The organism is Halomonas sp. WWR20, assembly GCF_054602495.1.
Genome location: NZ_JBTRHR010000004.1, coordinates 1 through 115343, shown reverse-complemented (window position 1 = coordinate 115343; position 115343 = coordinate 1). Strand labels below are relative to the sequence as shown.

Annotated in this window: 95 protein-coding genes, 1 pseudogene and 2 riboswitches (1 of these 98 running past the window's edge); of the genes and pseudogenes, 62 read left to right on the top strand and 34 right to left on the bottom strand. The window is 61.1% G+C overall.

The genetic code is table 11. The annotated features are described in order from the left end of the window. The 8 genes from bioF to ACW4DH_RS09010 all read right to left on the bottom strand — a co-directional run. Positions 1-340: the 5' end (the start) of an 8-amino-7-oxononanoate synthase gene (gene bioF, locus ACW4DH_RS09045; protein WP_459636062.1), read on the bottom strand. 854 nt of this gene lie to the left of the window's left edge; only the first 340 of its 1194 coding nucleotides appear in the window; its start codon is at positions 338-340; its stop codon lies off the left edge, out of view. Between the two features lie 4 nt (positions 341-344). Then, the gene (gene bioB, locus ACW4DH_RS09040; protein WP_459636061.1) at positions 345-1436 is read right to left on the bottom strand and encodes a biotin synthase BioB; all 1092 of its coding nucleotides are present in this window, start codon (positions 1434-1436) and stop codon (positions 345-347) included. A gap of 343 nt (positions 1437-1779) precedes the next feature. Next, positions 1780-2076 carry a con-10 family general stress protein gene (locus tag ACW4DH_RS09035; protein ID WP_459636060.1) on the bottom strand — a complete coding sequence of 99 codons (297 nt, stop codon included), beginning with the start codon at positions 2074-2076 and terminating at the stop codon, positions 1780-1782. Positions 2077-2761: 685 nt separating this feature from the next. Continuing rightward, positions 2762-2968, bottom strand: coding sequence for a hypothetical protein (locus ACW4DH_RS09030; protein WP_459636059.1), 207 nt, complete (start codon positions 2966-2968; stop codon positions 2762-2764). A 209-nt stretch (positions 2969-3177) separates the two neighbouring features. Continuing rightward, on the bottom strand, positions 3178-4794 hold the full coding sequence (locus ACW4DH_RS09025; protein WP_459636058.1) for a PhnE/PtxC family ABC transporter permease: 1617 nt from the start codon (positions 4792-4794) through the stop codon (positions 3178-3180). Further along, complete coding sequence (locus ACW4DH_RS09020; RefSeq protein ID WP_459636057.1) at positions 4784-5485, bottom strand: ATP-binding cassette domain-containing protein; 702 nt, start codon at positions 5483-5485, stop codon at positions 4784-4786. The genes ACW4DH_RS09025 and ACW4DH_RS09020 overlap by 11 nt, the downstream gene beginning before the upstream one ends. Before the next feature lie 3 nt (positions 5486-5488). Next, positions 5489-6346 carry a putative selenate ABC transporter substrate-binding protein gene (locus tag ACW4DH_RS09015; protein WP_459636056.1) on the bottom strand — a complete coding sequence of 286 codons (858 nt, stop codon included), beginning with the start codon at positions 6344-6346 and terminating at the stop codon, positions 5489-5491. Positions 6347-6473: 127 nt separating this feature from the next. After that, on the bottom strand, positions 6474-7337 hold the full coding sequence (locus ACW4DH_RS09010; RefSeq protein WP_459636055.1) for a MurR/RpiR family transcriptional regulator: 864 nt from the start codon (positions 7335-7337) through the stop codon (positions 6474-6476). 204 nt (positions 7338-7541) lie between these two features. Here ACW4DH_RS09010 and zwf point away from each other — a divergent pair, with 204 nt between their 5' ends. From zwf to ACW4DH_RS08995, 3 genes are read left to right on the top strand one after another with little or no spacing between them, the layout of a single operon-like run. Continuing rightward, positions 7542-9017: a glucose-6-phosphate dehydrogenase gene (zwf, locus tag ACW4DH_RS09005; RefSeq protein ID WP_459636054.1), complete on the top strand. Its 1476-nt coding sequence runs from the start codon at positions 7542-7544 to the stop codon at positions 9015-9017. After that, positions 9004-9678: a 6-phosphogluconolactonase gene (gene pgl, locus ACW4DH_RS09000; protein ID WP_459636053.1), complete on the top strand. Its 675-nt coding sequence runs from the start codon at positions 9004-9006 to the stop codon at positions 9676-9678. The genes zwf and pgl overlap by 14 nt, the downstream gene beginning before the upstream one ends. A gap of 35 nt (positions 9679-9713) precedes the next feature. Then, the gene (locus tag ACW4DH_RS08995) at positions 9714-10376 is read left to right on the top strand and encodes a bifunctional 4-hydroxy-2-oxoglutarate aldolase/2-dehydro-3-deoxy-phosphogluconate aldolase (RefSeq protein WP_459636052.1); all 663 of its coding nucleotides are present in this window, start codon (positions 9714-9716) and stop codon (positions 10374-10376) included. Positions 10377-10500: 124 nt separating this feature from the next. Here ACW4DH_RS08995 and ACW4DH_RS08990 read toward each other — a convergent pair whose 3' ends face one another. The 5 genes and pseudogenes from ACW4DH_RS08990 to edd form a co-directional block, all read right to left on the bottom strand. Continuing rightward, positions 10501-11703 carry an alginate lyase family protein gene (locus ACW4DH_RS08990; RefSeq protein WP_459636051.1) on the bottom strand — a complete coding sequence of 401 codons (1203 nt, stop codon included), beginning with the start codon at positions 11701-11703 and terminating at the stop codon, positions 10501-10503. A gap of 141 nt (positions 11704-11844) precedes the next feature. After that, positions 11845-12720, bottom strand: coding sequence for an aldo/keto reductase (locus ACW4DH_RS08985; protein WP_459636050.1), 876 nt, complete (start codon positions 12718-12720; stop codon positions 11845-11847). Then, positions 12717-13421 (bottom strand): annotated as a pseudogene (locus ACW4DH_RS08980) (D-hexose-6-phosphate mutarotase); the annotation flags it as partial. The pseudogene ACW4DH_RS08980 and the gene ACW4DH_RS08985, both read right to left, overlap by 4 nt. 440 nt (positions 13422-13861) lie before the next feature. After that, a complete protein-coding gene (gene glk / locus ACW4DH_RS08975; protein WP_459636049.1) occupies positions 13862-14821 on the bottom strand; it encodes a glucokinase in 960 nt (319 codons plus the stop codon). After that, positions 14818-16665 carry a phosphogluconate dehydratase gene (gene edd / locus ACW4DH_RS08970; protein ID WP_459636048.1) on the bottom strand — a complete coding sequence of 616 codons (1848 nt, stop codon included), beginning with the start codon at positions 16663-16665 and terminating at the stop codon, positions 14818-14820. The genes glk and edd overlap by 4 nt, the downstream gene beginning before the upstream one ends. Before the next feature lie 169 nt (positions 16666-16834). Between edd and gap the strand changes: the two genes are divergently transcribed. From gap to ACW4DH_RS08950, 4 genes are all read left to right on the top strand, one after another. Then, a complete protein-coding gene (gene gap / locus ACW4DH_RS08965; protein ID WP_459636047.1) occupies positions 16835-17836 on the top strand; it encodes a type I glyceraldehyde-3-phosphate dehydrogenase in 1002 nt (333 codons plus the stop codon). A 146-nt stretch (positions 17837-17982) separates the two neighbouring features. Next, complete coding sequence (locus ACW4DH_RS08960) at positions 17983-18393, top strand: hypothetical protein (RefSeq protein WP_459636046.1); 411 nt, start codon at positions 17983-17985, stop codon at positions 18391-18393. A 65-nt stretch (positions 18394-18458) separates the two neighbouring features. Then, complete coding sequence (locus ACW4DH_RS08955) at positions 18459-20162, top strand: sensor domain-containing diguanylate cyclase (protein ID WP_459636045.1); 1704 nt, start codon at positions 18459-18461, stop codon at positions 20160-20162. Next, positions 20149-20994, top strand: coding sequence for a dienelactone hydrolase family protein (locus ACW4DH_RS08950; protein ID WP_459636044.1), 846 nt, complete (start codon positions 20149-20151; stop codon positions 20992-20994). Before ACW4DH_RS08955 ends, ACW4DH_RS08950 begins: the two co-directional genes overlap by 14 nt. A 64-nt stretch (positions 20995-21058) precedes the next feature. On the opposite strand, the gene pncB is transcribed toward ACW4DH_RS08950, so the two are convergent. Both pncB and ACW4DH_RS08940 read right to left on the bottom strand, forming a co-directional pair. Further along, on the bottom strand, positions 21059-22261 hold the full coding sequence (gene pncB, locus ACW4DH_RS08945) for a nicotinate phosphoribosyltransferase (protein WP_459636043.1): 1203 nt from the start codon (positions 22259-22261) through the stop codon (positions 21059-21061). 83 nt (positions 22262-22344) lie between these two features. Then, positions 22345-22647, bottom strand: coding sequence for a DUF4190 domain-containing protein (locus ACW4DH_RS08940; protein ID WP_459636042.1), 303 nt, complete (start codon positions 22645-22647; stop codon positions 22345-22347). A 77-nt stretch (positions 22648-22724) separates the two neighbouring features. Here ACW4DH_RS08940 and ACW4DH_RS08935 point away from each other — a divergent pair, with 77 nt between their 5' ends. The 3 genes from ACW4DH_RS08935 (at position 22725) to ACW4DH_RS08925 (ending at position 26768) form a co-directional block, all read left to right on the top strand. After that, on the top strand, positions 22725-23858 hold the full coding sequence (locus ACW4DH_RS08935; RefSeq protein ID WP_459636041.1) for a GNAT family N-acetyltransferase: 1134 nt from the start codon (positions 22725-22727) through the stop codon (positions 23856-23858). Between the two features lie 127 nt (positions 23859-23985). Further along, positions 23986-25887, top strand: a complete 1902-nt coding sequence (locus tag ACW4DH_RS08930) for a monovalent cation:proton antiporter-2 (CPA2) family protein (RefSeq protein WP_459636040.1) — start codon at positions 23986-23988, stop codon at positions 25885-25887. A 20-nt stretch (positions 25888-25907) separates the two neighbouring features. Continuing rightward, a complete protein-coding gene (locus ACW4DH_RS08925; protein ID WP_459636039.1) occupies positions 25908-26768 on the top strand; it encodes a fructosamine kinase family protein in 861 nt (286 codons plus the stop codon). A gap of 57 nt (positions 26769-26825) precedes the next feature. Here ACW4DH_RS08925 and ACW4DH_RS08920 read toward each other — a convergent pair whose 3' ends face one another. Beyond that, complete coding sequence (locus ACW4DH_RS08920; RefSeq protein ID WP_459636038.1) at positions 26826-27446, bottom strand: TetR family transcriptional regulator; 621 nt, start codon at positions 27444-27446, stop codon at positions 26826-26828. A 147-nt stretch (positions 27447-27593) separates the two neighbouring features. On the opposite strand from ACW4DH_RS08920, the gene ACW4DH_RS08915 reads away from it, so the two are divergent. From ACW4DH_RS08915 to glgB, 13 genes are all read left to right on the top strand, one after another. Beyond that, on the top strand, positions 27594-28901 hold the full coding sequence (locus tag ACW4DH_RS08915; protein ID WP_459636037.1) for an efflux RND transporter periplasmic adaptor subunit: 1308 nt from the start codon (positions 27594-27596) through the stop codon (positions 28899-28901). A gap of 15 nt (positions 28902-28916) precedes the next feature. Beyond that, positions 28917-32120, top strand: a complete 3204-nt coding sequence (locus ACW4DH_RS08910; protein ID WP_459636036.1) for an efflux RND transporter permease subunit — start codon at positions 28917-28919, stop codon at positions 32118-32120. A gap of 190 nt (positions 32121-32310) precedes the next feature. Further along, positions 32311-34584, top strand: a complete 2274-nt coding sequence (locus ACW4DH_RS08905) for a mechanosensitive ion channel domain-containing protein (RefSeq protein WP_459636035.1) — start codon at positions 32311-32313, stop codon at positions 34582-34584. A gap of 679 nt (positions 34585-35263) precedes the next feature. Continuing rightward, positions 35264-36862 carry a glycogen synthase GlgA gene (glgA, locus tag ACW4DH_RS08900; protein ID WP_459636034.1) on the top strand — a complete coding sequence of 533 codons (1599 nt, stop codon included), beginning with the start codon at positions 35264-35266 and terminating at the stop codon, positions 36860-36862. A gap of 244 nt (positions 36863-37106) precedes the next feature. Continuing rightward, positions 37107-38399: an alpha amylase C-terminal domain-containing protein gene (locus ACW4DH_RS08895; protein WP_459636033.1), complete on the top strand. Its 1293-nt coding sequence runs from the start codon at positions 37107-37109 to the stop codon at positions 38397-38399. Further along, positions 38396-40222, top strand: a complete 1827-nt coding sequence (gene treZ, locus ACW4DH_RS08890) for a malto-oligosyltrehalose trehalohydrolase (protein ID WP_459636032.1) — start codon at positions 38396-38398, stop codon at positions 40220-40222. Before ACW4DH_RS08895 ends, treZ begins: the two co-directional genes overlap by 4 nt. After that, the gene (gene malQ, locus ACW4DH_RS08885) at positions 40219-42348 is read left to right on the top strand and encodes a 4-alpha-glucanotransferase (protein WP_459636031.1); all 2130 of its coding nucleotides are present in this window, start codon (positions 40219-40221) and stop codon (positions 42346-42348) included. The genes treZ and malQ overlap by 4 nt, the downstream gene beginning before the upstream one ends. Beyond that, on the top strand, positions 42345-45128 hold the full coding sequence (treY, locus tag ACW4DH_RS08880; RefSeq protein ID WP_459636030.1) for a malto-oligosyltrehalose synthase: 2784 nt from the start codon (positions 42345-42347) through the stop codon (positions 45126-45128). The genes malQ and treY overlap by 4 nt, the downstream gene beginning before the upstream one ends. A 43-nt stretch (positions 45129-45171) precedes the next feature. Next, positions 45172-45801: a DUF2934 domain-containing protein gene (locus ACW4DH_RS08875; RefSeq protein ID WP_459636029.1), complete on the top strand. Its 630-nt coding sequence runs from the start codon at positions 45172-45174 to the stop codon at positions 45799-45801. Positions 45802-46002: 201 nt separating this feature from the next. After that, positions 46003-48195 carry a glycogen debranching protein GlgX gene (gene glgX, locus ACW4DH_RS08870; protein ID WP_459636332.1) on the top strand — a complete coding sequence of 731 codons (2193 nt, stop codon included), beginning with the start codon at positions 46003-46005 and terminating at the stop codon, positions 48193-48195. 46 nt (positions 48196-48241) lie between these two features. Then, positions 48242-50269, top strand: a complete 2028-nt coding sequence (locus ACW4DH_RS08865) for an alpha-1,4-glucan--maltose-1-phosphate maltosyltransferase (protein ID WP_459636331.1) — start codon at positions 48242-48244, stop codon at positions 50267-50269. Between the two features lie 35 nt (positions 50270-50304). Then, complete coding sequence (gene treS, locus ACW4DH_RS08860; protein WP_459636028.1) at positions 50305-53637, top strand: maltose alpha-D-glucosyltransferase; 3333 nt, start codon at positions 50305-50307, stop codon at positions 53635-53637. After that, the gene (gene glgB, locus ACW4DH_RS08855) at positions 53630-55846 is read left to right on the top strand and encodes a 1,4-alpha-glucan branching protein GlgB (protein WP_459636027.1); all 2217 of its coding nucleotides are present in this window, start codon (positions 53630-53632) and stop codon (positions 55844-55846) included. Before treS ends, glgB begins: the two co-directional genes overlap by 8 nt. 71 nt (positions 55847-55917) lie before the next feature. Here glgB and ACW4DH_RS08850 read toward each other — a convergent pair whose 3' ends face one another. Beyond that, positions 55918-56265 carry a putative quinol monooxygenase gene (locus ACW4DH_RS08850; RefSeq protein WP_459636026.1) on the bottom strand — a complete coding sequence of 116 codons (348 nt, stop codon included), beginning with the start codon at positions 56263-56265 and terminating at the stop codon, positions 55918-55920. A 148-nt stretch (positions 56266-56413) separates the two neighbouring features. Continuing rightward, a complete protein-coding gene (locus ACW4DH_RS08845) occupies positions 56414-56947 on the bottom strand; it encodes a 2,4'-dihydroxyacetophenone dioxygenase family protein (RefSeq protein ID WP_459636025.1) in 534 nt (177 codons plus the stop codon). A 317-nt stretch (positions 56948-57264) separates the two neighbouring features. On the opposite strand from ACW4DH_RS08845, the gene ACW4DH_RS08840 reads away from it, so the two are divergent. Then, entirely contained in the window at positions 57265-59706 is a 2442-nt protein-coding gene (locus ACW4DH_RS08840; RefSeq protein ID WP_459636024.1) for a glycogen/starch/alpha-glucan phosphorylase, read from the top strand. 16 nt (positions 59707-59722) lie between these two features. Here the strand turns inward: ACW4DH_RS08840 and ACW4DH_RS08835 are convergent, their stop codons facing one another. Together ACW4DH_RS08835 and ACW4DH_RS08830 are read right to left on the bottom strand one after the other, a co-directional pair. Then, positions 59723-60139: a hypothetical protein gene (locus ACW4DH_RS08835; RefSeq protein ID WP_459636023.1), complete on the bottom strand. Its 417-nt coding sequence runs from the start codon at positions 60137-60139 to the stop codon at positions 59723-59725. Beyond that, positions 60123-60977, bottom strand: coding sequence for a DnaJ domain-containing protein (locus tag ACW4DH_RS08830; RefSeq protein ID WP_459636022.1), 855 nt, complete (start codon positions 60975-60977; stop codon positions 60123-60125). The genes ACW4DH_RS08835 and ACW4DH_RS08830 overlap by 17 nt, the downstream gene beginning before the upstream one ends. Positions 60978-61284: 307 nt before the next feature. Here ACW4DH_RS08830 and ACW4DH_RS08825 point away from each other — a divergent pair, with 307 nt between their 5' ends. The 7 genes from ACW4DH_RS08825 to ACW4DH_RS08795 all read left to right on the top strand — a co-directional run bounded on the left by ACW4DH_RS08825 (position 61285) and on the right by ACW4DH_RS08795 (position 67717). Next, entirely contained in the window at positions 61285-62628 is a 1344-nt protein-coding gene (locus ACW4DH_RS08825; RefSeq protein WP_459636021.1) for a hypothetical protein, read from the top strand. Between the two features lie 159 nt (positions 62629-62787). Beyond that, a complete protein-coding gene (locus ACW4DH_RS08820; RefSeq protein WP_459636020.1) occupies positions 62788-62988 on the top strand; it encodes a CsbD family protein in 201 nt (66 codons plus the stop codon). 121 nt (positions 62989-63109) lie between these two features. Continuing rightward, the gene (locus tag ACW4DH_RS08815; RefSeq protein WP_459636019.1) at positions 63110-63433 is read left to right on the top strand and encodes a glutaredoxin family protein; all 324 of its coding nucleotides are present in this window, start codon (positions 63110-63112) and stop codon (positions 63431-63433) included. 245 nt (positions 63434-63678) lie between these two features. Then, positions 63679-64644 (top strand): magnesium/cobalt transporter CorA, encoded by a 966-nt coding sequence (gene corA / locus ACW4DH_RS08810; RefSeq protein ID WP_459636018.1) that lies wholly within the window; start codon positions 63679-63681, stop codon positions 64642-64644. 173 nt (positions 64645-64817) lie between these two features. Next, a complete protein-coding gene (locus ACW4DH_RS08805; protein ID WP_459636017.1) occupies positions 64818-65492 on the top strand; it encodes a spermidine synthase in 675 nt (224 codons plus the stop codon). A gap of 59 nt (positions 65493-65551) precedes the next feature. After that, positions 65552-66277 (top strand): rRNA pseudouridine synthase, encoded by a 726-nt coding sequence (locus ACW4DH_RS08800; protein ID WP_459636016.1) that lies wholly within the window; start codon positions 65552-65554, stop codon positions 66275-66277. A gap of 288 nt (positions 66278-66565) precedes the next feature. After that, entirely contained in the window at positions 66566-67717 is a 1152-nt protein-coding gene (locus ACW4DH_RS08795) for a hypothetical protein (protein WP_459636015.1), read from the top strand. A 144-nt stretch (positions 67718-67861) separates the two neighbouring features. On the opposite strand, the gene ACW4DH_RS08790 is transcribed toward ACW4DH_RS08795, so the two are convergent. After that, positions 67862-69184 (bottom strand): erythromycin esterase family protein, encoded by a 1323-nt coding sequence (locus ACW4DH_RS08790; protein ID WP_459636014.1) that lies wholly within the window; start codon positions 69182-69184, stop codon positions 67862-67864. A gap of 559 nt (positions 69185-69743) precedes the next feature. Between ACW4DH_RS08790 and cyoA the strand changes: the two genes are divergently transcribed. The 5 genes from cyoA to cyoE are packed head-to-tail and all read left to right on the top strand — an operon-like array spanning position 69744 to position 74594. Then, positions 69744-70610 (top strand): ubiquinol oxidase subunit II, encoded by an 867-nt coding sequence (cyoA, locus tag ACW4DH_RS08785; protein WP_459636013.1) that lies wholly within the window; start codon positions 69744-69746, stop codon positions 70608-70610. 3 nt (positions 70611-70613) lie between these two features. Then, entirely contained in the window at positions 70614-72659 is a 2046-nt protein-coding gene (gene cyoB / locus ACW4DH_RS08780) for a cytochrome o ubiquinol oxidase subunit I (RefSeq protein ID WP_459636012.1), read from the top strand. Further along, complete coding sequence (locus tag ACW4DH_RS08775; RefSeq protein ID WP_459636011.1) at positions 72659-73318, top strand: cytochrome o ubiquinol oxidase subunit III; 660 nt, start codon at positions 72659-72661, stop codon at positions 73316-73318. Before cyoB ends, ACW4DH_RS08775 begins: the two co-directional genes overlap by 1 nt. A 1-nt stretch (position 73319) precedes the next feature. Then, on the top strand, positions 73320-73652 hold the full coding sequence (locus ACW4DH_RS08770) for a cytochrome o ubiquinol oxidase subunit IV (protein WP_459636010.1): 333 nt from the start codon (positions 73320-73322) through the stop codon (positions 73650-73652). 12 nt (positions 73653-73664) lie between these two features. Beyond that, positions 73665-74594: a heme o synthase gene (cyoE, locus tag ACW4DH_RS08765; RefSeq protein WP_459636009.1), complete on the top strand. Its 930-nt coding sequence runs from the start codon at positions 73665-73667 to the stop codon at positions 74592-74594. Between the two features lie 109 nt (positions 74595-74703). On the opposite strand, the gene ACW4DH_RS08760 is transcribed toward cyoE, so the two are convergent. Both ACW4DH_RS08760 and ACW4DH_RS08755 read right to left on the bottom strand, forming a co-directional pair. Further along, positions 74704-75825: an aminotransferase class V-fold PLP-dependent enzyme gene (locus ACW4DH_RS08760; protein WP_459636008.1), complete on the bottom strand. Its 1122-nt coding sequence runs from the start codon at positions 75823-75825 to the stop codon at positions 74704-74706. A 158-nt stretch (positions 75826-75983) separates the two neighbouring features. Beyond that, a complete protein-coding gene (locus ACW4DH_RS08755) occupies positions 75984-77963 on the bottom strand; it encodes a methyl-accepting chemotaxis protein (protein ID WP_459636007.1) in 1980 nt (659 codons plus the stop codon). Between the two features lie 316 nt (positions 77964-78279). Between ACW4DH_RS08755 and ACW4DH_RS08750 the strand changes: the two genes are divergently transcribed. Further along, positions 78280-79212 (top strand): EamA family transporter, encoded by a 933-nt coding sequence (locus ACW4DH_RS08750; RefSeq protein WP_459636006.1) that lies wholly within the window; start codon positions 78280-78282, stop codon positions 79210-79212. 106 nt (positions 79213-79318) lie between these two features. On the opposite strand, the gene thiC is transcribed toward ACW4DH_RS08750, so the two are convergent. The 3 genes from thiC to ACW4DH_RS08735 form a co-directional block, all read right to left on the bottom strand. Further along, positions 79319-81238 carry a phosphomethylpyrimidine synthase ThiC gene (gene thiC / locus ACW4DH_RS08745; protein ID WP_459636005.1) on the bottom strand — a complete coding sequence of 640 codons (1920 nt, stop codon included), beginning with the start codon at positions 81236-81238 and terminating at the stop codon, positions 79319-79321. Positions 81239-81318: 80 nt separating this feature from the next. Continuing rightward, positions 81319-81447, bottom strand: a riboswitch (TPP riboswitch). Positions 81448-81511: 64 nt separating this feature from the next. Next, entirely contained in the window at positions 81512-82177 is a 666-nt protein-coding gene (tenA, locus tag ACW4DH_RS08740; protein WP_459636004.1) for a thiaminase II, read from the bottom strand. Positions 82178-82263: 86 nt separating this feature from the next. Then, positions 82264-82427: riboswitch (TPP riboswitch) on the bottom strand. A gap of 224 nt (positions 82428-82651) precedes the next feature. After that, positions 82652-83587, bottom strand: coding sequence for a lysophospholipid acyltransferase family protein (locus tag ACW4DH_RS08735; protein ID WP_459636003.1), 936 nt, complete (start codon positions 83585-83587; stop codon positions 82652-82654). A gap of 121 nt (positions 83588-83708) precedes the next feature. Here ACW4DH_RS08735 and ACW4DH_RS08730 point away from each other — a divergent pair, with 121 nt between their 5' ends. Continuing rightward, a complete protein-coding gene (locus ACW4DH_RS08730) occupies positions 83709-84371 on the top strand; it encodes a class I SAM-dependent methyltransferase (RefSeq protein WP_459636002.1) in 663 nt (220 codons plus the stop codon). 241 nt (positions 84372-84612) lie between these two features. Beyond that, positions 84613-85926 (top strand): MFS transporter, encoded by a 1314-nt coding sequence (locus ACW4DH_RS08725; protein WP_459636001.1) that lies wholly within the window; start codon positions 84613-84615, stop codon positions 85924-85926. Positions 85927-86057: 131 nt separating this feature from the next. Here the strand turns inward: ACW4DH_RS08725 and ACW4DH_RS08720 are convergent, their stop codons facing one another. After that, positions 86058-86717: a 2OG-Fe(II) oxygenase gene (locus tag ACW4DH_RS08720; protein WP_459636000.1), complete on the bottom strand. Its 660-nt coding sequence runs from the start codon at positions 86715-86717 to the stop codon at positions 86058-86060. A 42-nt stretch (positions 86718-86759) separates the two neighbouring features. Next, a complete protein-coding gene (locus tag ACW4DH_RS08715) occupies positions 86760-87383 on the bottom strand; it encodes a CoA pyrophosphatase (RefSeq protein ID WP_459635999.1) in 624 nt (207 codons plus the stop codon). A gap of 103 nt (positions 87384-87486) precedes the next feature. Here ACW4DH_RS08715 and ACW4DH_RS08710 point away from each other — a divergent pair, with 103 nt between their 5' ends. Continuing rightward, positions 87487-88059, top strand: coding sequence for an NUDIX hydrolase (locus ACW4DH_RS08710; protein ID WP_459635998.1), 573 nt, complete (start codon positions 87487-87489; stop codon positions 88057-88059). 19 nt (positions 88060-88078) lie between these two features. On the opposite strand, the gene ACW4DH_RS08705 is transcribed toward ACW4DH_RS08710, so the two are convergent. Continuing rightward, complete coding sequence (locus tag ACW4DH_RS08705) at positions 88079-88390, bottom strand: NGG1p interacting factor NIF3 (protein ID WP_459635997.1); 312 nt, start codon at positions 88388-88390, stop codon at positions 88079-88081. 96 nt (positions 88391-88486) lie between these two features. On the opposite strand from ACW4DH_RS08705, the gene ACW4DH_RS08700 reads away from it, so the two are divergent. The 13 genes from ACW4DH_RS08700 (at position 88487) to ACW4DH_RS08640 (ending at position 99947) form a co-directional block, all read left to right on the top strand. Continuing rightward, positions 88487-88789: an FtsB family cell division protein gene (locus ACW4DH_RS08700; protein ID WP_459635996.1), complete on the top strand. Its 303-nt coding sequence runs from the start codon at positions 88487-88489 to the stop codon at positions 88787-88789. Further along, positions 88786-89523, top strand: a complete 738-nt coding sequence (gene ispD, locus ACW4DH_RS08695; protein ID WP_459635995.1) for a 2-C-methyl-D-erythritol 4-phosphate cytidylyltransferase — start codon at positions 88786-88788, stop codon at positions 89521-89523. Before ACW4DH_RS08700 ends, ispD begins: the two co-directional genes overlap by 4 nt. After that, positions 89514-90005 (top strand): 2-C-methyl-D-erythritol 2,4-cyclodiphosphate synthase, encoded by a 492-nt coding sequence (gene ispF / locus ACW4DH_RS08690; RefSeq protein ID WP_459635994.1) that lies wholly within the window; start codon positions 89514-89516, stop codon positions 90003-90005. The genes ispD and ispF overlap by 10 nt, the downstream gene beginning before the upstream one ends. Positions 90006-90007: 2 nt before the next feature. After that, positions 90008-91051: a tRNA pseudouridine(13) synthase TruD gene (truD, locus tag ACW4DH_RS08685; RefSeq protein ID WP_459636330.1), complete on the top strand. Its 1044-nt coding sequence runs from the start codon at positions 90008-90010 to the stop codon at positions 91049-91051. 27 nt (positions 91052-91078) lie between these two features. Continuing rightward, positions 91079-91825, top strand: coding sequence for a 5'/3'-nucleotidase SurE (gene surE / locus ACW4DH_RS08680; protein ID WP_459635993.1), 747 nt, complete (start codon positions 91079-91081; stop codon positions 91823-91825). Then, positions 91812-92504, top strand: coding sequence for a protein-L-isoaspartate(D-aspartate) O-methyltransferase (locus tag ACW4DH_RS08675; RefSeq protein WP_459635992.1), 693 nt, complete (start codon positions 91812-91814; stop codon positions 92502-92504). The genes surE and ACW4DH_RS08675 overlap by 14 nt, the downstream gene beginning before the upstream one ends. Continuing rightward, positions 92501-93442, top strand: coding sequence for a DUF368 domain-containing protein (locus ACW4DH_RS08670; protein WP_459635991.1), 942 nt, complete (start codon positions 92501-92503; stop codon positions 93440-93442). Before ACW4DH_RS08675 ends, ACW4DH_RS08670 begins: the two co-directional genes overlap by 4 nt. Then, positions 93435-94613 (top strand): peptidoglycan DD-metalloendopeptidase family protein, encoded by a 1179-nt coding sequence (locus ACW4DH_RS08665; RefSeq protein ID WP_459635990.1) that lies wholly within the window; start codon positions 93435-93437, stop codon positions 94611-94613. The genes ACW4DH_RS08670 and ACW4DH_RS08665 overlap by 8 nt, the downstream gene beginning before the upstream one ends. Positions 94614-94727: 114 nt before the next feature. Continuing rightward, complete coding sequence (gene rpoS / locus ACW4DH_RS08660) at positions 94728-95705, top strand: RNA polymerase sigma factor RpoS (protein WP_459635989.1); 978 nt, start codon at positions 94728-94730, stop codon at positions 95703-95705. Between the two features lie 306 nt (positions 95706-96011). Next, entirely contained in the window at positions 96012-97463 is a 1452-nt protein-coding gene (locus tag ACW4DH_RS08655; protein ID WP_459635988.1) for a TolC family outer membrane protein, read from the top strand. A 116-nt stretch (positions 97464-97579) separates the two neighbouring features. Then, positions 97580-98668: an alanine racemase gene (gene alr / locus ACW4DH_RS08650; protein ID WP_459635987.1), complete on the top strand. Its 1089-nt coding sequence runs from the start codon at positions 97580-97582 to the stop codon at positions 98666-98668. 56 nt (positions 98669-98724) lie between these two features. Further along, entirely contained in the window at positions 98725-99639 is a 915-nt protein-coding gene (gene lpxL / locus ACW4DH_RS08645; protein ID WP_459635986.1) for an LpxL/LpxP family Kdo(2)-lipid IV(A) lauroyl/palmitoleoyl acyltransferase, read from the top strand. A 152-nt stretch (positions 99640-99791) separates the two neighbouring features. Then, positions 99792-99947: a DUF1328 family protein gene (locus ACW4DH_RS08640; RefSeq protein ID WP_459635985.1), complete on the top strand. Its 156-nt coding sequence runs from the start codon at positions 99792-99794 to the stop codon at positions 99945-99947. 105 nt (positions 99948-100052) lie between these two features. Here ACW4DH_RS08640 and ettA read toward each other — a convergent pair whose 3' ends face one another. The 3 genes from ettA to ACW4DH_RS08625 all read right to left on the bottom strand — a co-directional run bounded on the left by ettA (position 100053) and on the right by ACW4DH_RS08625 (position 103559). After that, a complete protein-coding gene (gene ettA / locus ACW4DH_RS08635; protein WP_459635984.1) occupies positions 100053-101714 on the bottom strand; it encodes an energy-dependent translational throttle protein EttA in 1662 nt (553 codons plus the stop codon). 205 nt (positions 101715-101919) lie between these two features. Further along, positions 101920-102117, bottom strand: a complete 198-nt coding sequence (locus ACW4DH_RS08630) for a PA3496 family putative envelope integrity protein (RefSeq protein WP_459635983.1) — start codon at positions 102115-102117, stop codon at positions 101920-101922. A 125-nt stretch (positions 102118-102242) separates the two neighbouring features. After that, on the bottom strand, positions 102243-103559 hold the full coding sequence (locus ACW4DH_RS08625) for an MFS transporter (RefSeq protein WP_459635982.1): 1317 nt from the start codon (positions 103557-103559) through the stop codon (positions 102243-102245). 177 nt (positions 103560-103736) lie between these two features. On the opposite strand from ACW4DH_RS08625, the gene ACW4DH_RS08620 reads away from it, so the two are divergent. After that, positions 103737-104006: an Rdx family protein gene (locus ACW4DH_RS08620; RefSeq protein WP_459635981.1), complete on the top strand. Its 270-nt coding sequence runs from the start codon at positions 103737-103739 to the stop codon at positions 104004-104006. Between the two features lie 8 nt (positions 104007-104014). Here the strand turns inward: ACW4DH_RS08620 and ACW4DH_RS08615 are convergent, their stop codons facing one another. Then, positions 104015-105004: a zinc transporter ZntB gene (locus ACW4DH_RS08615; RefSeq protein ID WP_459635980.1), complete on the bottom strand. Its 990-nt coding sequence runs from the start codon at positions 105002-105004 to the stop codon at positions 104015-104017. Positions 105005-105164: 160 nt separating this feature from the next. Between ACW4DH_RS08615 and ACW4DH_RS08610 the strand changes: the two genes are divergently transcribed. Next, complete coding sequence (locus ACW4DH_RS08610; RefSeq protein ID WP_459635979.1) at positions 105165-106052, top strand: DMT family transporter; 888 nt, start codon at positions 105165-105167, stop codon at positions 106050-106052. Between the two features lie 31 nt (positions 106053-106083). On the opposite strand, the gene ACW4DH_RS08605 is transcribed toward ACW4DH_RS08610, so the two are convergent. Further along, positions 106084-106680, bottom strand: a complete 597-nt coding sequence (locus ACW4DH_RS08605) for an arylesterase (RefSeq protein ID WP_459635978.1) — start codon at positions 106678-106680, stop codon at positions 106084-106086. A gap of 49 nt (positions 106681-106729) precedes the next feature. Here ACW4DH_RS08605 and ACW4DH_RS08600 point away from each other — a divergent pair, with 49 nt between their 5' ends. From ACW4DH_RS08600 to ACW4DH_RS08570, 7 genes are all read left to right on the top strand, one after another. Beyond that, positions 106730-107446 (top strand): ABC transporter ATP-binding protein, encoded by a 717-nt coding sequence (locus ACW4DH_RS08600; protein WP_459635977.1) that lies wholly within the window; start codon positions 106730-106732, stop codon positions 107444-107446. Continuing rightward, on the top strand, positions 107443-109980 hold the full coding sequence (locus tag ACW4DH_RS08595) for an ABC transporter permease (protein WP_459635976.1): 2538 nt from the start codon (positions 107443-107445) through the stop codon (positions 109978-109980). Before ACW4DH_RS08600 ends, ACW4DH_RS08595 begins: the two co-directional genes overlap by 4 nt. 177 nt (positions 109981-110157) lie before the next feature. Continuing rightward, positions 110158-111420 (top strand): serine hydroxymethyltransferase, encoded by a 1263-nt coding sequence (gene glyA / locus ACW4DH_RS08590; RefSeq protein ID WP_459635975.1) that lies wholly within the window; start codon positions 110158-110160, stop codon positions 111418-111420. 298 nt (positions 111421-111718) lie between these two features. After that, a complete protein-coding gene (locus tag ACW4DH_RS08585) occupies positions 111719-112501 on the top strand; it encodes a FadR/GntR family transcriptional regulator (RefSeq protein ID WP_459635974.1) in 783 nt (260 codons plus the stop codon). A gap of 91 nt (positions 112502-112592) precedes the next feature. Next, positions 112593-113621 carry a TRAP transporter substrate-binding protein gene (locus ACW4DH_RS08580; protein ID WP_459635973.1) on the top strand — a complete coding sequence of 343 codons (1029 nt, stop codon included), beginning with the start codon at positions 112593-112595 and terminating at the stop codon, positions 113619-113621. A gap of 103 nt (positions 113622-113724) precedes the next feature. Further along, a complete protein-coding gene (locus ACW4DH_RS08575; RefSeq protein ID WP_459635972.1) occupies positions 113725-114378 on the top strand; it encodes a TRAP transporter small permease subunit in 654 nt (217 codons plus the stop codon). Then, positions 114378-115343 (top strand): TRAP transporter large permease (locus ACW4DH_RS08570; RefSeq protein ID WP_459635971.1); only part of this gene is annotated, 966 nt, incomplete at its 3' end. The genes ACW4DH_RS08575 and ACW4DH_RS08570, both read left to right, overlap by 1 nt.

Genomic DNA, 115343 nt, shown 5'->3' with positions numbered 1-115343 from the left:
TGCCCAGGTTGGCCATGTAGCCGGTGGAGAACAGCAGCGCCCGGGGGCGTCCGGTCAGGGCTGCCAAGCGCTCTTCCAACGCGTGGTGTGGAGCCAGATGACCGTTGACCAAGTGCGAGGCGCCGCCGCCCACACCGAATTGCCGGGCGCCCTTGGCCAGAGCATCCGCCACTCGGGAATCGCTAGCCAGGCCCAGGTAGTCGTTGCTCGAGAAATTATGCAGCATCCGGCCGTTGCGCTCGACCCGTACTCCTTGCGGTGAGGTAAGGGTATAGCGCTGGCGCCATAGCGAGGCCGCGCGGCGCTCAGCCAAGGCCTCGGCAAGATGAGCGAAAGCCATGGCGTCAGACCCGCAGTCCGCAGGGCTTTGCCTCGCGGGCGCTGCGTTGGGTGGCGTCGTAGTAATCGATTCCCTGCTGGGCAATGGCCTCATTGAGGGCCGCCTCGCGTGCACTTTCGGAAGCGACTGTGTCGCGCATTTCGGGATGCAGACCGAGTTTGGCGAATAGCGCTCGGTCTCGTTCTGCTTGAGGATTATTGGTGGTCAATAATTTGTCGCCATAGAAGATCGAATTGGCGCCGGCCATGAAGGCGAGGGCCTGGGTCGACTCGTTCATCTGTTCGCGTCCGGCGGAGAGACGCACGTGACTGGCCGGCATCATGATGCGGGCCACGGCGATAACGCGGATGAATTCGATGGGGTCAAGATCCTCGGCCGATTCCAGCGGCGTACCGGCCACCTTGACCAACATGTTGATGGGCACCGACTCGGGGTGCGGGTCGAGGTGTGCCAGTTGCTGCAGCAATCCGGCGCGATCGCGCGGGGTCTCACCCATGCCGAGAATACCGCCACTGCAGATCTTCATCCCCGCCTCGCGAACGCTGGCCAAGGTGTCCAGGCGTTCGTCGTAGGTGCGGGTGGTGACGATCGCGCCATAGAATTCCGGCGAGGTGTCCAGGTTGTGGTTGTAGTAATCGAGCCCGGCGCTGGCCAGGCGCTTGGCCTGGGCGGTATCGACCATGCCCAGTGTCATGCAGGTCTCGAGACCCAGCGCCTTGACGCGGCGTACCATCTCTTCGACGACGTCGAGGTCGCGCTCGCGGGGGCTGCGCCAGGCGGCACCCATGCAGAAACGGCTGGCACCGGCGGCCTTGGCGGCTTGGGCCTGCTCGACTACCTTCTCGATCTCCAGCAGCTTCTCCTTGCCCAGCCCGGTGTTGTAGTGCCCGGACTGGGGACAGTACTTGCAATCCTCAGGGCAGGCGCCGGTCTTGATCGACAGCAGCGTCGAGACCTGTACCGCATTGGCGTCGAAGTGCTGGCGGTGCACCTGCTGGGCATGGAACAGCAGATCATTGAAAGGCATTGCCAACAGCGCTGCGATCTCGTCGAGAGACCAATCGTGGCGAATCGGGGCAGAATGGAAAGCTGGCATGATCAACGCGTCCGTACGGGGGGGGCAGGAATTCTCGGAACGGCACACGTCTTCCCATCAGATCAAGGTTAACCTATACCGTATATTATGTTGACTACAGGATAAGCTTGGCCATGAGTCTGTCAACCCTGCAGTATAAATAGGTTTACCATCTGGGCGCCTAAGGCGTTCCATGGCGAGAGCTTGGTGAGGACGCGCATGGAGGAAGCGCGCGTATAGTTATCGGCCTGGAGAGCCAAACGCAAAAAGGGAAATGGCGAATCGCCATTTCCCTATGCATACCATTGGTGTCGCATGATGTTACAAAACTGGCTGCTAAAAAAAGTCTCTAGAAGCGCTCGGATTACCGCGTGCCGGCGCTCTTGCCCCCCTTGCGGCCCGCTTCCTGAGCTTTCTGGGGGTTGTTCTTGAAGTTGCCGGAGCTCTTGCGGCCGCCCTTGCGTCCCGCCTCTGCAGCAAGTTCCGGGTTGTTCTTGAAATTGGTGGGACTGACTCGCCCGCCTTTGCGGCCCGCTTCGGCAGCGCGTTCAGGGTTATTGGCAAAATTCCCCGAGCTTCTCTTGCCACCCTTCTTGCCGGCTTCGGACGCGAGTTTGCGATCGTCCTTGAAGGTGCCGGACCCTTTCTGAAGTGTTGTCATCTTCAATCTCCGTCGTGTCATGGGAGCCTGGTGGTGATGAGAAGATCACCATCAGACAGGGCATCACCCGAACAGCACATGCAGGGCCTCGAACGCAAAGAGTTCCTTTTGACTTGGCTGAAGTACCGACGCTCGCCGACTCTTCAGATAAAGTCTAATCCCCCGGAAACGTATTACGGCGTTGATCCAATATTTTCCGTTGGACAACATAATGCATGCTGGTGTATCCCCGAGAAGCAATGTCCGGCTGTCATTCCTATTGACCTGGTGCATTGCCTAATGATGAATCTAGCAAATCGGAGCCGAGGAACAAGCAAGCAAAGCGAAGCAAAACGTAAGCTTTTTTATGTTCTGCCGTTTTTGTTTTAATTTACGTATCACTTTGGAAGGATGTTGGAAAAATTTATTACATAAAGGCTTGAGGTTAATCTAGGTTAGACCTTAAATAGATATAATAGAGGGCTGGCGAGGGTTGTTAAATATGCTTTTTATAATCAATGAAGCGTTATCTTGTCGATTGCGCGGGAAGTCTTATCCATGCTGGCTTGTCGACAGGCTTGCAAGCCGGAGAATTCCAGAAGGATCGAGTATCAGCGATGACATGAAAACAGCCCCGGCAATAAGCCGGGGCTGCCGGTGGTGCAAAAAAGCGGATGAACTATGCCGTTCATCCAACAGATAATTCTCAGAGCCGGTCCTTCAACAGTTTCTTGCCTTTGGTGCCCAACTCCATATAGGCGCGATGCGCTTCCTCGAAGAAATCCGCCGCTTCGTCGTCTCCCTCCTGACGGGCATCTTCTGCATACTTTCGGCTGTTTTCCGAGCCTTGCGCGGCATGATAAAGCACGCTGACCATATCGTAGTTTTTATCTTTCATCGGATCGTTTGCCATAATACCACCTCCCGATAGGCTTACATGTGGTTGGCCGATGTCATTTCCGTGCGGCAATTACTTGCTGCCTCTTTCAAAGTAGAAAAAAGGCCAGGCACTTTGTAGAGAAAAAAGCCGTGGGGAGGTAATGATTCGTCATGCGGCGGTCAGCAGGAGGCGCGGGCGGAGACGGCGCTTCTTGCGCTGTTCCTGGCGCTATGAGGCGGGTTTCAGCGGCTGCAGGGATCCTCCATCGTCTGCGTTTGCGGCGTGACACGGCGGGAGATAGCGTCAACGACAAGATTGAGCACGGCAGTGATCAACAGCAGGGCAAATGCCTGGTCGAACATCAGGTAGGCGAAGCTGGAGTCGATGTGAAAGCCCAGGGTGGCGATACCCAGCATACCCAGCAGGGCCGTTTCGCGGATAATGACCTCGGCGCGATAGAACAGCAGAGCGAGCAGGCCGGGATAAATCCGCGGCAGCAATTCATAGGCGTAGCGTCCGTTGGCGGGTAATGCCGGCATGCCCGGTTCGATGGCATCGGCATGTCGGACGACGAGAAAGGCGATCAGGGCGCCGTTATGCAAGGCCAGCGCCAGCCAGGCTGGCAACATCGACGGGCCGAGTAGCAGCAGAAAAATGAATGCCATCATCAATTCTGGCGTCGAACGCAGGCCGATGAGTACGCCCTTGCCGGCCCAGCGGGTCAGGGGATGGCCGAAATGCCGGCTGGCCAAGGGCCATGCCAGCAGTGCGATCACCAACGCGCCAGCGGTGCCCATCAATCCCAGCAGCAGGGTGTTGCCGATGGCGGGTAGCAAGTCGGGCAGTTCGGCGAACCAGGCCATCAGACCTGCCCAGTCGCCTTCACGCAGGGGGGCCGGCCATAGATCGACGCTCACGAAACGCCATAACAGCTCGCCATCCACCGCTGGCCAGGGACCCAGCAGGAAAGCGCTGGCGATCAACCACACCGGCAGTAGGCGGCGATGTCCCCACCAATGCAGGGTGGCGATGAGTAGATAGAAGCACCACAGCAGGGCACCGGCCTCGTGATAGCGGCCCTCGCGAAACGCGCTTTCGAGATGAAAGCCCAGCGTCGGAAGCCCCACGAACCCGAGCAGTACGCTGGCGCGCATGGCACACTCGAAACGGTAGCGGGTATAGGCGGCCAGCCGTGCCCAGGCCAGCGGCAATTCGGTATAGACAAAGCGTGAAACCCTATCGATACCCGGTGGCAGTGCATCGACGGGGGCGCGTGAGGTTTGGCCGAGAATTTCGGCATAGACCTTGGCGAAGATGCCGGCATAGGGAATCGCCAGGGCGGCCACGGCGGTGACAGCCGACAGACCGAAGACCTGCAGGAACAGCATGGCCCAGAAAATCTCGTGAATGGCGCGCACGAAGGCACATCCCGAGCGCACCAGCCGCGAGCGATGGAACACCAGCGCCAGCGGAAATCCCAGCACCAGCCCCAGCAGCGTTCCCCACAACGCCACGCCGATGGTCAGGGCGATGGCGGTAAACGGCGAACTCAGGCCCAGCCAATCCGGGCTGAACAGGCCGCGTGTCATACGCGCGAGTTCCGCCCATGGGTCATGCGTGATGACTTGCAGGTCGGCCAGCGGCAACAGTACCAAGCACAAGGCGATGAGAATCAGCGAGCGCCGCGCCAGTTGCAGGCTGGAGGTTCGACCGCTAAGCCAGCCGGGCGCCAACACGTTGCGCCCCTCAAGGCCATCCGACGTCAGATAGGCTCGAGCCTCGTCATGCTGGGCGAGCTCACGGGGTTGCCCAGCGGACGATGACCGACGACGTTTTGCCCAGAGGGCCTTAAGGCGCATCGAGCCCTCCACCGGCACCCTCGAGCTTGGCGTCGGGATACAGTGCGTCCAGATCGTCAAGGGACAGGTCGCGAGATGCCGCGTCGATGATCAGTGCGCCGTCGCGCAGTCCCCAGACGCGATCGAAATGCGACAGCGCCAGCTCGCGCTGGTGTAACGCCATGACGGTGGTGGAATGGCGAGCATGAATCAGGTCGAGCAGCCGCAGCGCCTGGTGAGGGTCGACGCTGGCCACGGGCTCGTCGCCCAGGAAGATGCGACGCTCCTGATAAAGGGCGCGGGCGATGGCGACGCGACTGCGCTGGCCGCCCGAGAGGCTCTCTACCGGTCGTTTGAGCAGGCCTTCCAAGCCCAGGGTCTGGCACAGTCCGTTGATCTCGTGCCAGGCGCGGCGGTTGGGCCGCATGAGGTTCCATAGATTGGCCAGCGCCGAATGGCGCTCGAGGCGACCCATATAGATGTTGTGATACACCGCAAGCGGCGCCACCAGGCCGTGGCTTTGCGGACACCAGGCGACCTGAGCGGCCAGACGCTCACGTAGGGCGGTAAGCAGTGTGGACTTGCCGGCCCCGCTCTGTCCAAGCAGGGCGACTCGCTCGCCTTCATGCAGGGTCAGCGAGAGAGCCGGTAGCACGATCCGCTCGCCGTGACCGAGGTCGGCCGCGGCGAAGGACACGAGAGAGGCAGGCACGGTTTAGCGCAACAGCTTCAGCGACTCGCCCACTTCCTCGATGGGCGCGTAATCCTCATTGGCGGCGGGAATGAACCCTTCGCGCGGGAAGCTCTCGAGCAGTTCCGGATCGCTCATGTCGAGCAGCGCCTGACGGACCTTATCGGTAAATCCCTGGCCGTACTTCTCGTCGGCATCGCCTCGCAGTGTCCACTGATAGTCGGGATAGGGCGGTGTGGCCCAGATGACATGGACCTTGTCGGTATCCACGCGACCATCGGCGACGGCAGCATCCCAGACGGTGAAATTGACGGCACCCACATCATAGGTTCCGGACTCTACCAACGAGATGGTGCGGGTATGGTCGCCCGAGAAACCGACCCGCGAGAAAATCGACTCCGGCGGCGCGTTAAACTGCTGGCGCAGATAGTGTTCCGGCATCAGGCGACCGGAAGTCGACGTCTTGGCGCCGAAGGTAAACGTCTTGCCTTCGATCGCCTCGGGCAGACTCTCTTCGGCGCGTTCGATACCGGTCGACTCATTGGCGATGAAGTAAGTGACGAAGGCACTGTCCTCGACACCCTGAGCCAAGGCCTGGGAACCGGGCACCAGGCGGCGTGCCTGAACCCCCGACAGCCCGCCGAACCAGGCCAGTTGAACCTGATCGTTACGGAAGGCGCTCACGGCGGCGCTGTAGGACTTGACCGGAACGTACTCGGCCTCCACGCCCAACTGCTCTTCGAGGTAGTCGGCGACCTTTTGAAAACGCTCCACCAGGCGCGACTGGTCTTCGTCGGGAATCGCCGTGAAGCGGAATGTGTCGGCCGCCTGGGCCAGGGGCGTCATGCTGATCAGCAGCAGGGCGGTAGTGAGCCAGCGCATGGATATCTCTCCTCGGCGAGTAGTGGATGCCCATTGTTATGACTTGGCCGGGGCGGGGCAAGCCATTCATCGCAAATCGGGCATATAAACCGTGCAAGGCGAGGCTCTAGCCGACGATAGGGTGGGCCTAGTCGTCGTTTCGGGCCGGATATCGCGTGGCCTGCAGGCTATCCTTGATCTTCTTGAGGTGACCGAGAAAGGCTTCGCCGCGCCGCAGGGTAACGCCGGTGGCCAGCACATCGATCAATGCCAGATGAATCATGCGCGACGTCATGGGCATGTAGACGTCGGTATCCTCGGGGGCGAGCACTTCCAGCGTTTCGGTACACTCCGCGGCCAGCGGCGAGTCCGGCGCGGTAATGCCCAGCACCACGGCGCCGTTGTCGCGGGCGAGGCGGGCGATCTCCACCAGTTCCCGGGTACGCCCGGTATAGGAGATGATCACGATGACATCGCCGGTGTGGGATGCCGCAGCCACCATGCGCTGCATAAGGACATCCTCGTAGGCCGCTACCGGCAGGTTGAAACGGAAGAATTTATGCTGGGCGTCCTGCGCCACCGGGCCGGAGGCGCCCAGACCGAAGAAGCTGATCTGCTTGGCCTGAATGAGATAGTTGACGGCATGTTCGATACGCGGGGCATCCAACGCGCGGCGAGCATCGTCCAGCGCGGCAATGGTGGCCCCGAAGATCTTGTCGCTGTAGCGGGCCGTGTCGTCGTCGCGCTCTACGCTTCTGCTGACATACGGCGTGCCCCCGGCTAGGCTCTGGGCTAGCTTGATCTTGAAATCGGGATAGCCTTTGGTATTGAAGTTGCGACAGAACCGGTTGACGGTCGGCTCACTGACCGAGGCCGCCTGGGCCAGGGTGGCGATACTCAAACCGGTGGCCGTGGCAGGGTCCTGCAGGATCACATCGGCGACCTTGCGTTCGGAGCGGTTGAGTTCTTCCAGCCGGGAGCGGATGCGCTCGATGAGGTCGTGTACTGCCATGCGGATCGTGTCGTTCTCTGTGACGTCGTGAATGAACTGCAGCTGACGGAGCATCCTAGCGTGAGGGCGGCGGACCGCCAATAGCACCATAGTTCCGCCAGGCCCTGGGTCGATTTTGTAGTAAGTTTACTCGGAAAAATTGCTTGGTGAGCATGTTATGACATATTTTATAGGTAAATTAACCAATCTCGAGGGGGCAGCTGCATGAGTCGAGATATTACGCCCGATGTCGATGTGGCCCTGTTCGGAGCGCTTGGCGATCTGGCTCTGCGCAAGCTGTATCCGGCGCTTTACCATCTGGATCGTGATGGCCTGCTGGGCGACAACACACGCATCCTGGGGCTGGCACGCCAGGAGTACGATAATGATGACTTCCGAGCACGCGTGCGCGAGATGCTCGGCAAGCGTGTCAAGGCCAACGAACTCGACGAAGGCTCCCTGCAGCGCTTCCTCTCCCGCCTGGAATATGCCGGGCTGGATTTCACCACGGTTGAAGGCTACGACGCGATACGTCACTGGCGCGAGGGCGCCACGCGCCCGATGACGGTGTATCTTGCCGTGGGGGCCAGTATCTACGGTGACATCTGCCATAACCTGGAAGCCAGTCGCAGTCTGGACGACAGCACCCGCGTCGTCGTGGAAAAGCCGATCGGCTATGACCTGGCCTCCTCGCACACCATCAACGATGCCATCGGCAAGGTTTTTCCCGAGTCGCGGATTTACCGTATCGACCACTATCTGGGCAAGGAAACGGTACAGAACCTCATCGCTCTGCGCTTTGCCAATCCCCTGTTCGGTAACCAGTGGAACCAGAGTCAGATTTCGCACGTAGAAATTACCGTGGCCGAGACGGTGGGCATCGAAGGGCGCTGGGGGTATTTCGACAAGGCGGGGCAGTTGCGCGACATGGTGCAGAACCACCTGCTGCAATTGCTGTGCATGATCGCCATGGACCCGCCATCGAACCTGGATGCCGACGCTATCCGCGATGAAAAGGTCAAGGTACTCAAGGCGCTCAAGCCCCTGGAAGGCGAGGCGCTGACGCGCAACGTGGTACGCGGGCAGTATGTCGGCGGTTCGATCAAGGGCGAGAGCGTGCCCGGCTATCTTGATGAGGAGGGCTCCAATTCCTCGAGCCGCACCGAGACCTTCGTGGCCATGAAACTGGAAGTCTCCAACTGGCGCTGGGCGGGTGTGCCGTTTTATCTGCGCACCGGCAAGCGTATGCCCGAGAAACTCTCGCAGATCGTCATCCACTTTCGCCAGCAGGCGCACTACATCTTCGATCCCGATCAGCGGGGACTGGCCGCCAACAAGCTGGTCATCCGCCTGCAGCCCGAGGAGGGGATCGCGCTGCAGGTGCTGACCAAGGACAGCGGGCTCGACAGAGGCATGCGTCTGCGCCCCGGTCCATTGCACCTGGATTTCCACCACGCCTTTCCCAAGGCGCGAATCCCCGACGCCTACGAGCGGCTATTACTGGAGGTCATGAAGGGCAACCAGTATCTCTTTGTGCGTCGTGACGAGGTGGAGTTCGCCTGGCGCTGGGTCGATCATCTCGAAGCTAGCTGGGCAGAGCGCGATACCCCGCCGCGGCGCTATCCGGCGGGTTCCTGGGGGCCGGTGGCCTCGATTGCCATGATTACCCAAGACGGACGCTCCTGGTATGAAGACTACTGATTCCCCGCGCGATCGGCTGGCCCGCCAGCTGGCGGAGAGTGTCGCACAAGCGCTGCAGGAAGATCTCGCCGAGCAGGAGCGGGCGTTGCTGGTCGTCTCGGGCGGCTCGACGCCGGTGGCGTTTTTTACCACGCTGGCCACCATGACCTTGCCCTGGTCGCGTGTCGACATCACCCTGGCCGACGAGCGCTGGGTGTCGGCCGAGCATGCTGACAGTAATGCTCGCCTGCTGCGCGAACATTTGCTGGTGGATGCCGCCGCCGAGGCGACCTTTCATCCGTTGACTACCGGGGACGCCACGCCCGAGCAGGGTGCCGATGCCGTCGGCCGGCGTATCGCAGCGCTGCCCTGGCCGGCGAGCATGGTCATTCTGGGCATGGGGGGCGATGGCCATACCGCATCGCTGTTTCCCGATAGCCCCGAGCTGGCGTTGGCGCTTGCAACCGACGAGACGGCGGTGGCGGTGCGTGCCCCCAGCGTAGCTCAGCCGCGAATCACCCTGAGCGCCACCCGGTTGCATCAGGCGCGGCGCCACGCCCTGCACCTGACCGGTGACGATAAACGTGCGGTGCTGGCCCATGCCTTGAGTGGCGACGATGTGCGTGAACGGCCCATCCGGGCATTCCTGGCCAGCCCGATAGCCATCTACTGGGCGCCCTAGTCATGCCGGGGTGCCAGAGAACCGCAGGAATTACCATGACGATTGAACAGCAATTGCCTTCCACCCGTATCGCCGAGCTCGACGCGCTGTGCCAGCGGGTCAATATCATTCCGGTCATCGTGGTCGAGCGTCTCGAGGACGCCGTTCCCTTGGCGCAAGCGCTGGTCGAGGGCGGCTTGACGGTGCTTGAAGTGACGCTACGTACCGATTGCGCGCTGGACGCCATCAAGCGTATGCGTGAAGCCTTGCCCGAGGTCAGCCTGGGAGCGGGCACGGTGCTCACCCCTGAGCAGTATCGTCAGGCCGAAGCCGCTGGGGTCGACTTCATCGTCACGCCAGGGGCGACCGAGGCACTCTTTGCGCATGGCGTGCAAAGCAAGATCCCCATGCTGCCGGGAGTGGCCACGGTGTCCGAGCTCATGCTCGGCTGGCAGTACGGCTATCGACGCTTCAAGTTCTTCCCGGCCGAGGCCAACGGCGGCGCCCCGGCGCTCAAGGCGTTCGGCGGGCCGATTCCCGAGGCGCGTTTCTGTCCCACCGGCGGCGTGACGCTGGAAAACGCCCAGGATTACTTATCGTTGCCTAACGTGATCTGTGTCGGCGGTTCCTGGATGGCGCCCAAGGCGCTTATCGACAATGGCGATTGGGATGGCATTCGCACGCTGGCCCGCCAGGCCGTCGAGCGTTTTCCCGTGTAAATCGTCGCTTTCTCTCTCGACAGCCTACGCTGTTGTTCGACCCGCCGATGGCGGGTCTTTTTTTATCCGAGAAGCCGTGTTGGCCTGAAAGGGGCCACGCCGGTTCACGACACGACATTCCAGGTCAATGCACGGGCTGGAGCGGATACAGCAGCAGGCTGAGCGAATCGGGATCCTTGGCGGCCAGCCGGCGGGCAACGCGGAAGAACTCGGGGTCCTCGTAGGCATGGGCCGCCGCTAGCATGTTGTCGAGTGCCGCAGGCGCCTTGAAGCCCTTGAGCTCCTCGTAAGGCCACTTTTCACCGCTAGCGGCGTGATCGGCGACGAACTGGAACCCATCCTTCAGGCTGTGCTCGTCGGTATGGTAATGCCAGATATCCTTGCCCAGCATGTCGCCATAGCGGCCCAGTTTCGTATAGGCCTCCAGATTGAAGTTGACATAGTGCCAGGGGCGGGTGCGCTCGAGTTCCTCGGGCTGTTTGCCGGCCTGATCGAGCTGGTGGGCAATGCGTTGACGGGTGACGTCCAGTTGGGTTTCGGCAATCTCGGGCTGGTCGGTGAACAGGGCGAACGCCACCACCTGAGCGTCGTACCAGGTGCCATGGTTGTTGTCCGCGCGGCCCTCCTCGATTCCGTTATCGCTGGTCAGCAACCAATCGAGAAACTGGGCGTACCACTGCTTCACGGCACGATCATCTGCATCGCTCAACGCGTTGGCAGGGCGGATCAGTTCGACGGCGTCCATGACTTCGATCAGTAGCCGACTGTCGATGATGCCGATACCGCGGCCATCGACGCGGCCGGGAATGGCCTGGGCATGGCGCATGTTGGGGTTCATGCGCGTCTCGTCATCGACGAACCAGTTGACGACCTGGCGTGCCGCCTTGTCCGCATATTTTTTATCGCCGCTAAAATAGTACGCCAGGCCCAAGGCATGTACATCCTTAGCGAAGTCGATCATGCGCTGCTTGTCCGTGGCGTTGCTTTTGGTGTCCATGTTGTACTCGCCGTCGCGCTGGACATAGGGAAGGCCGTCTTCGGTGTCGGGATTGGGCCACCAGTAGGGAGCGAAACTGAAGTAGTCGTGGGGATCGCCGCTGGCGGGCATCCGGGTCTTGTCGGTGACCGAGTAAAGCGGCGCCGAGAGGGCCTCGTCGGCCTCGTCGATCAACGCCTGGTAGGCCGGCGCCAGCGCTGTCTGAGGCTGCTCGATGACATCCTTGCCAGCGGCCAGGAAGTCTTGGGAATAGGTAATGAAACGGGGTTCCGCGGCCCATGCCGTGGCGGTGAAAAGCAGACCGAGGGATAGAGCGATTAACTTGGGCATAATGTTCATCCTTGAAATTGACTAACCCTTCATGGAGCCGTCCCGGGGCTCACAGTTCCTTGTCAGCACCGGAACGGCCTGTGCCGGCTCCGTCTGGGGCGAGACAGCACCGGCGAGAATGCTGGAGACGTCGATGGGCAATCATGCGACTCGGTGACTGCGGGCCTCCTCGAGAAGCGCAAACCAGGTGGGGCGGTCTAGGTCCAGGTGGCCGCCAAGCAGCAATTCCTGAATGCGGGCTTCCTTGAGCGTACCGATCACCGGCGCCGGCTTGCCCGGCAGACTGCGTAGCCAGGCCAATGCCAGGCCGGCAGTGCTGGCGCCGAGCCCTTCCGCGATGCGTGACAGGGCCGAGCCGAGGACGTCCTCGAAAATCAGCCCGCCGCCCAGCGGCGACCAGGCCATGGGAATCTGCCCGTCGGCGAGTATGGCGTCATGCAGACCATCGAACAGGGGATCGGGACGTGCCAGGGAGAGTTCGTACTGATGCACGCCGAGCCGGTGATGCATGGCGGCCTGCAGGCGTCGCCACTGCTCGGGAAGAAAGTTGGAGACGCCGACTGCGCCGACCTTGCCGGAATCGATGATCGCATCCAGCGCCGCGCCGGTGGCCTGGGCATCCAATAGCGGGTCGGGGCGGTGCAGCAGAAAATGGTCCAGACGCTCCACGCCCAGGCGTGAGAGGGAGTTGTCGATTGCCGTGGTGAGGTACTCGGGCGAGGTATCGTAGTGTTTGACGCCAAAGTGCGAGGTGTCGCATTTGGGAAGGACGATATTGGCCTTGGTGACGACCCGCACGCGCTGCTTGAGAGCCGGGCGTGCCTTGAGTGCGGCTCCGAACAGTTGTTCGCCCTTGCGGTTACCGTAGATGTCGGCATGATCGAACCAGTACAACCCCTCGTCCAGGCGGGCCTCGAGCCAGTCGGCGAAGCGCTCGGGGTTGGCCAGTTCGGGGCGTTCATGCAGGCGCATCATACCCAGCACAAAGGGAACGTCGAAGTGCAGGTCGTCGGTCATGCCGCGTCATCCTCGCGAGTGATGGTCATGGAGAGCAGGTGCTGAGCCTCGGGCACCAGCCACACCGGGTCGATCCGGGTACAGGCTGCCTCGACACATAGAAAATACTGTGCGACCTCGGCGGGCGTATCCCCAGGTAGCGTCGTGTCGGGGTGCCATACTACCGTGGAATCGCTACCCTGTTTGGCGATGCGCAGGCGGCGCTGGCCATCGTCGAGCACCACCGGGCGGTTGGACTGATAGATGCGATCCACTTCGCCGCGCACACCGAGTTCGCCCTGCTGTTCCGATTCGGCGAATCCCTGGAGTTTATCGAGGTAACGCGCGCCGGCCAGCCCTTCCACACGACAGGCGTGGGCATGGCTGACGGCAAAGTAGGTGTGCAAGGCGCCGGTCAGTTTTACCGGAGTCGTCCCGCGATGCTCGGTGATCAGCTCCACATGCAGGCGCTGGGCATTGGCCTGGATGACCGTGCGCGGCGCCAGTTGTTCATGCAGGCGGGTTTCGGGCGACAGATGCAACTCGACACCGCCGGCATGCTCGTCCACGGCATCGAGGCGCCACTCGGCCTTGCGCGCCGGGCCGTGCATGGGACCCTGTCCGTCCGGCGACTCGTTGGCGAACCATGGCCAGCACAGTGGAATGCCGCCACGTATGGCGCCGGGTACCGCTTGCGGTGTCGGGGTGACCCAAAGCCAGCCTGCATTGGCGGGAATGCTGGCATCGGTGGGTAGCGCTACGGCCGCGGGATCGGGCGTAGTGAACGCCACTTCGGGATGGGGCGAGGAAGTTGCCTCGGTGCCTTGCGGTGCGCCTTCGGGAGACTCGAAGGTGCGCACGGAGGGTGCCGCAGGCTCATCGAGGGCCGTCAGTGATGGCGACGCTCCGCCGGGTGCCGCCTGGCCGAGCGCCGCGGGGGACTCCACGGCATCCATCGTCTCGCTTTCCGCGATGGACGTTGCTGCGGCCGCCGGCAGTGGGACCGCCTCGGCGGCGGGAAGAAAGTGCAGCACCTGAGCGCCCTGCAGGGACACGGCGAGTTCGCCCCAATCCTCGCGTATCAGCAATACACTACGCCCTTCCCAGTGAGCTTGGCGTCGTCCATGAGTCTCGTTGAGTAGCTGACGCAGTGCGTCGGGTATCATGCGACCTCCTCATTGTGTAGCGCTTCGGCGGCGCCCAGCAGGCCTGTCCAGGCTGCGGTCACCACCCAGGTCGGAATGCCAGCGTTGAAGGCTCCCATGCGGCCCTTGTCGGCAAAGGCCTCACGGAAGCGACTGCGTGGCAACCACTCCAGCATCCGCGGCAGAATGCCCCCACAAAGATAGACGCCACCGCGGGCGCCCATCATCAAGGCGGCATCGCCGGTCACGTCGCCGAGAATCTTGAGAAAGCGCATCACGGCTTCCCGGGCCAGTGGGTCGCTGGCCCGCGCCGCGCCGGTCACTTCCGCTGGCGTGTTGTAGCGCGGATGTTCGCCGCGCAGCGAGACGTGGGCCATGTACAAATCGAGCAGCCCCTGACCGCAGAGCATGCGTTCGACCGAGACGCGACCGTAGCGCTGGCGAAAGTAGCGTACCAGATCCAGCTCACGTTCGTCGGTGGGCGCGAAGGTGATATGGCCCCCCTCGGTGGACAGAGGAATCCAGGCGTGCTGACCGGGAAAAAGCCCGGCCACGCCCAGCCCGGTACCGGGTCCCATGACCAATCGCGTGCGCCCGGGTTCCGCTTCACCTGCGCCAATGGCGACCAGATCGCTGGCGGCCACGTGCGGCACGCCTAGCGCCTGGGCGGTGAAGTCGTTGATGACCTTGAACAGATCGAGGCCCAGGGACGCCTTGACTTCGCGCTTGGAGAAGCACCAATCATTATTGGTCATCTTGACGATATCGTCATGCACCGGACAGGCGAACGCCAGGCAGGCCTCGCGGGGAGCTTCTGCGCCCACCTGATCGAGATAGGCGCGTACGGCATCCTCCAGCCCCGCATAGGCAGCGCAGGGCAGAGTCTGAATGTCGTGCGGTTGCAACTCGCCCGGCGTCACCAGGGCGAATCGGGCATTGGTGCCACCGATGTCGCCGATTAGCGCCGGACGGCTCATCGCGTCTCCTCCAGATAATTCGCGTCAAAACCGCCAAATGTGGAAGCGCCTTCCTCGGCACCGCCGACCATGGCGCGCATGCCGGCGAACAGCTCGCGTCCCATGCCCTGGTGCGAGTTGGCGAGATCGGTGGTGATCGCTTCGCGTGCGTTCCACTCGGCCTCGTCGACCAGCACGCGCAGATCGTTGTTATCGGCATCCAGGCGGATCACATCGCCGTCTCGCAGTTTGGCCAGCGGACCGCCATCCACGGCTTCCGGGGTCATGTGAATCGCGGCGGGTACCTTACCCGAGGCGCCGGACATACGACCGTCGGTGACCAGGGCCACCTTGTAACCACGGTCCTGCAGCACGCCGAGGAAAGGGGTGAGCTTGTGCAGCTCGGGCATACCATTGGCGCGGGGCCCCTGGAAGCGCACCACTACCACCACGTCGCGGTTGAGCTCGCCGGATTCGAAAGCGTGCTTGAGCTGGTTCTGATCCTCGAACAGGCGTACCGGCGCCTCGACGAGGTGATGCTCCTGCTTGACCGCCGACGTCTTGATCACCCCGCGTCCCAGGTTACCGTCGAGAACCGTCAGCCCGCCGGTTGGCGCGAAGGGGCGGGCGACCGGGCGCAAAATCTCTTCGTCGAGGCTGGTCTCGGGACCCTCGCGCCATACCAGCTTGCCTTCCTCGAGGAACGGTTCCTGGGTATAGGCGGTGAGGTCGGTGCCGAATACCGTGGGAATGTCGCCATGAATCAGGCCGGCGTTCAGCAGCTCGCGGAATAGCAGGCTCATGCCGCCGGCGGCCTGGAAGTGGTTCACGTCCGCCTTGCCGTTGGGGTAGATGCGCGTCAGGCTCGGCACCACGCGGGAAAGCTCGGCGAAATCGTCCCAGGTTAAGGTCAGCCCGGCGGCGCCCGCCATGGCGATCAAGTGCATGGTGTGATTGGTGGAGCCTCCGGAGACCAGCAGGCCGACGACGGCATTGACGATGGCCTTGGCGTCGACCTGCTTCCAGAAGGGCCGGTAGTCGCCGCCGGGCTCTGAGTTGCGCACCGCCTGCTCGGTGGCATAGCGGGTCAGGGCATCGCGCAACGGGGTCCCGGGGTTGACGAAGGAGGCGCCCGGCAGATGCAGGCCCATCATTTCCATCATCAACTGGTTGGAATTGGCCGTGCCATAGAAGGTGCAGGTGCCGGGGCTGTGATAGGACTGCGATTCGGCCTCGAGCAACTCCTCGCGCCCCACCTTGCCCTCCGCATAGAGCTGGCGAATGCGCGATTTTTCCTCGTTGGGCAGGCCGCTCTTCATCGGGCCGCCGGGGACGAAGATAGCCGGCAGATGTCCGAAGCGTGCGGCACCGATGAACAGGCCCGGCACAATCTTGTCACAAATGCCCAGGTAGAGTGAGGCGTCGAACATGTTGTGCGAAAGCGCCACGGCAGTCGCCATGGCGATCACGTCGCGGGAAAACAGCGACAGCTCCATGCCGGGTTGGCCTTGGGTGACGCCATCGCACATGGCGGGGACACCACCGGCGAACTGAGCGGTGGATCCCATTGCCCGCGCCGCTTCCTTGATGATGGCGGGGAAGGTCTCGAACGGCTGGTGGGCCGAGAGCATGTCGTTGTATGACGACACGATCGCCAGGTTGGCACTGTTCATCAGCTTGAGCTGATTCTTGTCTTCCGTGCCGCAGGCGGCAAAGCCATGTGCCAAATTGCCGCAGGAGAGAGTGCCGCGATGGACGCCACGCCCGTGCTGATCCTGCATAAGCTGTTCGTAGCGCTCGCGGCGCTCGCGGGAGCGCTCCTCGATTCGCTGAGTGACGCGATTGACGGTGTCATTGACGGGCATGGGGTCTTCCTCATCGATGTCATTGAAATATGGCTAAACTTAACAAAATCTAGCCTTTTTGGCTGTCATTCTTTGGGGCGTATGGAGAAAATGTTGTAAAATTATTTCATTCTGGAGCCTTATCCTAGTCCCTAGTGACGGGGTTCACGCCAACGAAGAGGTAACCTTTATGACTCTGCGTGTCGCCATCAACGGTTTTGGGCGTATCGGTCGCAACGTGCTGCGGGCTCTCTACGAAAACGATTACCGTGATCGTATTGAGGTGGTCGCCATCAATGATCTCGGCGATCCCGCGTTGAACGCCCATCTGCTCAAGCATGACAGCGTACATGGTCCTTTCCGTTTTTCGGTCGACCATGACAATGAGGCGCTCATTGTCGATGGGGACCGCATCCGTACGCTGTCCGAGCGCGATCCGGCGAAGCTGCCATGGGAATCGCTGGATGTGGCACTGGTCATGGAATGTACCGGCCTGTTCTCCAAGCGCGACGCCGCCGCTAAGCATCTCGACGCGGGCGCCGGGCGCGTGTTGATTTCGACGGCGGCCTCGGATGCGGACGCCATGGTGGTGTATGGGGTCAATGAACATATCCTCAAGCCGGAACACCGTGTGGTGTCCAACGCCTCCTGTACGACCAATTGTCTGGCACCGGTGGCCAAGGCACTGCATGATGCCCTGGGTATCGAACATGGTCTGATGACCACCGTGCATGCCTATACCAACGACCAGAACCTTTCCGATGTTTATCACACGGACCCGTACCGTGCGCGCAGTGCCACACAATCCATGATTCCGACCAAGACGGGGGCCGCAGCGGCAGTCGGCCAAGTGTTGCCGGAGCTTAATGGCCGTTTCGACGGGCTGGCGATACGCGTGCCGGTGATCAACGTGTCGCTGGTGGACCTGTCGTTTGTCGCTAGTCGTGATACCACTCGGGATGAAGTCAATGCCATCATGGAAAAGGCGGCAGCGACATCGAAAGTATTGGCTGTTAACGCCCAGCCGTTGGTTTCTATCGACTTCAACCATGATCCCCACTCCTCCACTTTTGACGCCAACCACACGCGCGTCAACGGTCGTCTGGTCAAGGTCATGGCTTGGTATGACAACGAGTGGGGCTTCTCCAATCGCATGCTGGATACCGCGCTGGCCATGCAGGCGGCAAAATAAGCCAGTAGCCTTTGGCTGCATAAAACAGCCATGTCTCCTGTTAAGGCGCTCTCGGGCGCCTTATTGCGTTTTGACGGGTCCGTTAAACAATAGGATCAGGCGCAAAGTATTCTTTGATTTGTCTGGTGTATACAGTGCTAAGCTGCATGCAGCGCTATGACGGCACCAGAGGCGTTCTGGAGCCGCAGTGCTGTGTTAAACTCTGCGGATATGTCACGTTATGGTCAGGCTTTTTTAATATGCGCGATTACGTTCCCCAAGCCCATCTGTTGATAGGCTCTACGCTTCGTGATGCGCGCCATGACCGTCAGGGACGGATCGTCGGCGTAGACCAGTCACGTCATGCGCCGGCGATTTTTGTCGTCTGGTCAGGGCAGCCACAAGCTGAGCGTGTAGCACTGGAAATGGACCAGTTGCGCGCTTTGGTTCGGGCCTTTCTCGAGGTGCCCGAGCGCAAGAAGGACTCTTCGGCGTCGCGGGGTGCGACACCACGACACCAAATGCATACGGCATCAGAGTTGCATTACGAACCTAAAAAACGGGTTGGCGTACGTTGATTGTCGCCTTTGGGGCCTTGCTCTAGCGCCAATACAAGACGCCCAGGAAGGGGCAAGCAAATAAGATGAATATGCCGGCCGCGAACGACTTTTCGGTACTCCCGCGTTTACTCGATGCGCTACTCGGATCTTCTCCGGCTGTCGTGTATGCGACGGATGCCGGTTGGTGGCAGGGTGAGCTGTGCTATGCCAGCAGTAACATTGAATCGCTGGTCGGCATGGATCGCAAGCTTCTTGAGCAGGCGCCGCCACATTGGCTGGCGCATGTGGTGGAGCCGGTATCCTTGTTGCTTGAGCGCTTGCATGCCGCCATCGATGCCGGCCACGAGCAAGTGAACCTGCATTATTGGCTGCGCCACGAGAATGGTAGCGAGCGCTATATCCAGGACGAGATTGCGATCCATCGTGATGAGCAAGGGGCCGTTGTGGAATTGGTTGGCTCGCTGGCCGACATTACCGAACGCCACGCGCTCCTCCGTCAGTTCGAAAGGCTTAGCGATCAACTGCCCGGAGTACTCTATCAATGCCGGATGGCACCGGACGGCACCCTGACGTTTCCATTGGTCAGCTCGGGCATAGAGCCGTTGTTCGGTTTGTCCTTTGAGAGCGTTACTGCTGATCCCCGCTCTGCCTTTGAGCGTGTGCATCCTGATGATATCGATGGGCTGTGGAAAAGCATACGCCGCTGCGCACGACGCCTGGAAGTGTGGCGCTGGGAATTCCGTTATCGGCATCCCAATGGCCAGGAGCTATGGGTATATGGACACGCTACGCCGCAGCTCGAAGCCGACGGTTCGATTCTATGGCACGGTTTCTGCGAGAACGTAACCGAGCGAAAGGTCGCCCAGATGGGGCTTGTCGAAAGCGAGCGGCGCTATCGATTCATTGTCGAGAACGTCAGCGACTTGATTCTGCTGATGGACATCGAGGGCCGTTGCCGTTTTGTTTCGCCCTCGGTACAGAACGTGCTCGGCTATGTGCCCGAGCGCCTTGAGGCACGCGCTCTGCTCGAATTCCTGCCGCCCGACGATGCGCCGCGCGTACAGCGCCTGGTACATGAAGCCTCATGCCGGGGCGATACGTTGCGCATGGAGCTACGCATCCGTCACCAACAAGGCCATTATGTATGGCTGGAAACGAGTTGCTCCCCCTATATCAATCCAGTCAATGGCCGTTATGAGTGGGTGTTGGCGGTATCACGCGACATTACCGATCGCAAGCATCGCGAACTCCGGCTGCATGAGCTTTCGACGACCGACAGCATGACGGGGGCGCTCAACCGGGGGGCATTCCTGGGCTGCCTGCGCAGTGCGCTGGAGGCTGCCGACCATACGGTTTCACGTCTGTCGCTGATCATTTTCGATATCGATCATTTCAAAACGATCAACGATACTTGGGGACATGCGGCGGGTGATCTGGTGTTGGCTTGTGTCGGTGAGATATGCCGCACCACCTTGCGCGGGCAGGATGTCTTTGGACGTATCGGTGGGGAGGAGTTCGCCTTGGTGCTGTCGGGGCAGTCGCTGAACGAGGCGGTGATCCTGGCCGAACGCCTGCGTAAGAAGTTCGAAGGCGTCAGAGTCGAGTTCCATGGCCACTGGCTGCATTTTACCGTCAGCTTTGGCGCTGCCGAGCGTCATGTCGACGAAGGTACGGAATCGCTGTTGCACCGTACCGACATGGGGCTGTATGCGGCCAAACGCAATGGTCGTAACCGGGTGCACCAAGCGCCCGCCTACCAGGGGGATGTCCGCGATGACTATTCATGACGATAAACGGGAGGTTCCCTTGGGAAGAGTATTGTTGGCCTGCATACTGCTCGTTATCAGCTTCAGTAGCGGGGCGGAGGAAATTGCCGCCAAACAAGGGCCCCGCGTTGTCGGTGAAACTTTTTCCTACGGCACCGGAGGCCAGTCCTTCCAGGGGTATCTGGCGCACAACGCCAACGATAGCGAGCCTCGACCGGCAGTGTTGATCGTCCACGAGTGGTGGGGCCTCAATGACTACGCTAAAAGGCGTGCCGATCAACTTGCGGCACTCGGGTTCGTGGCGCTGGCGGTGGATATGTATGGCGAGGGCAAAACGGCGCAGCATCCCGGCGAGGCCAAGGAGTTCTCCCGCCAGGTCATGCAGGACTGGCCGGCGGCACGTGCCCGGCTAGAGGCAGCGATGGCGGCCCTGCGCCAGTACCCGGCGGTGCGCGACGACCGTATGGCAGCGATCGGGTACTGTTTTGGCGGTGGTGTCGTCATGAACATGGCGTTGGCCGGGATGCCGCTACAAGCCGCGATCAGTTTTCACGGCAGCCCGGTGCAGGCGGTATCGACCCCGCAACCCTTCAGTGGCGTCGTGCAGATTCACAACGGCGCCGCAGATCCGCTGGTCGATGCCGAAGCGCTCACATCCATGGTCGAGATGCTCGAGGCCCAGGGAACCGAGGTCAAGGTGATACAGTATCCTGAAGCCACGCATGCCTTCACCAATCCCAACGCTGATGCACTGGCGGCGGAATACGACCTGCCGTTGGGATATAACGCGGCGGCGGATGCTGCGTCCTGGCAGGCGGCGCTGCTGACATTGGACCGCACCCTCAATCAGTAATGATGTGACCGTCAGGCTTCCCTCATTGCCCCGGACAAGCCGGGGCGACGCACTTGAGAGGGGGTCAAGTGAGGCCCGAGGGACGCGTGGCTGGCTGGGTGCGCCGTGAAATGGCCAATACCTGTTTGGCCAGTGCGATCGTCTCGGGATCACCGGTGTGCTTGTCAGGTACGTCGGAGAGCTTGACCACGGGCATCCAGGGTTGCCCCTCGGGTTGAGCTTCGGTCATCTTGATGACCATGTTCATCGGCGTGACGCCGACATCATTGGTGAAGTTGGTGCCGATGCCGAAGGCCATGCCGATGCGTCCCCGGCAGTAGGCTTCGATACGTTCGACCCGCTCCGGCGTCAGTCCGTCGGAGAAGATGATGGTTTTGGCGCGCGGATCGACTCCCAGGCGCTGATAATGGGCAATCGTCGCGGAGGCGAATTCCAGTGGATCGCCGCTATCGTGACGCACTCCATCAAAGAGTTTGGCGAACTTCTTGTCGAAGCTGTCGAAAAAGGCTGCCGAGGTGAAGGTGTCGGTCAGCGCAATGCCCAGATCGCCACGATAGACGTCCACCCAATGCTCCAACGCTAGGCTGTTGGCCATGCGAAAGCCGAAGCGAGCGCCATGAAACATGAACCATTCGTGAGCGTGCGTGCCGATCGGCTTGACGCCGTGGCGCATGGCCAGGTGAATATTGCTTGTACCGGTGAACGTCTCGCCGCTGTGATGCTTGAGGCCGGCCACCACACAATTGTGTACGTCGTAGCTGTAGCGTCGGCGAGTGCCGAATTCGGCCACCTTGAGCCCCAGACGCTGGTAATGTTCGATTTTTTCATGGGTGCGTTGCAGGACGATTTCATCGTCATCGCGGGTCTCGTGGCGCAGGCGGTACCAGAGTTCGCTGATCATGGCCATCAGCGGCACCTCCCAAAGGATGGTGCGATACCACAATCCCTCGATGGTGACCGATAGGTCTTCGCCGTGCTGCTCGATGTGCACTTCGCCGGGGTTGTAGCGATAGCCGGCGAGAAAATCCAGGTACGTCGGGTCGAGATAAGGACAGGTTTCTTCCAAAAAGCGTTTTTCCGCATCGCTGAGCGTGATGGCTTGCATCGCGTCCACCGCCTCGCGGAGATGCTCACCGAATCCCGGTGGGAACGCATGCCCGCCGCGATTGATGAAGGCATAACGCGCCCGTGCGTAGGGAAAACGCTTAATCACTGCATTCTGCATAGTGATTTTGTAAAAATCGTTATCCAGCAGCGAATTCAGCATCTTGTCCCCGAACGGTGATGTAAAAGTCATGTTTAGCTTAGCGTAAGAGGGCTTGTGCACTCCAATGGCCTGCAGCTATGCCGCTACATGAACGCCACGATACCGAACATGGCGATCATGAAACCGCCGAACAACAATAGTCCGGCAACCGACAACAATATTAACAAATATCCCAGTATCAGGGCTGCAAGGGCCCAAGTGTCGCCTTTTTCTCCGCTGCTGCGAATCTGGTGGCGGGCCAGATGACCGCAGACGACTCCGCCCAGGGCGGCAGGCGGTAGAAAGAAGCCCAAGACGCTCAGGGCGAACCCCATGAGTGCCATGATATTGGTGCCTGGCTCCGGTGGGGAGCCCCGCAGCGAGGAGCGTAAAGTATCCTGGGGCATGACTTGCTCCGTGGCAGGAAATAGCGCCACCCTAGCATGGGATGGAAGCATCGGGAATCGACCGCAGAGGGAACACGATGGGTTTCGAAGTTCAAGAATCAGCGAGCACCGAAGCGGTGTCGAGGGAGGCATGGAACGCCTTGGTAGATGCCGATTACCCTTTCTTGCGTCATGAGTTCCTGTCGGCGCTCGAATCGACAGGTGCTGTCGGCCCACGTACGGGCTGGACGCCATGTCACTTGCTGTTGCGTCAGAAGGGCGAGTTGGTGGGAATCTTGCCGCGTTATCTCAAGACGCATTCCTATGGGGAGTATGTTTTCGATTGGGCATGGGCCGATGCCTGGGAGCGTGCCGGCGGGCATTACTATCCCAAGCAACTGTCGGCGATTCCCTTCACGCCCGCGGTCGGGCCACGTCTGGCGCTGGCGGCGCATGTCGATCCCAGCGCGGCGCGGTCGGCTCTCTATGCCACCATCCACAAGACACCCACCCCGAGTTGGCATCTATTGTTTGCCGAAGAGGAGGAGGTCACGCAGTGGCAGACCGCCTGTCACGCGCTGCTGGAGCGTCAGGCCGTGCAGTTTCAATGGGCGGATGCCGGTTATGGGGATTTCGAGGGCTTTCTCGCGGCGATGACGTCCCGGCGACGCAAGGAGGTCCGCCGGGAGCGTCGAAAGGTCACCGAGCAGGGCCTGACGCTGCACCGGCTAGAGGGAGACGCCATTGACGATGCCGCGTTGGAGCATTTCTTTCGCTGTTACCAGCTCACTTATCTGGAGCGTGGCCAGAGCGGTTACCTGGGAGTTGAGTTTTTCCGGCGCTTGCGTGACAGCATGCCGCAAGCGCTGCTGCTGATACAGGCGCGCCTGGAGGATGAGCCGGTTGCCGCAGCACTCTGTCTGAAAGGCACCAAGACACTTTACGGACGCTACTGGGGCAGTGAGGTCGAAGCGGACTGCCTGCATTTCGAGGTATGTTACTACCAGGGTATCGAATACTGTCTGGCTCAGGGGCTGACCCGCTTCGACCCGGGGACCCAGGGGGAGCATAAGCTCACTCGCGGTTTTGCGCCGCTGCGCACGCGCTCGCTACATTATCTCGCACATCCTGAGTTTCGTGAGGCGGTGGCACGTTTCTGTACCGAGGAGCGTGACTATGTCGCAGCCTACTATCGGCAATGTCTGTCGCGTCTGCCGTTTCGCCATGACTAATACGGTCGGGCTGATGCAGGGGCGTGATGACGAATAGCGGGCGAAACGTCAGATCGCCACGAATCGCGTAGTCTCGGCGCGCCGCTGGCGTTAGCATGGAGTAACTTCTGGGAAGGAACCTACTCATATGGATTTTCTTTTCGAGGCTGCCATCATCTTGGGGGCTGCCATCGTTGCAGTACCGCTGTTCCAATGGTTGGGGTTGGGGGCGATTCTAGGGTACCTGACCATCGGCGTAGTGCTTGGACCCTCGATTTCAGGGTTTGTCAGCGAGCCGGAATCGGTGCTGCATTTTTCCGAGTTCGGGGTGGTCATGCTGTTGTTTATCATCGGCCTTGAGCTTGAGCCCAAGCGGCTTTGGAGCATGCGCAAGCGTTTGCTGGGGCTGGGCAGCGCCCAGATGCTCGGCTGTGGCGCGCTACTTTCCGCTATCGGCCTGATGCTGGATCTACCGCTGGAAGTCTCGATTCTACTGGGGATGATTCTGGCGCTATCGTCTACGGCCTTTGCCCTGCAGGTACTTAATGAAAGGCATAATCTGGCCACCCCTCACGGGCAGGCCGCCTTCTCCATCCTGCTGTTTCAGGACCTGGCGGTAATTCCATTGCTCGCCGTATTGCCACTGTTTTCCGGAGGAATCGAGACGCAGCAGCCCGGTGACATATGGCTGGGCGTCGCTCGCAGTGTCGGCCTGGTGATCGCCGCCATCGTTTTCGGCCGTCTGGTATTCCCGCGCGTGCTCGCCTTCGTGGCGCGTAGCGAAGTCCATGAACTGTTTACCGCGGCGGCACTGTTCATGGTGCTGGGCATGGCCCTGGTGATGGAGTGGGCGGGGCTTTCCATGGCTCTGGGCGCCTTTCTGGGCGGTGTGATGCTGGCGGACACGGTCTACCGTCACGAGCTGGAAGCCAATATCGAACCCTTCAAGGGGCTGATGCTCGGGCTGTTCTTCATTGCCGTGGGCATGTCGGTGAATCTGACTCTGGTGTTCAACAACCTGCTATGGGTCGCAGGGATCACGCTGATATTGCTGGTTGCGAAAATGCTCGTCATTGCTCTCGTGGGCTGGGCGTCGCGCTTGCCGCGTACCGAGATTCCGCGGCTGGCGACGGTCATCGCCCAGGGGGGTGAATTCGATTTCGTGCTGCTGACCGCTGCGGTCAGCGCCGGAGTCTTCGATCAGCGCGTTGCCAGCCTGTGCATTGCCGCGGTGACCATTACCATGGCCTTGACGCCACTGCTGTATCGCACCGGTGAGCGGCTGAGCAACCGACTTAAGGAGACGCGACCTTTCGACTCGGATTTTGGCGACGATACCCCGCCGGTATTGATTGCCGGCCTGGGTCGCTTTGGCCAGATTGTGGCGCGTGTACTGAAGATTCAGGACATCGCCTTCACTGCGCTTGACCCCAACATCGCTCAGGTGGAGTTCATTCGCCGCTTTGGCTCGCGTATCTACTATGCCGACGCGACACGCCACGACTTGTTGCGTGCTGCCGGGGCCGAGCAGGCCAAGGTGCTGGTCATCGCGGTAGATGACGAGCATGCCGCATTGGAGATAGCCCGTCTGGCCCGGGCGCATTTCCCTCACCTGAAGGTCTACGCTCGCGCCCGCAATCGCCATCATGCCTGGCAGTTGATGGAGATCGGTGTCGAGGCGGTGATTCGCGAAACCTTCTCCTCAAGCTTGGAAATGAGCCATGAAGTGCTCAAGGGGCTGGGCTATCCGAGCTCCAATGCCTCGGACGCGGTACGTACGTTTCGCGATTTCGATAACACCTTGTTTGCCACTTCCTATGAACATCGCAATGACCGCGAGACGCTAGTCGCCAACGAGCGTGCCGCCATGGCCGAGTTGCAATTGCTCTTTCAGAAGGATCTCAGCGACCGGCGTGATCGCGAAGATAAGCTGCGTGCAGAAACGGAGCTGGCGGAGCAGGAGCGGATGGAGCGCGAACGGGTCGCCAAGGCGGCGCATGCCGAAGGCCGTCCCGAGTCGTCGGCGCAAGGGAGTACGGCGAAGCTATGAAAAGCCAAGGAATCCATGACATGCCAAGGGATAGGTGCGGGCAAACGTCTGCGGTGCGTGAAGGCCTCGAACGTCTGGGGTTAAGCGTCAATGGGTCGATTAGCCGATTGTCAGGCGGTGATATCAGCGCAGTGTGGCGGGCCGATACTGCGCAAGGGCCTGTCGTGGTCAAGCGTGACGATTCCGCTCGGCTTCGCGGCGAAGCTGATGGCTTACGGGCGCTGCGCGATGCAGGCACAACACTGCGGATTCCCGAGGTGCTAGGCCAAGCGGAAGAGCTGCTGGTCATGCAATATCTCGAGCCCCGTAACGGGCCCGGCAATGCGGCGGCATTGGGTGAGGGGCTGCGCGCGCTGCATGGCGTCAAGTATGCCTATCATGGCTGGCCGAGTGACAACGCCTGCGGCCTGACGCCCCAGCCCAACACCCCAAGTGCCGATGGCCGCACGTTTCAGCGTGAGCGGCGCCTGCTGCCGCTGGGGCGGACGTGTCTCGACAAGGGACTGCTGGAGAGTCAAACGTTTGCCATGTTGGAACACGTGGCCGGCCAACTGGAAAGCTGGTTACCGGATGCACCGGCCAGCCTGGTGCATGGCGATCTGTGGTCGGGCAATGTGCTGTATACCGCTCAGGGGCCGGCAATCATCGACCCCGCGGTCTACGCGCATTATCCGGAAGTCGACCTGGCCATGCTGACGTTGTTCGGCTCGCCCGGCGAAACCTTCTTCGAAGCCTACTGGAACGGCAACCGTCCCGATGACTGGCCGAGACGGCAGACACTGTTTCAGCTCTATCCGCTCCTCAATCACTTGCTATTGTTCGGCGGCATCTACCGCTCGGGTGTCGAGCACGCTATCGCCGCGCTCAACGATACGCACTAGATAAAAACATTATCCTCACAATGCAGGAGGAAACTCCTGCTATGCTGCGCATGATTGTCATGATTGTCGGTACAGCATCATGCGCAGCAGTTGATCGATGGCCTCACCGCCGGTCTCGCGGATGGAGTAGCGTTCGGGGTCGCGCAGCCAGTCGTGAAACAGTCCGCCTATCATGGAGTGCCACATCATGGCGGCGGTTTGGGGCTTCAGGCCTTGGATCAGCTGATCCTGTTTTGCCGCTTGCTCGAAACAGTCCTGGACGACATCTTCGCATTCACGTGCCAGGCGGGTCTGCAGCTCGACGGGGTTGATGTCGCTGACGAACTCGCAGCGATGCAGCAAGATGGTGTGCACCCGCCTTGAGCGGGGGCGTTCGAGTATCGCAAAAGCGTGATGCGTGGCTAGCCTTAGCGTCTCCAGTGGCGTCTCGGGGCAGTGCTCGGCATGGATGTCATCCATCAGTTGTTGCAATGGCATCTTGACCCGATCGAGCATGGCATTGAACAGGTCGGCCTTGTTCTTGAAATGCCAATATACTGCTCCCCGGGTCATGCCGGCCTGTCGGGCAATCTGTTCCAGTGAGGTCTGCGAGACCCCTTTTTCGAGAAAGATGATCTCGGCGGCATCAAGCAGAGTCTCACGGGTGGCCTCGGCCTCGGCCTTCGTTCGTCTGGGCATAGCGTGGCCCTCACAGTGTCGACTTCTTTAGGAGTCGTTTCGTGTATTCAGGAAACATCCTACCGTAACCATCCGAAGTTTACATTCATGTATGTATGCTTGTAAGCTCGCGGAATTCGAATCAGCATACCCAGGGTGAGAGCAGACATGCGTCTGATGACAATGAACAAGAGTATCGCGACCATGAGCGCGATGCTGCTGGCATTACTGCTGTCAGGTTGTGGCGGCAGTGAAGAGGGTTCGCAGCAGTCCCAGCAAGGGGGCGGGCAGCAGGACAAGCCTCCCCGGCCGGCACAGGTCATGACGGTTCAGTCTCGCGACGTGCAGCTGGAAAAGAGCTACCCGGCCCTGCTGAGAAGTGAGCAGGAAGTTACCGTGGTGGCCCGTGTCGCCGGTGTGCTCGAGGAGCGTCACTATACCGAGGGCGCTCGGGTCGAGAAGGGGGACCTGCTGTTCACCATCGAGCCCGCGCGTTACGAGGCGGCCGTACGTCAGCGCGAAGCCGACCTGCAGAGCGCCAAAGCCGAGCAGTCCCGGGCCCAGCGCAACTGGGAACGTTATCAGAGCCTTTATGAGCAGAACTCGGTCAGCCAGCAGCAGTTGGACGAGGCGCGGGCCACGTTGCAGACTGCCCAGGCTGCCGTGGGGCAGGCCCAGGCAGCGCTTGACGACGCCCAGCTCGATCTCGATTACACCACGGTGGAAGCACCGGTTTCCGGCCAGATCAGTCTGAGCGAGGTGGATGTCGGCAACCTGGTTCAGCCGCCTCAGGAGCTGGCCACGATCACCCCGATGCAGACCCTCGAAGCGCGCTTCTCGCTGCCTGAAGCGGATGCTGTGGCTCTGCGTCAGCAACGCCGCATGCCCGATGCCCCGGAAGTCAGTGCACGGCTGCGCGCGCCCACTTTGTCAGCAGACCTGCAAGGCGAAGGTTTGCAAGGACGGATTGACTACCTCGGCTCGCGCGTCGACGAAGCCACCAGCACGGTTCAGGCTGAGGCGGTTTTCGACAATGAAGAGCAGCTTTTCCTTCCCGGCCAGTTCGTACGCGTGGCGCTAGAAGGACTGCAGCGTTTCCAGGTGCTGGTCGTCCCCGGGGTGGCCGTGACCGAGGGCCTCAAGGGGCCCCAGGTGTTCGTGCTCGATGAGAACAACAAGGCCACGAGTCGTTTCGTCGATCTGGGCGAGCAGGCAGGCGATTGGCAGATTGTGACCCGCAACCTGCAGCCCGGCGAGAGAGTTGTGGTCAGTGCGATCGGCAGCATCAGTGCCGGTGACGAGATCGATCCACAGCCCTTCGACGGCGATCCCGAGGTGGTCCAGGAGGAAGACGCCCAGACCACGGGTGGCGACAATGCCCAGACGGAAAGCGCCGATCCTCAGGGCGGTCAGAAGGCGGGCACACCGAGTGACACCTCATCGGACACGGCCCCGGCACAAAATGAGCAGGGCTAACGGCGGAGTAGACGGATGAATTTTTCCAGCGTTTTCATCAGGCGCCCGATATTCGCCACGGTCCTGTCGGTCATCATCACGCTGATCGGTCTGATGGCGGCACGCACGCTGCCGATCGAACAGTATCCCCAGGTGGTGCCTCCCAGTGTCAACGTGTCGGCGACCTATCCGGGCGCCGATGCCCAGACAATATCCGACACCGTGGCGGCCACGCTCTCCGAGGAGGTCAACGGCGTCGAGGACATGATCTACATGACCTCGACCAGTTCCGATGCCGGCACCATGTCGATGCAGGTGTATTTCAACATCGGCACGGACCCTCAGACCGCCACGATCAACGTCAACAACCGGGTGCAGCGGGCGCTGTCGCGTCTGCCCAGCGAGGTGCAGGCCCAGGGCATCACCGTCGAGCAGCGCTCGAACAGCGTATTGATGTTCATTGCGCTGATGGCGGAAGGGGGCGAGTACGACTCGCTGTTTCTCAACAACTACGCCAACCTCAATATCACCGACGAGCTCAATCAGCTGCCCGGCGTGGGCGATGCCCAGGTGCTGGGCAACCAGGAGTTCGCCATGCGGGTATGGCTCAACCCGGATAAGCTGGCGCTGTATGACTTGACGCCGGCGGAAGTGCGGGCAGCCATCCAGTCCCAGAATACCGTGATCGCTGCAGGCAAGCTGGGGGCCGAGCCGCTGAACGACCCCACGCCCTATACCTATACGCTGACGACCCAAGGCCGCTTCGAGGGCGTCGATCAGTTCCGCAATATCCTGCTGCGCACCGAGGAGAGTGGCGCCTCGCTGCGCCTGAGCGACGTCGCACGGGTCGAACTGGGCCAGAACACCTATGGCGTGCAGGGTTACGTCAACAACTCGCCGATCGCGCCGATCGCCATCTACCTGCAGCCGGGCGCCAACGCGCTCGAGGTGGCCGCCGAGGTCAAGCAGTCCATGCGCGAACTCAAGTCGCGCTTCCCGGCGGGCCTGGATTACGTGATTCCCTACGATACGACGTTGTTCATCGATGCCTCGATCGAGTCGGTGCAGCATACCTTTATCGAAGCGTTGCTTCTGGTAGCGGTAATCGTCTTCCTGTTCCTGCAGAGCTGGCGCTCGACCCTGGTCGCGATGTCGGTGGTGCCGATCTCGGTCATCGGGACGTTTGCCGGGATGTATCTGCTGGACTTCTCGATCAACCTGCTGTCGCTGTTCGGGATGATCCTGGCCATCGGGATCGTGGTCGACGATGCCATCGTGGTCATCGAGAACGTCGAGCGTATCCTCGATGAGGATGAGGATGCCACGCCGCTGAGCGCGACGTTCGAAGCCATGAGAGAAGTGTCGGGGGCGGTCATTGCCACGTCGTTGATCATGTCGGCAGTGTTCATCCCGGTCGGTTTCATGGGGGGGCTGACTGGGCAGATGTACCAGCAGTTCGCCATCACCATCGCGATCTCGGTGGCGATTTCTGCCGTGGTTGCCCTGTCCTTCACGCCGGCGATTAGTGCGATTTTCCTCAAGAACCATTCCAAGATGCATCAGTCGCGTCTGGTGCATACCCTCAAGAAGCCCTTCGATTGGTTCAACGCCGGTTTCGAGAAGGTCACCAACTTCTTCATGTCCATCGCCAACTTCCTGATCCGGCACACCCTGATCATGCTGGCGCTGTTTGCGGGCTGCTGCGTGGCATCCTGGTGGATCTACGAACAACTTCCCGGCGGGCTGATTCCCTCTACCGACCAAGGGGTGGCGATTGCCTCGATCAGTCTGCCGGCAGGGGCCTCGATGGCGCGTACCGATACATATGTTCACGAACTCTCCGAGCGGGTCCAGGAGATCCCCGGCGTCAATTATGCCGTCGGCATCACCGGGTTCGATCTGCTGTCGGGAGCGGCGAATACCGCCAGGGCGACGATGTTCATCACCATGAAGCCGTGGGGGGAACGTGACATCACGGTGGACGAACTGACCGGCAAGGTCATGCAGATCGGGGCGCAGATCCCCGGCGGGCAGACCATGGCCTTCAACGTGCCGCCCATCCAGGGACTATCGCCCACGGGCGGGTTCACCGGGTATCTGCAATCGTTCGGCGGGGATTCGCCTGACGAACTGTATCAGGCTTCGCTCAAGGTGATGCAGGCCGCGAGCCAGCGGCCGGAACTGTCGCGCGTCTTCACCACGCTCGATGTCAGTGTGCCGACGTACCGCATGACCATCGACCAGGACAAGGCACGCAGTCTCGGTGTGAGTCTAAGCGACCTGAACGCCACGTTATCGAGCACCTTCGGTAATGCCTTCGTCAATTACTTCACCCGCTTCAATCGCAATTTCCAGGTTTATGTCCAGTCCGAGGGCGATTTCCGACGCTCTCCCGACGATCTCGCCAGTGTGTACGTGCGTGGCGGCGACAATCAGCGGGTTCCGCTCTCCGCCCTGGTCTCGGTGGAGCGCGACCATGCGCCCTCGGTACTCAATCGCTACAACGTCTACACGGCGGCTCAGTTCCAGGGCGGCCCGGCGCCGGGCTACAGCTCCGGCCAGGCGGTGGAGGTGATGCAGGAAGTGGTGCAGGAGACGCTGGGTAGCCAGTACGGTATGGGCTGGGCCGGTGAGGCATACCAGCAGATCAATGTGGGGACCGCGGCGACGCTGGCGCTGAGCTTCGGGATTCTCATGATGTTCCTGATCCTGGCCGCCCAGTACGAGAGCTGGACCTTGCCGCTGGCGGTGGTCACGGCAGTGCCTTTCGCCTTCATCGGGGCCGTTCTCGCGGTGTTCCTACGTGACATGAGTACGAGCGTCTATCTGCAGATCGGCTTGCTGGTAGTGGTCGGCCTGGCGGCCAAGAACGCTATTCTGATTGTCGAGTTCGCCGAGCAGCAACGTACACACTTTGGCAAGTCGATTGTCGAAGCGGCGCAGATCGCGGCCCGCCAGCGCTTCCGTCCCATCGTGATGACGTCGCTGGCGTTTATCGGCGGGACCTTGCCCTTGGCGATTGCTACGGGTGCCAGTGCCGCGAGTCGCAATCAGATCGGCACGCCCGTCGTGGGGGGGATGATCTCGATCACGCTGCTGGCCACCGTCTTCGTGCCGGCGGCCTATGTGCTGATCATGCAAACACAGGAGTGGGCTTCCGCCAAGCTGGGGCTGGGCAAGTCGCAGGACGCGGATGCCTCGTCAGAGGGGGATGAAACGGCACAACAATCCCATCGCTAACGATCCGTGAACTAAACTTGCGCCGCAGCGTTCGCTGCGGCGCTTTTTTATGTCGCTACATTCTCCTGCGGTGAGGTTCGGGAGCCGCCGCAAGCGGGGGCATTCGTGGGTCGAAGTTGCCTTCAGGCTTGGCTTCGACCTTGTCAGGAGGCAGTCTGGTGATAATGGAATTTTCGCTGCAGGAGGTGGCATGCCGTTTTCGCGTACCCGGATCGCCGGGTCGATTATCGCGTTGCTGATTATGATCATGCTGGTGCCTCTCGTCGCCCAGGCGCAGGGAGCGTTATCGATGCCTAACGGCAACAGCGGAAATGATGCCGGCGGACAGCAGGCCGAACAGAGCCCTCAGGAGCTGCAGGCATCCCTCGATCAGGTTATCAGCACCCTGGAGGACGATGCGCAGCGGGGCGAGCTGCTGTCAAAGCTCAGGGAGCTACGTTCGGCCACCGAATCGGCAAGCCAGGAGGAAGGCACCGCGCCGCGTCAGGGGCTGCTGGGGGCGCTAGCCGACTCGTTTACCGATTATGGGGAGCAGGTAGAGGCCGGGCAGACCCCGCTGGATATCTGGGCACAACGCTCGCAGAGAGCGGGTGATGACGTCGAGTCGTTGTTCGCCTCGGCAAGCCGGACGGAACTGATGCAGGACGTATTCCAGATGGCGGTGCTGTTCGCCATCTGGGCCGGATTGCTGTTGACGATGATGGGCGGTGGGCGGCTGTTGGCCAGGCGCTACGACTGGCCGCGTACACTGCCGCCGGAGCCGCGTGCCTGGATGCTGGCTGAGCATTTCCTGCGCAAGCTATTGCCTTGGATGCTGGCCTTTCTGGTCATGCTCACCGCTCTGCGTTGGTTGGAGGTGCGCAGTGCGGCTCGGGTCAGTGTGCTGGTCGTGGCCTATATCACCTTGTGCGGGCGCTTGCTGTCGGTGGTCTTCGAGGTGGTGGTTTCTTTGTTTACACGAGGCCATCGGCGGGTGGCTGTTGCGATCCTGCGCCAAAAGGCGCTCAGCCGGCTGTTCATTATCGGGGCCTTGGCGGCCTTGGGCGATGCGGCCACCAGTGAACGCTTAATAGAGCAACTGGGGGCGGATCTTGCCAGTTGGCTATCGGTATTATCCAACGCGCTGGCGGCGATTATGGGCGGCTTCCTGGTGCTGCGAGTCAAGCGCCCCGTCAAGCATCTGATCCGTAACCGGCCTTATACGCAGCGCCGAGGCAAGTCTACCCGCTATGAAGTGGTGACCGTGGTGGGCCGGCTCTGGCACGTACCGGCCCTGCTGCTGATTGGCGCCTCTTTGGCTGCTATCTTCTTTTCCGCTGGCGAGGCCGATCGGGCTTTTACGCGGGCGATTATCTGCGCCGCGCTGTTGGTGCTGACGCTGGTCATTAATGGTGTCCTGCTGCGTCACAGCGAAAGGACAAACCGGCGCAAACGTAGAACGGAGTACGGCCGGCGCCTTGAGCGATTCGGCTATACGCTGGCGTATTGCGTGTTCTGGGCCATTTTCGCCGAATTGTCGCTGCGCGTGTGGGGGTTTTCGCTGGTGGGGATCGGCGCGGAAGGGACGATCAGTGCGCGCATCGGACAGGCACTGCTGGGCATCGGCGTCACGGTACTGCTGGCCTGGCTGGCATGGATATTTGCCGATACGGCTATCCAGCGCGCCTTGAACGCTTCGGCCAGAACGCGTGGGCGTCGAGTGCATAGTGCCCGCGCGCAAACCATCACGCCGATGATTCGCAATGTCATCTTCGTCACCATTATCGTGATTGCGGCGATCGCCGGGCTGGCAAATCTCGGTGTCAATGTCACTCCGTTGCTGGCCGGGGCCGGGGTCATTGGCCTGGCCATCGGCTTTGGTGCCCAGACCTTGGTTCAGGATCTGATCACCGGGGTCTTCATCCTTATCGAGGATTCGCTGTCGATCGATGACTTCGTCGATGTGGGTGGGCATATGGGAACGGTGGAGCGTCTCAGCCTGCGAACCGTACGTCTGCGCGATCTCGACGGTATCGTGCACATCATTCCCTTCAGTCAGATCAAAGGCATCCAGAACTTCTCCCGCGAATTCGGGATTGCCCTGATCCGTATCCGTGTCCCGCATGACATGAGGGTCGATGACGCCGTGGCCCTTGCGCGGGATGTCGCGGACAAGTTGCGTCAGGATCCCATGATGCGTCATCACATCTGGTCGTCGCTGGAGGTGCAGGGGATCGAGAGCTTCGACCAGGGGGCGGCTATCATGCGTGTACGCATGAGAACCGCGCCGATCATGCAGTGGGATGTGGCCCGCGCTTTCAATCTGCGCCTCAAGCAGCGTCTCGAAGAGGATGGTCAGGATTTGGCGATGCCTCGCATGAGTGTGAGCATGGAGAACGCCCCGGACGGGCAGCATCGTCAGGAGTCAAACGCGGAACAAGATCCGCAAGAGACATCGGTAACGGATCGTTCCGCCTTTCCTTAGGCGGGACAAAAACACCTGTAGCAAGATTAAAAAAACAATCTTGTACAGGTCCCTATTGCGCGTATTCTGACGTGATCCTTGTCGGGCTATCTTTGGCAAGACTTAATAGACAAGCATCTGAGTGTGAAGGTTTTACATATGAGGAGTTAAATTCTTAATGTATTTGACATGTGTCAAGACGAAACTGTGGCTGAAATGCTTGATGCTATGGAAGAAATACTAGAAACAGCGTTTTTTATTTATATGAAATAAAAGTACGCATTTTGTTACAAATAATACAATTTAATTAGATGTGTTACTCTCTCGGTGACTGGTAATTTATCCGCAAGAATTGGCGAGTAGCATCGTCTGGCCGATAGAGGTTTTTACAGCTGAGCCGCTGGATTATCGAGAGTCTTACTCAATGACGAAGCTTGGCGCCTCGCTACATCGCGGAAAAGATAATATGCGTCTATTCTACAAGTAAACGGAGTGAAAAACTGCGCCTTGGTCAAGCAGCAGAACATACAAGCATGAGCGATGAATTGAGTAGGTATAGTTAGGAAAGTATAGCGCTCGAGCGGCCAGCCACTTTCATGTCAGGGATGGCGGTGACGAAAGCGAAATATTTATTTAAACAATGTTATAGATGTCCCGAGAGGGCGTCGTTGACCATGTAAGTCGAGCAGGGAGGTCGATCATGGGCAGTGTGGCTTTGCATGGCATTACCCCAGTTTCAGATATCGGCGTGGCGAAACAGCCCGTGAGTGCCGTACAGGATGCGGAAGCTGTTGTTTCCTATGATCGGCGCCCTCCCAATATAGTGACAGCCAGGGGTGAGGGGGATGACAGCTATCGTGTGCTGTTCGTAACCTCGGAAATGGCCGATTTCGTGAAAGTCGGCGGGTTGGGAGATGTGTCATCGGCGCTGCCGCGGGCGCTGAGGGGACGCCACGATGTACGTGTGCTGATACCCGCATACCGTGAAATGATCGATTCCGATCATGATATTCAACTTATCGGTCAACTTCCCGCCTATGCCGGACTGCCGAGTTGCGATATTGGCCGGGTGACCTGCAGCGACGGTCTGATTGTCTATATGTTGCTGTGTCCCGAACTCTACGAGCGTGTCGGTAGCCCCTATTGCGACGAGATGGGGATCGGATGGGAGGATAACGACATTCGCTTCGCCCGGCTGGCGTTGGCTGCGGCAGATATCGCTTCGGGGGATGCCGGACTCGAGTGGTGCCCCCAGCTGCTGCATCTCAACGATTGGCCGAGCGCCTTGGCGGCTGGCTATCTGCGCTGGCGGAACATCCCGGTGCCGAGCGTCTTTACCATCCACAACCTGGCTTACCAGGGGGTATATGACGTCTCGCGCTGTCACGTGCTGGGGATCCCCGAGGACGCCTTCTGCATCGAGGGCCTTGAATACTTCGGCCAGATATCCTTCATGAAGGCCGGGGTGGTATACGCCTCGCACATCACCACTGTCAGCGCTACCTATGCGCGTGAGATCACCACGTCCGAGTTTGGCTGTGGTCTTGATGGCCTGCTGAGATGCAAGGCGGCCGAGGGGCGTCTGAGTGGCATTCCCAACGGAATCGACGATTCCTGGGATCCGCGTACTGATAGCCATCTTGCCCAGGCGTTTGCCATGAATGACTGGCGTGGCAAGCGGGCCAATGCCGAGCATGTCCGGCGCATGTTCGGCCTGGCCATCAGTAATGGTCCATTGTTTGCCGTAGTCTCACGCCTGGTCCATCAAAAGGGCCTGGATCTGACCATCGCCATGGCGGAGTCCATCGTTCGTGCCGGTGGCCAGATCGTCTTCATCGGCCGTGGTGAGCGTGCGATGGAGAATGCGCTGCGCAATCTGGCAGCGCGCTTTCCCGGTGCCATCGGGGTGAACATCGGCTTCGATGAAGGCGAGGCCCGCTGCATGTACGCCGGCAGTGACTTCCTGCTGATGCCCTCGCGCTTCGAGCCTTGCGGTTTGAGCCAGATGTACGCTCAGCGATTCGGTTCTTTGCCGATTGCCCACCGGACCGGCGGTCTGGCGGATACCATCGAGGATGGCGTCACCGGTTTCCTGTTCGATGAAATGAGCCTCGAAAGCTACATGCACGCCATTCAGCGGGCCATGACTGTCTTCCATGCCACCGACCTGTTTTACGCCATGCGGCGTGCGGCAATGGCGGGGCGCTATCATTGGCGTCAATCCATCGAGCCCTACAGCCAGCTATACCAAAAGGTGCTCCACGAAGTGGAAGACGTCAGCGTATCGGCCGTAGGGTAACGGAACGTCGTGGCATCATGCCGGGACATGGAAAGCGGGCTGGCGTATGCAATGACCGGCGCGGGAATGGGTTACATGAGCAAGGAACGTGGATATGACCAGTCATTTCCCCCTCAGGTCATCGGTGAGCATACCGAATGATCCATTACAGGAGGCCGACGCAAGCCTAGGGGCGGACGCCGCGGCGCTTCACGCATCAGGCGCAGCCTGCTCGCCATCCGGGGACCGTCCCCAGCGATCCAAAGTGGCCTCTCACCGCTGGCATGACGCAGTCTGGCTGCGCCAGCGCTGGCGTGATGATCCCTTGGTATCACCACTGTCCATTTATCGTCTGTATACCAAGGCTTGGCGCCACGACTCCCGGGGACAACCGTTAGGGTGGGAGGAACTGGCGGCCCAGCTAGTGCCCTATGTTGCGGATCTGGGCTTTACCCATGTCGAAATCAAGGGGATGGACGAGGAGGGCGCCGGCCTGGCATTTGCCCGCTTCATCGATGCCTGTCACGAAGGTGGAATCGGGGTTATTGTCGAATGGCCGCTGGCGCCACCCGAGACACCGCTGTCTGAATCTCAGGCGCTCGAGCAGGCGCTCGATTGGCTGGAAAGCTTTCATCTCGATGGGCTGCGCTTGATGCAGGTGGCGCCGCAAGGCGACGAAGCAGCGGAACCGCTGCTCAGGCTCTTGCTGGAGTCGATCGCAGAGCGTCATGCCGATGTGTTGTTGTTCACCGAGGATCACCTGCCTGCCGCCATGTCGCAAGAGCAGGCGCCTGCCCGGGCCCTGACCTGGAATACGCATTGGTCGCAGGCTACCCTGGCGTATCTGAGCCAGCCTCCCGAAGCGCGCGGCGCCTATCACAATGTCCTCATCGGCGGACTGGCGGAAGCCTTCGATGCGCATTACGTGCTGCCTCTGGTCGACGAGGACTCCGCGGAAGGAGCCAGCACCTGGTTGGGGCGCATGTCAGGCGATACTTGGCAGCGCTTCGCCAATCTCAGGGCCTGTCTGGGGTTTATGTGGGCGCATCCGGGCAAGAAGCTGGTCGGCATGGGCACCGAGTTTGCCCAGGGGCGTGGCTGGCGTCAGGCCGGCAAGCTAGATTGGGGACTGCTCGATGATCCCTGCCATGCCGGAATGTTGCGCCTGGTCGCAGATCTCAATCGCGTCTATGGCAACGAGCCGGCGTTGCATTATTGCGACAGCCGTCCCGACAGTTTTGCCTGGGTTGTGGGCGATGATTCCACCAATAGTGTCATCGCCTTCCTGCGCTATGGAGCCGAAGGCACGGCGCCGTTGCTGGCAATTTCCAACTTCACGCCCAACGTGCTTCACCATTACCGCTTGGGCGTTCCTGCCCTGGGGACCTGGCGTGAAGTCCTCAATACCGATAGCGAGTTCTATGCCGGATCGAATGTCGGCAACGCCTACGGTGTCAGAGCGCAGCTACTGCCCAGCCACGGGCATCCTGCCTCGGTGGAACTGACGCTCCCCCCACTTTCTACATTGTTACTGCGGCAAGGAGATTGGCCGGCATGATGCATGACGATCTTCCACAAGCCACGTTTACGCCGACCTTCGGCGCGCAACTACTGAGCGAGGAGAAGACGCGCTTTGTACTCTGGGCGCCCAGCGTTCAGCGGGTAAACGTCGAGATTGAAGGCCGCCCCGGGTTGCCGATGACGGCCACGCAGGATGGACGTTTCGAAGTCGACGCGGACTGCGGGCATGGCGCCCGTTACCGCTATCGGGTGTTCGGTTCTGCCGATGACGAGGGCAATTTGGTGCCTGATCCCGCGTCGCGGGCTCAGGAAGGGGATATCGGTGGGCCCAGTCTGGTCATCGACCCTCGGCGTTACGCATGGCGACATCCCGAATGGCGGGGCCGGCCCTGGCATGAAACCGTCCTTTACGAAGTGCATATCGGCGCTATGGGCGGGTTCGAGGGCATTCGCCGTCAACTGGGGTATCTTGCCTCGCTGGGGGTCACGGCGATCGAGCTGATGCCAGTCTCCGAGTTTCCCGGCGGGCGCAACTGGGGCTATGACGGTGTGTTGCCTTACGCAGTAGATGCGTCCTACGGCAGTCCTGACGACATGAAGGCGCTGATCGACGATGCGCATGCCCACGGCCTGATGGTATTCCTCGACGTGGTCTATAACCATTTCGGGCCGGACGGCAATTACCTGGCCAGTTATGCCAAAAGCTTCTTTCGCGATGATCTGACCACCCCCTGGGGGCCCTCGATCGACTTCCGCGAACCGGCGGTGCGCCGTTACTTCCTTGACAACGCACTGATGTGGTTGCAGGAGTACCGCATTGACGGGCTGCGCTTCGATGCCGTTCACGCCATCAGCGAGCGCGACTTTCTGGTCGAGATGGGCCATGAGATCCGGTCCCGCGTGGACTCGCGACGTCATGTCCATCTCGTGCTCGAAAACGAAGGCAATACGGCCAGTCTGCTCAACCCCGAGGGCTTCAATGCTCAGTGGGACGACGACTGGCACAATGTCATGCATGTGCTGTTGACCGGCGAGCAGGAGGGCTACTACTCCGACTTCGTCGACGACGCCACGGCCAAGCTGGTGCGCTGTCTGAGCGAAGGCTTCATCTACCAGGGCCAGCATTCCCGGCATGGACATGTCCGCGGGGAGCCCAGCGGGCACCTATCGCCCACTGCCTTCGTGATTTTTCTGCAGAACCACGACCAGACCGGCAATCGGGCTCTGGGGGAGCGCTTGACCGTTCTCGCCGATCAACAAGCATTGGCGGCCGCCACGGTCATGCTGTTGTTGTCACCCATGGTGCCGCTGCTGTTCATGGGCGAGGAATGGGGCTCGGAGCGACCGTTCCTCTTCTTCACCGAACATCATGACGAGCTGGCCGATGCGGTGCGCGAGGGTCGGCGAGGCGAATTCGCCGACTTCAGCGCCTTTCGCGATGAGGCGACACGTCAGCAGATTCCCGATCCCAACGCGCTGCAGACGTTCTATGACTCCATGCCCGACTTCGACAGGCGTGACGAGCCGCCTCATGACGCCTGGCTGCAACGCTATCGGACCTTGCTGGCGTTACGCCATCGCGAGATTGTGCCGCGCCTGGAAGGCGCCGTGTCGCTGGGGGCCGAGGCCTTGGGTGACAAGGCCGTTGTGGCACGCTGGCGGATGAACGACGAGAGCCAACTGATGATCGTGCTCAACCTGAGCGAGACACCGGTAGCCACTTCCGGGTTCGGCGTCGGGCACTGTTTGTATGAAACCGCCGATGGTGTCGCGGTCGGTGCGGAGAGCGGCACCTTGGCGCCGCGCTCGGCCGTCGCCTGGTTACGGCGCAATCCTGGTGAAGAAGAGGTAAGTGCATGAGCGACGCCGCATTGAGGAAGCTCGCCGAGGCCGCCGGGTTGGTCGTGGAGTGGGAAGATAGCGCAGGCGATCCGTGTGCTCTGTCAGAGGAGACTCAGCGAACGCTGCTGAAAGTGCTGGGCTTTCCCGCCGACGATGCCACGGCCGTGAATGACAGCTTGAAGCGCCTTGAGCGCTGGCAGCAGCCCGCTGAGCCGGCGCAGTGGCCACCGTTGATCACTGCCGACTGTGAGACGCCGACAGACCTGCCGGGACAATTGCCTGCGGACACCCCGTTCACGCTGACACTCGAATCGGGAGAAGAACGTACGGGAACGCTGACTAACAACGGTCGATTGCCCGCCATCGCGGAGGCGGGTTATCACCAGTTGCGTGTGGGCGAGGCGGAGCTGACCCTGGCGGTGGCACCCCCGCAGTGCTTTTCGCTTGCGGATGCCTGCAATACACCGGCCCCGCGGGTGTGGGGCATGGCGGCGCAACTGTATGCGTTGCGCCGCCCCGGCGATGGAGGCATTGGCGACGCTCTGGCGTTGGAAATCTTTGTCGAAAAGGCCGCCAAGCAGGGGGCCGCAGCATTGGCAATCAGCCCGACGCATGCCATGTTCAGCAATGATCCCGACCGCTACAGTCCCTACTCTCCGTCCAGCCGGTTGCTACTCAACGTTCTTTATGCCGCTCCCGAGTCCCAGGTGGGCGAGGATTCCGTCAAGCAAGCCGTCAAACGTTGTGGCCTGGAAGACGAGCTGCGTCGACTCGAAGCCGATGATTGTCTCGACTGGCCGGCGGCGGGCCGGGCCAAGCTGACGTGGCTGCGTGATCTGTATGACGACGTCATGGCGCGTAGTGATGAACAGGCCGATGAGCTGCGCCGACAGCTAGAGGCGTTTCGCAAGGCGGGCGGCACCATGCTTGAGGATCACTGTCGTTTCGAGGCCCTACAAGCTCATCGGCCCGAGGGCTACTGGGGCGACTGGCCGGAAGCGCTGCGTGATCCCTCCAGTCCCGAAGTGGCGCGATTTGCCGAACAACAGCCGCATGAGGTCGGCTTCTACGCTTTCCTGCAGTGGCTGGTGGGGCAAGGCTTGTCGCGTGCCCAGAACGCGGCACGTGATGCCGGAATGGCGATCGGGCTGATTGCCGACCTGGCAGTGGGGGCCGATGCCGCCGGAAGTCAATCCTGGAGCCGTCAGGCGGAAATGCTCGAAGGTGTCTCGATCGGTGCGCCGCCCGATACCTTCAACGTGCATGGTCAGGATTGGGGATTGGCGGCGTTCTCGCCGCATGGATTGGTGCGTTCGGGGTTTCGCAGCTTCATCGACATGCTGCGTGCCAGTTTCAAGCATGCCGGTGGACTGCGTATCGACCATATCCTGGGGCTGATGCGGCTGTGGCTGGTGCCGCATGGCGCCTCGCCCAGGCAGGGCGCCTATGTGCGCTATCCGCTTGAAGACATGTTGCGGCTGGTAGCGCTGGAGTCCTGGCGTCATCGTGGCATCGTTATCGGAGAGGATCTGGGGACCGTGGCACCGGGATTTCGTGAGCAACTGACGGCGCGAGGGATCCTCGGCATGCAGGTGCTGTGGTTCGAGCAGGATGAAGAAGAGAACTTCCTGCCGGCCGAATTCTGGTCGAATGGTGCCATGGCGACGACATCGACACACGACCTGCCGACCGTGGCCGGATGGTGGGCGGGCAAGGATATTGACTGGCGCAGCAGTCTGGAGTTGCTGGGCGACGATCAGAGTGAGGCCGGTGAGCGTCAGGCGCGTCGCGAAGCCCGCGCCAAGCTGGCGGATACGCTGGGGCTGACCAGCCACCAACAGGGCCCCGAGACGCTGGAGGCCGCGGACTTTCCCGCCTCGCGCGTCCTGGATGCCAGCGCTCGCCATATCGGGCGCACGCCGGCACCCTTGGTATTGCTGCCGGTGGAGGATGTCCTGGGACTTGAAGAGCAGGCCAATCTGCCCGGTACGCTTGATGAGCATCCCAACTGGCGGCGGCGCTGGATGGCGGAGGCGGCGGATCTGTTATCCCCCGCCGAGGTCCAGCAGCGCCTCGAGGCATTGGCTCATGCCCGCGACATTTCGCGTCAGGCCGCACAAACGCCGCTGGAGCCCACTGCATGAGTGACATTCGCGCCACTATAAGACTGCAATTCCATCGTGAGTTTACCCTCGACGATGCCGCTCACTGGGTGGATTACTACGCCGCGCTCGGCGTCAGTCATGTCTATGCGTCGCCATTGCTCGCTTCGCGGGCGGGCTCCACGCATGGCTATGACGGTGTCGACCCGACCCGCCTGGACCCGGAGCTTGGCGGAGAAGCCGCCCTGGAGCGCCTGGTCACGCGCCTGCGCGCCAACGGCATGGGGCTGATACTGGATATCGTGCCCAATCACGTCGCTGTTGGCGGCTCGGAAAATCCCTGGTGGCAGGACGTGCTGCGGTGGGGACGACAGAGTCCCTACGCCGAGTTTTTCGACATCGACTGGCTGTCTCCCGATCCGCTGCTGGCCGGTAAGTTACTGGTGCCGTTTCTGGGGGCACCGTATGAAGAGGTGCTGAACTCTGGGATGCTGGAGTTGCACTACGTGCCGGAGTCGGTCGGCTTCGAGATCGCCTATCACGAGCATCGCTTTCCCATCGACCCGCGCCATTATGGCGACATTCTGCGCCACGCCGAGCATGACGCTCTGCGAGATGTGGCGGTGCAGTTCGATGCGCTACAGGCGCGTCAGGACGCCTACACTGCCGTCGGCGAACTGCGTCAGCAACTGCGTAAAACGCTGGAGGCAGACGCGGCCCGGCAGGCGCTGGAGGGGTTGTTCGGGCTGTTCGATACTCGTCAGGAGGCGGGAGCCACGCGCCTGCATGCCTTGCTGGAGCGGCAGAGTTACCGCTTGGCGTGGTGGCGCACGGCCTCCGATGACATCAACTGGCGGCGGTTTTTCGACATTACCGAGTTGGGAGGGCTGCGAGTCGAGTTGCCCGAGGTGTTCGAAGCGACCCATGCTCTGGCGTTTCAGCTCGTCGAGGCCGGTTGGGTGGATGGGCTGCGGGTCGATCACGTCGATGGGCTCGCCGATCCCGGTGGCTACTGCCGCCGTCTGCGCGAACGTTTGAATGCGCTCGAGGAGAAGCGGCCCGCGGAGGTGCCACGTCATGTCGCGCTGTATGTCGAGAAGATTCTCGCCGACGGCGAGACCTTGCATGAGGACTGGGGCGTAGACGGCACTACCGGTTACGAGTTCATGAACGAAGTGTCCGGGCTGCAGCATGACCCTGAGGGAGCGGCGCCGCTGCAGGCGCTGTGGCACGCAGTCAGCGGCCGCGATGCCAATTTCCTGGTTGAGGTGCGCCAGGCGCGGCATGAAATGCTCGAAAGCGCCTTGGCCAGTGAATTCGATGGCTGTAGCCGGGCACTGCTGAAATTGGCTCGCTGCAATCTGACGACACGCGACATCACGCTGGGGTCGATCAAGCGGGCTTTGAGGGCTTTGATCGTGCACTTTCCCGTGTATCGCACCTATGCCGACGATGGTGGACGTCCCGAACAGGACGCCCCCTTCTTCCAGCAGGCGATGGCCGGCGCGCGCGGCGAGTTGAGTCCACCGGACGTGGCGGTGCTCGAGCAGCTCGAACGCTGGCTGGGGGGGGAGGCACCGAGCGGTTGTGCCGATGTCGGCGCCCGCTCGCTGCGTCAGCGCGCCATTACCCGCTTTCAACAGCTGACCTCGCCGGTCGCGGCCAAGGCCGTGGAGGATACCGCCGGCTATCGCAGTGCGGTACTGATCTCGCGCAACGACGTGGGGTTCGACCCTCAGCATTTCAGCCGTACGCCGGATGATTTTCACGCCGCCTGTCGCGAGCGGCTGCGGCACTTTCCCAACACACTGATTACGACCGCAACGCATGATCACAAGCGCGGTGAGGACGTGCGGGCCCGGCTGGCAGTCATCAGCGAGTTCGCCGAGGATTTCGCTCGTCACGTCGAGCGCTGGCGGGGATTGGCGGCATCACTGCGCCGCGACCTGCCCCAGGGGCCGGCACCTTCGGCGGGCGATGAACTGATTCTGTATCAAATGGTGCTCGGGGCCTGGGCGCCGGAGCTGGATCCTGACGATACCCAGGCGATGCAGCGCTTTACCGAGCGTCTGGGGCAATGGCAGCAGAAGGCGTTGCGCGAAGCCAAGCTGCGCAGCCATTGGCTATGGCCCGACAACGACTACGAAGCGGCCTGTCGCGATTTCCTGGAAGCTCTGCTGACGGATCCGACCCTGCGTCTCGACATTGCCGGAGCCGCACGGCTGCTGGACCTGCCGGGGGCGGTCAATGGCCTGACGCAGACGGTATTGCGTCTGACCGTACCTGGCGTGCCGGACCTTTACCAAGGCACCGAATTCTGGGATTACAGCCTGGTCGATCCGGACAACCGCCGAGAGGTCGACTATCGCGCCCGCCAGTCAGCCCTGCAAGCGCAGGAAACACCGGCAGACGCCTTGTCACACTGGCCGGACGGTCACGTCAAGCAAGCCATTATCACCCGGATCCTGGCGTTGCGTCAGCGCTATTCCCGACTGTTCTCCGAGGGCAGCTACGTCCCCGTACAGGTGGAAGGCGAACGGGCCGAGCACATATTGGCCTTCATGCGTCAGCAGGGATCGCAGTCATTACTGGTGGTTGTGCCGAGACTACCGATGGTCTTGCTCAAGACTGCTACGCTGCCATGTATAGCGTCGCAATGTTGGGAGGACACGCGCCTTCAGGTGACGGCGCCCATGCAGGGCTCGTGGCGGAGTATCTTGACGAATGCCTCGTTGCGCCTGGATGAAGGCGAGATGTCACCAGGGGAAGTGCTGGCGGATCTCCCCGTGGGAGTTTTTGTACGCGACGACACTCCGTCCTGAATGAACGATGGGATGTATCACTTGTTACAGGGAGAGCGAGAGGATGGCAGACGACGAACAACGTATACGCCAATTGGCATACCGTATCTGGGAATCCGAAGGGCGCCCCGAGGGAGCGCAGCAGCGTCACTGGGACATGGCGCTGAAGATCGTCACCGCGGAGCGGACTGCCGGGGAAAACGTTCGCCTGGAGGATGAAGAGCCGCGTCACGACGAGCCGGACATGCTGGAGGATGACCTGCCGCTTGAAGCGGACGAGCGGGGCATCGACGAGAATCGGCTGCCGCTCGATGAGCCGGAAGCTCCCGATCTCGAGGATCTGCCGTACCAGGACACGCCGACTCAGGATGACGTGCCGGTTCATGATCGCGTGGCGTCGGATTACGCACCTCCCGAGGGACCGTCTCATCCTGCCCAGGCACCGGTTACCGAGTCGCCGGAGGGATCCGCGGTCGTCAAGCGTGCCGAAGAGGAAGCCCGGCGTACCGAAGATACCGTGACGCCGACCAATGAAACCGACACTGCTCAGGTGCCCGGCAAGAGTACGCCGCGCAAGACTACCCGCAAGCCCAGCAGCGCCAGTGGCAAGAAGCCCACCGGCAAGGCCAGCGGTAAATCCACCTCTGGAAAATCGACGTCCAAGGCGTCGCCCAAGACCAAACCCAAGGGCTGAGGAAATCACCCAGGCTGGCGTGTGGCGTGCTTGCAAAGCGACGCCGCCTGGTGAGCTGCATCCAGGGCACTTTTCATGTATTGATTTCAGGCATCGGTCGTATGCCGGTGCCTACCGTTTTGTCAGGGATGAAATAACGCTATGAGCAAGGATACTCTCAACGACAGCAAGGCGCTGGCCGACGACCAGAAGAGTAGCGAGATGGAGACGGCCGCGGCTTCCGTCGAGGCGCCGGGTGTCTTGCAGCGCTCGCGTGTGCGGGAGGGTTTGCCTTTCCCGCTGGGGGCCACCTGGGATGGACTGGGTGTGAACTTCGCGCTGTTCTCGGCGAATGCCACCAAGGTCGAGCTGTGTCTGTTCGACGCCGACGGTGAGCAGGAACTCGAGCGAATCGAGTTGCCCGAATATACCGATGAGGTGTGGCATGGCTACCTGCCCGATGCGCGTCCCGGTCTGCTCTACGGTTACCGGGTGCATGGCCCTTATGAGCCCGAGCAGGGGCATCGCTTCAATCCCAACAAGCTGCTGCTGGATCCTTATGCCAAGCAGATTGTCGGTGAGTTGGATTGGAATGAGGCGCTGTTCGGCTACACCATCGGTCATCCCGACGGTGATCTAAGCTTCGACGAGCGCGACAGCGCTCCCTTCATGCCTCGCTGTCGTGTGGTCGACCCGGCCTTCACTTGGGGACGCTCGCGCAAGATTCAGGTGCCTTGGGATCGGACTATCCTCTACGAAACGCATGTGCGCGGCTACACCATGCGTCATCCGACGGTCCCCGAGCCTCTGCGCGGCACCTTCTCCGGCCTGATGGGCAACGAAATCATTGATTACATCCGCTCGCTGGGGGTGTCATCGGTGGAGTTACTCCCCATACATGCCTTTGCCAACGATCAGCATCTGCTCGAAAAAGGTCTGAAAAACTACTGGGGCTACAACACGCTAGGTTTCTTCGCGCCGCATCCGAGCTACTTGGCGGGTGACAACATCAACGAGTTCAAGGAGATGGTGGCGCGTTTCCATGCGGCCGATCTCGAAGTCATTCTGGATGTTGTTTACAACCATACCGCGGAAGGCAACGAACTGGGCCCCACCCTGTCACTCAAGGGCATCGACAACGCCTCCTACTATCGTCTGCTGCCGGACGAAAAACGCTACTACATCGACGATACCGGTACCGGCAATACCCTCAATCTCAGCCACTCGCGTGTACTGCAGATGGTCACCGACTCGTTGCGTTACTGGGCAGACGAGATGCGTGTCGACGGTTTTCGCTTCGATCTGGCGACGATCCTCGGGCGTGAGCCGCATGGCTTCGATGAGGGGGGTGGCTTTCTCGATTCCTGCCGCCAGGACCCGCTGCTGAGTCAGGTCAAGTTGATTGCCGAGCCCTGGGACTGCGGGCCCGGCGGCTATCAGGTCGGGGGGTTCCCACCGGGCTGGTCGGAGTGGAACGATCGTTTTCGCGACACCGTGCGGGCCTTCTGGAAAGGCGATGAAGGGCAACTTCCCGAACTGGCGACTCGCCTGACGGCCTCGGCCGATCTATTCGATCAGCGTGGTCGGCGACCCTTTGCCTCGGTCAACTTCGTCACGGCGCATGACGGTTTCACGCTATATGACTCGGTGGCCTACGACGAAAAGCACAATGAGGCCAACGGCGAGGATAACAACGACGGACACAGCAACAATCTGTCCTGGAATCATGGCGTGGAAGGTCCCACCGATGATCCTGAAATCCAGGAGCTACGGCTGCGCCAGATTCGCAATTTCCTGGCGACGCTGATGTTTTCGCAGGGCACACCGATGATGCTGGCCGGCGATGAATTGCTGCGCACGCAGCAGGGCAATAACAATGCCTACTGTCAGGATAACGAGATCAGTTGGCTGGACTGGAACCTGAGCGGTGACGCTCACGCAATGATCGATTATCTCCGCCATGTGGTGTCGCTGCGTCAGCGCTACCCGATCCTGCGACGCGGGCGTTTTCTGAGCGGCGAATATAACCAGGAGCTGGGCCTCAAGGAGGTGACCTGGCTGGCGCCCGATGGCGAGGAAATGGATGTCGAGCGCTGGGAAAATCCCGAAGCGCGCAGTCTCGGCGTGCTGCTCGACGGCCGTGCCCAGCCCACCGGCATACGGCGTGCCGGTGCCGATGTCACCCTGCTGCTGCTGTTCAATGCCCATCACGACCCGTTGAGCTATCACCTGCCCGAAGTGCCGCGGGGGAGTGGCTGGATGTGCCGACTGGATACATCACGTGCCTTGGATGAGGCGAGCTGTCGGCGTGCGTTCGGCGAGCAGTATGAGCTGGAAGGACGTTCATTGGCCTTGCTGGAACTGGTGCTGGATGTCCCGCAAACGGTTGCGACACCTGATGGTGATGCAGCCTGATCGTTTACGAACCCCGATTCAGTGACGGAAGGAGCCGCCAGTGACTATGAGTTCTCCAGCGCGTCCGACGCCGGGCGCGACTCCGACCCACGAGCAGGATCCGAGTCATGTGCTGGTCGCCGCCCAAGCCCCACGTATCGCCATCGAGTCGGTGTATCCGGCTCTTGATCATGGGCGTTTCGCCGCCAAGGCAACCGTCGGTGAGCCGGTGGAGGTGACGGCGGTAATCTTTGCCGATGGTCATGACGTCCTCGCGGCTGCCGTGAGTTGGTGCGACGACCAAGGCACCTGTCACCGTATGCCGATGCATTTGGTACGGCCGCTGGGCAAGGATCTCTGGGAGGCCAGTTTCACGCCGCAACGCGTAGGCCGGCACACTTTCATGATCGAGGCCTGGTGGGATGTCTATGGCACCTATCGCGACGAGCTGTTCAAGAAGCATCACGCCGGCGTATCCGTCGAGCTTGAGCTGGAAGAGGGCCGTCGCCTGGTGCTTGAAGCCGCCGAGCGTACCGAGGGTGAGGTGAGCGAGGCCTTGGAAGCGGTTCATGAACGCTTCCAGGCGTGTGCCAGTGATGCCGAACGTGTCGCGTTACTGCTGGATAATCGTACGCTCATGCTGATGCATGAGGCCGATGCCCGGCCGCACCTGACCCGTAGTGATGCCGTCTATCCGCTCGACGTCGAGCGGCTAATGGCTCGCTTCGCCAGCTGGTATGAACTGTTTCCGCGTTCGGAAACGGATGATCCGCAACGCCACGGTACCTTCGATGACGTGCAAAAACGTCTGCCGATGATCCGTGACATGGGCTTCGACGTCCTTTATTTTCCTCCGATTCATCCCATCGGTCGGGCGCACCGCAAGGGGCGCAACAATACGCTGGAGCCGGGGCCGGACGACCCGGGCAGCCCGTATGCCATCGGTAGCGAAGAGGGCGGGCACGAGGCTATCCATCCCGAGTTGGGCTCGCGCGAGGACTTCCGCAATCTGGTGCGCGCCGCCGCCGATCACGGGCTGGAGATCGCGCTGGATTTCGCCATCCAATGCTCGCCGGATCACCCCTGGCTCAAGGAGCATCCCGGCTGGTTCTCGTGGCGGCCGGATGGTTCGCTGCGCTATGCGGAAAATCCGCCCAAGAAATATCAGGACATCGTCAACGTCGATTTCTATGCCGAAGATGCGATTCCATCGCTGTGGCTGGCGTTGCGCGATGTGGTGCAGGGCTGGGTGGACGAGGGCGTGAAAATCTTTCGCGTCGACAATCCCCACACCAAGCCGCTGCCGTTCTGGGAATGGTTGATCGCCGATATCCGCGGGCGCGATCCGGAGGTGATCTTTCTCGCCGAAGCCTTTACCCGACCGGCGATGATGTTGCGTCTGGGCAAGCTGGGGTTCACGCAGGGCTATACCTATTTCACCTGGCGCCACTCCAAGGCCGAGTTGAGCGAATATTTCACCGAGTTGAACTCGTCGCCGCTGCGCGAAGGCTTCCGGCCCAACTTCTTCGTCAACACTCCGGATATCAATCCCTATTTCCTGCAGTCCTCGGGGCGCCCCGGATTCCTGATCCGTGCCGCGCTAGCCACGATGGGCTCGGGACTGTGGGGCATGTATTCGGGGTTCGAGCTGTGCGAGGGCGAACCGATTCCCGGCAAGGAGGAGTATCTCGACTCGGAGAAGTACGAGATCAGGCCGCGCGATTACGGTGCGCCCGGCAATATCATCTACGAGATTGCCCAGCTCAACCGCATCCGTCGCGAGAATACCGCGCTGCATACCCACTTGGGCATGGCGCTCTATCCCGTACACAACGAGCGCATGCTGTTCTTCGGCAAGCGTACCGCGGATCTGGACAGTTTCGTGCTGGTGATGATCAACCTCGACCCCTTCGAGGCGCAGGAAGGCAACTTCGAGCTTCCGCTCTGGGAGTTCGGGCTACCCGATGACGCCGCATTGCATGGTGAGGACTTGATGTCGGGACACCGCTGGACATGGCATGGCAAGTGGCAATGGACGAGGCTCGAACCGTGGCATCTTCCTTTCGCCATCTGGCGCATTAAACCGGTGCGCTAATTGCTCATGCTAATCACGACAGGGAGGGACGCCCGATGATGGATGCCAGTAGCGAATCTCATGCCGTCGAGGCTATCGATTTTCTCGACGATCCATTGTGGTACAAGGACGCCGTGATCTACCAGGTACACGTCAAGTCGTTCTTCGACGCGAACGACGACGGTATCGGGGATTTCAACGGCTTGATCGACAAGCTCGACTATATCGTCAGTCTCGGGGTGAACACGCTGTGGATATTGCCCTTTTATCCTTCGCCGCGCCGCGACGATGGCTACGATATCGCCGAGTACACCAATGTCAGCCCCGATTACGGCACGCTCGACGATGCCCAGCGCTTCATCAGCGAAGCCCACAAGCGTGGGTTGCGCGTGATCACCGAGCTGGTCATCAACCACACATCCGACCAGCATGAATGGTTCCAGCGTGCCCGCCATGCGCCGCCGGGCTCACCCGAGCGCGATTTCTACGTATGGTCGGACAGCGACCAGAAGTACCCGGGCACACGGATCATCTTTCTGGATACCGAGTCGTCCAACTGGACCTGGGATCCGGTGGCCAACGCCTATTTCTGGCACCGTTTCTACTCCCACCAGCCGGATCTCAATTTCGACAATCCTCAGGTACTCAAGGAAGTCCTCAAGGTCATGGAGTACTGGCTGGACATGGGTGTCGACGGTCTACGTCTGGACGCGATTCCTTATCTGGTCGAGCGCGAGGGTACCAACAACGAGAACCTGCCCGAGACGCATGATGTGCTCAAGCAGATTCGGGCGGCACTCGATGCGGACTATCCTGATCGCATGCTGCTGGCGGAGGCCAACCAGTGGCCCGAAGACACGCGTCCCTATTTCGGCGAAGGCGACGAATGTCACATGGCCTTCCACTTTCCACTGATGCCGCGCATGTACATGGCGCTGGCCCAGGAGGACCGCTTTCCGATTACCGACATCCTGCGCCAGACGCCGGAAATTCCCGCGGTCTGTCAGTGGGCGATCTTCCTGCGCAACCATGACGAGCTGACGCTGGAAATGGTCACCGACAAGGAGCGAGACTACCTCTGGAGTCACTATGCCGCCGACCGGCGGGCACGCATCAATTTAGGCATCCGGCGGCGACTGGCGCCGCTGCTCGAGCGTGATCGTCGGCGTATCGAACTGCTCAATAGCCTGTTGCTGTCGATGCCGGGCACGCCGGTGCTGTACTACGGCGACGAGATCGGCATGGGCGACAATATCTATCTCGGCGACCGCGATGGCGTACGTACCCCCATGCAATGGTCGGTGGATCGCAACGGCGGCTTTTCGCGGGCCGACCCGGCGAGCCTGGTGCTACCGCCGATCATGGATCCGCTCTACGGCTATCATTCGGTCAACGTCGAGGCCCAGACGCGCGACCCACACTCGCTGCTCAATAGCATGCGGCGCCTGCTCGCGGTGCGCAGCCAGCACCGTGCCTTCAGCCGCGGTACCATGCATCCGCTGTATCCGGCCAACCGGCATATCCTGGCGTACCTGCGCGAGATGGTGCTCGATAACGGCGAGTCCGAGGTCGTGCTGTGCGTCGCCAACGTGGCGCGCAATGCCCAGGCGGTGGAACTCGACCTGTCGACCTTCGCCGGCCAGGTGCCGGTGGAGATGGTCGGCGGCAGCGCCTTCCCGCCTATTGGCCAATTGCCGTATCTGCTGACGTTGCCGCCTTACGGCTTCTACTGGTTCCTGCTGGCGCCGGAAAGCGCCATGCCGTCCTGGCATGTGCCGACACCGGAGCCGATGCCGGAGTATGTCACGCTGATCGTCAAGCGGCGCCTCGAGGAGATTCTCGATGCCCCCTCGCGCAATCTGCTGGAGCGCGAGGCGCTACCGACGTACCTGCCCAAGCGTCGCTGGTTCGCGGCCAAGCAGTCGCGTATCGAGCAGGTCAAGATTCTTTATGTGGCGCGTCTCGAGGATACCCAGAATACGCTGCTGATCAGCGAATTCGAGGTGCGCAATGCGCAGGGGATCGAGCGCTATCAACTGCCGCTGGCCTTCCTGGGCGAGGATGACAAGGCGCGTGCCCTGGCGCAGCAGTTGGCGCTGGCCCGGGTCCGACGCGGACGCCAGGTGGGGCTGCTGACCGATGCGCTGACGCTGGACAGCTTCGCCCTGGCAGTGATCAAGGCCCTGCGCAACTCCACCGTGCTGCCCAGTACGGCCGGCGAAATACGCTTCCTGCCGACCGTGGCCATGGACACGCTGGAGCTGCCGGAGACGCCCGATGTGGCCCAGCAAGCCGCCGAGCAGTCCAACAGCTCGGTGATCATCGACCAGCAGGTGGTCATCAAGCTGTTCCGGCGAGTCGAGGAGGGACAGCATCCCGAAGCCGAGATCGGCCGTTATCTGAGTGAGCACGGCTTTGCCCATGTCGCGCCGCTGTACGGGGAAGTCACGCGCTACGATGAGCAGGACACGCCACAAACGCTGATGATCATTCAGGGCTTCATCGATAACCAGGGCGATGCCTGGCAGTGGACACGTAGTGCCCTGGTGCGCGCTGTCCGTGAAGCGTCCGCCGAAGATCAGACCCGAGAGGAGGGCTACAGCGCACTGGATCAGCTCGAGGCCTTTGCTGCCACGTTGGGACAACGCCTCGGCGAGTTGCATCAGGTGCTGGCCTTGCCAAGCGAGAATCCGGCGTTCACCCCGCAAATCGCCGATCAGGCGCATGTGGCGATGTGGGCACAGCGGGTCCGTGAGCGAGTCGAGGAGGCGCTGGAACTGCTCGCCCGTCACAAGGGCAATGCCGGCGAGACCGAGCAGCAGATGGCGGATTCGGTGCTGGCTGAGCGCGATGCCTTGCTGGCAGCCATCGAGCCGTTGGCCAGCCGGGCCGAAGGTAGTCTGTTGACGCGTATTCACGGGGACCTTCACTTGGGTCAGGTGCTGGTCGCCCATGACGACGCCTACATCATCGATTTCGAAGGTGAGCCCGCCCGGCCGCTGGAGGAGCGGCGCGCCAAGGATAGTCCGTTGCGGGACGTCGCGGGTATGTTGCGCTCGTTCGACTACGCTGGCGCGATGATCGATGAGGTCATGCCGAAAGACGAGGGCGACGAGGCGGTGGTTCACACGGGACACGATGTCGCCGAGCAGTATCTGCTCAAGGGACGCAGTGCCTTCCTGGAGGCATATCGCAAGAGCGCGGATACGTTGCCGCATCGCTGGCGGGAACAAGACGGGGTCGACGCTGCCTTGGAACTGTTCATTCTGGAAAAGACGGCTTATGAAATCGCTTACGAGGCCGCCAACCGTCCGACCTGGTTGGGCGTGCCTTTACGCGGTCTGGTAACGATTGCCGGCCAACTGACCATGAGGGGTCCGCATGACTGAATTGCCTGCCAAATCCGCTATGGATCGTGCCCTGAGGCTTCCGGTGGACGATGCCGAAGCCTTGGCGCGCGGTACCCACGGTAATCCGTTCTCGCTGCTCGGCGTACACGAAACCGAGACGGGATATGTGTTGCGCGCCTATCTTCCCGGAGCACTGGGAGTGGACGTGCTGGACCGCGACAGCGGGGCGTTGCGGTGTAGTCTTACTTCCCTCCAGATACCGGGGCTGTTCGCCGCTCAACTGCCTCATGTGGCGCCGTATCGCCTGCGTATCCGTTGGCCCGGCGGCGAATACGAGACCGAGGACCCGTATGCCTTCGGCTTGCTGCTCGGCGAGATGGACCTTTACCTGATCGGTGAGGGCAATCATCGCAATCTGGGGCACTGTCTGGGCGCTCAGCCCATGACGATAGAGGACGTGCCCGGCGTGCGCTTCGCCGTCTGGGCACCCAACGCGCGGCGCGTCTCGGTGGTCGGCAATTTCAACGGCTGGGACGGCCGACGCCATCTGATGCGTCTGCGCCATCCCGCGGGCGTCTGGGAGTTGTTCGTGCCGCGGATTGGCCCCGGCGAGTCCTACAAGTACGAGATTCTCGATGCGCATGGTGCCCTGAGCCTCAAGGCCGATCCGGTGGCGCTGGCCACCGAGATGCCGCCTCAGACCTCATCCGTGGTAGCGGACACCACGCCGTTTACCTGGCACGACGCCGAATGGATCGCCCGGCGCGGTGAGCAGCAATCGCCGGATAAACCGATCTCCATCTACGAAGTGCATGCCGCCTCGTGGCGCAAGCATGGCGGCGATGACGGCGAGCTTTACAGCTGGCGGGACCTGGCCGAGCATTTGATTCCCTATGTTCTCGACATGGGCTTTACCCACGTTGAGTTGCTGCCGATCATGGAGCATCCCTTCGGCGGTTCCTGGGGTTATCAGCCGCTGGGCCAGTTTGCCCCCAGCGGGCGCTTCGGCAAGCCCGAGGATTTCGCCTATTTCGTCGATACCTGCCATACCGCCGGGCTAGGGGTGATCCTCGACTGGGTCCCGGCGCACTTTCCCAGCGACCCGCACGGCCTGGCGCGCTTCGACGGTACGGCGCTGTACGAATACGAGCACCCCTTCGAGGGCTTCCATCAGGACTGGGAAACCTACATCTACAACCTGGGGCGCCGCGAGGTGCATGGCTTCATGCTAGCCTCGGCGCTGCATTGGCTGCGTCACTATCATGTCGATGCGCTACGTGTCGACGCGGTGGCCTCGATGCTCTATCGCGACTACTCGCGCAACGCCGGGGAGTGGATTCCCAACCAGTATGGCGGGCGCGAGAATCTCGAGGCAATCGACTTCCTGCGACACCTGAACGATGTGGTTGCCGACGAGGTGCCCGGCGCCTCGGTGATTGCCGAGGAGTCTACCGCCTGGCCCGGCGTCACCCAGCCGACCGCCGAGGGCGGGCTGGGCTTTGCCTACAAGTGGAACATGGGCTGGATGCACGACACATTGGAATACATCGCCAAGGATCCGCTGTATCGCTCCTACGCCCACCACGACATGACCTTTCCCATGGTCTATGCCTTCTCCGAGCATTTCGTGTTGCCCATCTCTCACGACGAGGTGGTGCACGGCAAGGGCTCGCTGATCGGCAAGATGCCCGGCGACGAGTGGCAGAAATTCGCCAACCTGCGGGCCTATCTTGCGACCATGTGGACCCAGCCGGGCAAGAAGCTATTGTTCATGGGCTGCGAGTTCGGCCAGTGGCGGGAATGGAGCCATGACCGCGAGCTCGACTGGACGCTGCTTGGAGAAGCGCGCCACGCCGGTGTGCAGCGGTTGGTCGGTGACATTAACCGGCTCTACGCGGAACAGCCGGCGCTGCATGAACGCGACAGCGAGCCGTCGGGTTTCACCTGGGTGGTGGGTGATGACAACACCAACAGCGTTTTCGCCTGGTTGCGTTGGAGTGCCGCGGGCGAGCCCCTGCTGGTGGTGGCCAACATGACGCCAATCCCGCATTACGATTACCACATGGGCGTGCCCGCTGCGGGTCGCTGGGAGGAGATATTCAATAGCGATGCAGAGCTCTACGGTGGATCGAACGTAGGCAACATGGGCGAACTCACGGCGAAGGACATGCCGCTTCACGGTCAGACGGCCTGTCTTGCGGTGACCTTGCCGCCGCTGGGCGTTGTCGTGTTACGCCCGACACGCTGATCGATGCAAACTTCAGCGGAGCCGGGCGGCTCCGCTGAAGCCATGCGAGGCTGCATCAGTCGCGGCAGGTATCAAAGCTGGGGCGCGTCGAAGTTCTGCGGCTCGTCGGTGTATACACAGACATTGGCATCCTCGATATCACCATCGGGCGATTCGAGATGCGAGGCAAAAAACTCGCGGATCTCGCGGCGTTGACAGTGCGCCTCGAACGCTGCGCGGTTGGCCCATATCTCATGAAACACGATGGGGTAACTGGTGCCTTGGGCATAGGGATTGTCGATATGCCGGGTCACGGTGTACTGCAGGCAGGCATCCTCGCGATGCGCATTGGGTTCCAGGGCCTGCAGTGCCTGGAATACCGCTTCCTCCTTGCCTGGCTTGGGTTTGAAGTGGGCGACACAGTAAATCTTCTGGGACATGAGACCTCCTGTCAGATGGGAGCGTCGACAATAGCATTCAGCCGGCAGGCAACGGTAGGGGGAATCCGCCGGACAGGGCTGGGAGCGCCTACCTCCTCAGGCGTGCCTTAACCTCGAGTTGAGGGTTGGGGGACAGTCAAAGCGCCACTCAGCGGAACAACGTATCGACGTACTCGGCTCCCAGGCCGACCTTGTCGTAATGGGCACGGCATAAAGCGATGTAATCGTGCACATCGAAATAGCCCTCGGTGTCGCCCTGCTCGTTCAGCCAGATCAACGGTCCCTTGACGATGAAGAAGACCCGCATGGGATCGTCATGCTCATAAGCCACCAAGGTATGGCCTTCACCGGGAGTCTCGTAGACGAAGTCGCCGGCTGTCGCCGTCCAGTCGTGTTCCAGATAGCCCCATTTCCCGGAAATGGTATAGGCGAAGACCTCGTTGGGGTGATAGTGACGGTTCACCAACCCGGCACCCTTGGCCATCAGCACGTCGCACCAGCGGTTCTGTGCAGGCGATATCCACAGGGGGCGCGAGGACACCGTTTCCGAGAAGGGGACGTAAAATCGCTCGTCGTCCGTGGGGGCGTTGGCGATATGCACCTCGGGCAGGGTGTCGGGCTTGAAGCAGTTGGCGATTGGTGCGAGATCTTTCCAGAATTCCGTCGTGGCGCGTTCAGGCATGGTGGATCTCCTCCTATATTGTGATTATGGCATCGCCTCGCGCGAAGCAACGCTTGCTCGACTATAGCAGTCCTGTCAGCGAGCAAAATCACCCAAAAGGTGTACCGGTTGCCGATGTGGCAGCTGGCCTTGTCCTGCGGGACGGTACAACTCCCAGCCTGGGTAAAAGTCGCGCCGGGGGTGACTACCGATGCAGGTGGGCGCGGCTTGCTCTGCTGGGACTTGCTCTAATGAAGATGCCGTCCATTTTGGAGCCGACTGGTTTCGCGCTGCTTGCCTGCGCTCTGCGTGTTCTCACGCCACTGAGGTGGTCCGTCATGACGATGTCACCGTTTGTTTCGCCCAATGAAGTTGTCGCCTTGCGTGCCGCGATCTTGGCCAAGATGACCTATACGGTGGGAAAGGATCCAGCCTATGCCCACGATCATGACTGGCTGGTCGCCACGGCTCTGGCGGTGCGCGATCGCATCGTCGACCGTTGGGTGACTCAGGCGCGCGAGACACGCCGGCGTGACCGCAAGCGCGTCTATTATTTCTCGCTGGAGTTCCTGATCGGCCGGCTGCTGTTCGATAGCCTCAGCAATCTCGGCCTGCTCGATGTAGCTCGCACCGCGCTGCATGAGCTGGGCGTCGATCTCGAACGCATTCGCCATCTCGAGCCCGATGCCGCTCTGGGCAACGGGGGCCTGGGACGGCTGGCGGCTTGCTATCTGGAGAGTATGGCCACGCTGGGCATCGCTGCTCATGGCTACGGCATTCGCTACGAGCATGGCCTGTTTCGGCAGGTGATAGTCGATGGCCAGCAGAATGAGCAGCCGGAAAACTGGCTGGACTTCGGCAATCCTTGGGAGTTCGAGCGTCCGGATGTGTTGTTCGAGGTCGGTTTCGGCGGCCGCGTCACACCCCTGGAGGAGGATGCCAGCGGCATGCGGCATGTCTGGGCGCCGGCGGAGCGGGTCCGCGCGGTGGCCTACGACATGCCCATCGTCGGTTGGCGCGGGCAGCATGTCACCACGCTGCGGCTATGGCGGGCACGGGCCAAGGCCGGCTTGAACCTGCATGCCTTCAATGCCGGCGACCATGTCGGTGCGGTGCTCGACGAGGCGCGTGCCGAGGCGCTTTCACAGGTGCTCTATCCCGCCGATGACAACGAGGCGGGACAGGTGTTGCGGCTATGTCAGGAGTATTTCTTCGTCGCCGCCTCGCTGCACGATATCCTGCGTCGCCATTTCAAGCACCACGACGACTTGCATCAGCTGCCCGACGAAATCGCCATCCAGCTCAACGATACCCACCCGGCGATCGCGATCGCCGAGCTCATGCGCCTGTTGATCGACGAACAAGGGCTCGGCTGGGACGACGCTTGGCAGATCACGGTCAATATTTTCGCCTATACCAATCATACGCTGATGACCGAAGCGCTGGAAACCTGGCCGGCCGCGCTCCTGGAACGCATACTGCCGCGCCACTTGCAGATCATCTACCTGATCAATGCGCGCCACCTCGATGGCCTGCGTGCCCGAGAGAGCGACGAGATGCTGGCGGCGGTATCGTTGATCGAGGAGGGCAACGGGCGGCGTGTGCGCATGGGACATCTGGCCTTCCTGGGCTCGCATAGCGTCAATGGTGTTTCCTCCCTGCATACCGAACTGATGCGGGAAACGATCTTCGCCGACTTTCATCGACTCTATCCCGAACGCATCAACAATAAGACCAACGGCATCACGTTCCGGCGCTGGCTACAGCAGGCCAACCCCGGATTAACGGGTCTGCTGGTCGAAACCCTCGGGCAGGAGGTTCTCGACAGGCCGGAGACGACTCTGTCGCAGCTGGCGCTCTATGCTGACGACAGTGCTTTTCGAGACCGCTTCATCGCTCAGCGTCATCATAACAAGCAGGCGCTCGGCGAATTCATCAAGCAGCAGGTAGAGCTGGCCGTCGATCCGCATGCGCTCTTCGACGTGCACATCAAGCGCATTCACGAATACAAGCGTCAACTCCTCAATCTGCTGGCCATCGTCGCCGCTTACGAAGCCATCCGCGCCGAACCGACGAAGGACTGGGTCCCCCGGGTCAAGATATTTGCCGGCAAGGCCGCGGCCAGTTACCGTCAGGCCAAGCTGATCATCAGACTGACCCATGACATCGCACGTATCGTCAACCATGACCCGACCGTGCGCGGATTGCTCAAGGTGGTTTTTCTGCCCAACTACAACGTCAGTCTCGCCGAACGCATCATTCCCGGGGCGGACCTTTCCGAACAGATTTCCACGGCGGGAATGGAGGCGTCCGGCACCGGCAACATGAAGCTCGCTCTCAACGGCGCCTTGACGATCGGTACGCTGGACGGCGCCAATATCGAGATGCGTGAGCACATCGGTGCCGAGCATATGTTCATCTTCGGTCTCACGGAGCAGGGGATCGAACAGCGTATTGTCCAGTGCGGTACCAACGCCGAGGACGTGATTGCAGCCTCGCCCCGCTTGGCGGAAGCTTTGAATGCCATTCGTAGCGGCGTGTTCTCGCCGGACGAACCCGGGCGCTATGCGGGTCTGGTGGATGGCTTGATCCATGCGGACCGATTCATGGTGTGCGCCGATTTCGAGGCTTACTGGGCGATGCAGCGCCAGGTGGCCGATATCTGGCGCCAGCCGGATCATTGGTGGCGTTCGTCAATTCTCAACACGGCCAACATGGGCTGGTTCTCGGCTGACCGTGCAGTGCGGGAATATGCTGCACAGATATGGAAAACACGGTAGCCCCGGGCTGCGACCGTCAGACGTAGGCGATCAGTGCGATGGTGCCGCCGGTGGCCAGGCAGGCGCCGGTAGCCAATAGCCAGGGAAGACGGCGGCGCCAGCGGCACATGGCGTTGTGCAGCGCCACCGCGCGGGTGACTTTCGTGGTCAGGCCTTCGTAGCGGGAAGAGTGTCCGTCGGCGGGCGGGGTAAAGTCGTTGGCAACGTTGCCCTGCCAATATTCGCCATGGGTGAGCCCCAGACGGGCCCGAAGCTGGCCGATATGGCATAACGCCTTGTGCAGCTCGTCATAGTCGTCCTGGCGTGATGAAACGCTTAGCACGGCCATGGCGTCTGCCTTCAGCGCCGCATTCGGGCAGCTGTCCAGCGCCGCCGAGACTCGGGACGCAGGGGCGTAGGCATCAACGCCCAGGCGTTTATAGAGATCGCGCATCGTGCATCAGGAATTCGTAGGCGTTCTTAATACGTTGAAAGCGCCGCGACGCGTTGGCGACGACGCTTTCCCCGCGCGAGAAGAATCGATCAGGATGATGCGCCTGGGCGAGGCGTCGATAGGCACGCTTGATTTCCTCGCGCGAGGCGCCGGCTTCCAATCCCAACACGATCAGCGCATGCAGCGTCTGGCTGTCCACTCGGGGACGATCATGGGGTCGCCGAGAAGAGGATCCATCTTGCTGACGTGAGGAGTCCTGTCGTTGATAGGAAGAGCCTCGCTGCTGATGGGAGCTGCGTTCCTGATGATGGGAACCGCGTTCCTGCTGGTGCGAAGCGCGCTCTTCCTGCTGGCGCTGTCGGGCCTGCTCTCTGGCCTGCCAGTAGTCGGCCCGGCTGAGGTCGTCGGGGTCGGCGAACGCCTTGCCGGCGACTTCGTGAAACAGCTGCTCGAATTGGCGGGGCGATGCGCCCAGCAGATCGGCGAGAAAACGCAGCAGGTAATTGCTGGTCGGCGCCAAGCTGCCGTCGACCATGGACAGCTCGATGGCCTGGCGCAAAAAAGCCACTGCGGGTTCGCCGTAGCGATCCTTCTGCAGAACTTCTGCCGCCAGCTGTATGGCCTCGAGGTCCTGGGCGTTGGCGATATCGATCACTGGCTGCAGTTCGTGACCATGACGAAAGTGGCGTGATAATTCGAGCAGGCGCTGCCTGCCGTTTTCGGTGATGGACGCCTTGTGAGCCACGACCCAGGCCAGCAACAGCAGGGCAGCGGTGTCCGTCTGACTTCTGCTCTTTAGGAGAAGCAATTCAAACGGCGAAAAGCGGGTATTGGCCATGCCCGGCTCCGAGATGATAGACGCTGGCGTGAATACAGGGGCCCGGGCGTAGCGCTAGCGCAGCGGTACGGGGGCGAATAGCCGGTATGGTTGACCAGAGGCGAGAGCGTTGCAAGTGTTGATGCTTGACGTCGCGCTAACGGTTGCAGACATGGATGGAGATTTCGAAGGAATCAGACCGTTACGACGGCACAGTCCTCGGCGGTGGCATATGGCCCAGGAAAGGTACGTTATTCTCATGCTGACAGGACGCACCTGCATGGTATAAGAGCCGTTTTTGCCATGAACCGAGGAGCGCATCAGCCGCGTGATTACCGTCGAAAGGAAAGATGGCTTTAGCGTCAAGATCTCCCGTGTACTCAAAGAAGCGACCTCGCATAAGCTGGATCTTTACCTTTTCGTGCCTGGCGAGCTGGACCTGACCACCGATGTGGTGTCGGAAAACGAGTTTTACCACAACGCCATCCATCTCAAGCGAACCTATTATAGCGATAAGCATCATTTGCCACTGGTGCACAGTCGCCTGGCCAGTCGTGGCAAGCTGTCCAGCGAACAGTACCGCTTGAGCCTGAGCCTGTATGCCTATCAGTATGTGGTCGCATTGGAAACCTCGACTCGGGGACTGCTCGATGCCAAGGAAGAGAATTCGCTCGCCCAGATCGAGGAGTTGATAGAGCTGGCCACGGGTATCTTGAAGCGCTTGCGCCGCAATATTCCCGCTGACAACAGCCTGCTGAAATACTACGTCAATATCGACAATTACTTGTCCTGGGCCACCGAGCAGCGCCTGCTGTCGCTGGTCGCCGAGTTGCCTCGCAACGAGGATTACGAGGTTATCAGAGCGAAGCTATTGGAGGTTTGCGAAGCGGAAAACATCTATCGCCTGGAGCAGGATTACAACTCCAGCCGGGCGATGCAGGAGCCTGAGCGCATCTCCAACAAGATGCGCCTGTTACGCCGCTTGATCGAGCATCCCGTTACGTTGAACGAGAAAACCCAGGAACTGGGCAATGGCGAACAGAGGCTGGTCAAGGGTGTGGCTACGGCGGTGGTGATGGTCTTCGTCACCCTGATGATGCTGCAAGCCAACCGGATGCTCGGCAACATCACCTCGCTGCTGGTACTGGTGCTGGCGGTAATTTACGCCCTGCGTGAAGTGTTCAAGGACGATCTGCGCGACACGTTATGGCGCTGGCTGCGCAAGGGGCGTCCCAAGTGGCGACGCCAGTACTTCGATGCGCACAGCGGCGAGCTGGTCGGGCGTCAGCTCGAATGGTTCGACTATCAACGTTTTCACAAGCTCGACGACGCCATTCGCGTCGCGCGCAAGGCTAGCGTGACCCAACGGGAAGAGACGGTGCTGCATTATGCCAATAGCTCACGCATGTCGCCGACGCGTTTTCTAAGCGGCTATGAAGAGGTTCGGGAGACTTTGCTGCTCGACCTGCGTGTGCTTTCCAAGCTGATGGACAAAGGTTCGCATCATATCTACCAGTTCGCGGATGATGAGGTGACCAAGGCGACCGTGGAGAAGCGCTATCTGGTCAATCTGATTGCCAGGGAATCGGGCGGTTATCGGCAACCGACGATCCAGCGCTGGAAAATCATCATGAACCGCTCGCGGATTATCGACATCGAGGCTGTCATCTAAGTGATGCCCCAGCGGCAGGTTCACGATATTGCGTTTGGCTGCGCTTTTGGCACTGGCGGGATAACTGCTACGCTCAAAGGGCGTGCGAGGGATTGCCGCACGGTGTTTTGAGTTCAGCAAGCATGTTGAACTCATGATGACTCAGCCAGGAGATGAACGATGAAAGATTCCAAGACCGATAAGTCCGAAGGAATGATCGATAAGGCGGCGGGTAAAGCCAAGGAAGCCGTAGGCAGAGCGACCAAGGATCGAGACACCGAAGCCGAAGGGAAAACGCAGACTACCCAGGGTCATGCCAAGCAGACGAAAGGCGACCTGAAGGACACTCTCAAGTCGGGTAAGACTGATACCCGTAAGTAAAGCGTCCCAGGTCGATACCTCAACGTCGAGCGTGCCGAGTTGTGAGCAGCGATCCGTTGCCCAGCAACTCGGTATCGTATGAAGACTCTGTCCCTAGCCCTGTCCAATGACGGTAATGGATATGTTTGCGAAATCGAAGCCGGTGGAACGATCCCCACAACGTCAGGCTGAAGTAGATCAGCAATGCCAGTCACTGGCGCTTTATCAAACTCAATTCTGCCCTTTCTGCGTCAAGGTTCGGCGTGAAATGGATCGCCTGAAACTTCCCATCGAATTGCGCGATCTCGGCAAACAGCCGCGCTATCGTGGCGAACTGATCAATGGTGGCGGACGTGGCATGGTGCCATGTCTGCAGATTACCCATGACAACGGTCAGGTCGAGTGGATGTACGAATCCGAGGATATCAACCGCTATCTACGCCGGCGCTTCGAATCCGCCGGATAATCTTCGCGTCCTGCCAAGCCTCATCTGCCGGCCTCACGGTGAGCCGTGTCGGTGGCTGTTGTCATGTGTCCTCCCCGTTTCCTGCCCAGACCACTTGGTGCAATGAATGACAGTATGTGACCTTCTGCGCGTTGTGGCAGCCTATGGGCGGGCTGTCGCGATATATTCCCCTGTTATTATTGCCCCTTGGCAGCATCGGGTGGGCGATACACTAACGGAACGCTAGTTAACGGGGAGGCGCAGTAGTGATTGTCAATTGTGTGGTGTATCAGGAGGGACGCAAGCTTCGTGACATCGGGACGAGCGAGATTGGCGAATACGTGAATCAGCCCGACTGCTTTGTCTGGGTCGCACTGCACGATCCCGAGCCCGAGGAATTCGAAAGCTTGCAGAAAGTCTTTGCGCTGCACGAACTGGCAGTCGAGGACGCTCTGCATGGCCAGCAACGGCCCAAGATCGAAGAATACGGTGAGGCGTTGTTCGCCTTCATGCGCATGCTCAGCGTGGACGATACCCGGATCAGCCAGGGCGAGGTCGCCGTCTTCGCCGGACATAATTATATCCTGTCGGTCCGCAGCCACTCTCAGCAGGGATTTCTCAGTGTGCGTGCACGCTGCGAACGCGAGCCGCATCTGCTCAAGCAAGGGCCCTCGTTCGTGCTGTACGCGCTGATGGATGCCATCGTCGATCGCTACTTCCCGGTGGTCGAGGCGCTTGAGGCTGAACTGGAAACCATCGAGGAGCAGATTTTCATCAAGGATTCGGCGCGCTCGAATATCGAACGACTCTACCAGCTCAAGCGCAAGGCGATGACGGTCAAGCATGCCGTGACGCCACTTGCCGAAGCGACGGTCCACCTGTTCGGTGGACGGGTACCGTCGCTGTGTGCCAATACCCAGGAGTATTACCGCGATGTCTACGATCACCTGCATCGTATCGAGGCCGCAGTGGACACCATTCGTGAAACCATCACCACCGCCATTCAGGTCAACCTGTCGATGGTGGCCATCGACGAAAGCGAAGTGCACAAACGGCTGGCCTCCTGGGCGGCCATTTTTGCCGTGGCAACGGTGCTGGCCGGGATCTGGGGAATGAACTTCGCGCATATGCCGGAGTTAGACTGGCGGCTGGGCTATCCATTTGCGCTGTTGCTAATGGTGAGCGCCTGCGGTGGGCTGTTCTATCGTTTCCGTAAGGCCGGCTGGTTATAGGCATGCATGCACCTGCCCACTTGGCGTGCCCGAGGATAGGTGAGCGTCATCGACACCCGTGGCTCTGGCGAATAACCATGGTGGCGCGCACGGAGAGCACGTAACATGCCGGGCTTTCCCGCATTTCCTGGCGGTATCTGCCGAAATGCGCTGACTTCCAGCCGAGATTTTTCATGGCAAAATTCGAACTGATAAGTACCGCGACCATTCCTGGCCAGGGTAGCGAGCTGCGCCTGTTGCGGCGTAACGAAGAATTCGCGATCAAGATCGCTGGCAAGACCGGTGAACTGATGAACAGCCGTCTGCACGGTTCGGAAGATGCCTTGGCCGAGCTGGCCTGTGAAGCGGTTGGCGCTCGGCCCCAGGCACGTGTACTGATCGGTGGGCTGGGTATGGGCTTCACCCTGGCCGCGGCATTGAAGACGCTGGGAAGTGATGCCGAAGTGGTGGTGGCGGAACTGGTACCCGAGGTGGTGGAGTGGAACCGGGGGCCGCTGGGCATGGCTGCCGGCTATCCGCTTGATGACGCGCGTACCACGGTCAGCGTGGGCGATGTCGGTGCTCTGCTGCGCAGCGAGAAACAGGCGTTCGACGCGATCATGCTCGACGTCGATAACGGCCCCGAGGGCCTGACCCGCAAGGAAAACGACTGGATCTATTCACCGCGGGGGCTGGAGGCCGCTCAGGAGGCGCTGCGTCCGGAGGGTGTGCTGGCGATCTGGTCGGCGGGTCGCGATCCGGCGTTTACCGAGCGTCTGCGTCGAGTCGGTTTCAATGTCGAGGAGCGCGAAGTTCGCGCACACCGCCCCGGCAAGGGCGCTCGTCACGTCATCTGGCTAGCCTGGTGACGTTAACCTCTGACAGCCTGACTGACCCATTTTCCACTCTCACCCTAGCGGGGCCTTTCATGTCGGAACCTATACGTCTTTCCAAGCGCCTGGCGGCGCAGTTGCCTTGTTCCCGTCGTGAGGCCGAGCAGTACATCGCCGGCGGCTGGGTATTGGTCGACGATCAGGTCGTGGAAGAGCCGCAATTCAAGGTCGATGAGGCACAGCGGGTCGCACTGGCGCCTGGAGCGCAACTAGCGCCGATCGTGCCGGCGACCCTGCTGCTGCATCAACCTCCCGGGCACGATGGCGAAGGCGGCGATACCTTGGCCCGGAATCTGATCACCCCGGCCAGCCATGCGGCAAACGACACCTCCGGCATACGTCCACTCAAGGCGCATTTTTCCCGGCTGATCCTGGCGGCACCGCTGGACGAGGGCGTCAGCGGCTTGACGGTATTCACCCAGGAGCGCCGTATCATTCGCCGCTTTCAGGAGGATTTTGCCCGTATCGAGCAGGAGATCATCGTCGAAGTCGAGGGGACACTGACGGCTGAAGAGCTGGAACGCCTCAAGCATGGCATGCGTTTCGAGGGACGTATTCTGCCGCCGACCCGGGTCAGCTGGCAAAGCGATGATCGGTTGCGTTTTGCACTGAAGGGCCCGCGTCCGGGGCAGATCCGGCATATGTGCGAAAGCGTCGGGCTGGGGGTGGTGTCGCTGAAGCGAATCCGCATCGGACAGATCCCGATGGCAGGCCTGGCGCCCGGCGAGTGGCGATACCTACGCCCCGAGGCGCGTTTCTAATCTCGCGGGGAGGAGAAGGCTAAGCGGCATGAGCGACCATTGCGTGAGAAGCATCAACTTGATCCCTGCTCTCAGCACACTATGGTCAATAGGAGGGCAAGCGAAGCCCCACGATAAATTGCCGCGATTCCGGACGGTGTAAACGGCTGTATTCGATGACGTCAGCAGCAGACGAGCTCCGCCATGGCGTGGAGATCCTCGCGTCTGCTTATCTTGCTTCATTGTCGCTCGCAACGTTTATCTGCCCTGTGTCGCTGGTGGTAGCGCAGCGAACCAAAGGAGAATTTCATGGCCGAACCCTCGTCGAACCAGCCATTCAAGGACAATCGTGTGCGAGCCGTGGTCATCGTGGCTGTCATTGCGGTGATTGTCGCGATTTTCGTGGCGTCCAATTCAAGTTCACGACAGGAAGAGTGGGATGCGCAGCGGGCCTCCCTGCAGGAGCGTGTTACTTCCCTGGAGAACAGTAATCAGGCGCTGAGTGACCGCAATGCGCAGTTCGAGCAGGCTTATGCCAGTGTCGAGGAAGCGCAGAGCGCGAACGAGTCGCTGCAGAGCGATATCAGCCAGGCCGAGGAGCGGCTCTCTCAGCTCCAGTCACAGACCCGCGATGCCGAGGCCCGTCAGGCGGAAGTGGACAGTCAGCTCCAGGAGGGCAGCGAACGCCTGCAGGCTTTGCAGGGGCAGGTTGGCGAGGCCGAGACACAGTTGGAACAGCTGCAGAGCCAGGCCCAGTCGGCTCAGGAACAGCTCAGCTCCGCGGAGTCCGAGCTGCAGGACGTTCAGGATCGGATCGCTGAGGCCGAAGGACGCCATGCCGAGCTTCAAGAACGGGTCAATACCCAGCAGGAGCGTCTCGAAGCCCTGAATTCGCAGGTCCAGGAGCGCGAAGCGGAACTCGCTGAGCTCGAGGGCCAAACGGCTACTGCCAAGGAGAATCTCGAGCAAGCGCAGCAGTCACTCTCCGAAGCTCAGCAGCGCGAGGAGAGTATCGCTTCGAAGGTTCAAGCCGCTGAGCAGCGTCTGAGTGAACTGGAGGGACAGATTCAAGCGCGGGTACAACGTCTGAGTACGCTCCAGAGCCGCATTGACGATGTACAGCAGGAACTTTCCGCTATCTCTGCCATGCAGGAAGAGCTGTCCGAGCTTTCGCAGAGTGTCGAATCGGCGCGAGCCCAGGCCGGGGGCGAAGCGAGCGGTGCCGGCGCGAACAATGATGCGGGCTCGCAAGGCGCCGATTCCCAGCAGCAGAATGCTGCCCAACAGGGCGCTAGTGCTCAGGGTCAGGCGTCCGGCCAGCAGGGTGGCGATTCTCAAGGCCAGGTTTCTGGCCAGCAGGGTGCTGCTTCGCAGGGTCAGGGTTCCGCTCAACAGGGGACTCCGGGGCAACAACCCGAATCCGGCGCGTCTCGTCAGGAGGAAAGTGCTGTTACCAACTAGAGGATTGGTGAGTAGACATCTGGCAATACAAGCTTGATTGAGCAACGCGAAAAAGCCGCCCTGTACCGGGGCGGCTTTTGGGTGTGCGGTTATAAACAAGAACCGGAGCGAATAGCGCTGGGAAGGGTATCCGTGTGACCGGCCTCACACGCCGAACGGGTAGGTGTCGGGGATTTCTTCCTGTCGCCATAGATCTCCCGCATCGAAGGGCTCGACGGCGGTCGTTTCATCGAGATGGAAGACGGCATCGAACTGACCGGGCAGGGAGGCTTGAAAATAATGGCTCCAGCGCTCCGTCTCGGGACGGTAGATCACGCCAATCGCTCGCTCAAGCAGCGGTTCATCCAAGGAAGTGGCTCGGTCGCTGTCAAGCGGCAAATAGAAACGATCCAGGCCGCTATCGTGAAACAGGCGCTCGTAGCTACCTTCAAGCGAGGGACGCACCCAGCGATGTTCCACCGGACCGTCCCAGTCCTGGGCGGCCGACACGTAGCCGGTATGCGTGGTAAAGCCGACCAGTAGCGCCGTATCGTGTCCGAAGCGCTGGCGCACCAGTTGACCGATGTTATGCTGATGGCGAGCCCAGCCCATTTCAGTACTGCTGGCGTCTCCAAGATGGGAATTGTGCGCCCAGACCACGAGCTTGCCTTGCCCTCCTTGGCGACGAAGATGCTGGCGCAATTCGGCGAGGGTATCGGTCATGTGAGTATCGCGCAGATTCCAGGTATCGACTCGCGAACCGAACATGGCGCGATAATAGGCTTCGGCATTGATCACCACACGTGCGTTCTGTTCGGCAAAAAACTGTGCGTCGGCAGCACGCCGCCCATCCCGATCAAGATACGTATTGGCCTGGTTCAGCAGGTCTGCGAGTAGCGATACCGCGCCGTCCTCGCAGGTTTGACGCAGACCGAAGGCCGCTTCGCGACCATAACGGATCGGATCGTCATGATGGTCGAGGCAGGCGTAGTTTTCTCGAGCGAGCTGAGCTTGTTCGGGATCGACATGTTCTAGGTAGGCGATGACGGCCTCGGCCGAGCGGTGCAGGCTGTAGATGTCCAGACCGTGAAATCCCACCTGGCGTTCGGGGGCACATTGGGCATTATGCTGGCGCAGCCAGGCAATGAAATCACGTGCCTCGTTATTACGCCACATCCACTGCGGGAAACGCTGAAAGTCCTCGAATGCCTGGAGCAGCGAATCATCACTTTCCCCCTGTGCATAGCGATTGAGGCGTAAGGCATCGGGCCAGTCGGCCTCTACCACTACCGCCTCGAAGCCCTTCTCCTCGATAAGTCGTCGCGTGATCTCACCGCGCATACGATAGAACTCGCGGGTCCCGTGAGATGCTTCCCCGAGCAGCACGATCGAGCGATCCCCCACCTGATCCAGCAACGGCTCGTAATCACTCGCGTGTCCGTCAAGACGTATCGCCAAATCACGCACGCAGTCGAGAGGTGTCGTCATGGTCTTGCCTCCTTTGCAGGAATGCATTTGCATGTTGCCACTCTAGCCGATGGTATCGGTTGAGGCGGAGAGGATCGAGTATCGAATGATCGCGATGGGGTTATGAGAAGGTGAGCGTGGGTAAGCACGGTTGTTCGGTGGCCCGAGGCCCGGCTGCGCGCGGGCATGCGCGAAGTTGCTGAAGTCGGTTGGACGCTGGCAATCATCGCCACTTGAGGTGCGGTGCGCGCTCCTGCGGCAAAACGTCACTTCCACCGTTTTTTCTTTGCATGATAATAGTCGCCCGTTCGCGGACAGATTATCGATATTGGAAAGCCCGGCGACCGCTCGGTCCCGATTTTTCAGTTTTGTCGTTGGTGAGGCCGCGACATTCGCTTGGCAGTTTCCCTGATGGCAGTTTGCCATCCGGAAAACGGGTAAGCGGTTGTCGATAATCTCCTTTGCTCGCTAATCCTAGTGCAAGCGTATAGTCGCTGGTTGTCTCCATGCCCAACGAGGACGTGAAATGCCACGAAAGAGATATTCCTTTCTTTTACGAATGTTTTCCTTGATATCGATCATGCTTCTCAGCGGTTGTGATGCGGCGCTGGTAGAACCCAAGGGGGCAGTCGGTAGCGAGATAAAATCGCTGATCATAACTTCCTTTTGGTTGATGATGATCGTGGTCATCCCCGTCATTGTGATGACGTTCGTGTTTGCTTGGCGCTATCGCGATAGCAATCAGAAAGCCAAATACACACCGAACTGGGCACACTCCAACAAGATCGAGGCAGTGGTCTGGCTCGTACCTTGCGTGATCATAGTGTTCCTGGCGCTCATCACCTGGCAGACTTCGCATTCCCTCAGCCCCAGCGAGCCCCTCGAGGCTGATGTCGAGCCGATGGAAGTCGATGTCGTTGCCCTCGATTGGAAATGGCTGTTCATCTATCCGGACCTGGGCATCGCCTCCGTCAATGAGGTCGCGTTCCCGGTCGATACCCCGGTGCATTTCAACGTGACGTCCGGCTCGGTGATGAATGCGTTCATGATTCCGCGCCTGGGCAGCCAGATTTATGCCATGGCCGGCATGGACAACGACCTGAACCTGATCGCGGAAGAAGCGGGGGTCTATCCCGGTCGTTCCACTAACTACAGTGGGACGGGTTTCTCTGAAATGACCTTCAATGCGCTGGCCACCTCGCCGGAAGATTTCGACGCGTGGGTGGAAAAGGTTCGCCAAGCATCCGGCTCTCTCACGTTCACCGAGGGCTATCAGGAGCTTGCAGAGCCGAGCATTGCTAATCCGGTCGAGTATTACTCGCAAGTATCGCCTGAACTCTACCAGGACATCATCCTGAGTTTCCGGAACAGCGGTTCGGGTAACGGGCACGGAAGCGGTCATGGTAATGAACACAACGTGGCTATGAACGCCGAGGTAGCGGAGTAACATATGTTCGGAAAACTTAGTTGGGAAGCCATTCCCTATCACGAGCCGATCATCATGGTGGTGGTCGCCGCCATGGCCGTGATCATGGCCGGTATCGTCGCTTGGGTTACCTATAAGAAGAGCTGGGGTTACTTGTGGACGGAGTGGATTTCCTCCGTTGATCACAAGAAGCTCGGTATCATGTATTTCCTCGTCGCCCTCGTGATGCTGATTCGAGGCTTCTCCGACGCCATCATGATGCGCTCGCAGCAGGCCATTGCGGCCGGCGGGGCGGAGGGCTATCTGCCACCCGAGCACTATGATCAGATCTTCACCGCGCACGGTGTGATCATGATCTTCTTCGTCGCCATGCCGATGGTCATCGGCCTGATGAACCTGGTCGTGCCGCTGCAGATCGGCGCACGCGACGTGGCCTTTCCGTTCCTGAACAACCTGAGCTTCTGGCTGTTTGCGGCGGGTGTCGTACTGATCAACGTTTCGCTGTTCGTCGGTGAGTTCGCCAAGACCGGCTGGCTGGCCTACGCGCCACTTTCGGGTATTGATTACAGTCCCGGGGTCGGGGTCGATTACTGGATATGGGCGTTACAGATATCGGGGATAGGCACGACCCTGACCGGTATCAACTTCTTCGTGACGATCCTCAAGATGCGTACCAAGGGCATGACCCTGTTCCGTATGCCGATCTTCACCTGGACGTCGTTCTGCGCCAACATCCTGATCATCGCGTCTTTCCCGATTCTGACCGCGACCATTGCCCTGCTGACGCTGGATCGCTATTTAGGCATGCACTTCTTCACCAATGGCTTTGGTGGCAACCAGATGATGTATGTCAACCTCATCTGGGCCTGGGGCCATCCCGAGGTGTACATCCTGATCCTGCCGGCATTCGGCGTGTTCTCCGAAGTGATCTCGACCTTCAGCAAGAAGCGTCTGTTCGGCTACTACACCATGGTTTGGGCGACGATGGCGATCTCGTTTCTGGCCTTCATCGTCTGGTTGCATCACTTCTTCACCATGGGGGCGGGCGCCAACGTCAACGCCTTCTTCGGTATCGCGACGATGATCATCGCCATCCCAACGGGGGTGAAGATCTTCAACTGGCTGTTCACCATGTATCGGGGACGTGTGCAGTTCACCTCGCCGGTGCTGTGGACGCTGGGCTTCATCGTGACCTTCAGTCTCGGTGGGATGACCGGCGTGATGCTGGCGGTGCCTGCGGCCAACTTCGTGCTGCACAACAGCCTGTTTGTCATCGCGCACTTCCACAACGTCATCATCGGCGGCGTGGTGTTCGGCATGCTGGCTGGCCTGACCTTCTGGTTCCCCAAGGCGTTCGGCTTCAAGCTGGACGAGAAGTGGGGCAAGCGCTCCTTCTGGTGCTGGATAATCGGTTTCTTCGTCACCTTCACGCCGCTCTACATCCTGAGCTTCTACGGCGCCGTGCGTCGTATGCAGTCCTACGCGAATACCGAATGGCAGCCGCTGATGATCGTGTCGCTGGTAGGGGCCTTCATCATCATGCTGGGTATCGCCTGCACCGTGATCCAGTTCGTGGTCAGCTTCCGTAACCGCCATGCACTTCTCGATGTAACCGGCGACCCATGGGATGGCCGCACGCTGGAATGGTCAACGTCGTCTCCCGCGCCGTTCTACAACTTCGCGCATCTACCGGAGGTCAAGTCCATCGACACCTTCTGGGAAATGAAGCAGGCCGGGGAGGTGATTACGTCCAGACCGCCATATCAGGATATTCATATGCCCAAGAATACTGCGGCTGGGCCGATCATCAGCCTGTTCGCGTTGATCCTGGGCTTTGCGCTGATCTGGCATATCTGGTGGCTGGCAATTGTCGGCGCGGCGGGTGTACTCATCAGTTTCCTCGCGCGCATCTTCAACGATGATGTGGACTACTACGTCCCGGCAACCGAGGTCGAACGTATCGAGCGCAAGCACTACGAAAATATCGAGGCGGCCATCCATAACAACCGTATCGAGGCGGACTCCCGCTACGTTAACGCTCAGTCTAGCCATATGGGGGTGCAGTCGTAATGGCTACCGATACTCTTGGCAACCGTATTGTTCAGGGCCAGGCGAGCGGCCATGGTCAGGGCCATGACCACGACATACAGGCGCATCAACACGACCATCACGATCCCGGCAGCATGAAAGTGTTCGGTTTCTGGGTCTATCTGATGAGCGACCTGATTATCTTCGGGACGCTGTTCGCCACCTACGCCGTGATGCTCAATGGTACGGCGGGTGGTCCGGGGCCGGCAGATATCTTCGAGCTGCCGTTCGTGCTGGTCGAAACCTTCCTGCTACTCTTTAGTAGTTTCACCTATGGCCTGGCCGTGCTGGCCATGAACGATAACCGCATCAGCCAGGTCAAGGCCTGGCTGGTCCTGACCTTCGTCCTGGGGGCCAGCTTCGTGGGGATGGAAGTCTACGAATTCCATCACCTGATCGAGGAAGGCTTCGGGCCGGATCGCAGCGGTTTCCTGTCGGCCTTCTTCACGCTGGTAGGCACCCACGGTCTACACGTGACTTTCGGCCTGATCTGGATGCTGGTGATGCTGATCCAGCTTCAGACCAAGGGGCTGAATCAGATTACCCGGCCGCGCATCATGTGCCTGAGCCTGTTCTGGCACTTCCTGGACATCGTCTGGATCTGCGTGTTTACCTTCGTCTACCTGTTGGGAGCCATGTGATATGAGCGACGCACATACTACCTACGGTGGTGCCAGCCACGGCAGCGTCAAGTCCTATGTCGTCGGCTTGGTCCTATCCATCATTCTGACCGTGATTGCATTTGGCATGGTCATGACCGGTGCGTTCAGCCCGATGGCCACGGTGGTCACCATCGTCGGTGCTGCCGTGCTGCAGCTTCTCGTGCAGTTGGTCATGTTCCTGCATATGAACACCAAGTCGGATGAAGGCTGGAATCTCTTCTCATTTGTTTTCACGGTGAAGATTCTGGTTCTGGTGATCGGCGGATCGTTGTGGATCATGCACAACCTGAACCACACCATGATGCTCGACTAAGCGGGCCACGCGATGATCAAGCTCTATCTGAACCTGACCAAGCCGGGAATCATCTTCGGTAATCTGATTTCCGTGACGGGGGGCTACTTTCTGGCCGCCCGGGGGGAGTTCGATCTCCCCCTGTTTCTCGCCACGCTGGCCGGGGTCGCGTTGGTAATCGCTTCCGGCTGCGTGTTCAATAACGTCATCGATCGCGATATCGACGTCAAGATGGAGCGTACCCGTAACCGGGCTCTGGTTCAGGGCCTGGTGTCGCCACGGATCGCCCTGGTCTATGCCACCCTATTGGGCTTGGCCGGCTTCGCGCTGTTGTACTGGGGGGCGAACCCGTTGGCCGCCCTGTTCGCGGTGCTGGGGTTCTTCGTCTATGTCGTGCTCTATAGTCTGTATCTGAAGCGAAACTCGAGTTATGGCACGCTGGTGGGCAGTCTGTCTGGGGCGACGCCGCCGGTGATCGGCTACTGTGCCGTCAGCGGCCAGTTCGACATGGGGGGGGCTATCTTGCTGTTGATCTTCAGCTTATGGCAGATGCCTCACTCCTATGCCATCGCCATTTTTCGCTTCAACGACTACCGTGCGGCATCGATTCCCGTGCTTCCGGTCAGCAAGGGGATTCCCGCAGCCAAGCGCGCCATCGTGGCCTACATCATGGTCTTCATGGTGGCGGCCCTGGCACTGACCCTGGCAGGGTATGCGGGCTACGGTTACTTTGCCGTAATCGCTTCGATGAGCCTGTACTGGCTGTTCAGCGCCCTGGCTGGTTGCTGGAAAACTGACGATAACGTCGCCTGGGCCAGAAAGCAGTTCGGCTTTTCCATCATCATGGTCATGGCACTGAGCCTGATGATGGCGGTCGATTTTCAGGCCATGTCCTCAACGGCACTGCTGGCGGATACCCATCCGCAGATGGGGGCTTTACTCCAGACGTCCTGGTCGTTTTAAGCCTGCGATAACGAACGAGGCTGACGGCAGTCGATGATACCGAAAGACCCCGGCATGTGAGCCGCCTAGCGAGCAAGGCAGTTCATATGTCGGGGTCTTTTTATGGGAGTTAGCCTAGTGCGTTGAGTGCTTGGGAGAGTTTTTCCACGGTGCGATCGATGTGCTGCAACTTGTCGAGCCCGAACAGCCCGACGCGAAAACTCTGGAAGTCTTCGGGTTCATCGCACATCAGTGGTACACCGGCGGCAACCTGGAGTCCAGCCTGCACGAACTTGGCGGCGATGGCATCGTCGTCGGTATAACTGACGACCACACCTGGCGCCTGGTAGCCCACCGCGGCAACGCTTTTAAAGCCCTGTGCCTCCAGCAGTGCGCGCACCTTGTCACCGAGCAGCTGTTGTTCGGCGCGCACTTCCGCGAAGCCGTAGGTCTCGGTTTCCCGCATGATATCGCGCAGCCGGGTCAGCCCATCGGTGGGCATGGTCGCATGATAGGCATGCCCGCCATTCTCATAGGCCTGCATGATCGTCAGCCACCTGCGCAGATCGGCGGCGAAGCTGCTGCTGGTGGTGGTCTCGATTCGCTCCAGCGCCAGTGGACTGAGCATCACCATCGCGCAGCAGGGTGAGGCACTCCAGCCTTTCTGGGGCGCGCTGACCAGAATATCCACCCCGATATCCTGCATGTCCAGCCAGAGGGTGCCTGAAGCGATACAGTCGAGCACGAACATTCCGCCTACGTCGTGTACCGCTTGGGCGACCTGACGCAGGTAATCATCCGGGAGCAACATGCCCGACGCCGTTTCGACATGCGGGGCGAAGACCAGTGCCGGACGCTGCTCGTGAATGGTGGCCACGACCTCTTCGATCGGCGCCGGGGCGAAGGGGGCCTGGCGCTCCTCGCTGATCGGGCGTGCCTTCAATACCGTGGATGCCGCAGGAATATGCCCCATGTCGAAAATCTGTGTCCATCGATAGCTGAACCAGCCATTGCGAATCACCAGACATTGCCTGTCGGTAGCGAACTGCCGCGCTACAGCCTCCATGCCGAAGGTCCCGCTGCCCGGCACGATGACAGCAGCCTCGGCGTTGTAGACCCGCTTGAGCGTGGCGGAAATATCTCGCATCACGCCCTGGAAGGCTCGCGACATGTGATTGAGCGAACGGTCGGTATACACCACCGAATATTCGAGCAGCCCATCGGGATCCACACTGGGCAGTAAGCCGGGCATGTTCAGCCTCCATCATGTTGATATGCAGGGCTTCAGGATATGCTCTGGCAGGGCTCGCCACCAGTGCTGAAGCCCGGCTTTTCGACGCGTTAGAGGCTATCGGGCCGTGGGGACATTGGGTTTCAAAGGATTGTCCCAGCCGAATGAGGCCTGGCATATCAGAGACTGGCCGCCGGTTCCCGGTGCGCCGGAAAGGGGGCGTGCTGCAGTGCCGGTGCCGTGCCGGCTTCGCTGACCTTGAATTCGCCGATCATGCCGGCCATTTCCACCGTCTGTTCGTCCAGCGATTTACTGGCGGCGGCAATCTGTTCCACCAGGGCGGCGTTCTGCTGGGTCACTTCCTCTAGTTGGGCCATGGCCTGATTGATCTGCTCGATCCCGGCTGACTGCTCGTGGCTGGCCGCGGTGATATCCGCTACCAATGCGGCGACCTGGTCGATACGTCCGGTAATGGTGGTCAGCGTATCGCGGGTGGCCGAGACCAGCTTGCCACCTTCCTGAACGCTTTCGACGTTATGTCCGATCAACTGGCGGATCAGCTTGGCCTCGTCGGCGCTGCGGCTGGCCAGTTGGCGAACTTCCGCCGCTACCACGGCGAAACCTCGACCATGCTCCCCGGCACGTGCCGCCTCCACCGAGGCATTCAACGCCAGAAGATTGGTTTGAAAGGCAATGTTATCGATGGTGGCGACGATGGCCGTGACCCTTTCATTGGCGGCCTGGATCTGGTCCATCGCCTGATGGGCCCTGTCGGCCACTTCGTTGGCCTCGCGCGCCTGGCTGACGATCTGCCCGGACATGGATTGTGCCTGTTGGGCATTGTCCGCACTCTGGCGGACGGTTGCGGTGATCTGCTCCATGCTCGAGGCGGTTTCCACCAACGATGCAGACTGCTCCTCGGTGCGCTGGGCAAGGTCCTGATTGCCCTGGGCGATCTCGCTGCTGGCGACTTCGACTGACAGGGCGCTCTGTTTGATGTTGGCGACCAATTGTTCGGTCTCGGCAGTGGAAATATTAAACGCTTGATAAAGCTGTGACAGCTCGTCACTGCCGGGCACTGCCAGGCGTTGGGTCAGGTCACCACCGCGGCTGGAGATTTCTGCCAAGGTGCGCTTGAGCGGCAGCACGATGGCGCGCACGATCAGCACCGCGAACAGGATCGCAGACCCTGCTGCCAGCGTTGCGATTGCCACGTAAACGAGCAGTTCAAGGTGCGCTTCATCACGAAGTGTCGACGCCGTGGCCAGCACTTCCTCGGCGACCGCATCCTCCACGCGTTTGAGGTGCCCGATCTTGACGGTCTGCCACTCGAACCACTGCTTCGGGTCGATGCCAAACCCGCCTTGGTCGGCCTTCTCGATGACGAGCGCCCTCAGCGCTTCCAGGCGGCCAATGTCGTCACCTGCCAGGGCCTCGTCGAAACGCTTGCGCATGGTCTCGGTGGCCAACACGCGAAAACTCTCCTGGAAAGCCGCCTCTTCGCCGATCAAGGTCATGAAGCGCTGATACAGTACCGGCGAGATCTGATCGACGCTGAAGGCGTTGGCCAGTAGAGCCCGCTCGATACCGGCGAGATCCTTGGCCTCCAGCAGGTTGTAATAAGCAGAGAGGCGACGCGATACGCTGGCTTGGTGAGTGGCGTGGCTCAGTTCACCGATAAGCTCCATCAGCTCGGCATTGATATCCGTGTACTGGGTGATGGCCTGGCTGGCGGGAATCGATAGATCATTGACCCGTTTGCGCAATGCGGTGATCGTCGCCAGGCGCTGTCGGACGCTGTCGATATGTGCGACGAGTCCGGGCGCCAACGGGGTGCCATCGATATTGTTCAGATGCGTCTGCAGGGCCTCGGTTTGATGGTCGGTAGTCGGGCGTTGCTGGCTGAGTTCCTGGCGAAATGTCTGTCCCTCGCTTCCTAGAAAGCCGGACGTCATGCCCCTTTCTCGCTGAAGCTCGTGAATGAGGTTGCCGGCCTGCTGGGCCATTGTGGTGAGAGCCTCGAGTTGGGCCATCTCATGTGAAACCTGCTGGCGTCCGAGGATACCGTCCAGAGCGAAATAGAGCATGGCGAGCATCGGCAGTGCCAGGGCAAGCGCGAATTTGCGCCCGATGGGAATACGGTGGAGTAGATGCGTCATGAATGTTCCTAGCGATGTATGTCGGGTTGCTGCAGGAGCCAAGTGATTCATGATCGGTAGGGCGGAGGTCCTGCTCTTATACTTATGTCGACCGACAAGCCCGCAGCTAAAGGCGTGATTCTGGGACTGCGTGCTTCAATGACCTGCGTCAAGGAGAGCAGCGAAAGCATGCATCGACATACCCCTGCACCAAGCGAGCGTTGCCCGCTGCGTGCCTTGGCATCTTATCCTTTTGCCGAGATGGCTGGATTCGCGGCGACTTATATAGTGGGATAACGTCACTGTATTGGCGTACAATTCTTTTCCTGAGCACTCTATGAAGACACCTCCCGTCTCTGCCGAAAGCATTCCCCCCTTTCCCCGCCATCTCGCCATTGCCCTGTTGCTGGGGGTGGCTTGTATGTTCGCGGCGAATCACGTCGCCGCGCGACTGGCCTTTGACGACGGTACCGGCCTGCTGCTGGCGATCATGTCGCGTTCGGCGCTGGCCATGGGAGTGCTTGCGGTGTTGTTGGCCGCCCAGCGTCAGCCTCTGCGCCTGCCCCCCGGGAGTTGGGGCTGGCAGCTCGGTGTGGGGCTGTTGATTGCCCTGCAGAGCCTGCTTCTCTACTCGGCAGTGGCACGCATACCCGTGGCGATGGCGCTGCTGTTGATGAACACCTTTCCGATTCTGCTGGCGCTGTTGACTTGGGCGCTGGGAGGGCCACGACCTACCGCACGCGCCACCCTGATCATGACGATTATCCTGCTTGGCCTGGTCGTGGTGCTCGACGTGCCGGCCTGGCTGGCGACGCCGGAGGCGATGGGCAGCCAGTGGCTTTTCGGCGTCGCCTTCGGCCTTGGCGCGGCCACGGTGTTCTCCTGCGCGCTATGGATCACCGAGCATCGCCTATCGGGGGTGAGCAATTCACTGCGGACCTTTTTGACCATGAGCATGGTCTTCGGCTGCATGGTCATCGCCGGGATCATGGGTATCGTGCCGGGTGGGTTGGCACTGCCCGAGAGCCCCCGCGGCTGGAGCGGTCTGATCACGCTGGCACTGCTCTACGGAATCGCCTTCTCGATACTGTTCGTATCGCTGCCACGTCTCAATATGGCCCGCAACGCGCCGGTGATGAATATCGAGCCGGTCGCTTCGTTGATACTGGGCTATATGGTGCTGGGGCAGATGCTCGGTCCAATGCAGTTGGCCGGCGGGGCGATCGTGCTGGGAGGCATCATATTGCTCGGTCTGTCGCGCCGCGCCTGAATGGCCGGGTGGCGAACAACATATGTAGCGTGCATTTGGATGAAGGGGAAGCGTCCCCGGTGCGACATGCACCGGGGACGCCATGTTTCAGTGTCTATCGTCGGGACTAAACCTTCTTGTAGAGTTCTGCACCCTCCCGCCTGAACTTCTCTGCCTGCTCTTCCATGCCGCGCATCACCGCTTTCTGGTCGCCCTCCAGACCATGATCCTTGGCCCCGCTCTTGAAAACGGAGTCGCGCACTTCCTGGCTGATCTTCATCGAGCAGAACTTGGGCCCGCACATCGAGCAGAAGTGGGCCACCTTGGCCGCGTCCTTGGGCAGGGTCTCGTCGTGGTATTCCCGTGCCGTGTCGGGGTCGAGTCCCAGGTTGAACTGGTCCTCCCAGCGAAATTCGAAGCGCGCCTTGGACAGCGCATTGTCGCGACGCTGGGCGGCCGGGTGGCCCTTGGCGAGGTCGGCGGCGTGGGCGGCGATCTTGTAGGTGATGATACCGGTTTTGACGTCGTCCTTGTCGGGCAGGCCCAGGTGCTCCTTGGGGGTGACGTAGCAGAGCATGGCGCAGCCGTACCAGCCGATCATCGCCGCACCGATGCCCGAGGTGATGTGGTCGTAGCCCGGGGCGATGTCGGTGACCAGCGGCCCGAGCGTATAGAAGGGCGCTTCATCGCAGCACTCGAGCTGTTTGTCCATGTTCTCCTTGATCAGGTGCATGGGCACGTGGCCGGGGCCCTCGATCATCACCTGCACGTCGTGCTTCCAGGCGATGCGGGTCAACTCGCCCAGCGTCTCGAGTTCGGCGAACTGGGCCTCGTCGTTGGCGTCGGCCACCGAGCCGGGGCGCAGCCCATCGCCCAGCGAGAAGGCCACGTCGTACTGCTTGCAGATCTCGCAGATCTCCTCGAAGTGGGTATAGAGGAAGCTCTCCTGGTGGTGGTAGAGACACCACTTGGCCATGATCGAGCCGCCGCGCGAGACGATGCCGGTGACGCGCCTGGCGGTGAGCGGCACGTAGCGCAGTAGCACGCCGGCGTGAATGGTGAAGTAGTCGACGCCCTGTTCGGCCTGTTCGATCAGGGTATCGCGGAAGATTTCCCAGGTCAGGGCTTCCGCCACGCCGCCCACCTTCTCCAGGGCCTGGTAGATGGGCACGGTGCCGATGGGTACCGGCGCGTTGCGGATGATCCACTCGCGGGTCTCGTGGATGTTGGCGCCGGTGGAGAGGTCCATGATGGTGTCCGCGCCCCAGCGGATACCCCAGGTCATCTTGTCGACTTCGTCCTCGATGGAGGAGGTGACCGCCGAGTTGCCCAGGTTGCCGTTGATCTTCACCAGGAAGTTGCGGCCGATGATCATCGGCTCGGACTCGGGGTGGTTGATGTTGCAGGGGATGATCGCTCGACCCGCCGCCACTTCCTGGCGCACGAACTCCGGGGTGATCTCCTCCGGTAGGCGGGCACCGAAACCCTGGCCTGGATGCTGATGGCCGAGGATGCGTTCGACTTCCTCGGTTCCTGAGTACTTTGTCGAGAGCGCTTGCCTACGCTGATTTTCCCGAAGGGCGATGAATTCCATCTCCGGGGTGACAATGCCTTGGCGGGCGTAGTGCAACTGAGTGACGTTGCGGCCGTGCCTGGCGCGTCGTGGCGTGCGGGTCAGGTCGAAGCGCAGCGGGGCCAGCAGGGGGTCGTTGGCGCGACGCCGGCCATACTCGGAGGTCGGGCCGTCGAGGAACTCGGTGTCGTTGCGTTCCTCGATCCAGACACGACGCAGCTCGGGCAGGCCGAGCCGTAGATCGATGGCGGCATCAGGATCGGTATAGAGGCCGGAGGTGTCGTAGACCAGCAGCGGCGGGTTCTCCTCGTCGGCGCCGGAGGTTCGGGTCGGCGAGAGGCTGATCTCGCGAAACGGCACGCGAATGTCGGCTCGCGTGCCCTCGACGTAGACCTTGCGCGAGCCCGGCAGGGCCTGGATAGCCGCATCATCGACACGGGCGCTTTCGGCGAGGAAATAATCGGTCTTTGCCATCGTTGTTCTCCCATCGAAGTATCGTAAGGGAGGACAAGCGGAGGAAGGACAGGGGCAGGGACTCGTATCGAGCGTGGTTGGCCTGCATGTCGCTTGATCCCTACGCTGGTCCTAGCCAGTTCAGGTTCAACGGGCCCCGTCGTGACAACACCGTACCGCGTGTCATAGGACGATCTCAGCCGGCTCCACCGGCACCCCGTCAAGCGATAGCACCGCTAAGCGGTACCGTTGGCCGGTCGCGCAACGCAACTCGGCCTTCAAAGATGGGAGAACTCAGAAATCCTGAGTCAGGCCCATCTGCCAGAAATCGGTTTCCAGTCGTGTCGCGTCGCGAAAGATTATCGCGAGCTCGGCAAAGCGCGCCGGGGTAACGTCGGCCAGGCGCGTATTCAGCCAGTCGAGCTCGGCATGCATGGCCTGTTGATACTCAGCGCCGGCATACATGGCGATCCAATCGGCGTAAGGGTTGTCGTCATGGTGAGTGAAGGACTGATCGTTGAGCCAGTTGGCGATCTCGCCGTAGCCGACCAGGCAAGGGGCCAGGGCGAGGTGAAGGTCGAGCAGGTCGCCACGGCTGCCGGTATCGAGTACATAGCGGGTATAGGCCAGCGTGGCGCGAGCCTCGGGCAGCTTGGCCAGGTCATCCTCGCTGATGCCCCATTCGCGACAGTAACCGACATGCAGGTCAAGCTCGGTGTCAACGATCGCCTTGAGACTGTCGACGGACTGACGCAGTTCGGCCAGGTTGCGGCTCTTGTAGGCCGCCAGCCCCCAGGCGCGTGCGAAGTGGATCAAGAACAGGTAGTCCTGTTGCAGATAGTGGCGAAACGCCGCTTCTGACAGGGTGCCGGCACCCAACTGACGCACGAAGTCATGCTCGCAATAGGCGCGCCAGTCGTTCTGACAAGTGGTTTTCAACTGCTCGAAGGGGGTAGACAAGCACAACTCTCCCGGCAACAGTACATGACGGATCCGGAGAGGCGTGGGTATCGGCGGCGGACAGTGAGCGCGGGAAAGAGACGTCGCGGCTGCCATCACTTGATTCCTACGCCGGTACACTCCCTGTCGTCCTTGCATAAGGATTCTCAGGATCACCCGGATCAGGTTCAGCGGGATCGGCGCTGGCCATGTATATGCTACATCGCGTGCGTCATCTCAGCCGGTTCCACCGGCACCCCGTCAAGCTCATGATATCCAGTCTAGCAACTTCGCGGCGAGATAACAGTGCCATGTATGGTGTGGCCGGTTAGGCAGTCAGTTCGGCCTGGCTTTACGCTATCGCCGGCGGGTGCGGCGTAATGAGGCTGGGTGTGGCTTTCATGCTGGTGGCCCTGAGCGTATGGGGGCAGGCACGACGCAGCGGCCGCGAACTCGACTGAACGGGAAAGCCCGCACGTGACATCGGTCACCGGTTCAGTGACGCTTGTAGATGCGAAAGCGCCGAAAGTCCGGGTCGCCGGCCAACTCCTCAGGCACTCGGCGGTATCGCTTGTACTCCCACTGGTACTGGGCCGGGTCGAGAGCAATGGCGGCTTCGACGCTGGCATTGACGCCGGTGGCGGAAACGCTTTCATCGCCGTCGTAGACGCGGGCATCGGCAGGTAGGAAGCGAATCACGAAGCCGCCACCCCCGGGGGCACGCTGAGCCACGCCTGTCACCACGCGGGCCTGGGTGCGGGCCACCAGCTTGGGCAGTAGCGTCGCGGTGTAGGCCGGGCGATGGTAGAAGTCGGCAAACACGCCGCTGCCCCAGTCGGGCACTTGGTCGGGCAGGATGCCGACTGCCTCGCTGCGCTTAAGCGCCTTGAGCAGTGCCGCGACGCCACGCGGGTTGGTGGGCACCAGGGCCGCGCCCATGCGTTCGCGGCCATGACGGATCACCGGATCCAGCGTGGCAATCTTGGGGGGCTCGTACATGGCGGTGAACGGAAAATGGCTGGAAAGCCAAAAATTGAGCACCTCCCAATTGCCGAAGTGGGGCGCCAGCACGATGACACCACGACCCTGGGTGCGGGCGTCATCGAGCAGCTCACGTCCCTGTACGTCGTGAATGGCCGCCTGTACGCGCGCCGGATCGGCCATCCAGGCGAAGCCCAACTCGAGCATGGTGGCGGTGGAGTGCACCAGGCTGTCGCGTGCCAGTCGGTGGCGCTGACGCTTATCCTGTTGTGGATAGACTACGGCGAGGTTGGCCTGGGTGACGTGGCGTTCACGGCGGCTGAAGCGGTACACCAGGGGGCCGATCATACGTGCCAGGCGCCACAGGCAGGAGGGGCGCAGACGAGACAATGTGCGCCACAGCAGGGCGATGGCTTTAGCCTGGAAAGAAGAGGTTGCAGTCAGAATCATGTCTCCGCGACAGTTGAATCAACGCGGCGACAGTATAACCACACGTTAGCGTTGATTCAGCTTCACCAGTGTCTGCGCTCGTGCGTTTCTTCTATAGCCGCCCTTGTTCAGGAGCATCCTAATGTCCGAACTCTCTGCGTGTCCCTTATGTGTATCCCCCGAGATCGCGCATTATCACCGTGACAGGCCGCACCCCCGACGTCGGCAGCGCGACTATTGGCAGTGTGCCGAGTGCGAACTGGTCTTCGTCTCGCCCGGACAGCGACTCGGGCCGCAGGAAGAAAAAGCCGTCTACGACCGGCACGAAAACTCCCCGCAGGACATCGGCTATCGGCGCTTCCTGGGAAGGGTATTCGAACCCTTGAACGCGCGACTGGCGCCGCACTCCTCGGGATTGGATTTCGGTTGCGGGCCGGGGCCGGCGCTATCGGTCATGTTCGAGGAGGCAGGGCACCGCATGGCACTTTATGATCCGTTCTATGCGCCCGGCTCCGCGGTACTTGAAGCGACGTATGACTTCATCACCACCACTGAAGTGGTGGAGCATCTGTTCACCCCGGGGGAGACGTTGGCGACACTGGTGGCCCGGCTGCGTCCCGGCGGCTGGTTGGGGGTAATGACCAAACGGCTTCCCGGGCGGCAGGCCTTCGCCGACTGGCACTACATTCTCGATCCGACCCATGTGTGCTTCTTCAGTGAATCGACGTTTCGCTTCCTGGCGCAGCGCCATTGCTTGACAGTCGAGTTTCCGGCGGCGGATGTGGTGCTGATGCAACGTTTGTAACGAAAAGACCTTATTTCTCGCTTGTAGATGCATGGCCTTCTACTCTGCCATGGCGTTTGCCGGCCCGGTAGGCAGGGCGCGTTTCGCGATATCGTCGGGGCTGGCCGTGCCGGGTTGAAATCCGTGCTAGAAGGCTTATTTACCCCTGTAAAACTCGCCTCTTCGGCGTATTCGCCTTGTCAGCTTGTGTGACAATGGCCAACGGGTTTTCTGTTTTCATGACTTGTTGAGGCTTTGCGCAATGTCACGGCAATTGCTCGCCATGGCGCTGGCTCCGCTGTTGGGGCTATTCATCCTGGGGATCGGCAACGGATTTCTGGCTTCGCTGATTCCGCTACGTCTCGATGCCGCCGGCGAGTCGGTCATGACCATCGGCTGGGTGTCGGCGTCGTACTACATAGGCCTGGCCCTGGGCGCGCTGTTCAACGATCGGCTGTTGCTGCGTATCGGGCATATCCGCGCCTATGCCTGTTTCGCCACGCTGGTGGCGGTCACCGTGCTGCTGCAGGGCATGTGGCTCAATGCGCCGTTATGGTTCTTGCTGCGCCTGGTCGGTGGCTGGGCGACGGTGGGAGTGTATCTGGTCGTTGAAAGCTGGCTGCTGACCGCTGCCGATACCCGGGTGCGCGGACGCTTGTTGGCGCTGTACATGATTTCGTTGTATGCCGCCGGGGTCCTCGGCCAGTTGCTGCTGGGAGCGACCGATACGGCCGAGGCGACGCTACCGTTCATGCTGATCGGTTTGTTGGCGGCACTGTCGGTCCTGCCGCTGGCAGTGATTCCACGCGTCTCGCCGCTGATCGAGCATGCCGAGCCGTTACCTCCGCTGCGCCTGATCACGCTCACACCCACCGGCGTCATGGGCTGTTTCGGCTCGGGACTGGTGGTCGCAGCCATCTACAGCCTGATGCCGTTGTATCTGCAGCGTAGCGGGTTCGAGGTGGCGCGTATCGGCCATATGATGGCCATGGTCGTGCTGGGGGGCATGCTGCTGCAGTATCCCATCGGGCGCTGGTCCGACCGTCACGATCGCCAGTTGGTGCTGATCCTGATCGGCGCGGTGACTGCGGCGATCTCGGTGGCAATCGTGCTGCTGCCCGCCAATCCGGTGTGGCTGGGCGTGTTGTTGTTTCTGCTGGGCGGTGGCTCCTTCGCGCTATATCCGGTGGCGGTTAGCCATGCCGCCGATCGGGCGCCGGCCGGGGCACTGGTGCGCATGAGCCAGGGACTGCTGTTGATCAACGCCATCGGTTCTACGCTGAGCCCGCCGCTGATCACGCCGTTGATGACCTGGGTCGGTGATCAGGGCCTGTTCCTCGCGCTGGCGGGACTGAGTATAGCGCTGGTGGCGTTCTTCGGCTGGCGGCGCAGCGTGCGCCCCGCGCCGGTGCCCATGGCGCCGTTTACACCCAACCCGCCGCAGTCGGTGGTGGGGGCCGAGCTCAACGTCACCGACGAACTCGTCCAGGGTGCCATCGAGCACGAGCAGGTTGAGGATCTCCTCCAAGTGGTGCCCGAGGAGACACACCGGGCCGAGGACAAAGCGGTACTCTAGATTGCATCAATTTCCAAAGGCCATGCTGTCCGAAGAGTTCGCGGCTTCGGGCCGCATCGTGATGACATTCATCGGGTCACGACAGGACGTGTCGGAGCCGGCAGATCGCGAATCACCGGCTCTCGGGGGCATTAGCGCGCCGGATCGATGCGTCCGTTCAGTGACGCATTGCGCCGGAACCAGCCGGCGATACTGGCGCGCGGCAGGCGTGTCGGCAAGACCTCGTGAGGCACGCTCTCCGACAGGAAACAGGCAAAGTTGCCGGCTTCGGGACGTACGCGAGCGATCTCGGCCTGCGGGGTGACAGGATCGAACAGCGCCATCTCTCCGCCTGCATCCTCGGGCCAGTCGAAGTTGAGATAGAGCACCGTCGAAACCACTCGATTGGAACGTCCCCGGAAGCTGTCGAGGTGCTTCTTGTAGAATGTGCCGGGTGGGTAGTGGGCGAAGTGTGCCTCGAATTCGAACAGCCCCAGATAGAGCGCCTGATTGATTTCGCGCTGCAGGCGGGCCATGACTTCCAGATAGCGCCGCTGAGCATGGCTTTCGCGGTCCAGCCAGCGGATGGCGTCGCCGCGGATATCGCGGCGCAGGGCGTGCTCGCCGCCGCGTCCGATACCGGCCTCTTCCAGGGCGCTACGAGATTCGAGAAGACGTAGCTCGTCGTGCAATTCGCGGCACAAGCCGGTATCGATGAATGCCTCGCCCAGGTACCAGCCGCGCTCCACCAGGCTGTCTACCAGCGCCGGTAGCGCTGTCGTATCGAGCAGGGGTTGCGTGCTATCGGACATGCAGGAACTCCTTGGCGCTGTAAAGACCGCATGGGTGCGGGATCAATGCGGCCGGTTACGGCGCACCGGCAGATGGCGCAGTGGGCTGCCTTCCGGAGCATACTCCAGGCTGATGGTCTGTCCGAATCCCACCGCCAGCAGTTCGACCAGCATCATCGCCGACAGGCCCCAGATGACATAATCCTCCACCGCGTAGCTGGGCACGTAGTGGGGCTGATCGTCGATGACAATGACGTCCGTGTGACTGCGCTGATCCTCGAAGAACACCGTCAGCGGCACCTCGAAAATGGCGTCGAGTTCGTTGTGGTCGGGCTTGAGCGGTAGGTCCGGCGGAATGCATGCGACGAAAGGCGTGACGCAAATGCCATGCAGCGAGATGACGTCGCTGAGCTGGCCCAATCGCGTTACCCGCTCCGGCGGCAGGGCAATTTCCTCGTGTGCTTCGCGCAGGGCGGTGGCGTACAGGCTGGCATCGCTGGGCTCGACCTTGCCGCCGGGAAAGGCCACCTGACCGCTGTGCTGCTTGAGGTGGGTGGCGCGCTGGGTGAAAATCAGCGAGGGTTCGGGGCGGTCGACGATGGCCAGCAATACCGCAGCCTGAGGCAGTGCCGAGGAGAGCCGGCGGGGTGTATGGGCTTGCAGGCGTTCGTGGAGTTTATCTAACATGCAATTTCCAGTCGGTTTCTTGCTGTTGTAAACAGCCCCGCGAAGGGCGTCAAGCGGGAGCTCGCAACATGCCCGACCGTCGCAAAGCCGTGCGAGGACTTCCATGAATTTCTGTAGCCACTGTGGGCACCGCGTGCGCTTTGCCATCCCGGAGGGAGACGATCGCCCACGGTATTTCTGCGATGCCTGCGACACTGTTCACTATCAGAATCCGCGTATCGTTGCGGGCACTCTACCGGTCGTGGGGGAGAAGATATTGCTGTGCCGGCGGGCCATCGCGCCACGCCACGGCTATTGGACGCTGCCGGCAGGTTTCATGGAGAACGCCGAAACTACCGTCGAGGCGGCTGCCCGTGAAACCTGGGAAGAGGCGCTCGCCGAAGTGGAGATCAAGAGCCTCTACACCTTGATCAACCTGCCGCATATCGATCAGGTCTACATGATCTTTCTCGCCGACCTGGTCGGTGACTTCGCCGCCGGCCCGGAGAGTCTCGAGGTGGCGTTATTCGAGGAGCGCGAGATTCCCTGGGACGAATTGGCCTTTCCCACCATCGAGCGCACGCTGCGTCACTACTTCGAAGACCGGCCCAGAGACAGCTTTCCGCTGCATGTCAGCGATATCGGTCTCGAAGAGCGTAAGCGTTACTTCGGTAGCGAGACGTTGCCACCGAAGTAGCGCTTAACGGCCGCGTGGCTCACATGTTCTCGAGCCGCCACACCTCGTAGGCCGGCTCCTCGTAGGGGTGGGCCTGCTTGAGAGCCGCGACGGCGGCACCGATCAGCGCATCGTCGCAGACCGTTTCAACCTTCAATTCCTCCACCTGTTCCAATGCGCCGACCTGGCCGATATGCGGGTCGGCACCATTGAGCGGACGGAACTGGCCGAGCCCGGACGTCTGGAAGCAGCACGCTTCATAATTGCCGATACGTCCGGCACCGGAGGCAAAGACGGCCTCCTTGACCGCTTCGGCAGCGTCGAGTGGTACGAAAAAGGCCAGTTTGAACATGCTTTTCTCCTTTTGACTCGCCGGCGCTACGCCTGCGCAACGCCAGTGATAATGGCATAATGCCTGGCATTGACCACCTCCGGACAGGAAGCTTCGATGCTGAAGTGGGTTTTCATCGCACTGATCGTACTCATCGGTCTGCTGCAGTACCGCTTATGGACCGGCGAAGGCGGCATGGGCGAGCTCAGCCATATCCAGGCCCGGGCCGACACGCTGGAAGCGCAGAACGTACAACTGCGGGCGCGTAATGAGCGCCTGGCCGCCGAAGTGGTCGACCTCAAGAACGGACTGGACGCCATCGAGGAGCGTGCACGCAGCGATATCGGCATGGTGCGTGGCGACGAACAGTTTTTCTGGGTGCCGGGCGTCGACATCGATGCCAGGAAGTCGGCGCCATGAGTGGCATATGGCTGATCGTGCCGGCGGCTGGGCAGGGGCGCCGCATGGGCGCGCCGTGCCCCAAGCAGTATCTCGACATCGATGCCAGGCCGGTGCTGGCGCATACGCTCGCACGTCTTTATGCGGCCTTTCCCGATGCGCGGCTGTGTCTATGCCTGGATCCTGACGATACCCACTTCGATCCCGCCTGGGTGCCTTTTGCCGAGTGGCAGCGTGTCGACGGCGGCGCCGAGCGTGCCGATTCGGTGAGCAATGCCTTGGAGGCGCTATACGCAGTCGCGGCGTCGGATGATCTGGTACTGGTACATGACGTGGCTCGACCCTGCGTGCATGTGGAGGATTTGCATCGTCTGCGGGACGTGCTGCAGTCAGACCCGGTGGGTGGGCTGCTGGCGGCCCCCGTGGCGGATACCATGAAGCGTGCCGATGCCGAAGGTCGCGTCGCGGCTACCGAGTCGCGTGTCGGTTTGTGGCATGCGCTGACGCCGCAGGGGTTTCGTTACGGCCTGCTGCGCGATGCGCTGATTTCGGCGCGTCGGCGGGGTATCGAGATCACCGACGAAGCCTCTGCCGTCGAGGCGCTGGGTCTGGCGCCGCGCCTGGTGCCTGGACGCCGCGACAACCTCAAGATCACCCACCCGGAAGACTTGTCCATGGCAGCGAGAATTCTCGCCGCCCAGCAGGTCGCCTCCGACCTTTCCCGTTCCCTCGATGAGTCTGATTTATGTCCCTGAGAATTGGCCACGGTTTCGACGTTCATCGCTTTGGCGAAGGCGATCACCTGATGATCGGTGGCGTCAGGATCGCCTTCGAGCAGGGCTTCATCGCCCACTCCGATGGCGACGTGCTGCTGCACGCCATCTGCGATGCGCTGCTCGGCGCCTGCGGGCTGGGCGATATCGGCCAGCACTTTCCGGATACCGATGATGCCTGGGCCGGCGCCGACAGCCGTGACCTGCTGCGTCAAGTGTATGCATTGGTGAATACCGCCGGTTATCGGCTGGGCAATCTCGACGCCACGCTGATTGCCCAGGCCCCGAAGATGGCCGCACATATTCCGCACATGCGCGAGTGCATCGCCGCAGACCTTGGCGTGACCGAGGGGCGCATCAACGTCAAGGCCACGACCACCGAGACGCTGGGCTTTACCGGGCGCGGCGAAGGCATTGCCGCCGAGGCGGTAGTGCTGCTTCAGGCGCGGGACTCGGCCTCGTGACGCTGACGAACACTTCGAGCTGGCCGCCGGATTGGCCACGGGCGCATGGCGCTGTGCTGGGAACGGGCGATTATCGCGGCGTTGCCGAGGACTTTGTCGTCGAGGAGTTGCTGGATTTCACTCCCGAAGGACAAGGTGAACACCTCTGGCTGTGGGTCGAGAAACGCGATCTGACCACCCTGGAGCTGGTCAAGCGTCTGGCGCGGGCCAGTGAGGTCCAGAATCGGGACGTGGGCTACTCGGGGCTCAAGGATCGCACTGCGGTGACGCGCCAATGGCTGTCGGTTCATCTGCCGGGGCGCGAGGCGCCGGAGGATCTTGCCGCGCGACTGGGTGATACGCCGGTGCGCCTGCTCGAGCAGGTGCGTCATCCGCGCAAGCTCAAGCGTGGTGTCCATCGCGCCAACCGATTCGAGCTGCGGATCACCGGTGACGCCGTCGCTCATGCGCAGTTCGCCGCACGCTGGCAAAGGCTGTGCGAGGACGGGGTGCCCAACTATTTCGGCCCTCAGCGCTTCGGAACTGACGGGCGTAATCTCTCGCGGGCCGCGGCGTTGCTGGCCAAGGGCTGGCGCAAGCGAGACGATCCGCAGGGTTTGATGCTCTCCACCGCACGCAGTTTCTTGTTCAATGAGCTGCTGGCCGCCCGCGTGGCAAACGGCACCTGGGCGTCGCCTCTGCCTGGCGAGGCGCTCAATCTGGACGGCAGCTCCAGCCGCTTTGCCGCGCCGGAAGTCGATGCGACGTTGCGTGAGCGTGCCCGCCAGCTCGATGTCCATCCCACCGGGATGTTGTGGGGCAGTGGCCCGTTGGAAAGCGAGGGAGAGGCCGCCGAGATCGAGGCCGCCATCGCCAGACGGCATGCGCCGCTGGCCGAGGGGCTCGAGCGGGCCGGCGTGCGTATGGATCGCCGCCCGTTACGCTTGCGTCTGGCCGCACCCGTCATGCAATGCGATGCCCACCAGGCCCGGCTTTCCTTTCAGTTGCCGAGGGGAGGCTTTGCCACCTCGGTCCTGCGTGAATTGATGATGCATCCGAGCCTGTGAGCCGGATAAGGATAACGAGGAGCACGCATGCACAAGCTGTTGTTGTCCAATGATGATGGTGTTCATGCTCCGGGACTGCGCGCCCTGTATGACGCCTTGAACAGCCATGCCCGCCTGCGGGTGGTGGCGCCGGATCGTGACATGAGCGGGGCCAGCAACTCGCTGACCCTGACGCGGCCGTTGGCGCTGTCGGCACTCGATAACGGCTTCTATAGCGTGGATGGCACTCCGGCGGATTGCGTTTACCTGGGGGTCAACGGGGTGTGGGACGAAAAACCCGACCTGGTGATCTCGGGCATCAATCACGGCGGTAACCTGGGTGACGACGTGCTCTATTCGGGGACGGTAGCCGCTGCAATGGAGGGGCGTAACCTGGGCATGACGGCCATCGCCATGTCGCTGTGCGGCGCGCATCACTTCGAGACGGCGGGGCGGGTCGCGGCAAGTCTGGTCGGGGCCGCCGACACGTTGTCACTGCCGCCGCGCAGCCTGCTCAACGTCAATGTGCCGGATTTGCCCTGGGAACAGCTCAAGGGATTTCGCGTCACGCGCATGGGCTATCGTGGTCCGGCGACGCGGCCGATCCGCGTCCAGGATCCGCGCGGGCGCGATCGTTACTGGATTGCCGCGGCGGGCGAGAATGCCGACGATGGCCCGGATACCGACTTCGCGGCCATCGAGGCGGGATATGTCTCGATCACGCCTTTGCAGACCGACCTGACCCGCCATGCGGCGCTCACTGACGTACAGGGCTGGCTGGATGCACTGTCTTAGTCCGCGGACGGACCTCAGCCCTCGGCAGGTCAGCGGCATCGGCATGACCTCGCAGCGTACCCGGGATCGTATGGTGCGGCGCCTGGAAGCGGCGGGAATCGCTGATGCACGGGTGCTGGAGGTGCTGGCGCGCGAGCCGCGTCATCTGTTCCTCGATGAGGCGCTGGCGCACCGTGCTTATGAGGATACCGCCTTGCCGTTGGGGTTTGGGCAGACCCTGTCGCAGCCGTGGATGGTGGCGCGCATGAGTGAGCTGGTGCTGGCGGCCGAGCCGGAGAAAGTGCTGGAGATCGGCACCGGGTCGGGATATCAGACTCTGGTGCTGGCCCGCCTGGTGCCGCGGGTCCTGAGCCTGGAACGGATTGCGGCGTTACAGGCGCGTGCGCGTGCGCGCCTGGCGCAACTGCAGGCCAACAATGTGCAGTTGCGTCATGCCGATGGGGGTAACGGCTGGCCGCAGGATGCTCCCTTTGACGTGATCCTGTTGACGGCATGCGCCAGTGAATTACCGCAAACGCTGCTTTCGCAACTGCGTGATGGTGGAACGCTGATCGCGCCGCTTGAAGACGCGCAAGGTCGTCAGTGGCTGACGCGCGTTCGCCGTCGCGGCGAATCGCTGGAACATGTGCAACTCGAGGAAGTCCGGTTTGTGCCGCTACTGGAAGGAGTCATACGGTGAAGCGATCGCTTAAACTGTTTTTGAAAGGCGCCGGGATGGGCGCCGCGGATGCGGTGCCGGGCGTGTCGGGCGGCACCATTGCCTTCGTCACGGGGATTTACGAAGAGCTGATCTACACCATTCGCCAGTTCGGCCCTGGGGCTTTCGGCGTCTGGCGCCGTGAAGGATTTAGCGGCTTGATGGTACATCTCAATCTGGCGTTTCTGATCCCGCTGATGTTGGGCATCGCGGTCAGCCTGATCAGTGTGGCTCACCTGGTGACGTGGCTGCTGGAGTCGCATGGACTGTTGCTCAATGCATTCTTCTTCGGCCTGGTGCTGGCATCGGCCGTGGTCGTCAGCCGCGAGATGTCCGGGTGGCGGTTCTGGTATGTGTTGCCCCTGCTGCTGGGAATGCTGATCGCGCAGATTCTGCCCAACATCCTGCCTGCGGCGGCCGGGGCCGATACTTGGGTGTTGATCGTCGGCGGAGCGATCGCGATCAGCGCCATGTTGCTGCCCGGTGTCTCGGGCAGTTTCCTGCTGCTGGTCATGGGGCTTTATGGCACGGTGATGGAAGGCATCAAGAGTTTCGACCTGGCGCTGATCGTCAAGTTCGGTGTCGGCTGCCTGATTGGGCTGTTCACCTTTTCCCGACTCCTGTCGTGGCTGTTTCACCATTACCGCACCGCGACGCTGCAGCTGTTGGTCGGTTTCATTATTGGTTCGCTCCCTTTACTCTGGCCATGGCGAGAGCTGGTCAGTTACCGCCTGGGGCCTGAGGACCAGATCGTGCCTTTGGATTATCGGTATCTGTTGCCTGGCGATTACACCACGATTACCGGTGAACCCGCACAGCTCCTGCCGGCTGTCGGACTGATGTTATTCGGTCTGGTCCTGGTATTAATCGTTGGCGAGCGTAGTTCATCACCTTTCAAGAAGGATTGTTCCAATGCGTAAGACTCTGTGGCTCGTACCCGTGGTGGCGTTGGGACTGCAGGGGTGTGCCACTTCCGGCGGTGTGCCGGAAGTGCGTGACCTGTCGGCCAGTCATACCCGCCAGACGAGTGCCACCCACACTGTCAAGGCGGGGGAAACCCTGTACGGGATCGCCTGGCAGGCGAATATGGATTTTCGTGAGCTTGCCCAGCTCAACGGCATAAAGCCACCCTATCGCTTGCAGTCGGGGCAAGTGCTGCAATTGCAGGCGGGGGCCGGTTCTCAAACGCTGGCTGCCGATGATACCCCGCAAGGTGTGGTCATGACGCCCTTGGGAGGCGAGCAGGCGGAGGCGACCGGCAGCAGCGCAGACTGGCTGGCACCTGACGAGAGCGCCATCGAACGCAATCGTCGCCTGACCCGCCAGACGGGCCAGGAGGATTCTCAACCCAGTAGCGGGGCCTTGGCGGCCGCAGCCGCGACGGGAGGCGCGCAGGGGCCGGGGCCTGTTTACGATTATGCCAGTGCCGGGTCGAGCGGCGAGCTCTCCTCGCGCGAACGTGCCGAGCAGGCCGCTATAGCTCAAGAGCGCGAGGCATCCACGGTGACGTCCGCCCAGGCGCCTTCCACATCGGTGCAGAATTCATCGACGAGAGCGGCTGACACACCAGTGTCATCCAATGCAGGTAAAGATAGTGCAGGTGAAGATAGGGCATCGGACTCCTCGGGAGCGCAGCCTGAACCGGCTACGCAGGCCGGTGCCGCGGAGCCGGCTGTTACATCTGAATCACGGGCCTCGCGCACCTATACGCCGGTCAAGGAAGTGCCGTGGCAATGGCCCGTTAGCGGAGAGGTCATTGGACGATTTAATGAGAGTGCGAGTATCACCGCCGGCATTGATATCGCCGGTGAAAAGGGGCAACCTGTTAAGGCGGCGGGGCCCGGCATCGTAGTGTATGCCGGCAGCGGAGTACGTGGTTACGGTAATCTCATCATTCTCAAGCATAACGACCATTTCTTAAGTGCCTATGCCCACAACGAGAGTTTGCGGGTCGAGGAGAATGACGTCGTCGAAGCGGGAGAAACGATTGCCACCATGGGCCAAACCGATGCCGACAGGGTCAAGCTGCATTTCGAGGTTCGCCAGGACGGTCAGCCTCAGGATCCGTTGAAGTTTCTGCCGTCGCGCTAAGCACGGCAGAACCGACACGACGGCGCCATAACAACAACAGGTCAAGCCGCCGCATTGATGGCCGTGTGCGGCGGTCGCGTCAAATGGCAGCAGTTACAGCAATGGGGTAAGGATATGAGCATGCTTGAACAGGATATTCAGGATGTTGAGCTCGATACCGTCGACAGCGGTTTACAGACCGAAGCTGACGACTCAGCGGATGACAAGGATGAAAGCGCCTTCGAGAAGGCATTGAACCGCGAGGAAAACACCTACCATCAAAGTCTTGACGCCACGCAGATCTATCTCAACGAGATCGGTTTTTCGCCGTTGCTGACTCCCGAAGAAGAAGTGTATTTCGGCCGTCTCGCCCAGAAGGGCGACCCTGCCGGACGGCAGCGCATGATCGAGTCCAACCTGCGTCTGGTGGTCAAGATCGCGCGACGTTATCTCAATCGGGGACTGTCGCTGCTGGACCTTATCGAGGAAGGCAACCTGGGACTGATTCGCGCGGTCGAGAAGTTCGATCCCGAACGCGGCTTCCGCTTTTCCACTTATGCCACCTGGTGGATTCGTCAGACCATCGAACGGGCGTTGATGAATCAGACGCGTACCATTCGCTTGCCGATCCATGTCGTCAAGGAACTCAATATCTACCTGCGTGCATCGCGGGAACTGACTCAGAAGCTCGATCATGAAGCCACCGCCGAAGAGATTGCCGATCATCTCGACAAGCCGGTGGGGACGGTCAAGAAAATGCTCGGGCTCAACGAACGTGTCTCCTCGGTGGATTATCCTTTGGGCGGTGAAAGCGACAAGCCGCTGATCGATACGCTGGCCGATGAAAACGAGGAGGGCCCCGAGTCCACCCTGGTCGACGACGATGTCAAACAGCACGTGGACGAATGGCTGGCCGAACTGACCGAGAAGCAGATGGAAGTCGTCATCCGCCGCTTCGGCCTGCGCGGACACGAGGCTGCAACGCTTGAGGAAGTGGGCGAGGAGATCGGGTTGACCCGTGAGCGTGTTCGCCAGATCCAGGTGGAAGCGTTGAAGAAGCTGCGGCGCGTACTGGAGAAGCAGGGCCTGTCCCTGGAATCCATTTTCGAGTAAGACTGAGTTAGGTTGACCGCTGACGCCCTCTGTTCGTTTGACGACAGGGGGCGTCGCTATTATTTAGTAGCAAAAGACGCTGACAGATTGATCTGAATTCATACATGCGGCATTGTATGTAAACTGTTCTTAGGGCAGATGGCGCGTTTTTGGCCATAATGCCGCTTACCCGGCGTGTACAGATCCTGGCGCTGCGCGCGCTCCAGCCATTTTTGAGCTCGGTCCAAGGGGGTTGCTAGGATTCTGTTGCCAGCCGGTGTGTCGCCAACCGGACGGTATAGCCGTCCCATGAAAGGAAATGCTCCGATGTCGCAAGATCCGTCATCGTCGATCGTCAAGTTCCGCTTCCTGCCGCTGTTACTGGCTGTCTCCTTTGCCTCCCAGGCACAAGCCGCCGACCTGTGGACCATCACGCGCGATGCCTTGGCCAATAATGCCGCACTGAACTCTTCCCGAGCGACCTTCAGCAGTGTCGAGGCGGCCCGTGACGTTCAGCGTGGGGATCTGCTGCCTCAGCTAGGGGCCAGCGGCGAAGCATCGCATAGTGAGGCCATCGAGAGTCAGACGACGGCAGGCGCTACGAGAGGTGGTTCTTCGGCCAGCGATGACCGCTATAATTCCGTTTCGGCGGGCCTCGAAGTCACTCAGGCCCTGTTCGATGCCAGCAATTTTTACGAACTCAAGCTGGCGGATCAACAGATCAGCCAGCAGGCATTGTTGCTCGAAAGTGAGCAGCAACAGTTGTTATACAATGTTTCCGTAGCCTATTTCGAGATCCTGCGCGACAAGGATGTCCTTGATGCGCTGGTCGCTCAAGAGAAGGCCATCCAGCGCCAGCTCGAGCAGTCGCGCGAGCAGTTCGAGGTCGGGCTGATTGCGATTACCGACGTGCATGAAGCACAGGCGACCTTCGACCTGGCACGGGCACAGCGCCTCGCGGCCGAGAGTGACCTGCAAGTCAGTTTCGAACAGCTCGAACAATTGACCGGGCAGCGTTACGCAAGCATCGAGGGGCTGGCTGAGGAAATTCCTATCGAGCCTCCCCAGCCCGTCAGCCGTGATGCCTGGGTGGAAATGGCCATGACCAACAATCCCGTCGTGCAAGCCGCCCAGGAAGGGATCGACCTGTCACGCATCGAAGTGGATATTGCCCGCTCGCAGCGCTATCCCACCGTGGATGCGTTTGCCAACTACCAGTATTCCGATAACGATCAGGATCGTATCGAAGGCCATAACGAAGGCGCCCAGGTGGGCCTGAGCCTCAACTGGGCGATTTTCAATGGCGGCTCCACCCAAGCCTATATCCGTCAGAATACCTACGAACTGGAAGCGACCCAGTACGATTTCGAGTCCCAGCGTCGCGATACCTCCCAGCAGGTGCGTTCGTTGTTCACCCTGGTGAGCAACAACGTGGAAACCATCGAGGCACGCCGACAGGCGATCGTTTCCAACCGCAGCGCGCTCGAGGCGACACGCTCGGGATACGAGGTGGGCACGCGTAATATCGTCGATGTGCTCACGGCGGAGCAGAACTTGTATAACGCTCTGGCCAACTATGCCGAGGCGCGTTACGACTACCTCATCAACCTGCTGGGGCTGCGTCAACAGGCCGGAGTTCTCGAGCCCGAAGTCGTCCAAAACTTGAATGAATGGTTGCGCGAAGACCAGGCCGTGTCTCTGACACTGCCAGACAGTGGTGCAACGGGTCGCAATGGGGAGAATATCGGCGCTCGTCCGACCCGGCCGGCGACTCCCTGAGACTTTGTTCCGTCGCCCCTCGTCATGCTCCGAATCGGCGCATGACGAGGAGTCGCAGGTCATGTATTCGCCCCGCCAGGTGATGGTTTCTCTTCCTTCGTGTAGGGAGTTCCGGCATGCCACGGCCGTTATACGCTGATATCGATCTCGATGCGCTGCGCCACAATTACCGAGTCGCACGCGATCTCGCGCCACATAGCCAGGCGCTGGCGGTGCTCAAGGCCGATGCGTACGGCCATGGCGCCGTGGCTTGTGCCAAAGCACTGGAAGACCTCGCACCGGCCTTTGCCGTAGCCTGCATCGAGGAGGCCGTGACGCTTCGCGAAGCAGGCATCACAAAACCGCTGGTGCTACTCGAGGGCTTCTTCGAGCCGAGTGAGCTTGAGCTTATCGATGCGCTGGGCTTATGGACGGCCGTGCATAGCCCATGGCAGGTCGAGGCGCTGCTGGCCTATCGTCCCCGGCGACCGATTCCCACTTGGGTCAAGCTGGATTCGGGCATGCATCGGCTAGGTTTCGCCCCTCGTGAATTCGAGACGGTATGGCGACGCTTGCAGACAGCCCCCGAGCAGGTGGGCCACTTGCATTTGATCACCCACTTCGCCACGGCCGATACGCTTGATGCGGATTATTTCGAGGCCCAGATGGCCTGTGTCGAGACCCTCCGCTCTCGGCTTGACGCCCGTGTATGCCTGGCCAATTCGCCCGCCACGCTAGCCTGGCCTCAGGCTCACGGAGACTGGAATCGTCCGGGTGTCATGCTCTATGGCAGCGATCCCCTGGAGGGTGCCAACGATGCCAGCCGTTCGCTCAAGCCGGTCATGACGCTACGTTCGCGGATCATCGCGACACGCGAGCTGGCACCAGGCGAGCCGGTGGGCTACGGTGGCCGATGGCGAGCGCCACGTCATTCACGTATCGGGGTGGTGGCCGCCGGCTATGGCGATGGCTACGACCGCCATGCCACCGATGGCACGCCGGTCCTGGTCGACGGGCAGCGCACGGTACTGGCCGGCAAGGTGTCGATGGATATGCTCACGGTGGATCTGACCGCGCTTCCCCAGGCGGATATCGGTAGCGAGGTCACGCTATGGGGGGCGGGGCTTGCGGTGGACGAAGTGGCGCGTTATTGCGATACGATCAGCTATACGCTGCTAACGGGAGTCTTGCCGCGGGTGCCCCGACGCTATCTCGAGGCCGGTTAGCCGACGTGTGGCGTAAATCCGCTACAATGGGCGCATTCAGTTGAACCGAGAGTGACATGGCCAAGAAAGCCTTCCCTGCAAACTTCGCTCACCCCCGCTATTGGCCGACCTGGCTGGCTATCCTGCTGATGCGCAGCGGCGCCTGGCTGCCCTGGCGGCTCAAGCTGGGCATCGGACGCGTTATCGGGCTACTGGCCTGGCGTTTCGCCAGTGACCGACGCCGGATCACCGAAACCAATCTGGCACTGTGCTTCCCGGAGAAGACAGCGGACGAGCGGGCAAGGCTGGTGCGGCAAACCTTTATCGCCAACGGTATCGGGATTCTCGAGACGGCTACCGGCTGGTGTCGTGATCCCGAGCATCTTCGCCATCGCGTCACCTTCAAGGGGGCCGAACATATGCAGAAGGCCATGGCCGAGGGCAAGGGCGCGCTGATTATCGGCATTCACTTCTCGACGTTGGATCTTGGCGGAGCGCTGCACTCGCTGTTCTTCCCGGCGGATGTCGTGTATCGCCCGCATGACAATCCGCTGTTCGAACGGTTCATGACGCAGGCCCGCTCGCACATTTTCGGCCAGGCCATCGATCGCCGTGATCTGCGTGGTGTGGTTCGGCGCATCAGGTCGGGGCATGCCGTGTGGTATTCACCGGATCAGGACTTTGGGCGTGACGTCAGCGTCTTTGCCCCGTTCTTTGGTATTCAGGCGGCCTCGATCAAGCTGACCGCCAAAATCGCGCGCATGACCGGCGCCCCCGTCATGCCGCTAATCTTTCACCGCAACCCCGATAACCGCACCTATACACTGGAATATTTGCCGGCGCTTGAAAACTTCCCGTCCGGCGACGAGGTGGCGGATGCCACTCAGGTCAATGCGGTCATCGAAGCGGCCATCCGCCGCCACCCCGAGCAGTATCTATGGCTGCATCGACGTTTCAAGACGCGCCCGGCAGGCGAGGCCAAGTTTTATTGATGTGCTGAAAAAGACGCCGGATTCGTGATGCAATGTTGAGAAGACACGTTGTCGACTTGACGTTCCGGTAAAACATTACGATTCTCTAAGACGTAACCGAGGCCAACGATTGGCCGGTAGGGAAACCCAAGCTGAACAAGGATGCATGAATCATGCTGAACTACGCGATTATTTTTCTCGTCATTGCGATCATTGCGGGGGTGCTTGGTTTCGGGGGGGTTGCCGGAGCGGCAGCGACTATCGCCAAGGTGCTGTTCTTTGTGTTCCTGGTGCTTTTCATCATTTCCTTTATTCGTAGCCGAAAATAGTCCGCGAGACAGAAACAAAGCCATAAGCAACAGGGCCCGCGAGGAATCGCGGGCCCTGTTGCTTATGGCTAGCATGTATGGCGTGAGCCGCCAGGCACGTCTGGGTCAGGCGTCGATACGCTTGTACTTCATACGCTTGGGCGTGTCGCTGCCGACGCGCTTGTGATAGTCCGCTTCGTAGTCGCTGTAATTGCCCTCGAAGAACACCACCTGCGAGTCGCCTTCATAGGCCAGGATGTGAGTGGCGATGCGGTCGAGAAACCAGCGGTCGTGAGAAATCACCATGGCACAGCCGGGAAAGGCCAGCAGGGCTTCTTCCAGGGCGCGCAGGGTCTCGATGTCAAGGTCGTTGGAAGGCTCGTCAAGCAGCAGCACGTTGGCGCCCTGCTTCAATGTCTGGGCCAGCTGCAAACGGCCACGCTCGCCGCCGGACAGCTCGGATAGACGCTTCTGCTGGTCGTTGCCCTTAAAGTTGAAACGCCCCACGTAGGCGCGTGACGAGACTTCGTAGCCATTGATGTTGAGCACGTCCTGTCCGCCGGATACCGCTTCCCACACCGTCTGCTTGTCTTCGAGGTGGTCGCGTAGCTGCTCGACGTAGGCGATATCCACCGTATCGCCGATGACCACTTCGCCGGTGTCGGGCTGTTCGGTGCCGTTGATCAGCTTGAAGAGCGTCGACTTGCCCGCGCCGTTGCCCCCGACGATGCCAACAAGAGCCCCTTTGGGAATCTGGAAGGAGAGGTCCTCGAACAGCATGCGGTCTTCGAAACGCTTGGACACGTTGTGCAGTTCGATGACCTTATCGCCGAGGCGCTGGCCGGGTGGGATATAGATCTCGTTGGTCTCGTTGCGCTTCTGGTAATCGCCGGACTGCATTTCCTCGAAACGATTGAGACGCGCCTTGCTCTTGGCCTGGCGGCCTTTAGCGCCCTGGCGAACCCACTCGAGTTCCTGTTTGATGGCGCGCTGGCGCGAGGCTTCCTGCTTGGCTTCCTGCGCGAGGCGTTTTTCCTTGGATTCCAGCCACTGCGAGTAATTGCCCTCGAAGGGAATGCCCTGGCCGCGGTCGAGTTCAAGAATCCAGCCGGCGACATTATCCAGGAAGTAGCGGTCGTGGGTGATCGCTACCACAGTGCCGTTGTAGTCGTGAAGGAAGCGTTCCAGCCAAGCGACGGACTCGGCGTCGAGGTGGTTGGTTGGCTCGTCGAGCAACAGCATGTCGGGACTCGACAGCAGCAAACGGCATAGCGCTACACGCCGCCGCTCGCCCCCCGAGAGGACTCCCACCTTTGCATCCCAGGCCGGCAGGCGCAGTGCCTCGGCGGCGACTTCCAGCTTGCGCTCGAGGTTATGGGCGTCGGCCGCCTCGATCAGGTTCTCCAGGCGCGCCTGCTCGGTGGCCAGGGCATCGAAATCGGCGTCCGGCTCGGCATAGGCGGCATACACGGCATCGAGCTTCTGCTGGGCCTCGGTGATGTGCGACAGCGCCTCCTCGACGGTCTCGCGCACGCTCTTGTCGTCGTCGAGCTCCGGCTCCTGAGGCAGGTAACCGACATTGATGCCCGGCATCGGTCGGGCTTCACCGTTGTATTCCGTGTCGACCCCGGCCATGATCCGCAGCAGTGTGGACTTGCCCGCACCGTTGAGACCGAGTACGCCGATCTTCGCGCCGGGAAAGAAGGAGAGCGAGATATCCTTGAGAATCTCGCGCTTGGGGGGCACAACCTTGCCCACCCGGTTCATGGTGTAAACGTATTGCGCCATGGAAATCCGGTTCGTTGGAGGGTGAAGAATGGCTTCAAATGATAGTGGTCGGCAGGCATAAAGGCTAGTGCCGCCTTGATGCGGGCGCAGCCCCAGCGCGGCAAACGGGAGCGATCCGTGCTTGAAAACGAATACGGACGCCAAGAGACGCCCGTAATTCAACTTCAGCAGTGAAGCGGCATACCGCACACAAGACGGATTGTCGCTACTCTTCCTCTTCGTCAGCGTAATCACTGAGCCAATCATCCTCAATGGCTCGCTTCAGCCGACGCTCTTCGAGCAAGGCTTCCACCTGGCGTCGAGCGCGTAGCGTATCGGCCCGACTGCTGCGCGGGCGGCTGAAATGCTCGTCGTTGACGGCTTCGAAAAAGTCCTGCTCGTCGGCGAAATCCTCACGGCTCATGCGCGGCCCTCCCGTGAATAACATCCCAATGATGTTTGAGGGCTATATAGCGCTTTAGCGCGAGGAATACAACCCCTATCGGCACACCGCAAGTGAATGTCTTTGAGCGGGGCGGGGCAGCGGTTTCAGCCCTCCATTTCAGGTAGGCGATGTGCGGCAACGGCGGCGCTCAAGGCCGCGATCGCGAGGATCATCAATAGCCCGGCGCTGCCGGCCCACTGCGCCAGCAGCCCGATAACGCCGCCCAGCGCCAGCATCAGTACGCCGGTAACCGTATTGGACATGGCGACATACAGGGCGCGGCTACCCTCGTCAGACATGTCGATGATGTAAGTCTTGCGGCCGAGGCGCACGCCGGCGTGCGCGACCATCAGCGCGGCATAGGCGGCGGCATACGGCCAGATTGTGTGGCTCCAGGCGCCGGGGCTCCAGGCGATCAGCGCCGCTGCCATACAGCATGCCGCGGCGGCGGCGCCGCTGTCGCGCATCACGCGGCGACTCGAGCGGTCGGCACGCTTGCCCCATAGCGGGTTGGCGATCATGCCGGCAAGCCCCGAGACGACGATCATCAGTCCCAGGCCGTTCAACTCGCCACCGCCCTGCTGTTGGCCGAGCAGGGCGATATAGGGCAGAGCCAAAGCGCTGGACAGCAGCAGGGCGCGAGCCAAGTTGAAATGCAAAAAGGTGTGATCTTCACGCATCAAGCGCAGCCCTTCGCGAAGGCTCTCGCCGAGATGACTGCCGCCTTGGGTCGCGCCGGACGTCTCGCGAATCAGTGCGGCGCATAGCGCATTGACGGCCCAGCCCAAGGCAGCGATGCCTAACAGCACGGCGAGCACCGCGCCGTTGTGGCGGTCTTCGAACAGCATCAGTACCATCCCGGCCAGTAGGGTCACGCCCCCCGCCATGCCGGCGCTCCAGCCCATCAGATTGCCACGGCGCTGTTTGGCGATGGTTTTGCCGAGCACGTCCTTGGTGGCGATCGAGGAGAGCCCACGCCCCAGCGACAATATGATCAGTGCGGCCAGGACCAGGGCGCCGCCCCAGCCACCCTGTCCGAACAGCGCAAGCAGGCCGAGCCCTGCGGCGCACGCGGCCTGAATGAGGCCTCCCAGCATCCAGACCCACTTGCGTATGGTCTTGAGCCGGATGTAGCCGGCAATCAGTAGCTGTGGCAGCAGGACGCCCGCCTCGCGTATCGGGACGAGAAAACCGACCATCCATACCGGAGCGCCCATGGCTCCCAGTAACCAGGGCAGGACCAGGCGGGCGCTCGAGAGTTCATCGGCCAGCTTGTTACCCAGCGCGGCAATCAGGTGGCGAAAGAAATTGCCGGGTTGGGCCTCGCAGGCACTCTCGGGAATCCCCCGGCACATTCGGCTGTCTTCGTCACCGGTCAGCCATTCGTACAGGCGGCTTTGGGTGATACCTCTCTCGGCCATGCAGGGTTCCTGTTACGTAGTGATCAAAACGGCGTTGCCAAAATGCCGTCTCGAGCGTGCTCATGGCTGGCTTGAGCCAGCTGGCGGCGCGGCGCATCATGGCAGCTCCGTGCCTGCTCACGCCCGTCGCAACGAGGTGAGCAGGCGCCATCCACCGCCCAAGCGGAGTTTTCTGTCATGGCCCGCATTCGTATCCATTATTGTACCCAATGTCAGTGGCTGCTGCGTGCCGGCTGGTACGCTCAAGAGCTGCTGTCCACCTTTGGCGAGGACCTCGAACAGGTGGCGCTGGCGCCCAGTCATGGCGGGCATTTTGAGGTGCTCTGCGACGAAGAGACCTTATGGGAGCGCAAGCGTGACGGTGGCTTCCCCGATATCAAGGAACTCAAACGCCGGGTCAGGGACCGGCTCGACCCGCAGCGGGACCTGGGACATATCGACCGCTAGTGCCTGGGTCACCACCAGCGCTTGCGCTTGAGCAGTGCCATGACGCCGATGCCGACCAGGGCGGTAATCGCCAGAAAGGTCACGAAGCCGTAGTCGCTCTCCGCGCCGGGGATGCCGCCGACGTTGATGCCCAGCAGGCCGGTCAGAAAGCTTAGCGGCAGGAACACGGTGGTAATGATGGCCAGCATGTACATACGTTCGTTGAGGCGTTCGTTGTGCTGGCTCCAGACCTGTTCCTGCAGGATCAAGGCACGTTCCTGCATGGCCTGGAAATCCTCCACGTAACGGGACAGCTGGTTGGCGCTTTCGCGCAGCGAAACTTGGGTTTCCTCATCGAGCCATTGATGGCCCTGGGCCAGTTGGCTGAGACAGTCGCGCTGGGGCCCCATGAAGCGGCGCAATACGATCAGCGGACGGCGCGCGCGGGTGAGGTCGTCGGAGTCGATTTCATGCTCGGTCAGCAAGTCTTCTTCGAGTTCACCCAAGCGGTCGTCGAGCTGATGGGTGACGTCGCCGATCTGGTCCACCAGAGTTTCGGTGAGCCAGGCGACCAGGTCGGGGACCGTCAATGCTCCCTCGCCCGTATCGATGAGCTCGCGTACGATACTGACCGACTTCAAGGGGCGGCGGCGTACGGTGATCAGACGCGTGGGAGTCAGCCAGAGACGCAAGGAGATCAGGTCTTCGGGCGCCGAACCCGGATTGAGATTGACGCCGCGTAACGTGGTCACCACGCCATGGCCGAACTTGGCCACCCGCGGCCGGGTGTCCTCTTCCAGCAGCGCTTCGATCGTCGCCGGGTTGAGTTGGGCAATATCGTCGAGATAGGTCGTGACATCGGCATGACTGAAATCCAGGTGCATCCAGATGGGCGCATCATCGCGGGCCCAGGCCTCGCGGAGTTCGCTCAGGTTCAACACCTGACCGCCTCCTTGGCCGTCGAGACGATAGGCGACCACCAGGGCGGTGGTGGTTCCGGGGGTGACGGGCTGAGGCATGGCCGGGATCCTTAGAGCCGCAAGAGATATTCGGTAGGGTTGCGTTGTGACACGTCAAGCATCCTCGTTGGCGCTGCGCCGTGCGTCAATGCCTGGAGGCTCGGCGTCTGGCGTGCCCTGGCGCGCTGACAGAGCGAACGCCGGCATTTTTGGAGCAAGCATGACACAAGAACGGCAGGCGATACTTTGCGGACTCGGGGCCGTAGCGCTGTGGTCGACGGTGGCGACCGCCTTCAAGCTGGCGCTGAGGGAAATGAGCCCGGTGGAACTGATGTGGATCGCCGCACTGGTTTCCTGGGCGCTGATGGGGCTTCTAGTGGTCTGGCAGGGTCGGTTGCGCCAGGCGCTGCGCGGTGGCTGGCGCACGGCGCTATGGGCAGGGCTGATGAATCCCGTGGCCTACTATCTGGCCCTGTTTGCCGCCTACGATCGCCTGCCCGGACAGGAAGCCATGGCGCTCAACTACACTTGGGCACTGGCGATGGCGTTTCTTGCCGTCCCCATTCTCAAACAGCGGCTGACGGTCATGGATATCGGGGCAGGCGTCATTGCGTATGCTGGTGTGTGGACCATCGCCACGCGCGGAGCGGTATTCGACATGCATTTCGCCGACCCGCTGGGAGTGGGCATGGCGCTCGGGTCGACCCTGTTATGGGCGCTGTATTGGTTGCTAAACGCCCGTGATCGACGCGCGCCGCTGGTCGCCCAGTGGCAGAACTTCACGGTCGGCTTGCCGGTGTTCACGCTGCTGGTCGCGCTGGGGCCGGGGTTTCGCTGGTATGGCTGGCAAAGCCTGGGCGCAGGAGTCTATACCGGCCTGTTCGAAATGGGGGTGGCGTTCGTTCTCTGGCAACTGGCGGTGCATAAGGTCTCGCGTACCGCACGGGTCGCCAATTTAATCTTCCTGTCCCCTCCGGTGTCGTTACTGTTGCTGCATGTAGTGATCGGCGAGCCGATTCTGAGCTCGACGCTGGTAGGTTTAGCGCTGATCCTGACGGGGCTGGGATTGCAGCAACTGCAGAAGACGCCCCAAGCGCCGCCGGCCTGAGCGGCGTTGTCAGGCCGGCAAGCTGACGGTGTCAGTCGTGGGGCTCATCAAGCATCGGCGCCAGCTCCTGCCAGACATTGTTCAGAATGGCGCTTTGCGCCTTGCCGTTGGGATGGATGCCGTCTTCCTGCATCATCTCTTCGCTCAGGGCCACGCCTTCGAGAATGAAGGGCACCAGGCGCACATCGTACTCCTCGGCGAGCTGGCGAAAGACGCCACTGAATGCCTCGGTATAGGTCGAGCCGTAGTTGGGCGGCATTTTGATGCCGAGCAGCAGCACGCGGGCCCCGGTGGCTTGACTGTTCTCGATCATGTTGGCCAGATTGAGCTTCATCTGGTGGGGCGAGAGCCCCCGCAGGCCATCGTTGCCGCCGAGTTCAAGCAGCACGATATCCGGATCGTGCTGCTTGAGGAGATCAGGCAGGCGTGCCATTCCACCCGAGGTCGTTTCGCCGCTAATACTGGCATTGATGACCTCATGTTCGTTGCCTAGACGCTGCTTGAGTTGATTGACCCAACTGTCTTTACGTTCGATGCCATAGGCAGCACTGAGACTATCGCCCATCACCAGCAAGGTATCGGCGTATGCTGGACTTAACTGCAAGGCGCCCAGCCAAAGTGTGGCCATTAATCCGCTCCACGCTAAAAGACGCGTGAAAACAGGGAAACCTTCCACCATGTCCAACTCCTTGTATGCTTCACGGAAATCCATTTTACAGGCTCGCCATCTTGGCAAGCGGGTCTTCAGCGGCGAACGACCCTTGACCATTCTCGACGATTTGGCGTTCGATGTCTTCGCCGGCGAGAGCGTAGCGATCCTAGGCAGCTCCGGCGCCGGCAAGTCCACGCTGCTGGGCCTGCTGGCAGGGCTCGATACGCCCTCCTCGGGGGAGTTGACGCTGTTTGGCGAGTCCATGCCTGATCTCGACGAAGACGGCCGTGCTCAGTTGCGTGCCGGTCGGGTCGGTTTTGTATTTCAGAACTTTCAGTTACTGCCGACCCTGACCGCCTTGGAAAACGTCCTGCTGCCTCTTGAACTGGTTCCCCAGGGAGACCTGACACGCCGTGGCCGTGAGGCTCTGGCCCGGGTGGGGCTGGGCGAGCGTCTGCATCACTTACCCAAGCAGCTCTCCGGAGGAGAACAACAGCGTGTCGCGGTGGCGCGCGCCTTCGTTACCCGGCCCGAGCTGGTGTTTGCCGATGAACCGACCGGGAATCTGGATCGCGCCACGGGCAGAAAGATCATCGATTTATTGTTCGAACTCAACCGCGAAGCGGGTACGACATTAGTACTGGTTACCCACGATCATGGCATGGCACGCCGTTGCCAGCGCTGCTTGAGCCTCGAAAACGGCAAGCTGCTCGAGTTGCTGCCCGACGAGGTGGAGGCATGAGCCTGCTGGCACTTTCCGCCAAAGGATTGCGGCGCGACATGCGCGCCGCCGACGTGCGTGCGCTGTTCCTGGCCCTGGCCCTGGCGGTCGCCGCCTCGACCATGATCGGATTCTTCCTCGATCGAATCGACCGTGCCCTGACGCGGCAGGCCGGGCAACTGCTGGGGGGCGACCTGGTTTTAGAACAGGGTAGCCCGTTTGATGTTTCGTTGCGCCATGAATTCGAATCCGCCGGATTGATGACGAGCACTCAGGTCGATCTGGTCTCGATGCTCAGTCATGAACAAGCTTTCCAGCCGGTTAGCGTCAAGGTCGTCGATGATGCCTATCCGCTTTATGGGCAAGTCCGTATCACGCGCGACCAGGGCGAGGAGGTCGTTGCCCATGGACCGCCGCCCGGCACGCTCTGGGCGGCGCCGCGGCTGGCGGGGCTGCTCGATGTGGCGGTCGGCGATCAGGTAAGGATCGGCAGCGCGACATTGACACTGGATGCCTTCATCCAGCGCGAGCCGGATCAGCAGGCCGGTTTTGCCAGCTTCAATCCCCGCGTGATGATGAACCGCAGCGACCTTGAGGCCACCGAGCTGATTCGGCCGGGGTCGCGAGTCGAGTACGAACTGCTGGCACGGGGCGCGCCGAGTGCCCTGGCGGCGGTAGAGAACCGTCTGCAGGCGCTTGAAGCACAGGGCGTACGGATCCAGGACGTACGTGAGGATCGCCCGCGGTTGGGCAGTGCCCTGGCGCGGGCCGAGAAATATCTCAGCCTTGCCGGGCTGGCCGCCGTGCTGCTGGCGGGAGTGGCGGTGGCCATGGCAACACGTCGCTACGTCGACCGTCACTTGGATACGGCGGCGCTGCTGCGTTGTTTCGGGGGCACGCAGCGTCAGCTCGCCCAGCTGTTCAGCCTGCAGCTGCTGTGGCTGGCCATGGCGGCTTCTCTCATTGGGGCCCTGCTGGGGTTGGTGGGGCAGGCGGGATTGCTGACGCTGCTCACGCGGTTCCTGCCGCTGGAATTGCCACCGCCGGGACCGCTGCCGCTGTTGATGGGTGTTCTTACGGCGCTGGCGGTGCTGGTCGGCTTTGCCGGGCCGACGCTGCTGCGGCTCCAGCGCGTCAGCGCGCTCAAGGTGCTGCGACGCGAGCTGGATCCGCTGCCTGCATCGGCCTGGGCGGTGGTGGCGGCTGCCAGCCTGGTGTTCGCAGCCTTGCTATGGCTGTATTCGGGCGATCTGGCCCTGTCGGCCGGACTGCTGGCGGGCGGGTTGGTGGCGCTGTCGTTGTTATGGCTGCTGGGGCGGGGCCTGCTGGCGGGAGTGCTGCGCCTGGCCCAGGCGCTACCGGGAAATGGCGCGGCGGGTGCCGGGCGTGGCCAGGCGCTGCGCCTGGGAGCGCGACAGCTGGCGCGCCGCCGACAGGCCAGCCTCGGCCAGTTGCTGGCATTTGCGGTGACGTTTGCCGCCATGGCCATGATCGCCCTGGTGCGCGGAGACCTGTTGACCACCTGGCAGGCTCAGTTGCCCGAGAATACACCGAACTATTTCGCCATCAATATCCAGCCCGCCGAACGCGAGCCGTTCAATGCGCTGCTCGAGGGACGCACCGATGAGCCGAGTGTTCTCTATCCCATGGTGCGAGGGCGGATCAGCGCCATCAACGGTGAGCCACCGCGTGACGCGGTACCCGAGGAGCAGCGTGACGCCAACGCGCTGCGTCGTGAACTCAACTTGACCTGGCGCGATAGCTTGCCGGAGGGCAACCGCTTGGTAGCCGGGGCGTGGTTCGATACCTTGCCGGAAGCGGACGCCGAAACCGCTGCCGCGCCGATTTCCATGGAACTGGGGCTGGCCGAGCGGCTCGGCCTGAGCCTTGGCGATCAGTTGGCCTTCACTATCGGCAGTCAAGAGGTCACCGGCGAGATTACCAGCTTGCGCAGCCTCGACTGGGAGAGCTTCAAGCCCAATTTCTTCGTTATCTTTCCCCCAGGGGTGCTCGAGCGCTTCGGGCATAGCTATATCACCGCCTTTCATCTCGAGGAGGATCGCCAGGCCCTGGTGAGCGAGTTGGTACAACAGTTTCCCGGCATTTCGCTGCTCAATGTCGATGCCATCCTCGAGCAGGTCCGCGACCTGCTGGCCCAGGTGACACGCGCCGTGGAGTTCGTGCTGGGGTTCGTGTTGCTGGCGGGTATCAGCGTACTGTATGCGGCGATGACGGCGAGTCGTCCGATGCGGGCTCATGAAAGCGCACTGTTGCGGGCCTTTGGGGCCGGCAACCGCTTGATTTCGCACATTCAGGCAGCCGAATTCGGCTTGCTGGGCCTGGTAAGCGGGCTGATGGGCGCCTTGCTGGCGGAGGCCGCGGCTGCCGGTGTATATCTGGGCTGGCTGGGGATGGCACCGCGCTGGCACTGGGGAATGTGGCTGATCATGCCGTTGGGGGGAGCGCTGATCATTGGCGTGATCGGGCACTTGCTGTCGCGTGGCGTACGGCGTCAGACGCCGATGGATAGCCTGCGTCTGTTGGGAGAGGTGTGAACGACACCTGCCGGTTTTGGTGGCGAGACGCATGTTGCCGGATGAGTCACGCTCCGGATGGGAATGACACCGTTTCATGTGAAAGCGCTCAGGCGCTGGGGTATCATGGCAGCCTTGCCGATTTCGTCCTGCGGCGCTGCGCCGCGCAGATCACTCTTGAGTCGAGGATTCCCGCCGATGTTCACACGTGACATGCAGATTGCCGGTTTCGATGACGCCCTGTGGAACGCGATGGAGGAAGAAGTCGCGCGTCAGGAAGCGCACATCGAGCTGATCGCCTCCGAGAACTACACCAGCCCGCGCGTGATGCAGGCGCAGGGGTCGCAGCTGACCAACAAGTACGCCGAGGGCTATCCCGGCAAGCGCTACTACGGGGGCTGCGAATTCGTCGACAAGGTCGAACAGCTTGCCATCGACCGTGCCTGTGAACTGTTCGGCTGCGACTACGCCAATGTGCAGCCACACTCCGGCTCCCAGGCCAACAGTGCCGTGTTTCAGGCGCTGGTCACGCCGGGCGACACCGTCCTCGGCATGAGCCTCGATGCCGGTGGGCACCTGACTCACGGTGCCAAGCCGAGCTTTTCAGGCAAGCACTACAATGCCGTGCAGTACGGACTCAACGCCGAAGGACTGATCGATTACGACGAAGTCGCCCGACTGGCGCATGAACATCGACCGAAGATGATCATCGCCGGCTTTTCCGCCTATTCACGGATCATCGACTGGGCGCGCTTTCGCGAGATCGCCGACGAGGTGGGGGCATACTTGTTCGTCGACATGGCGCACATCGCCGGCCTCGTCGCTGCCGGCTGCTATCCGAGTCCCATGGCGCATGCGCACGTAGTCACCACCACCACGCACAAGACTCTGCGCGGGCCGCGTGCCGGTCTGATCCTTTCCGCGTGTGGTGACGCCGATATCTACAAGAAGCTCAACTCCGCAGTGTTTCCGGGCGGCCAGGGTGGCCCGCTGATGCATGCCATCGCCGCCAAGGCGGTATGTTTCAAAGAGGCCATGAGCGATGACTTCAGGGCCTACCAGCAGCAGGTGGTCAGGAATGCCCAGGTGATGGCCGGCGTGTTCATCGAGCGCGGCTACGATATCGTCTCCGGCGGCACCGAGGATCACCTGTTCCTGTTATCGCTGATCAAGCAGGGCATCACCGGCAAGGACGCGGACGCCGCACTTGGCCGCGCCCACATCACGGTCAACAAGAATGCGGTGCCCAATGACCCGCAAAGCCCGTTCGTCACCTCCGGCCTGCGTATCGGCACGCCGGCGGTCACGACTCGCGGCTTTGGTGAAGTTGAGTGCCGTGATCTGGCCGGCTGGATCTGCGATATCCTCGACGCCATGAACAAGGGCGACGCCAGCGCCATGGAGAACGAGGTGCGCGGCAAGGTCGAAAGCGTCTGTGCACGCTTCCCCGTGTATCGCTGATACCGCGAACGCTTTTGCTTGAGTATTGATCCCCGCCGGCCACGCGCCGGCGGGGATTTTTTATGCCTTCTTCCGGTTCACCGAGCCTCATGTCTATGCATGATCCGCATCGCGTATGCAGTGCACTGGGTAAGCGAAGCAGTGCTGGGCCTCGGCTCAGGAAGCACCCAATAAATTCTTTAAAAACAATTGAATGCGATTTTTTTAGACTATGGTCTAAGGGGGAGAAGGCGCCTTATAGGTTGCGGCTATGTCGGACATAGATTATTCCTAGTCCTACTTGATGGCCGAGAAGCATATGTCCAGTAACGATACCGCTAGCACGGGGGGCCGAGGGCCACGTCCCGATATTGCCGAACGGCTCGCCGATGCCATTTTCAGTGGCCGCTATGTGCCGGGAGACCTGATTCCGCGTGAATTGGATCTTTGTGAGCAGTATGGCGTCAGCCGCAGCACCGTGCGCAGTGCATTGCAGACCATGGTGGCGGCCGGATTGGTGGTGCGTATTTCGGGGCAGGGCACGCGGGTGCGCAACTTCTCCGAATGGCATCTACTCGATCCCAAGGTCACCGAGTGGATGGCGCGCTACGCACAGCCCAATCCGCGCTTTCAGCGTGAGATCTTTGCCTTTCGTGTCGCTGTCGAGCCGTTCGTGGCCTGGCTGGCGGCGCAAAATGCCACGGCGGCGGATCTGTTGGCTATCGAGACGGCCTATGAGGGCATGATCTGGGCGCTCGAGCAGCCCGACCTGCATTGGCAGGGACAGAGTCACGATGATTACGACGTGGCGTTTCACGAGGCGATCTTTGCCGCGACGCACAATCTGGTGTGGACGCAACTGAGCCATGTCCTCCGCCCCTCCATCACCCTGCTGGTTCAACGTTCCAACCAGAGCGCCAACGAATTGCAGGACAGCATGACGCGTCATCGGCGTGTCATGGAAGCCATCCGCTTGCGCCAACCCGATGCGGCCCATGCGGCGGCATTGGCGGTACTGGAGCGTACCGGGCATGACCTGGGCGTCGCGGAATCGCCTCGCACATTGCCTTCGCTGCTGCACTCCAGTGCAGCGATGATATGAGTGTCACGATGAGGGCGCTCACGAAAACGGCGGACTCGACCCGCCATCACCCGCTTATAAACCCAGCGTTACCTATAACAAGGAGTGCATCATGATCGCACGCACGCATCACAAGCTCATCGGCCTTGCCTCGGCCATTACTCTGGGAATGATGGCTTCCGCGGTCCAGGCGGCCGAGTACGAATGGACCTTCCAGACCTCCGAAACTTCCGGCGAGCCGCAGTTCGAGATCAAGAAGGCCTGGGCTGACAACGTCAACAAGATGTCCGGTGGACGGATCGAGATCGAGATCCTGCCGGTCAACGCGGTGGTGGGTGCCACCGAAACCCTGCAGGCGGTCAGCGCGGGCATTCTGCAGGGCCACATGACCGACCCCAGCTACTTTTCAGGTCAGAACCCGGCGTTCGGCATGATGGGCAACCTGGTCGGCGCCTGGGGCGATCCGGTCGAATTTCTCGACTACATGAATTATGCCGGCGGCGAGGAGATCTATAACGAGTTGGTCGAGCCCTATGGCGTGCACCTGATCGGGGCTGCGGCCACGGGGCTTGAGGCCTTCCCCTCCAAGCGTCCCATCCGCACCGTGGAAGACCTCAAGGGGCTCAAGGTGCGCGCACCGCAGGGCATGGTCTACAACATCTTCGAAAAGGCTGGCGCCACACCGGTCAATCTGCCGGGGTCCGAAGTCTATACCAGTCTCGAGAAGGGCGTGATCGACGCGGCCGACTATACCGTGTTCGCCACCAACTACGACCAGGGACTGTATGACTTCGCGCCGTATCCCAACTATCCGGGCTTTCACTCGCTGCCGATGGTGTCGGTATCGCTGAACAAGGATATCTGGGACAGCCTGCCGGAAGACCTCAAGGCGATTCTGGATACCTCTGTCGACAGTATGGCCTATGAAATGGTCGCCAAGCTCAAGGTGCGTGACCTCGAGGCGGTTAAGGAGGTGCGTGAGAACCCGGATATCGAAATCATCGATATGTCCGCCGAAGAGCGCGCCAAGTTCCGTAATATCGCCAAGGAAGAGTGGGCGGTATGGGCCGAGAAGAACGATACCACCCAGAAGTTCTATGATTCGGTGGTCTCTTATCTGCAAGACCACAACCTGATGTAAAAGGGGTACCGGGGCCGGCATCGACCGGCCCCGAGCGTGCTGCCTTCAATGGCTCATAGAGAAATCCCGCGGGATTTCTTGCGTTTTATCGAGAGGAAAGGTCATGTCTCGACACTCCCCCGACCGGGACAGCCGCGACGAGGTGCCCGTCGCCCCCCGCGAGGATGAAATCGCCGCGCCCACCGCCGGTGAGCCGGCTTCCGGGGCGCCGGATGCCAGCGATCCGGTCCGCAGCGCCTTCGACCGCGGTGTGGTGTGGTGCGCGCGCGGCGCCGCCTGGCTGGTGTTCGTCGCCATGGGCATCAGCGTGTACGAGGTCATCATGCGCTATGGCTTCGACTCGCCCACCTCCTGGGTGCATGAGTCGGTGGTCATGCTGGTGGCGGTGAGCTTCGCCCTCGGCGGGCCGGCGGCGCTGGCCAGCAACCGCCACATCCGGGTGCGGGTGCTCTACGACAGCGTCGGCCCACGCTTCAAGCTGTGGCTCGACCGCTTCAACGACCTAGTGACCTTCGGCTTCTGCCTGGCGATGAGCTACGCCGCCTATGTGATGTTCTGGAACGCCTCGCACAATCCGTTGGGCGAGTGGTCGCTGGAGCGCTCGGGAACGTCGTGGAACCCGCCGTTTCCGGCCTTCATCAAGGGCATCATCTTTGCCGCGCTGGTGCTGATGACGATCCAGTCGCTGATCCATCTGTTTCAATCGCTGCGCGGCAAGAATGCACCCAGCGCATCCGATCATGAAGGAGCCGCCTGATGGATATCGCCGACGGAACGCTGTTGATGGTCGGGGCCATCTTCGCGCTGCTGATTACCGGCCTGCCGCTGGCCTTCATTACCGGTCTGGTGGCGCTGGCCTTCACCTTCGGCTGGTTCGGTACCAACGCGCTGCCGCTGGTCACCAGCCGGGTGTTCGGCTTCGTCACCGAGTATTCCCTGGTGGCGGTGCCGATGTTCGTGCTGATGGCGTCGTTGCTCGACCGCTCGGGCATCGCCAAGGATCTGTTCAACGCCATGCGCGTGTTCGCCGGCCGTCTGCCCGGCGGGGTGGCGGTGCAGACCATCGTGGTGGCGTTCTTCCTCGCCGCGCTGTCGGGCATCATCGGCGGCGAGATCGTATTGCTGGGCATTCTGGCGCTGCCGCAGATGCTGCGCCTGGGCTACGACAAGCACCTGTCGATCGGCGTGGTGTGCGCCGGCGGGGCACTGGGCACGATGATGCCGCCGTCGATCGTGCTGATCATCTACGGGCTGATCGCCAGCGTGTCGATCGCCGATCTGTTCACCGCGGCGATCACCCCGGCGATAATCCTGATGCTCTCCTACATCGCCTATGTGCTGGTGCGCTGCATGAAGAACCCGGCCATGGGGCCGCCGATGACCGAGGCCGACCGCCAGGAAGGGTTCACCAACCGCTGGCAGGCGCTCAAGGCGATCCTGGTGCCGGGCCTGATTGCCGGGCTGGTGCTGGGCACCATCTACGGCGGGGTGGCCTCGGTCACCGAAGCCGCGGCGATGGGCGTCTTCGGCGTGCTGCTGGCCATCGTCGCCCGCGGCGAGTTCTCGCTCAAGACGCTGCACGGCAGTCTGGGGCAGACGCTGACCACCTGCGGCATGATCATCTGGATCGGTATCGGCGCGGCGGCGCTGGTCGGGGTCTACAACCTGATGGGCGGCAACCGCTTCATCTCGCAGATGATCCTGGGGCTCGAGGTCGAGCCC

Bases quoted from the DNA above. Each gene is read 5' to 3' on its own strand.
- ACW4DH_RS08815 (WP_459636019.1), top strand. From the start codon at position 63,110: ATGTTTGCGAAATCGAAGCCGGTGGAACGATCCCCACAACGTCAGGCT.
- ACW4DH_RS08775 (WP_459636011.1), top strand. From the start codon at position 72,659: ATGGCTACCGATACTCTTGGCAACCGTATTGTTCAGGGCCAGGCGAGC.
- ACW4DH_RS08985 (WP_459636050.1), bottom strand. From the start codon at position 12,720: ATGACCGACGACCTGCACTTCGACGTTCCCTTTGTGCTGGGTATGATG.
- thiC (WP_459636005.1), bottom strand. From the start codon at position 81,238: ATGGCAAAGACCGATTATTTCCTCGCCGAAAGCGCCCGTGTCGATGAT.
- ACW4DH_RS08700 (WP_459635996.1), top strand. From the start codon at position 88,487: ATGCTGAAGTGGGTTTTCATCGCACTGATCGTACTCATCGGTCTGCTG.
- ACW4DH_RS08930 (WP_459636040.1), top strand. From the start codon at position 23,986: ATGGATTTTCTTTTCGAGGCTGCCATCATCTTGGGGGCTGCCATCGTT.
- treY (WP_459636030.1), top strand. From the start codon at position 42,345: ATGAGTGACATTCGCGCCACTATAAGACTGCAATTCCATCGTGAGTTT.
- ACW4DH_RS08850 (WP_459636026.1), bottom strand. From the start codon at position 56,265: ATGTCCCAGAAGATTTACTGTGTCGCCCACTTCAAACCCAAGCCAGGC.
- ACW4DH_RS08715 (WP_459635999.1), bottom strand. From the start codon at position 87,383: ATGTTAGATAAACTCCACGAACGCCTGCAAGCCCATACACCCCGCCGG.
- ACW4DH_RS08675 (WP_459635992.1), top strand. From the start codon at position 91,812: ATGCACTGTCTTAGTCCGCGGACGGACCTCAGCCCTCGGCAGGTCAGC.
- ACW4DH_RS08830 (WP_459636022.1), bottom strand. From the start codon at position 60,977: ATGGCCAATACCCGCTTTTCGCCGTTTGAATTGCTTCTCCTAAAGAGC.
- cyoA (WP_459636013.1), top strand. From the start codon at position 69,744: ATGCTTCTCAGCGGTTGTGATGCGGCGCTGGTAGAACCCAAGGGGGCA.
- malQ (WP_459636031.1), top strand. From the start codon at position 40,219: ATGAGCGACGCCGCATTGAGGAAGCTCGCCGAGGCCGCCGGGTTGGTC.
- ACW4DH_RS08790 (WP_459636014.1), bottom strand. From the start codon at position 69,184: ATGACGACACCTCTCGACTGCGTGCGTGATTTGGCGATACGTCTTGAC.
- ACW4DH_RS08620 (WP_459635981.1), top strand. From the start codon at position 103,737: ATGGCCCGCATTCGTATCCATTATTGTACCCAATGTCAGTGGCTGCTG.
- ACW4DH_RS08940 (WP_459636042.1), bottom strand. From the start codon at position 22,647: ATGCCCCAGGATACTTTACGCTCCTCGCTGCGGGGCTCCCCACCGGAG.
- glgB (WP_459636027.1), top strand. From the start codon at position 53,630: ATGACTGAATTGCCTGCCAAATCCGCTATGGATCGTGCCCTGAGGCTT.
- ACW4DH_RS08585 (WP_459635974.1), top strand. From the start codon at position 111,719: ATGTCCAGTAACGATACCGCTAGCACGGGGGGCCGAGGGCCACGTCCC.
- ACW4DH_RS08800 (WP_459636016.1), top strand. From the start codon at position 65,552: ATGTCGGAACCTATACGTCTTTCCAAGCGCCTGGCGGCGCAGTTGCCT.
- ACW4DH_RS08925 (WP_459636039.1), top strand. From the start codon at position 25,908: ATGCCAAGGGATAGGTGCGGGCAAACGTCTGCGGTGCGTGAAGGCCTC.
- rpoS (WP_459635989.1), top strand. From the start codon at position 94,728: ATGAGCATGCTTGAACAGGATATTCAGGATGTTGAGCTCGATACCGTC.
- ACW4DH_RS08610 (WP_459635979.1), top strand. From the start codon at position 105,165: ATGACACAAGAACGGCAGGCGATACTTTGCGGACTCGGGGCCGTAGCG.
- gap (WP_459636047.1), top strand. From the start codon at position 16,835: ATGACTCTGCGTGTCGCCATCAACGGTTTTGGGCGTATCGGTCGCAAC.
- ACW4DH_RS08720 (WP_459636000.1), bottom strand. From the start codon at position 86,717: ATGTCCGATAGCACGCAACCCCTGCTCGATACGACAGCGCTACCGGCG.
- pgl (WP_459636053.1), top strand. From the start codon at position 9,004: ATGAAGACTACTGATTCCCCGCGCGATCGGCTGGCCCGCCAGCTGGCG.
- ACW4DH_RS08805 (WP_459636017.1), top strand. From the start codon at position 64,818: ATGGCAAAATTCGAACTGATAAGTACCGCGACCATTCCTGGCCAGGGT.
- ACW4DH_RS08915 (WP_459636037.1), top strand. From the start codon at position 27,594: ATGCGTCTGATGACAATGAACAAGAGTATCGCGACCATGAGCGCGATG.
- zwf (WP_459636054.1), top strand. From the start codon at position 7,542: ATGAGTCGAGATATTACGCCCGATGTCGATGTGGCCCTGTTCGGAGCG.
- ACW4DH_RS08820 (WP_459636020.1), top strand. From the start codon at position 62,788: ATGAAAGATTCCAAGACCGATAAGTCCGAAGGAATGATCGATAAGGCG.
- ACW4DH_RS08960 (WP_459636046.1), top strand. From the start codon at position 17,983: ATGCAGCGCTATGACGGCACCAGAGGCGTTCTGGAGCCGCAGTGCTGT.
- ACW4DH_RS08875 (WP_459636029.1), top strand. From the start codon at position 45,172: ATGGCAGACGACGAACAACGTATACGCCAATTGGCATACCGTATCTGG.
- alr (WP_459635987.1), top strand. From the start codon at position 97,580: ATGCCACGGCCGTTATACGCTGATATCGATCTCGATGCGCTGCGCCAC.
- ACW4DH_RS08725 (WP_459636001.1), top strand. From the start codon at position 84,613: ATGTCACGGCAATTGCTCGCCATGGCGCTGGCTCCGCTGTTGGGGCTA.
- ACW4DH_RS09030 (WP_459636059.1), bottom strand. From the start codon at position 2,968: ATGGCAAACGATCCGATGAAAGATAAAAACTACGATATGGTCAGCGTG.
- surE (WP_459635993.1), top strand. From the start codon at position 91,079: ATGCACAAGCTGTTGTTGTCCAATGATGATGGTGTTCATGCTCCGGGA.
- ACW4DH_RS08630 (WP_459635983.1), bottom strand. From the start codon at position 102,117: ATGAGCCGTGAGGATTTCGCCGACGAGCAGGACTTTTTCGAAGCCGTC.
- treZ (WP_459636032.1), top strand. From the start codon at position 38,396: ATGATGCATGACGATCTTCCACAAGCCACGTTTACGCCGACCTTCGGC.
- ACW4DH_RS08935 (WP_459636041.1), top strand. From the start codon at position 22,725: ATGGGTTTCGAAGTTCAAGAATCAGCGAGCACCGAAGCGGTGTCGAGG.
- ACW4DH_RS08665 (WP_459635990.1), top strand. From the start codon at position 93,435: ATGCGTAAGACTCTGTGGCTCGTACCCGTGGTGGCGTTGGGACTGCAG.
- ACW4DH_RS08955 (WP_459636045.1), top strand. From the start codon at position 18,459: ATGAATATGCCGGCCGCGAACGACTTTTCGGTACTCCCGCGTTTACTC.
- ACW4DH_RS08710 (WP_459635998.1), top strand. From the start codon at position 87,487: ATGAATTTCTGTAGCCACTGTGGGCACCGCGTGCGCTTTGCCATCCCG.
- ACW4DH_RS09035 (WP_459636060.1), bottom strand. From the start codon at position 2,076: ATGACAACACTTCAGAAAGGGTCCGGCACCTTCAAGGACGATCGCAAA.
- ACW4DH_RS09015 (WP_459636056.1), bottom strand. From the start codon at position 6,346: ATGCGCTGGCTCACTACCGCCCTGCTGCTGATCAGCATGACGCCCCTG.
- glk (WP_459636049.1), bottom strand. From the start codon at position 14,821: ATGAGCCGTCCGGCGCTAATCGGCGACATCGGTGGCACCAATGCCCGA.
- ispD (WP_459635995.1), top strand. From the start codon at position 88,786: ATGAGTGGCATATGGCTGATCGTGCCGGCGGCTGGGCAGGGGCGCCGC.
- glgA (WP_459636034.1), top strand. From the start codon at position 35,264: ATGGGCAGTGTGGCTTTGCATGGCATTACCCCAGTTTCAGATATCGGC.
- ACW4DH_RS08600 (WP_459635977.1), top strand. From the start codon at position 106,730: ATGTCCAACTCCTTGTATGCTTCACGGAAATCCATTTTACAGGCTCGC.
- ispF (WP_459635994.1), top strand. From the start codon at position 89,514: ATGTCCCTGAGAATTGGCCACGGTTTCGACGTTCATCGCTTTGGCGAA.
- glyA (WP_459635975.1), top strand. From the start codon at position 110,158: ATGTTCACACGTGACATGCAGATTGCCGGTTTCGATGACGCCCTGTGG.
- ACW4DH_RS08640 (WP_459635985.1), top strand. From the start codon at position 99,792: ATGCTGAACTACGCGATTATTTTTCTCGTCATTGCGATCATTGCGGGG.
- ACW4DH_RS08865 (WP_459636331.1), top strand. From the start codon at position 48,242: ATGAGTTCTCCAGCGCGTCCGACGCCGGGCGCGACTCCGACCCACGAG.
- treS (WP_459636028.1), top strand. From the start codon at position 50,305: ATGATGGATGCCAGTAGCGAATCTCATGCCGTCGAGGCTATCGATTTT.
- ACW4DH_RS08575 (WP_459635972.1), top strand. From the start codon at position 113,725: ATGTCTCGACACTCCCCCGACCGGGACAGCCGCGACGAGGTGCCCGTC.
- ACW4DH_RS08840 (WP_459636024.1), top strand. From the start codon at position 57,265: ATGACGATGTCACCGTTTGTTTCGCCCAATGAAGTTGTCGCCTTGCGT.
- glgX (WP_459636332.1), top strand. From the start codon at position 46,003: ATGGAGACGGCCGCGGCTTCCGTCGAGGCGCCGGGTGTCTTGCAGCGC.
- ACW4DH_RS08755 (WP_459636007.1), bottom strand. From the start codon at position 77,963: ATGACGCATCTACTCCACCGTATTCCCATCGGGCGCAAATTCGCGCTT.
- ACW4DH_RS08795 (WP_459636015.1), top strand. From the start codon at position 66,566: ATGGCCGAACCCTCGTCGAACCAGCCATTCAAGGACAATCGTGTGCGA.
- ACW4DH_RS08920 (WP_459636038.1), bottom strand. From the start codon at position 27,446: ATGCCCAGACGAACGAAGGCCGAGGCCGAGGCCACCCGTGAGACTCTG.
- ACW4DH_RS08950 (WP_459636044.1), top strand. From the start codon at position 20,149: ATGACTATTCATGACGATAAACGGGAGGTTCCCTTGGGAAGAGTATTG.
- edd (WP_459636048.1), bottom strand. From the start codon at position 16,665: ATGCCCGTCAATGACACCGTCAATCGCGTCACTCAGCGAATCGAGGAG.
- ACW4DH_RS08735 (WP_459636003.1), bottom strand. From the start codon at position 83,587: ATGATTCTGACTGCAACCTCTTCTTTCCAGGCTAAAGCCATCGCCCTG.
- ACW4DH_RS09010 (WP_459636055.1), bottom strand. From the start codon at position 7,337: ATGGCAGTACACGACCTCATCGAGCGCATCCGCTCCCGGCTGGAAGAA.
- pncB (WP_459636043.1), bottom strand. From the start codon at position 22,261: ATGCTGAATTCGCTGCTGGATAACGATTTTTACAAAATCACTATGCAG.
- cyoB (WP_459636012.1), top strand. From the start codon at position 70,614: ATGTTCGGAAAACTTAGTTGGGAAGCCATTCCCTATCACGAGCCGATC.
- ACW4DH_RS08905 (WP_459636035.1), top strand. From the start codon at position 32,311: ATGCCGTTTTCGCGTACCCGGATCGCCGGGTCGATTATCGCGTTGCTG.
- ACW4DH_RS08625 (WP_459635982.1), bottom strand. From the start codon at position 103,559: ATGGCCGAGAGAGGTATCACCCAAAGCCGCCTGTACGAATGGCTGACC.
- bioB (WP_459636061.1), bottom strand. From the start codon at position 1,436: ATGCCAGCTTTCCATTCTGCCCCGATTCGCCACGATTGGTCTCTCGAC.
- ACW4DH_RS08750 (WP_459636006.1), top strand. From the start codon at position 78,280: ATGAAGACACCTCCCGTCTCTGCCGAAAGCATTCCCCCCTTTCCCCGC.
- ACW4DH_RS08845 (WP_459636025.1), bottom strand. From the start codon at position 56,947: ATGCCTGAACGCGCCACGACGGAATTCTGGAAAGATCTCGCACCAATC.
- ACW4DH_RS08770 (WP_459636010.1), top strand. From the start codon at position 73,320: ATGAGCGACGCACATACTACCTACGGTGGTGCCAGCCACGGCAGCGTC.
- ACW4DH_RS08730 (WP_459636002.1), top strand. From the start codon at position 83,709: ATGTCCGAACTCTCTGCGTGTCCCTTATGTGTATCCCCCGAGATCGCG.
- ACW4DH_RS08705 (WP_459635997.1), bottom strand. From the start codon at position 88,390: ATGTTCAAACTGGCCTTTTTCGTACCACTCGACGCTGCCGAAGCGGTC.
- cyoE (WP_459636009.1), top strand. From the start codon at position 73,665: ATGATCAAGCTCTATCTGAACCTGACCAAGCCGGGAATCATCTTCGGT.
- ACW4DH_RS08995 (WP_459636052.1), top strand. From the start codon at position 9,714: ATGACGATTGAACAGCAATTGCCTTCCACCCGTATCGCCGAGCTCGAC.
- ACW4DH_RS09025 (WP_459636058.1), bottom strand. From the start codon at position 4,794: ATGCGCCTTAAGGCCCTCTGGGCAAAACGTCGTCGGTCATCGTCCGCT.
- ACW4DH_RS08990 (WP_459636051.1), bottom strand. From the start codon at position 11,703: ATGCCCAAGTTAATCGCTCTATCCCTCGGTCTGCTTTTCACCGCCACG.
- ettA (WP_459635984.1), bottom strand. From the start codon at position 101,714: ATGGCGCAATACGTTTACACCATGAACCGGGTGGGCAAGGTTGTGCCC.
- ACW4DH_RS08655 (WP_459635988.1), top strand. From the start codon at position 96,012: ATGTCGCAAGATCCGTCATCGTCGATCGTCAAGTTCCGCTTCCTGCCG.
- ACW4DH_RS08760 (WP_459636008.1), bottom strand. From the start codon at position 75,825: ATGCCCGGCTTACTGCCCAGTGTGGATCCCGATGGGCTGCTCGAATAT.
- ACW4DH_RS08910 (WP_459636036.1), top strand. From the start codon at position 28,917: ATGAATTTTTCCAGCGTTTTCATCAGGCGCCCGATATTCGCCACGGTC.
- ACW4DH_RS08615 (WP_459635980.1), bottom strand. From the start codon at position 105,004: ATGCCTCAGCCCGTCACCCCCGGAACCACCACCGCCCTGGTGGTCGCC.
- ACW4DH_RS08835 (WP_459636023.1), bottom strand. From the start codon at position 60,139: ATGCGCGATCTCTATAAACGCCTGGGCGTTGATGCCTACGCCCCTGCG.
- ACW4DH_RS08595 (WP_459635976.1), top strand. From the start codon at position 107,443: ATGAGCCTGCTGGCACTTTCCGCCAAAGGATTGCGGCGCGACATGCGC.
- lpxL (WP_459635986.1), top strand. From the start codon at position 98,725: ATGGCCAAGAAAGCCTTCCCTGCAAACTTCGCTCACCCCCGCTATTGG.
- ACW4DH_RS08580 (WP_459635973.1), top strand. From the start codon at position 112,593: ATGATCGCACGCACGCATCACAAGCTCATCGGCCTTGCCTCGGCCATT.
- ACW4DH_RS08605 (WP_459635978.1), bottom strand. From the start codon at position 106,680: ATGGCCACACTTTGGCTGGGCGCCTTGCAGTTAAGTCCAGCATACGCC.